This window comes from Candidatus Poriferisocius sp. (assembly GCF_965204015.1).
Taxonomy (GTDB): Bacteria; Actinomycetota; Acidimicrobiia; order Acidimicrobiales; family Bin134; genus Poriferisocius.
The window spans coordinates 1203000-1318342 of sequence record NZ_OZ241965.1; the positions used below are offsets into that span (position 1 = coordinate 1203000).

Sequence of the window (115343 nt, forward strand, 5' to 3'; positions counted from 1 at the left end):
CCAGGCCATCGGCCGCCGGGCGTTTGACTTGGTGGAGTCGGTGGACGAGCTCGACACCATCCGGGCTGCTGCGGTGGACGCCGGCTTCGACGCCAGCCTGGTGGACGATGCCTTGGCCGACGACAGCACCTGGGAGACGCTGAAGTCGGAGCACACCATCTTGTGCGACGAGACCCGCAGCTTCGGAGTGCCCACCATCCGCCTGGACGGTGGGCGGGGTCCGGCCCTGTTCGGCCCGGTGATCAGCAATCCAGCCGAGTCGACCGAAGAGGCGGTGGAGCTGTGGCGCCACGTGCGGTGGCTCACCGCCTACGACAACTTCGCCGAACTCAAGCGCGACCGCCTGCCGCCCGATCTGGAGGCCTACAAGCAGAGGTATGGCAACGGCGGCTGACACGGCTGCGGGCGCGGCTACTGCTGAGCCGCCCCACCCCGGGCCGAATCGGCCCCTGTGGCGACGGCGGGGCGCCCGGTGGTTCGCCGCCGCAGTGGTGGTCGCTCAACTCGCGCTGGTGGCCAACGGCTACCGAGGCCCGCACAACTACTTCGCCTTCCAGCCGTTCAATGAGTCGAGCACCTACGCGGTGGAGCTGGTGCGGGTGCTGGACGACGGCCAGCGAGTGCCGGTGCCCAACGGCCGCTGGGAGGGCTACGACTGGAACGAGCTGATCGATTGGGGGCCGCTGCGGTCCCCGTGGCGCCAGCGCCACGCCTTTTCCGGGGTGGACGCGGTGGTGGACTTCTTGGACCACGCCCTGGACTGGATGGCCGACAACACCCCCGGTGACACCGAAACCCGCTATTGGGAGGCCACCGTCACCTACTACCGCAACGCCCGCGGCCCCCATGTCACGGTGATCCGCAGCCACGACCGGGAAGTGGGCGACCCATGACGGCCACGGTTTCTTCGGCTTCGGACACCCAATGGCGGGACCAGTTCCGCCGCTGGCTGGGCGAGGTGTTCGACGAACCGGCCAGCGTGCGGGGGGCAGCCGTGCTGCGTATCGTGCTGGGTCCGTGCGTGATCTGGCACCTGCGGCCGTTTCTGGCCGATGCGCTGGATGGCATCACCTACCACGACCGCTTCCAGCAGCCGTGGTGGGCGTGGTATCCCAATGCGCCCGAAGGGCTGTACGTAGCGCTGCTGTGGATCGGAGTGGCCGCCGCCGTGCTGATGACCGTGGGCTGGTGGTCGCGCATCGCCACTGGGTCCGCCTTCGCGGTGGTGGCCTACAACCTCTTCTTGTCGCAGACCCACTTCCACCACAACCGGGCGTTCCTGGTGATCCTTTTGGCCGGGGTGGCCCTGTGCGACAACGGCCGGGCGCTGTCGCTGGACGCCCTTCGCCGACCTCCGCCCGATGACCGGGCCTTGGTGTGGCCGATATGGCTGCTTCGGTTCGAGGCCGCCGCCGTCTACTTCGCCTCAGGGTTCTCCAAGCTGATCGACCCCGACTGGGTGGGCGGCCGGGTGCTCCACGACCGCTCTGTCCGATACCAGAACGAGGTGCGCGACGCCATAGGCGACACGCTGGCCGACCCAGTGCTGGAGGTGGTGACCACTCGGGCGTTCCACTGGGTGCTGTCGCCCGCCGCGGTGGCCACCGAGCTGTTCATCGCCTTCGGTCTGTGGTTCCGCCGCACCCGGCTGGTGGCAGTGTGGGTGGCGGTGGCCTTCCACGTGGGCATCGAGGTGACCTCCCACGTGCAGGTGTTCAGCGTGATCGGCATCGGCGCTCTGGCCCTGTGGGCGGTTCCGTCCACCCGCGACCGCACCCTGGTCACTCCCAGCCGCTGGGTGGGGTGGCTGGACTGGATGGCCCGGTTCGACATCACCGTGGCACCGGGGGCATCGTGGTGCATGGTGGATCGCGACGGCACGGTGCTGGAAGGGCAACAGGCTCGCCAGTTCGTGCGGACCCGCCTGCCGGCCACCTTCCTGATCTCCCGGTTCTGGCGGTACCCGTGAGCGCTCTGTCGTCTGTTCGACGGATTTGGTCTGGACGAGCCTCGCGTCGTCTCGTCGCTTGGGCAGTGGCATGGGTGGTGATCGCCGGTCTGCTGCGGATCACGTTGGCCGCGCCCGAGGTGTGCCCGGAATACTCCCCCGGCGACGGACAAACCGCCATCGACGCCGGGGCCGACTGGATCGTTCGCACCCAGGAGCCCAGCGGGCGGTACCTGTACGAGTACGACCGGCGCACCGATTCGACGGTGCCGGGCTACAACCTGGTCCGCCACGCCGGGGGCACCATGTCGCTCTACCAGCTGGCCATCGCGCAACAGGGCCAAAACCACCAGGTAGTGGAGGCCGCCGACCGGGGCATGAACTACCTGTTGGAGCGGGCGGTGGACACCGGAAATGGGGGCATGGGGCCGGCGCTGTCGCCCCGAGGGCCGGTGAAGACGGGGACGGCATCGCTGACGCTGGTGTCGCTGGCCCATCGGCGCATCCTCACCGGCGACCCGCGCTACGACGGCGAGATGCGGGCGCTGGGCCGGTTCCTGATGGGCCAGCAGCTGCCCGACGGCGGGATGCTCAACTTCTGGGATCCCAAAACGGGCGCACCGGTGCCCGGAGAGCGGTCCCGGTTCGCCACCGGGGAGGCCGCCTGGGGTCTGGCCCTGATGCACGAGGCCTTCCCCGGCGAGGGCTGGGATGCCCCGGTATGGGCCATCATGGACTACCTGTCCACCGAGCGCGACGAGCTGGAAGAGCTGTGGCCCCCGCCGTGGCCCGACCAGTGGGCCGCCTACACCCTGGGCGAGATGGCCGAGTGGGGCCTAGAAGACCACCATCTCGATTATGCCCGGCGCCTGGCCGGCCGGTTCGGCCAGATGATCCGCTGGGACGCCCAACGGGAGGGGGTGGCCGAGCTTTCCCACCTGCCCATGCCCCGCGGCGGCGGCTACGGCACCATCCTGGAAGGGTTGGGCGGCCTGGAATGGCTGGCAATTCAAGAGCCCCGGTTCCTGCCCTCCAAACCAGTATTTGCGTACGGCGACACCGGCTGGTCGTCATTCCCTATCAACTCGCCGATTCGGGATCGGCTGGAGTGCGGAGCGGCCCGCTTGGCCGATGCCCAAGACGCCGACGGCGCTTGGTACTACGACGACCAGACCAGGGTGGACGACCAGCAGCACGCCATCTCAGGCCTGCTGATGGCCGACTACAGATTCGATTTGGGAGGAATGAAGCCATGAAAGCGAGACGACCATGAGCGGACTCGGACCGGTGATGTTGATGGTGCTGGCCGCAGCCAACCCAGCCGCGGGCGCGCTGACCGTGGCCTGGCGGCCATCGAATAGGGATCAGTGGCGTCCTCGGGTGGTGTTAGCCGTCGCCGCGGCGGTGGGTGCGCTATGGGTGATCGCCGCGCTGGCCGACCCCATCCTCGACGGCCTGTCGGTGACCACCGGCACGTGGCGACTGGCCACCGCGGTGCCCTTCGCAGTGGCCGGACTCCGCTGGATGTTATGGCCCGCCCGCCCCATCCACGACGAGCCCCGCGCCGGAACCCAAGTAGCCCTCATCGCCCTCACCGTCATGTTCACCCCCCAGCTAGTAGCCGTCGTCCTAGCCACCGCCGCCCACGACGGCACATGGCGCACGATGGCCGGCGTAGTCCTAGCCGCCGCCCTCACCGCCGCCCTCCTCTGGTTCCGCGCCACCCCCACCCCCCTGCTATCAGTGATCGCCCGCCTCCTAGGCGGCATCGCCGTAGTTTTGGCAATCGCCCTAGGAGTAGACGGCACCCAAACCCTCTGAGCGCCGTCAGCTATGTCAGACCTCAGCTTCGGCGAATCTCCTGGAGGCCGTCGGTGGGGGTCCAGGTGTCGATCACCAATTCTTGGCCTTCGACGCGGGTGAGGGTGGCCCGGGTGATGTGGGCGGTGAACAGAACCATGATGTCGGGGTTGTCGATTGGGAAGCGGTGGCCGGCAATGAACTTGTCCACCTCAGCGGGGGTGGTTGACACGGCTTGCCCGTCGATGCGGGCATCGCCGAGCAGCAGCTCCTCGGTGTCCGGCGAACTATGCAGCGAGAATCTCGGGTCGCGGCGCAGGTCCGCCGCTTTGAGCGAGTCCGGGCTCATGCCTAGCCATAAGTGCCCGTCGCGAATCGGCGCCTCCATCCCCGACAGCCGGGGCGACCCATCCAGCCGCAGCGTCGCCATCACCACATGCAAACGGCTCTCAAACCGCAACCGAATCCGCTCGGCCAATTCAGGAGCCTGCTCTTCAAACCACCCCCAGGAGACCGGAGGGGCTGCTTGTCGAGTCACGGTTTGAGGGCAGTGAGGGGCACTACGGCAATGCCGTCGTCGGTTTGGTAGCCGTGGCCGAATGCGGTGAGCACGATGAGACGAGCTGGTTCTCCGCGACGGGTGGTGTCGATCTGTGAGCGGACGGCTCGCAACGAATCCATGGCGTCGGCGATGGCCTCTCCTCCGCCGAGCTTGATCTCCACGGCGGCCCACTGGCCGTCCAAACCCTCGATCACGGCATCGGCCTCAAGATCATTCGAATCGCCGTAATAGTAGAGGTGGGCATCCAGCGACTGGGCATACACCCGGAGGTCGCGGATGGCCATTGATTCGAATAGCAGCCCCATCGCCTCTGTGTCTTTGGCGACGGACGCTGCCGACGTGGTTAGGGCGGCGACGGCCAGTGCGGGGTCGCTGAAGAAGCGCTTTGGGGATTTTCTCAAGCGGGCCGAAGATCTCAGATGGGTGGTCCACGCTGGCAGCGGCTCTAGCACGAACAGGCGGGCCAACTCGTCCAAGTAGGCCCTAATCGTCGAGCGTGCCGGCGGGCTGCCCTCCTCCTCGGTCATATCCTTGATCAGGGTGGCGCCGGAAGCGGCTGTGGCTTCGTTTCGGGCCAGGGATGCCAATAGGGCCCTCACCAGTTGGGGATCGCGCTTGACGCCAGACACACGGGAGATGTCGGTGCGGGTGATGTTGTCCAAGTAGTCGCGTAGGCGGGCTTGGGCGGTGTTCGGCGCCATCTCGATCATGCGTGGCCACCCCCCTCGACAAATCAGAGAGGCAACGCTGCTGTAGGTCTGCTCGGCGTCTTTTGCCAAGCACCGCCCGCCTTCCAGCAGTGAGGCCAGGGATACTTCCCCGCTCGAATCCCCCGACTCCCACAGCGCCATCGGCCGCATCCGCACCCGGGCGACTCGTCCTGCACCAGAGTGCTCGGTGATGTCGTCGGGCGGATTCTGCGATCCGGTGAGAAGGAAGTGCCCGAACCCGCCTCGCCGGTCACAGGCATGTCGCATCGGATTCCATATGCCTCGAACGAGCTGCCACTCGTCCAGCAATCGGGGCTCTTCTCCCTCAAGGATCGAGTCCGGGTCCACTTCGGCGGCGACGCGCAGAGCTTCAGAACCGTCTAGGAACACCTCGCTGTTGGCGAATTTCTGACCGGTCCACGTCTTGCCGCAGCCTCGCGGCCCTTCGATGAGCACAGCAGGCGATGAGGCCAGAGCCTCAGCAACCTCGTGGTCTACCACGCGGTCCAAATAGTTTGGGTTGCGGGTGTCAGACATGTTTCCTCCAACAGAAAGCATATCTTCAAACTCCACTTTACAGCGATTTTACACTCCATTTTGCAGCAGTCTCAGACTCCACTTTGCAGAATCCCAGATCAAGCAGCCTGACCACCTAGAGCGCAACGTGTACAGCCTCCGGTCGAATGTGTCACACCCTTCAATAAGGTGGTCCTGTGTAGTTGCAGCGACCTCCGCACGAGTGCTCCATGAGGGTTGGGTGTGTGCTGGTGACCCATCTGCGGGCGAAGGTGGAGATGAGCCGGCATGGCCATCTGAAGGACAGTCCTGTGTTGATTGTCGATGGCAATGCATCGAAGTCGAGGGCTCTCATCGTGGATCGTTTCCCCGCCGCTCGCGAGGTGAGGGAGGGCATGAGCTTGGCGGAGGCGATGTCGCACCATGAGGACGCCGTGGTGCTGGATGCCGACGAGCCTTACTATCGCCAGGTTTTTGCCCGCGTGCTGGCCGCCTTGCAAGAAGTCAGCGACCGCGTGGAGGGGGCTGATCTCGGCATGGCCTACGTCCGATTGGACGGACTGGAGGGGCTCTACGGCGGTGAAGAGGGCGCTGTCTCCGCGCTGTTGGACGCGGTTCCCGCTTTTCTGAGCCCCCGTGTCGGGGTGGCAGACGCCAAGTTTCCCGCTTTCGTCGCTGCCCGGGCGCGTTCGGGTCCGGGTGCCTCCCAGGTTGACGACGATGTGGGGGCTTTCCTCGCCCCGCACAGCATCGACCTGCTTCCGGTCTCGGCCAACGCGAGGGGCGAAATGCACCGCTTCGGCCTGCACACTATGGGTGCCGTCGCCTCGATGAGCAGGCATGTGCTGGCCGACAGGTTCGGTCCCGAGGGCCAGCGGGCGTGGTCGCTGTGCCACGGCATCGACGACACCCCCGTGGTGCCCCTGGCCTCTGAGGAACCGGTGGTGGAGCGCATCTCGCTGTCGCTGCACTCCTCCTCCATCGAGGCCCTGCTGGTGGCGGTGGACGCCCTTCTGCGACGGGCATTCACACGGCCCGAGGTGAAGGGCCGGCACGCCGGGGTGGCACATCTGCTGGGAGCGGCGCCGGGCTGGCCGACGTGGGAGCGAAGTGTCCGGTTCAAGCAGCCCGTCGACGCGTGGGAGAGGGCCGCCGAAATCGTCCGAAGCCGGTTGGGGGCCGACCCGCCGTCCCATCCCATCGAGGACGTGACGCTCACCCTGGCGGACTTCACCGGCCAGTCGATTGCTCAGCTGGCGCTGCTGAAGGACGCTCGGCGCGACCGGCTTCAGCGGCTCGTCGAGGCCGACCGCAGGCTGCGGCCGCTGATGGGAGGCAGGCATGCCCTGTACCGAATCGCCGGCGTCGCACCCTGGCACCCCGTCCCGGAGATGCGGTTCCTCCAAACGCCCATCGACCCATCGGGACAGGACACCATCAGGCCATTGCTGGCCCCGAACCCCGTGGACGTGCGCGAGGACGCGGCGGGCGAGCCGCGGTCAGTTTGTGCGGGCAGGCGCTGGACGGAGGTGGCCCGCATCGACGACCGGTGGACAATCGACCTGTGGTGGCTCCCCAAGCCCATCACCCGCTCCTACTACCGGATCGATCCCGGCGACGGCAGGCTGATCACCCTGTTCCGAGACTGCGTTGACCACCGCTGGTATCGACAAAGCGCCTGATAGCGGACTCTGATGGGAACTACTAGTGGCGAACTGCTGACGACAGGCTTCTGATGGCTGCCTGGGTGGAGCTTCGGGCCAAGAGCTTCTACTCCTTCGGGGAGGGAGCGTCGCATGTCCACGAGCTGCTGGCGCAGGCCAAGCAGTACGGCTATCCGGCGCTGGCCCTGACCGACACCAATCTGTGCGGCGCGCTGGAGTTCGCCCGGCTGGCCAAGAGCCTGGGCACCCAGCCCATCACCGGCGCAGAGCTGACGCTGACCGACGGCTCGAGGATTGCCCTGCTGGCGAAGACCCGAGCGGGGTACTCCAACATCTCGCGTCTGTTCACCCTGGCCAATGCCTGCGACCGCCGGGATCCCAAGCTCGACCCTTCCCACCTGCCCGATCACTGCGAAGGCGTGGTTCTGCTGACCGGCGGGCGCGACGGGCCGCTCTCGCGGTTGGCGACCGACGACCGCACCAGCGAGGCCCACGGCCTGCTGAAGCAATACTTCGACTGGTACGGGCCCGGCTCGGTGTATATCGAGCTTCAGCAGAACTTCTTGCCCGGCGACACCGACCGCAACCGCAAGCTGGCCGGGATCGCCGCCGAAGCCGGCGCCCAGGTGGTCGCCACCAACGACGTCCACTACCACACCCCCAACCGTGCCCGGCTCCAACACGCGCTGGTGGCCGCCAAGCTCAACACCACCATCGATCAGGCCCTGCCGCACCTGCGGCCCAACCATCATCTGCACCTGAAGCCCCCCGTGGAGATGGAGCGCCTCTTCAACCATTGCCCACAAGCCGTGTCCAACACCCTTCGCGTCGCCGAGCAGTGCTCCTTCGACCTCAGCACCGACCTGGGCTATGCCCTGCCCGATGCCGCGGTGCCCCCCGGCTGCACGCCTCAGAGCTACCTGGAACAGCTCTGCCGCGAGGCGGCCGTCCGGCGCTACGGCGGCATCACCTCAGAGGTGGAGCAGCGCCTCGACGAGGAGTTCTGCTTGATCGAGCGCCTCAACCTGGCCGGCTTTTTGCTGCTGTACCGGCAGATCGCGCTGTTGGCCCAGCGGATCCTCGTGGAGCGGGGTGCCGTCAGCCCCGAGACGCCGGTGGAGGAGAGGCCGCCGGGGCGGGGGCGCGGCTCGTCGGTGTCCCTGCTCGTCGGATACCTCATCGGCATCAGCCACGTCGATCCCCTGAAGTGGAACCTCACCCTGGAGCGCTTCATCTCCGAGGACATGACCACGCTTCCCGACATCGACCTCGACTTCCCCCGGGAGCTGAGAGACGAGCTGATCGAGCGGGTCCACCGCCACTTCGGACCCGAGCACGCCGTTTTGGCCGGAGCCGTCACCACCTACAAGGTCAAGGGCGTCATCCAAGCCCTGGGCAAGGCGCTGGGACTGCCCCAAGAGCGCCTCGGGCTGCTGTCGAAGCGGCTGCACTCCCGCCACGCCGCCGACCTCCGCAGTGAGATGACCCAGATGGCGGACTTCAAAGACAAGGTGGACGCTCCCCGATGGCGCGACCTGCTCGATCTCGCCCCGCAGCTCATGGGCGCTCCCCGGGGGCTGAGCCAGCACGTGGGCGGCATGGTGCTGAGCAGCTCGCCCATCTCGGAGATGGTCCCCATACGGGCCGGGGCCACCGAGGGCCGCTACATCATGGACTGGGACAAAGACAGCGTGGCCGACGCCAACTTCGCCAAGATCGACCTCTTGTCGCTGCCGGTGCTCGACCAGATCGAGGAGGCTCTCGACCTCGTGGAGGAGCGGGAGGGGCACCGGCCCGACCTGGGCCGGACCGACCTGGAAGATCCCGGCGTCTACGACATGATCAACGCGGGCCTGTGCAAGGGGGTGTTCTTGCTCCAGTCCCCCGCGCAGTTGAAGATGGCCCAGCGGCTGAAGTCGCGCGACCTGCTCGACCTCGCCTATCAAGTGGCCCTCATCCGTCCCGGCGTGGGCACCCAGGGCAGCGCCGTCTCCCAGTTCGTGGAGCGCTACCGCCACGGCGCGGAGTGGGAGTACGACCACCCGCTGGAGAAGCGCGCCCTGGAGCGGGGGTACGGCATCATCGTCTGGCAAGAGCAGGTGGTGCAGCTCATCGAGGATGTGGCGGGCATGACGGCGGCCGAGGCCGACGAGGTGCGCCGCGCCTTTGCCCGGCCCAACAGCGAGCACCTGATCGATCTGTGGTGGAAGAAATTCGCCGAGGGCGCCCGGCTGAACGGCGTCCCGGAAGAGGCCGCCGAGAAGATCTTCTCCAAGATCAACGGCCACTACATGTTCCCCGAGTCGCACTCCCACGCCTTCGCCGTGACCGCGTACCAGGCCGCCTGGCTCAAGCGCTACCACCCGGTGGAGTTCTTCACAGCGCTGATGAACAACCAGCCGATGGGCTTCTACCCCATGGAGACGCTGAAGCAGGATGCCCGGCGCTTCGGCGCGCCGTTTCTGAACCCGTGCGTCAACCGGAGCCGAGCCGTGTGCTCGCCAGAAGGCGGTTCGGTGCGGCTGGGGCTTCAGCTCATCACCGACGTGGGGGCGGAGTCGGCCAAGCTCATCACAGAGGAAAGACAGCGCCAAGGCCCCTACACCACCGCCGGCGATCTGGTGCGCCGCACGGGATTGAAACCCCAGGCGGTGCTCTCGCTGGTGCTGGCCGGGGCGTTCGACGCCATCACCGCCAACCGCAGGGAGGCGCTGTGGGAGTCGGGGCTGCAAACCCGACCCTCGGGCCGCAACCAAACCGCCCTGTCGCTGCCCACAGACGAGCGCGTGCCCCCGCTTCCCGACTTCACCGAGCGGGAGAAGATGATGGGCGAGTACCGGGCCATGGGCATCTACCCCGCTGGCCACCTCATGGAGTTCATCAGACCCGATCTCGGCCCCAGGGTGCTGCCCACCGCCGAGGTTGAGAAGCTCGGCGACGACGAAACGGTCAAAGTGGCCGGCTGGCCGGTGGCCCGACAGCACCCGCAGGGGCGCAACGGCACCGTGTTCGTGACCATCGAGGACGAAACGGGCGACACCCAGGTGATCGTCGGGGCCGACGTGTTCGCCCGGCGGCACCGGGAGCTGCGCAGTCAGGTGATCACGGTCACCGGGCGCATTTCCACCTGGGACGGGACCGTGAACGTGATCGCCACCGACCTGCGCGCCGTCGACTCGGGGGTCGCCATGCCGCCGTCGCACGACTGGCACTGAGACAGCACTCGGGGGGGTTGGTGGGATGCCCTGTTCAGGCTCATAATGGGGTCGAGATGTGTAGCCGGTACAGCCTGACCGCCAGCCTGGATGAGCTGGCCCGGCGGTTCGACTTCGACAGCAACCGGGACGACTTCGAGCCGAGGTACAACATCGCCCCCACCCAGCAAGTGCTGGCCGTGGTCGGCGGCAACGCCCGTCGAGCCGGCTTCATACGCTGGGGGCTGATCCCCCAGTGGTCCAAGAGCGACTCAGCGGGCCCACCCATCATCAACGCCCGGGCGGAGACGGTGGCTGAGAAGCCCACTTTCCGTGACTCGCTGCGACGCAGGCGATGCCTGATCCTGGCCGACGGCTTCTACGAGTGGCAGAAGATGGGCGACGCCAAGCGCCCCATGCGGGTCGCCTTGCGATCCGGCGAGCCATTCGCCTTCGCCGGGCTCTGGTCGATGAGCAGCGACCCAGAGGGCAACCGGATCTCGTCATGCGCGATCATCACCACCGCGGCCAACGACCTGCTCAGACCGATTCACCACCGGATGCCGGTAATCTTGTCGGAGGAAGTGGAGGACCTCTGGTTGGACACCGCCCTTGACGACTCCCAGACGTTGACCCAGCTCCTCGAGCCCTATCCTGACGATGCCCTGGAGGCCTACGAAGTGTCTGCCCTGGTCAACTCCGCTTCCAACGACCGCCCCGAGGTCGCCACCCCCCTATAGGCAGCTAGCGAGCATGAGCTGAACCACATGAGAATCACCCGAATCGGAACGGCCTGCTTGTTCGGCTCGGCCGTGTTGACCGCCCTCGTCATTGCCGCCTGCGGCAACGACGACGTCTCAGCGCCGACCCCGCCAACCGAGGCGGCCACGGCCCAGTCCACCGTCGAGGCGACCCCGGAAGCCGCTGCGACCAGTACCGCTTCACCCACCGTCGAGGCGACCAGTGCACCCCTGTCTCCACCCGCCGAAGAACCAACCCCCGACTCGACGCCCGACCCCACCCCTGTGCCGACCGCCGCGCCAATAGCCACCCCCGCGCCCACTCCTGAACCGACGCCTGAGCCCACCCCGACACCTGATGCCAGCACTACCATCGAGGTGGAGGTGGCGGGGGGCAAGCCGGTGGACGGAGTGCAGCGCCACCGGATTGATGCCCGAGATACCGTCACGATCATCGTGAACGGCGATACCACCGATGAGCTGCACATCCACGGCTACGACCTAGTGGTGCGCTTCGCCCCCGGCCAGCCCGGAACTATCACCTTCGAGGCTGATATTCCCGGCATCTTCGAAGCCGAGACCCACCACCACGGCGATCTGGTGATGGAACTCGAGGTGCGGTGACCGCCGATCTGGGCTCGGTATTGGCTCACGGGGTGGGGGCGCGGGGAGACCTGCCCTTGCCGTTCTATCTGTTCGGCATCGGAGCCGCCGTCGCCTTGATGGCCACCTTCATCAGCCTGAGCTTCTTCTGGCACCGGGCCTGGCTGCCCGGGGCCGCCACGGGTCGGAGCTTCGGGACAACGGCTGGCCGGGCGCTGGACGTGATGGCGATTCCTGCCCGATTGGCGTCGCTGGCGGTGTTCGTGCTGGCCCTGGCCAGCAGCGTGAGCGGCGCCGCGGTGGGAAGCCAGCGGTTCGGACCGCTCACGGTGTACGTGGCGCTGTGGGTGGGGATGGCGATGGTATCCGCGGTGTTCGGCGATGTGTGGCGGGTGCTCAACCCGTTCGAGACCATCGCCGCAGCTATCGAGTGGACCGCGGGAAAGCTGGGCCTGCCCCAACTCGACGACACCGACGAGATTCCCGGCGGCTACTGGCCGGCGGCGGTGGCGTTGTTCTGGTTCCTGCTGTTTGAACTCTGCTACCACGAAGGCACCACCAACGAGGCGGTTGGCGGGGCCATGATCGCCTACACGGTGGGCATGGTGGGCGGATCGGCGGTATACGGGCGGCGCTGGCTGCGCCAGGCCGACGGTTTCGGCGTGCTCTTCTCGCTGTTGGCCAAGATGGCGCCCATCTACCGCGACAGCATTGGCGCAATTCGGTTGCGGCCCCCGCTGTCGGGGCTGACCACCGTCGCCCCCCGCATAGATCTACTGGCCGTGCTGTTGGTGGTGCTGGGCGGAACCACGTTCGACTCGCTGGCCGGCAGCACCCTGTGGCCCGACCTGGTAGGCACCCACCGGGGCTGGACCGCCACCGGGATCAACACCGCAGGGATGATCATCGTCATGGCCATCATGGCCTTCCTCTACTACTTGGGGTCGCTGGCCGTGGGCTGGTTCACCGAGCAGAGCGCTACCGAAGTGGCCCGGCGCTTCGCCCACTCCCTGGTGCCCATCGTGCTGGGCTACACCGTGGCCCACTACTTCTCGCTGCTGGTGCTCGACGGCGGCCAGAACTTCCTGCGCCTGCTGTCGAACCCGTTCGACCGAGGGTCCAACTGGTTCGGAACCGCCGACTGGGCGGTGAACTTCTTCTTGGTGTCCACCGACGCCATCGCCTGGGTGCAGTTCCTGGCCATCGTGCTCGGCCACATTGCCGCGGTGCTGGTGGCCCACGACCGGGCCGTGGAAACCAGCGACGCCAGCGAGGCCACCTGGACCCAGCGCCCCATGCTGCTCGTCATGGTCTTCTACAGCGTCGTCGGCCTCTGGCTGCTCCAAAAGGCCTAGCTGAACAACTCGGAATACAGTTGGACATGGCATCGCAAGCCGAGTTGGTCCACCTGAAGAACGACGAGCCGCTCGAGCACGTGTTGGAAGTGCTCGACACCGACGGGGCGGTGATCGTGGAGGAGTGCTTCAGCGCCGAAGTGATCGACCAGATCCTCGTCGAGCTGATGCCCTATGCAGAGAAGCCCGACTCCAACCGGACCTATATCAGCCCCACGATCGCCGCATTCTTCGGCGAGCACACCCGCCACGTGACCGGTCTGGCCTCCAAGTCGCCCACCTTCGTGACCGAGGTTCTGCTCCACCCGCTGATGCTGGGCATTGCCGACGCGGTGCTGGGCCCCAACTGCTCCGACATCCAGGTGAACGTGGCCCACATGCTGGTGGTGGGACCGGGGGCCCAAGCCCAGTTCCCCCACCGCGACGAGGATGTGTGGCCTCACATGCCCCAGCCCAGCCCCGAGATGGAGCTTTCGTCGGTAACCGCGCTGTGCGACTTCACCAAGGAACTCGGCGCCACCCGGGTGGTGCCCGGCAGCCACCGCTGGGAGCCCGACCGCTGGCCCGAGCCCCACGAGTTCGCCGACGCCGAGATGCCCGCCGGCTCCCGGTTGATCTACCTGGGGTCGACCATCCACGGCGCGGGCACCAACAGCACCGAAGACCAGCACCGGCCCGCCTTCCACCTGAGCTACATGTTGGGCTGGCTGCGCTCCGAGGAGAACAACTGCCTGGCCACCCCGCCCGATATCGCCCGCACCCTCCCCCGCCGGGCCCAAGAACTGCTCGGCTACGACATCCACTACGCCGTCGACGACGGCGGCGGCTACCTCGGCGCCCTCGACATGAAGATCCCCGCCGACATGCTCGCCTCCGGAGAGCTCTGAGCCGCTGGCAGCCGTCCTAGCCCGAGGTCAGCCAAGCAGGGTGAGCGTGTCGCCGACGCTGATGGTGCCTGCGGCGGCGACCTCGGCGTTTGTGCCAAAGCAGGCGAAGGCCCCGTAGTCGAATTCCTTGCGGGCGGTGGCGGCGAGCACTTGCAGCACGCTCTTGGCCTGCTCGTAGCCCGGCTGGGCCAAGGTGGTCATCACGCAGCGGGGGGTGGCGTCTCCGATCCGGAGCTCCGCGTCGCCGATCTTGACATCGAGGTCTTTCCAGGCCAGATCGGCAAACTCCCCCGAACCGGTGTCGTCGTGGGCGTCGAGCACGATGTTGGGGCGAAATCGCTCAGCACCGAGCTTGACGCCGTCCAGCAGCGAGGCGAGGTGCGTCATCGACTGGCGCACGATGATGTGGACGGCAGAGGCGTCCACAAACGATGTCTTCTCGGTAAGCGCAGCGACGGGCAGATCAACCTCCACATCGGAGAGGACGGTGCCGGGGATCTCCGGCCACTCGCTGCCGTACATCTCCTCGCGGCCCTCCTCCACTTCGACCAACCGGACGGGTTCACCGAGCGTTTCGGTCAACGCGGCATCAAGCTCACTGTTGCCCACGGGATACTCCCTGCCGTCAGGGGCGCCAACGATCACTCGGCCATCAGCCTGTGCCTTGGCGCTCCACGAAAGGAGCTGCCCATAGGGTCGCGGCCGCTTGGCACTAGCGATCTTGCCGGTCTCGGCACTGCGCACCGCCCACCGCCGATCCCCAACAACGGCGCTGGTGCGAAGCTCAAGGCTCTCGACCCGCTCCCCGCCCATCGACTTGACGGGATACCGCCACAGCTCAGCAATGGAATACGTCGTCATTTCGCGCCCACGGCAGAATTCGAATTCTCGTTGTTTCCCCAGGTTAGCCGCTCAATTCGTTCGAGTAGGCTGTTGTGTCCCACAATCTGTCCCACACGAGCAAGAATATGCCGACCCGGTCCGCTCTTCTTAGCCACATCGAGGTGCGCGTCGGCGAGCGCTCCTTCGAACTCGGCACGGACGCGGTAGACGCGTAGTCAGAGTTGCTCAGAGCGGCTGAGCCTCCGCTACCTGAGGCTCAGCCGGACGGGGCGGGCTTTAGCACGGCGCACTGTCTTGGGGTGGGGGCTGGCGTGTGGGGGGTACACGGCATGCCATATGAGTCAGGTGGCTTTCTATATGTGTGCGATATAGATTGATGGTTGCCAGTTTGCTTGATAATTTGCTTCCCCTTTTCGGGTGGGGCACGGGAACTCGGGAGGCTGACCGGTGGCTACAGAGGGCGTGGGAACCAACTTCGAGGCCGGGAGCGACAGCAGCGGGGTACGCCGTTTCTTGAGGGCTGCCATCACCCCCCCCCCCCCCAAGAACAGGCGTTCTGTGCTAGCTCGCAGCTTCTGGGCGTTGGTGGCGGTCGCGCTGGCCGCGGCGGGGTTCGTTCTCGTTCACAACGCGCCGCCCGCTGCTGCTGACCACGGCGAGACGACCATCTGGTCGGCCACGCTGACGGCGGGCCCCTTGGTTGTTGGCAACGGTTGCGAGAATGGCTTCACCGGTGTGGAGTGCAGTTCGACAAGTGTGCTGACTGACGATGACTTCAGGTTTGCTGGCGCTGACTATGCCGTTACCGGTTTGGGGACAATAAGTGGCGTAACACTTGACTTAAGTTTCGACAAGGAAATCCCCGCGGCCATAAGGTCCGGTGGGACGCTGTATGCCGACGGCAGTGCGTTGAGGCTGGCGGACGCTAGTCTCAGCGAGAACAAAAGGTCTGCAACCTGGTCCAGCACCGGCCTGAGCTGGTCGGCGGGCGACAAGGTGAGGTTGAGCCTGACGAGGGGGGTTCGGGCCGGGGATTTGGATCATACGTTTGGGATTGGCGGCAAGGTGACCACGGCGTTCAATTCCGTGCACAGTGAGATCTTCGACATTGTGGAGCAGCCGGACGGCAAGATCGTCGCGGTGGGGTGGGCGACCAAGGTCAACCGGCACGGCAGCGAAGAGGTCACCAGCAAGGACTTCGCGGTGGTCCGCTACAACCCCGACGGGTCGCTGGACACCGGCTTCGGGGACGAGGGGCGGGTGCTGACCAATTTCACCGTTCCCGGCAGCCACAACGGCGGTGACGATGAGGCGCGTGCGGTGGCGTTGCAGTCCGACGGCAAGATCGTGGTGGCCGGCTATGCCGCGAACCCGAATCTCGGCCAAGAGTTCGTCGTGGCCCGCTACAACGTCGACGGGTCGCTGGACACCGGTTTCGGGCCGGAGTACGCGGGGAGCAAGCGGGGCTTCGCGGTCCACAACTTTGTGGCGACGGCACAGAACGATGTCGCCAACGCGGTGGCGGTCCAGACGGTCGGCGGCGCCGAGCGGATCCTGGTGGGCGGGCAGGCCGGCAGCAGCTTCGGGCTGGTGCGCTACAGCTCCAGCGGGGTCCTCGACGCCGGTTTCGGCAGTATTCTCAGCCAGACCACCCGCTCCGGCTTCACAACCGTCAACTTCAGCAGCACCTTGGAGGACGGCGCGCAGGCGATGGCGGTGGACGCAAGCAACAAGATCGTGCTGGCCGGGTTCGCCACCAACGACAACAACACGGCCTCCAACACCAACGACGACCACCAAGACTTCGCGCTTTTGCGGCTGACCACCGCCGGCGACCCCGACGGCACCTTCGGCACCAACGGCACAGTCAGAACCAACATCTCGGGCACCAGCGGCGATGAGATCAACGACATCGCCATCGACTCGAACGGCAAGATCGTCGCCGCGGGGCTCAGCATCGGGAATATAGGCCAGGGGGTGTCGGGCCCGCGCTTGACCTTGGCGCGCTACAACACCAATGGCGCGTTGGACACCGGCTTCAGCTCCGACGGTCATGTGACCACTCTTGTTTCCGGCACTGCCCGGGCCAATGCGGCCCATGCGGTTGCGGTTCAGTCCGACGGCAAGATCGTCGCGGCCGGGTATGGGGGGTCTGGTTTCGCCGTCTACCGCTACACCAGCGCCGGCGCCTTGGACACCGCCTTCAGCTCCGACGGCAGGGCGTCCGTCAGCATCGGCGACGATGGGAACGAAACTGCCCGCGCCATCGCGCTGACCGACGGCGGCGGCATCCTGGTGGGCGGCGAGGCCGCCAGAGGCCATACCGTCTCCGATTTCGCCCTGGCCCGGTTCACCAGCGCGGGCGCGCTCGACGAGGACGGCGGCTTCGGCGCCGGCGGCGTCGTGATCACCTCGTTCAGCTCCGCAGAGGCCGAGACGACTGCGATGGCGGTGCAGTCCGACGGCAAGATCGTGGTGGTCGGCACCGTCGAGCGCTCCGCGAAGTTCGGGCTGGCCCGCTACAGGCCTTCTGGCCTTTTGGACAACGACTTCGGGACCGCCGGGAGGGTGACCACCGACTTCGGCGCCAACAAAGACGTGGTCAGGGCGGTGGCGATCGACTCGAGCGGCAACATCGTGGCGGCGGGATTCACCAATAACGGCACGAACGACGACATCGCCGTGGCGCGCTACACCAGCGCGGGGGCGCTCGACACCGGCTTCAGCACCGACGGCAAGGCAACCGTGTTCTTCGGCAGCTCGAACGATTTCGACGAGCAGGCGTTCGCGGTGGCGGTGCAGAGCGACGACAAGATTGTGGTGGCCGGCTACATGACCAACGACAACAACACGCCCGGAGATCCGGCTGATAACCACCATGACTTCGCGTTGGTGCGGCTCAACACCGACGGGACGCTCGACACCGGCTTCGGCACCGGCGGGCGGGTCAGCACCGCCATCAGCTCCGCCAACGACCAGATCAACGCGATGGTGATCGACCCCGACGGCAAGATCGTGGTGACCGCGAACGGCTTCGCGCTGGCCCGCTACAACGCCAACGGGACGCTCGACACCGGCTTCGGCACCGGCGGCACCGTGACCGCCGGCATCGGCTCCAACGCCGACGCCTACGCGCTGGCCATTGACTCGGCCGGCAAGATCGTGGCGGCCGGCGCCGCCAACGAAGACTTCGCGCTGGCCCGCTACAACGCCAACGGGGCGCTCGACACCGGCTTCGGCACCAGCGGCACCGTGACCACCGACGTCTCCACCGCCGACGACGAGGCTGACACGGCCTTTGCGGTGGCGATCCAGTCGGACGGGAAGATACTGGCCGCCGGGAACGCCAGGGACTTCATCGACTTTTCCGGTCCTCTCGCGCTGGTCCGCTACAACGCCGACGGCACGCTGGACACCGGCTTCGGCACCGCCGGCACCGGCAAGGTCACCACAGACTTGGTTGCCTCTCAGGCCGATTCGGCGGTCGCGATTGCGCTGCGTCCCGCGGGCAAGATCCTGGTGGCCGCCGCAACCTTAGACCTCTACTTCAATGAAAGCGTTTTCGGCCTGGTCCGCTACGTGGAGCAGACCCCGGTGTCCACTGAGGCGACGCTGAGCGCGTTGTCGGTGAGCACGAGCACCGACGGCTCGACCTTCGGCGGCACCGCAACGCTGTCGCCGGCGTTCGCGTCGGGCACGCTCGTTTACTCGACGACGCAGCGCTCGACGGTGTCCCATGTGAAGGTGACGCCGACGGTGGCCGACTCGAACGCCGCGGTGACGGTGAACGGCGCGGCCACGGCCAGCGGCACGGCCAGCGCCTCCATCGCGTTGACCGCGGGCACCGCGACCACGGTCAGCGTGGTGGTCACCGCCGAGGACGGCACCACGACGAGCACCTACACCATCACCGTGGAGGTGGACTCGGGCGACGCCACGCTGAGCGCGTTGTCGGTGAGCAGCAGCACCGACGGTTCTACCTTCGGCGGCACCGTGCCGCTGGTGCCCGCGTTCAAGCCGGCCACCACGTCGTACTCGGCGTCGGCTGAGCCCGACGTCACCCATGTGAAGGTGACGCCGACGGTGAGCGACTCGAACGCCTCGGTCACGGTGCAGGGCACGACCACGGCCAGCGGGTCGGCCAGCGCGGCGATCGCGGTGTCCATGGGCACCACGACCACGGTCAGCGTAGTGGTCACCGCGCAGGACAACCAGGTGTCCAAGACCTACACCGTGGGGGTGAACGTCGGCCAGGTCGCCACGATTGCGGTGGCGCCCAACCCGGTGGGGGAGGGCTCATCGGCGCAGATCACGGTCACGATCACCGAGGCGAAGGCCACTGCTATCAGCATTCCGCTGGTGGTGACGGCCGGCTCCGCGGAGTCGGGGGACTACAGCGCGCCGAGTTCGGTGCCGATCGCAGCGGGCGCCACGTCGGGCACCGCCGCGCTGCGGGCGCTCCAGGACTCCGACGCCGACGACGAGACGCTGACGGTGGCTTTGGGCGCCAGTCTGCCGGCCGATCTCAACCCGGGGTCGCCGAACTCGGTGACGGTCACCATCGACGACGACGAAGTGCGGTCAACGGTGTCGATCACCGGGATGCGGTCGATTCCGCTCCTCGAGGAGGGGGTTGTCAGGGAGGGGGAGATTCTCTACGTGTTCGTGGGGGTCTCGCCGGCGCAGCCGAACCGGATCACCATTCCGCTGGAGTACGCGAACGTGGACTCGGAGTCGAGCGACTACTCGGGCCCGTCGTCGGTCACGGTGGGAGCGGGCCAGTCGTACGGGTTCGCACAGATCCGGATCCTGCACGACAGCGACGCGCAAGACGAGCACTTCACGGTCTCGCTGGGCGCCAACCTGCCGCCCTTGACCACCGCGGGCACGCCCAGCGCGTGGACCGTCACCATCGACGACGACGAGTTCTCCTCGAGGGTGTCGATTGCCCGGGTTCAGCCCGACCCGGTGCTGGAGGGCGAAACGGTGTATGTGGTGCTGAGAATGAGTCCGCCCCAGCCGGTGAGCGTGACCATCCCGGTCACGCTCACACCGGGCTCGGCGGAGTCGGGCGACTACGCCCCGCTGACGTCGGTCACCTTCGACGCGGGCCAGCCCGAGGGGGTCGCCACGCTGCGCGCCAACCACGACAGCGACACCGACGATGAGACGCTGACGGTGTCGGTGGGCGACACCCTGCCCGATCTGGTCACCGCGGGCGCGCCCAGCTCGATGACGTTCACCATCGAAGACGACGACGCCACCGTGACGCCGCGTCAGAGGCCCAACGTGTTCGATCCCGAGCCGGGCAACAGCAGCTTGTTGGTGGCCTGGTACATCCGCGACGACCACTCGCCGTATGCGAGCTTCGACGTGCAGTACCGGGCCAAGGGCACGACCTCCTGGTCGACCGCCAGCGCCAGCGCCGCGCTGAACGAGGGCAGGGGCAGCCACACGATCAGCGGTCTGGCCAACAACACGACCTATGAGGTGCGCGTGCGGGCCCGCAACGCCGCCGGCACCGGGCCCTGGTCGTATCGGATCGAGGAGGGCACGCCAGTTGCGCCGCCGGCCGCGCCCACCATCAGCAGCGTCGAACCACCGACCAGATACGGCAGCGGAACCAAGCTGGCCGTCACCTGGAACGCGCCCTCAACCGCAGTGACGGCCTACCACCTGCGCTGGCGCGAGCAGGGCACCTCGGCATGGCAGCGACGGGGATCGCTGGACGGCGACAACTGGCTCGCAAACTACCGAACGGGCGGGCAGATCTCCGGCCTCACCCCCGGCACCACCTACCAAGTGCAAGTGCGCGCCCTCATCGGCAACAGCACCAGCCCATGGTCCGCCACCGCCACCGGCACCACCGCCACCGGCACCGACTGACAACCCACCCCGCCGCGTCGCCCAAGGAGCCGCCCATGAGATTCGCCCGCCAATGCCCTGTCTGCGGCTGGCACCCCACCGGCCCCATCACCCACCTAGAAGCAGCCCGAGCGCACGCCACCGAAGTCGGCGGGTTCAAAGCCCGCCGCCACCACCGCAAAATAGCTAAACAGGCCGCGGCCCGCGACACGTGGAACCGCATCCTGCGCCGGAGCGGGCAGCGACGATCCTCTCCAAACGGGGCTACGCTGCGCGCCCGGCTGAATGAGGGGAAGGGTTCCAATGGGTCATAGAGCAGCGCTCTACAAGGTAAGGGTCGGTGAACTCCACCGGTGGTCGCGACAGCTTCGATGAACTACCTCAACTCATCGACAATTTCAGCGGTGGATCTCTCCAAAGCTGTAATTCCGGTACCGATGTCTACTTTCAACGATTCAATACTACTGCTTACAGAGGCCTATACCAGTGCGATGATCGAAATGGCGACGAATGTGACAATGCCGATATTCGCATATCAAGCAACACCGGCACGCTTCCCACTAATGAAAGGCGCAAGACCATATGCCACGAGGTTGGCCACTCAGCTGGAGCAACCCACCATTCGAGCGGCTGGGGGTGCATGGTGTCGGGCACCTCCACCTCTCAGACTTATGTACAACACACGATCGACCACATGGACGAACTGGAGGTTGAGGACTCATGAAACCTGTATACGACTCATCAAACCCAACAACACTGAAGCCGGCCAATCGCCGGATTCACCTCCGTCTGCTTCGCGGTCTTGCACTCATCATCGCATCTCTGATCGCGGTTGCCTGTGGTTCCAGTGCCGAGTCCGAGGAGGCATCTCCCTATACCTATGACTCATACTTCCAGTCGTTCCATTTTGACTATAACCCGGCTGCCACCGTCCAGGATCTGGCCGAGCGCTCAACAATCGTCGTTGAAGCCACGCTGATCGATGTAGAAAATGGGCGTTTCTTCGGCGCTTCTGAGGATAAACCCGAAGGTGTAACCCTCAATCTCGTGTTTGAAGACGACGACAGGACAAGATATTACGTTCAGATACCCAGACCAATGGACTCGGATGTCATGCAATTGCGCTCTGTGCTGCCCATCGGCGCCCAAAGCGTCATCTATCTACAGCCAAACAACGATCCCCTCGAAGGCGTCTGGTACAATACTCGCAGCGACGGCAACGAATGGTATTTCACTACGCCACAAGGATGGATTCTCGACCATCCACAACGAGGAATCATATTCGCACTCTTGGGCAACGAATTCGAACTGCCATTTCCTGGTGCTCCAACCGCAGTCAACGAAGACCTTGACGACTGGCTGGTTGCCGAGAAGAAGACCTGAACTGGCCCTCGAACTGAGCAGTTCATTCGGCGAAGCTCTGGCGAACGACTAGAGGGAGTATTCGACGACGGGGCTGACTTCCATGAGGGTGCCTCAGCGCCTCTTAGTTGTGTAGAAGTAGAAGCCGATGGCGACGGCGACGGCTATCAGGAAGAGGTCGAGTATGCCCATCAGACTGGGGCCTCTTCGATTTCGCCGTCCCAATGGAACGCTTTCGTGATCGCCCAGTCCGCCATCTTGGCCAGGGGACTGCTCCACCCCGTCGATTCCCGATCCTGCTTTGAGCCGCACGCCGGGCCTCAATCCAGAGTCAGATGGGCGGTAACTACCTGGCCCTTGCCCTCTCCGCTCTTGGCGAGCACGCTCACTTGGTAGGTCGCGCCGCTTCGAAGGTTGCGGAACACGACGTGTTGCTTCTTGGAGCCGGGCCTTCTGACATCGACCGTGGTGCCCTCGCTGTCTTGGAGCGTCACCTCGTAGCGGGTGACCGTGCCGCCGCTGGTCGGGGCGTCCCATTTGACTCGTAGCCTCGTGCCCTCGCCCTTCGGCACCAACTGCAAGTTCTGCACCGGCCCTGGCACCGGGTCGTTGTCGTGGATGGTGATACGGCGCGAGTCCTTTAGGCCCGTGGCCGTGTTGACGGCGTTCACCTCGATCGTTTCGGGGCCCTCGTGAATGCCGTCGTCGACTATCGGCAAATATGTCGTCGCCCAATACCCGCCCTCAGGAACGGTCACTGTTGCCGGCATCGTGAAATCTTTGCCTTCAGTTGCCGTGCTCCCAGCGCCCACACTCAACTCGACCGTGGCGCCGCCCTCCGGGGCCGGATACTTCAATACAGCAGTCACACGCACACTTTTGCCCCCCTCGCCGACGCTGTCGGGGCCGAGGAGGTAGATCTGTGGTTCTCTCGAGAAATCCCAGATCTTGAGAATCACACCGATCGGCTCGGGCATCTTGTAGGGCGCATTGCTCACCGGGGTCAGCTTCAGGACGATCCACTCGGCGCCTTCGTTTTTGCGATCAGCGTGCGCACGCACCTGGAAAGACGCGAACTTTTCGTAGGCAACGACGGTGAGCTTTTTGGTCGACAGCGTGAAGTCCTCGCCTTCGGTCGCGGTGTGGTGCCGATGGTTCGTGTCCACCTCGACATGCACCGTGGTGTCGACCGGCAGGTACGAGTAATAGACGGTGTGTACCTTGTCGGTCGGGTACTCCTCGTCGTTGTCGTTTTCGAGGTGGACGCCGGGGGTCGGACGGAAAGTGACCGTCACATTGACAGCACGGCCCTCGTCGAGGTCGGCCGAGTTGGGCCCTTCCAGCCGCAGCACCGGCGGAACGACCACCAGCTCCCGCCCGCACCTGGGGATCGGCTGGCAGAACCTATTGGGATCGGGGGGCGCTGTCGGCGCGCCGCCGGTGATAGCCCACGGGCCGCTGCCGGACGCGTCGATCGCCCGCACGCGGAGGAAATGGCGGAGGCTGTTGCGCAGACCCGAGATCGTGTGCGAGGGGTCGGTGCCGCTGTGGCCGGCGTCGACCCATCCCGTGGACGGATCGCCGGGCGTGCTCGCCTGCTGGTTCGCTGCGTCGCGGGTCTTGTACTGCACATCGTACCCGATGACCGCCGCGGACGGCGCGAGCCAGGTGAGGCGCAGCTCGCCGTCGCCGGCGTGCGCCTGGAGGTCGGCAGGGCTCCCGACGCCGACGGAGTCGTTGGCCTGAGCCGCGGCCGGGCCGTTGAGAATGAGAACCGAGGATCCGACGAAGGCCAAGACCAACAACAGGACCGCTGGCCGAACGCCAGTCCTAGCTGAACTTCCCCGATGATCCGAGCGATCGTTGCGCATTCGGGTCTCTCCTTCCTATCGGCGGGAGCGGCACCTTGGGCATTAGAGCAAGGGAACACGACCGACCTCGCCGCGGATGAAGCTAGCACAACGATAGATGATGCTGAGCTAATTCAATGATAGGAACAGCATTGACGAAATGACAGTGTGGATCTGTGTATGTCCCTATGGCTGGTCGGATGTTTCGCCGGGGGGCATGCTGTAGCCGACGCGTGGTTCGGTGAAGATGTATTTGGGGTTGTTGGCGGAGTCGCCGAGTTTGCGGCGGAGTCGTTTGACGACGTCGCGCAACAGCCAGGCCTCGCCGACTCTCTCGGGCCCCCACACCCGGTGCAATAGCGCACTGTGGGTGAGCACCCGGGGGGCGTGGGCGGCCAGCTCGTGGAGCACGGCGTACTCGGTGGCGGTCAGCTCCACCTGCTCCCCGTCGACTGCGGCGCGGCGCAAGGCGTAGTCGATGCTCAGCCCGGCGGCTTCATAGGGCGCCGATGGCTCGCCCTCCAAGAGCTCCGCCCGCCTGCGCAGCGCGGCTCTGATCCTGGCGGTCAGCTCGGTGGGCGAGAAGGGTTTGACCACGTAGTCGGCCGCGCCCATGTCGAAGGCCCTGGCCACGGTCTCATCGTGGCCGTATGCCGACAGGAAGATGACGGGCACGTCGGCCGTCCCGCGGATGTCGCTCATCACCTCGATGCCGTCGCGGTCGGGCAGCACCAAATCGAGCAGCACGAGGTGGGGCTTGTCCTCGGCCATGATGCGACCGATGTCAGCGGGGTCGCTGGTCGCTATGGGCGCGTATCCCGCTCGGGCGAGGACGTCGGTGATGTAGCGAAGCGCCTGGAGGTCGTCGTCCACGGCCAGCACGCGGACCTGGCGGTGGGCTGTGGGCCGCGATCCTGGGGAGGCCGCAGCCGAAGCGGTGGTCGGGGCCTGTGCTGCGGGCAGGGTGAAGGTGAACCGCGCTCCCAGCCCGGGCCCTTCGCTCTCAGCCCAGATGCGGCCCCCGTGGGCCTCCACGATGCCCTTGCAGATGGCCAGCCCGAGGCCCGACCCGGCGGTGCTCGATCCATGGTCCGGGCTGTGCGCCCGCGAGAATTTGCGGAACAGATCCGGCATCTGCTCCGACGGTATGCCCCGGCCCTGGTCAGCTACCGAGACCGCCACTTGGAGGCCGTCGCGTACCGCGGCCACCACGATGGGCGACCCATCGGGCGAGCTCCCGGCGGCGTTGAACAAAAGGTTGCTCAGCACTTGCACGATGCGGCGCCGGTCGGCCATCACCAGCGGCAGGTCCGGGGCCAGTTCCACTTTCAAGGAGTTGGCGGCGCCTGCGGTGAGGAACCTGGCTTTGGCGTCGTCCACCAACAGGTGCACCTCGGCGGGCTCGGGGGCCACGGGCAGGGTGCCGGTGTTGATGCGGGCGACGTCCAACAGATCGCCGATCAGGTGGCGCATCTGGTCGGATTGGTCGCGGATGATGCGGAGGAACTGCGTGGTCTCGGCGGGGTCCAGCCCTCCGGCGGTGTCCAAAAGCGTGCCCACCGACCCCAAGACCGCGGCGAGGGGCGTGCGGAGCTCATGGCTCACCATGGCCAAGAACTCGGCCCGCAGCCGCTCCTGCTCCTCCAGCGGCGCCATGTCTTGGAGGGTCACCACGAACGACACCACCTCACCGTCGGCGGAGCGGATCGGGGAGGCGTTGAGCAAAGCGCCGACGCTTCGCCCGTCGGGAACCCGCAGCGCGATCTCCTCGGCCCTGATCATCTCACCAGACATGAGCAGCGCCGAAAGCGGACGCCCCTGAAGCGACACCTCCCGACCGTCGGAGCGCACGCAGGTCACCACCTCCAACAGCTCCTCCAGCGACTGTTCGTCCTCTCGGAGGCCCTCCACGATGCGCACGGCCTCCCGGTTGGACAACGCCAGCGCGCCGGACACCGCGTCGAAGACGACCACGCCCACCGGCGAGGTGTTCACCAGCGTCTCCAGATCGGCCCGGGCCCGCTGCTCATCCTGATGCCGGCGGGCATTGGCGATGACCATCGCGGCCTGGGAGGCGAACATCACCAGGGTCTCCTCGTCGGCGCGGGTGAACCCGGCGCCGCCGTCCTTGTCGCCCACGAACACGTGGCCCACCCGCTCGCCCCGATAGAACATCGGCACCGCCAAAAAGCTGAACACCTCCACCGGCACGGGGACCTCAAACTCAGGGAAGCCCAGCGACCTGACGTGTTCGGCCAGATCGGCCACCCTCAGGGGCTCGGCGATCTCGGTCAGCGACTCGAAGATCTGATAGGGGTCTGGGGTAAGCCACAGCCTTTCGGCTTCCTCAGCGGTTGTCCCCGACGACAAGAAGTCCCGCACCTGCCCGCCTTCGTCGAGCAAAGTCATCACCCCGTAGCGGGCGGCCGTCACAGACCGGGCCGAATCCAGCACCCCCTGGAGCACCTCATCGAACTCCAAACTCTCATTGATGCGCACGCTCGCCTCGCTCAACCGCGTGAGCCGCTCCCCAAGCGCCTCCAACTCCCCATCCCGCTGATCAACGTCGGCCACTGCATCCCTCCCCGCTCAGGCGCCGCCGCTCGCCAGAATTGCGGCGCAGTCTTGAATCATACAAAACCATACATACACTCATACAGATAATTCGGCAATCGAAAGAATCTCCGGAACCGACAATCCCATCCCGGTGATCACTCAGCGTGTTTTGGGGACATCCGAAGCGGTATCACCGCGGGAGTGTGGGGATCGTTCCATGTGATTAGGATGGTTGCGAGGGTGTTGGCTTCGGGGCCTGTGGCGGCGCAGGGGGGCCAGGGCGGTGGGCAGCAGGCGGCGTCCGATGGCAAGGAGCTGTTGTTGCCGGCGTGTGCGGCTGGTGGGGGTCAGGCGCCGGAGGCGGGGACGATCAAGTTCGCCATGTGCCCGGATCATTTGACTATCCAGAGCGCGACGACGGCGTCGGACATCACGTTCTATCCGGCGTTCAGCCCTGATCGCCACGACTATGTGGTGCATGTGGCCGACGGTGTGTCGGAGGTGCGGTTGAAGATGGGGCAGTTCTCTTGGCCCTTGTTCACCCGGGGCAGCGAGGGACCGAAACTGTGGCCAGGCTGGACGTATGTATCGGTGGAAGCTGACGCCGATCGGCACGGTGGACTACGACGCCGATGACGACGGCTTGGTGGAGGTGTCGAGTTTGGCGCAGCTCGACGCGGTGCGCTGGGACGCCAACGGCGACGGCTACAGCGACCACGGCGGCCCGCTTCATGCGGGATTCCCGAACGCGCTTTTGGGGATGGGCTGTCCGACGTCGGGGTGTGTGGGCTATGAGCTTGCTGCGGATCTGGATTTCGACACCAACGCCAGCGGCGGGGCCGATGATGGCGACGACTATTGGAACAGCGGCCACGGGTGGGTGCCGATCGGGGCGAACACCCTGCACTACAGCGGCGTGTTCGAGGGCAACGGGCACGTGATCTCGAACCTGTTCATCGACTCCAACCGCGACACGCAGTCGCTCGCCACCGAATACGCCAAGGTTGAAAGCTGGACCACCGACAAAAGCCTCAGGTCCATCCATCTGGGGCTGTTCGAGGAGCTCGCCGGGGGCGGCGCGATCCGCAACGTCGGCCTCGCCGACATCAGCGTCGCCCGCAACTTCACCTGCCTCTCAAGCCAGCGGTACCGCTGCGCCGACGGGTTCGTGGGAGGTCTGGTGGGGGTGAGCGCCGGCGCCATCAGCGGAAGCTGGGTGAGCGGCGCGGTGTCGAACACCATCACCAACGGCGCCGACTCCCGCATGTCACAGGCGGCGGTGGCCGGTGGTCTGGTGGGCTATGCGCACGGTTCCAGCGTGATCGCGGCCAGCTACTCGGCGGCCAGCGTGGTGGCCAACCACACGCCCAAGAGCTCGGTCGGCAGCCAGGTAGGCGGGCTGGCGGGCGCCAACGACGGCACCATCGTCGCCGCCTATGCCACCGGCGCGGTCCAGTCCAACCTCGACACCTCCTTGTCGCTGGCGGGCCACTTGCTGGGCGGGCTGGTCGGGCGCAACGGCGGGACGATCACCGCGAGCTACGCCACCGGGGCTGTGCCGGAGGGCTTCGAGCGCAGCGGCCTAGTCGGCCACAACGCCGGCCGGGTTACCGACAGCTACTGGGACACCGGCGGCGCGCCCACGCGCTACATCGTCCACCTCAAGCCCGAGGACGGCAAAAAGGGCAGCGGCAAGACCAAAGACCCCAAGGCGAAGAAGACCAAGGTCACCTTCAAGAACCTGAAACCGGGCACCACCTACAACGTGTGGGTGCGCGCCCAGAACCAAGCAGGCAAAGGCGACCGCCTCAGCGACACCATCACCCTGCCCGAGGAGTAGACCCCGGGAGGGACACCGTGAGTGAGGTTTGTGAGGGCGGCGCGGTGGGGGTGGGATGTGCTGCTGGCGCTTTTATTTCCCCTCGTAGAGGCGGGGGAGGTCGATGAGCTCTAGGTCGGGGCGGGTTTGGGCGGCGGCGACCAGGTCGGGGGTGAAGCCTCGGGCGGAGAACAGGAGGCGCTTGGCGGTGGGCGAGAGCGTGACTCCGGAGCGGCCGGCCAAAAGGTCGGCGAGGTCGTCGAGGCGGGCCAGGGAGTCGGTGCCGAGCTGGTGGGACTTGGCCTCCCCGATGAGCTGGATGGCCTTGGTTCTGCTGTTCTGGGGGCCGTGGCGGAGCGCGACCACGTCCAGCTCGAAGGACTGCCGTTGCCGCCGGTCGTGAACTTGCACGGAGGCTGACCTGTCGGCAGGGGCGCCCAGGGTCTCCTCTGAGGCGTAGCGGTCTGCCCACAGGCGGCACATCGACTCGAAATGGGGGCCGACGATCTGTGAGCGGTAGGTGGCCTCGGCGTCGGCCCACACCTCGGGTGCTTGGCGGTCTTCCAGCCGGGCGCGGTGGCGCCGGTTGATCAGGTGGTGGAAGCGCACGATCGGGTCGGCCACCCGGTAGACCGGCCGCCGGTCGGCCAGCAGGTCGTCGTGGCGGACGACGAATCCGGCGGTGGTCATCACCTTGAGGTGATGGCTGATGTCGTTGGACGTCCTGGCGAGCGCCTCGGCGATCTTCGACGGCGACGTCCGCCCGTCGGCCACCGCTTGGAGCAGGGAGTAGTAGGCGGCCTCGTCGGTGACCCGGGGGTCTTCTCTGAGCAGATAGTCGTCTTCGCGGAACAAGACGTGGGACGGGTTCAACACCGTGGCGGCCAGCCACTCGGGCAAGTCCTCGGGGCGGTGCGGGACTCCGACGTCCGCGGTCAGGTCCTTGTAGCCCGCGGCCCCTCCCACCACGGTGTCCACCGCGAACGCCGCGCCCAGGTCTTGGATCTCCCAATAGCCGCGGGCCTGCCGGTAGTCGAATGGCGCCAGCGCCAAGTCGAGCGTCGCCCGGCCCCGCAGCGGCGACGTCCCGCTCAAGATCTGGGTCATCGCCGACATGGCCGACCCGCACAACACAATGCTCACCGGCGCTGTCCACCTCTCGGCCAAGGCCCCCGCCGCGGCCTCGTCCATCACCGCCTGCACCGCCGAGTCCAACTCGGGGCTGTTCTGTCGGAGGTAGGGGTACTCGTCGATCACCAACAGCTGCGGTTGCCCCCCCCTGCTGCCCAGCACGCTCACCGCCTGCTCCACGGCGTCGCTCCAGTCTCGGAACGGCTGGGGCGGCGCCCACTGAAGCTGTCGGCTGAGGCTGGTGGCGAACCGGTCCAGCGCAGGCCTGCGCTCCTCCCGCAGCGCCAAGTGGTACACCCCGCCCGTCGCCTCCACCAGACGGCGCAGCAGATAGCTCTTGCCATAGCGGCGCCGGCCGTACACGATGCCCAACCGAAGCCCGGGCCGCGGCGACATCACAAAACGCGACAGGTCCTCCCACTCCAACTCTCGGTTGTAGAGACTCCCTGGCCTAACCGGCGCAGCCACTAGCCCTCCAAATTGGTAAATTCACTTAATACAACTGCACTTATTGTAAATGCAATTTACCTAGATGGCAACAGAGGGTCGGCTCAGGGGAAGATTGACCCACTCTACCGCCGGCGGTCGCGTCCGCCAAGCAGCGTCTTTTTGGGGTGTGTAATGTGTGGTGGGGGTGGTCATATGCGGTTTTTGCGGATGATTCGCTGTATGCGGACGGCTGTCTGGTTGGTGGCGGTGTTGGCGGTTTTGGGGGCGGTGCTGGCTTCCGGGTCGGCGTCGGCGGAGGATCGTTTTTCTGCGACTTGGACCTATGTTGAAGGCGAGGAGCCGCAGGGGGTGTTCGTGGGCAATGAGCTGTATTTGCCGCCGTGTGTGCCCGATGCGGGCCGGGCGGCGACGGCGGAGGCCGGGGTGGTCAAGTTTGTGATGTGCCCGGATCATCTGCAGATCGAGAGCGTGGCGACGTCGTCGGACATCACGTTCTATCCGGAGTTCAGCCCGGATCGGCACAGCTATGTGGTGCATGTGGCCGACAGCGTGTCGGAGGTGAGGTTCGACCCGATCTTCAGGACCTCATACCCGGGTACGTTTGCCCATACCTGGCCCGGCTTCGCCTACGCGATGGTGGGCAGCAGCTCGTCAGGAAACAACATCGGAAAGAAGTTTTCGGCGAGCGTGAAGATGAGTCCGGGGGTGACGACGTTGGAGATCGGGGTGAATCAGTGGTTCATGCGGTATGGCAAGTCGCAGGCCGAGTACGACCGCCGCAACGGCGGACCCACCAAGTATGGAAGCTGGACGCGCGACAGCGGCAAGATCGCGCGCACCAGGTACAAGCTTGAGCTGGTGTGGAAGTCGCCCGACACGCCGCTGGTCGCCCCGGCCGAGGTGACGCCGATCGGGACGGTGGACTACGACACCGACGACGACGGCCTGATCGAGGTGTCCACTTTGGCGCAGCTCGAGGCGGTGCGGTGGGACGCCGACGGCGACGGCTACAGCGATCACGGCGGGCCGCTGCATGTCGGGTTCCCGAACGCGCTGGCCCAGATGGGCTGTCCGTCGTCGGGCTGTGTGGGCTATGAGCTGGCCGGCGACCTGGACTTCGACACCAACGCCAGCGGCGATGCCGACGAGGGCGACGACTTTTGGAACAGCGGCCACGGGTGGGTGCCGATCGGGGCGGACACCGATCATTTCAGCGGCGTGTTCGAGGGCAACGGGCACACCATCAGCAACCTGTTCATCAACTCCGACGACGTCACCGTGTCGCCGGCCACCGGCTATTACCGGGTGGACGGGTCGGGCCGCTATATCGAGCAGCGGTCGATCCATCTGGGCCTGTTCGAGGAGTTGGCCCGCGGCGGGGTGATCCGCAACGTCGGGCTCGCCGACGTCAGCGTGACCCGCACCTTCCCGTGCATGTATACCCCACATCCTCTGGCGGGCGACCTCTGTGTCGAGGGCCGCGTCGGCGGACTGGTGGGGGTGAGCGCGGGCACGATCCGGGGAAGCTGGGTGACCGGGACGGTGTCGAACACCATCACCCAAAGCACCGGATTGAACAAGGACCTTCCCGCGGTGGTCGGCGGGCTGGTCGGCCAGGCGCACTCCTCGAGCGTGATAGCGGCCAGCTTCGCCTCAGCCGACGTGTCGGCCGATATGGACCCCTGGAACGGTGGCCCCGGCAACCGGGTCGGAGGGCTGGTCGGGATCAACGCGGGCGCGATCACCGCCTCCTACGCCACCGGCACCGCCCACTCCGGTATCAACGACCGCGTGCAGCTGGGTGTGTATTCAAAGTCCTTTGCCGGCGGGCTGGTAGGCCACAACAGCGGGTCGATCACCGCGAGCTACGTGTCGAACACCGTGTCGGGAGGCGTCAACCATCCGATGGTGGGGCGCACGGCGGGCGCGTCGCGAGTGCATGAGAGCTACTGGGACGCGGGCGATTCGTCCGGTTGGCACAGCTACTCGAAGGGCAGCGGCTTCAGCTCGGCCGAGTTGCAGGCGCCGACGGACTACACCGGCATCTACGCCAACTGGAACGTGGACCTCGATAGCGACGGCTCAGCGGACGACCCGTGGGACTTCGGCACCTCCAGCGACTACCCGAAGCTCAACGGGGTGGGCCCGGGATCCAACCAGCAGGTGGGCTCGGGTGCCGACCAGCAGAAACAGCAGAAGCAAAAGAGGCAGCCGCAGGCGTCGGGCGAGGTTCCCGGCCCGGTGACGGCGTTGGCGCTCACCGCCACCTCCAACACCGTGACGGTGAGCTGGCAGCCCCCCGAGGTCGGCGGCGCGCCCAAGCGCTACATCGTCCACCTCAAGCCCGAGGGCGGAAAGAAGGGCAGCGGCAAGACCAAAGACCCCAAAGCCAAAAAGACCAGGGTCACCTTCAAGAACCTGAAACCCGGCACCACCTACAACGTGTGGGTGCGCGCCCAGAACCAACACGGCAAAAGCGACCGCCTCAGCGACACCATCACCCTGGGTTAGAGCTACGGGTGTGCGCTGTGTGTGGTGGTGATGGGTCTGGGAATCCTCGTCCGCGTCGGGATCGTCGCTGCTGCCGCCATAGAACTGCGACTCCTCATTGTTCTCGACTTATTCGGGAGTAAGGGTCACAGAGGCCTCGGGCGACCAGGGACCTGTTCCGTGGGCGTTCGCGGCGGCGACGCGCACCTTGTAGGACCCGTCGCTGAGCCCGAACACCACCGCTCGCATCGTGGATCCGTCTTCGTTCTGCACGCGGGAGGGGTATACGAGCAGCGATGCCTGGTCGGGAACCGAGTCGGCGGCAAAGGAGGGGTAGACGGCGTCCTCGGCCCGCAACTGCACCACATAGCCGGTGGCGTCGTCCACATCGTCCCAGTCCAGCAGGGCTATGCCGGATGCCGGGAACGCCCGGGCGGAGATCTGCGGCGCCGCGGGAGCCAGGTCGCCCGCTTCCACTTCCACGGTGAACGTTGCGCTGTCGGAGACGCCGTTGCGGTCGGTCACGGTGTAGGTGACCTGCGTTTGGCCGGCGAGCGTCGGGGTGCCCGACAGGGTCCGGGTGCGGGAGTTGAACCCCAGGCCGGGTATCTCCGGTTCCATCCGGTAGCGCAGCCACACAATTCGCTTCGACCCTCCGGTGGCCTCGGGCAGTTCGATCGACACCGGCTGGCCCACCGTGACGGTCTTGTCGGCGATGTCGGGCAGCGTCGGCGGCGCTGACACCGTGATACTGCCGTATGCCACCGCTCGGGCGCCGTTGCGGTCCTCGGCCCAATAGACCAGCGCATAGGACTGCCCGGCCTCGGGCGCCTCGTTGCCGGTGCCGCTGGTGAGCGCCCGCTCAGCCGGGTCATACGACAGGCCCGTGGCGAAATTGCTGATCGGCACCCTCGGCTCCCAGTTGTCCAGCCAATACTCCAGCGGCCCCTCGCCGCCCGAAGCCCTCGGGAACACCACGTTCAACGGGGCCGCCTGCCCCACCGTGTACTCCAAGATGTCGTTGGTGAAAAAGCTCAGACTCGCAGGGTCGAACACCACCGGCGGCAAGACGGTCACCCCGAACTCGAGCGACGCGGTCGCCGCCTCGCCGATCTGGTTCCCGTTGACATCCTCCGCCCTGCCCGTCGCCGTGAACGTTACGGTCACCTCCCCGTCGGTGGCCGCAACAGGAGTGCCCCGGATCACCCGGTCGTTGCCCATGCTCAGCCCCTCAGGCAAGCCCGCAGCAGAGTAGGTGAGCTCGAACCTCGACGTACCCGAAGGCACAACCGGCTCAGCCTCAGGGAGCCGGTCCAAGCCCCCATCGGGTGTGCCCCGGTCAACCCTGGCCCCCACCGTCCAGACACGATCTACCGTCTCCAGCAACGACACCGCATCATCCCCGAAACTCAAGCTCAACGGCGGACCGCTGTCGATTTCATGGCGCAGCAGGATCGGCGCGGTGTTCTCGGTGAGCTGTGACAGCCCGCCGTAGTCGCTGGGCGCCAGGGCCACGTAGAACACCTCCGTCTCGCCGTCGTCGTCGGCGGTGGCGCTGTTGTCGTGCAGCTCGATGATGACGGTGCGCTTGTCACCCGCGCCGGCAGAACCTTCCCAGTCGAACTTCTCGTAGCCCCAGATGCGGTACACGCGGCGCGAGCCGCCCGAGAACAGCTCGCCGTAGCCGTGGTTGAAGCCGTCGCGTTCCGGCGTCTGCATGCCGAGCGTGAGGTCCTTGCTGTATGCGGGGTCGACATCGGCGATGACCGGGTCCTCGCTCACGAGTGCCCGCATCTCGTCGATGGCGCTGTGGAGCACCGCCACCACCGGCCACAGCTGAGACGTGCTGGAGGTGTTGGTGAGTGTGCACTCCATGTCGGTGCCCTCCTCGGCTTCGGCCGGACAGGAGAGCACGAAGTCGTAGAGCGTGACGTTGACCGTCGTGGCGTCGCCGATGTCGCTGCGCACGATGTTGATCGGATGCGCGGCGACGGTGCCGTTTTCCGCGGTCACCGTCAGCGTCACCGAGGTGGTGCCGACGCCGAGCGGCACCGAAGCGCTCTGCTCGCCGCTCGTCATCGCGAGGCTGGTGACGCCGCCCGCGGCGAGCACCACGCTGCTGCTGTCGTACGTGGCGGCGATGGTCATGGCGGCGCGCTGGTGGGCCGTCTCGGCGGTCAGCGTCGCCTCGGTCACCTGGTAGCCGACGTTGACAGTCTGCGCGGCTGTACTGGTCGGCGACAGGGTGTGCTGGCTGCCGCCCGCAGTGACCGAGAGGCTGGTCAACGACGCGTTCGAGCTTCTGGCGTCGTACTCGGTGATCGTCACCGCCGCCTTGTTGGTGGACAGCAGGCCGACGCCGCGGCTGCCGTCAGGCCCCAGCGCCACGTAGAAGCGCTCGGCGCCCTCTTGCAGGGCGTCGTCGGGGATCGCGATGTTCACCGTGCGGGCATTGGCGGACGGCGAGGACGTCGACTCTTGGGTGGTGTCCGGGGCGGCGTCGGCGCTGCCGCTCCAGTCGAAACGCGAGTAGCCGACCAATGTGTCGCCGATCCACTCGACGCCGCTGTCGAGCGCGGCTGCCGGCTGGCGTGCAGCGAAGGCTGCGTCGATGGGGCTGCCCACCACGAGCGCCCGGTCGGTGTCGTCGGACAGGTGCAAGATCGCGACCACCGGCCACGCCTCGGCGGTGGCGGAGGTGTTCGTGAGGGTGCAGGCCAGCGTCCCGCCCTCAGCAACCGTGGCATCGCAGGTGAGGGTGAAGTCGCCTTGGGTGACCGTGACCGTCGAGTCGCCGCTGGCCGGCCAGCCCAGAACAATCAGCGTCAGGGCGGCGAGGAGAACCAGCGCGCCGAGGCTGGTCAGCCAGGCTGTCGACCGTTGATGTGAGTGCGTCGGCATGGGTTACCGACACCATATACCATGTGAGCCAGCATGTGGGATAGTGTGAAACAGCATGAGTGCCGCATGAAATTGCGGCGCAAAGGGGTGGTGGTGCTGTGTATAGCGGGCCTGCTGGCGACGGCCTCGGCGGGCGGTTCGGCTGGCGCGACGGGTGGCGGGTACCAGCCTGCGGCGGGTATTGCCGACGCTGTGTACTCGGTGCCGTTCTACGGCCGCCTGTGGAGCGATCAAGTCAATGACCGGGTCTTGTCGCCCCAGGCGGCGGCCACCCAAAGCGCCAACTACTTCGCGCAGGTCGCCGTGACCGAGCGCGACGGCAGCGCCCTGGACCTGTCGTTCGCCGTGGAGGGCCAGACGGACGCGTCGGAGTACCAAACCTGCCATCCCGACGAGGGATGCACCGACGTGACCGTGCGGGCCACCCCCGACGGGCTGCTGTACCTGCACACCGAGCGCGACAGCCCGGCCGGCCGGGTGTACTACACCCATCTGGGCGGATTCGCGAGCCGAGCGGTGGAGCTGTCGGCGGCCGACGCCGACTCGGGCCTGAAGGTGTACCGGGAGGTGGCGGTGGATCGGTCGCCAGCCGTTGCAGGCTGCGCCGACTACGGCGACGATACGCCCGAGGCGTTCACCTGCCTGTTCCTGCGCCAACTGCTGCCGGCGGGCCAGGCCGCCTCCGCCGACGAGGCGGCGCTGCGCGCCAAGCTGCCCAAACTGGTGCAGGACAGCTCCAACTACCGGCTGGTGTTCGCCGAGGAGTTCAACGGCACCCCGCCCCCAGCCGACGCCAACGGCTGCCGCGACGGCCTGTCCACCCTCGACCCGGGCGTATGGAACTACTTCAACGCCTGCTCCAACGTCGACTCGCGGGGCGAGCCGTGCGGCAACGTCGGCAGCGGCGGCTACACCATGGCTGAGGCGGGGACATGCACGCCGGGAGTAGCGGGACCGTTCGCCTCCTCAGATCTCAACACGTCAGGCCTTCTTCACATGAAGTACGGCTATATCGAGATCGAATACACGTTCAACATCGACCAATGGCGGTGGATCTACTACAACTACACGACCCTGCTGAACCTGCGAGGTCACAGACTGCATGAGCTGCGCGACCAGTACGGGGTGGAGATAGAGAGCTGGGAAGACCATCTCAAGCACTCCGGGGTCGAGCTGGACATCTTCGAGTTCTCCGGCGGTTACGACCTTGGCTATCAAAATTTCGACGTTGCCCATCAATACGCCAATTGGGCCGTCAGAGACCTTCCCGAGACACTGCTGCCGCTCCAGGCCCAAAAGTGGGTCGACTTCTGCGCAATCGACGGCGGGCAGGGCATCGTGGCGAATCCTGGCGCTATCGGCAATCGCTGCGAGAGCACCGACAGCTTCACCGTGACCAGGGGGATTGAATGGACCCCGCGCGGCTACCGCACCTACATCTGGGTACACGGTCTCCAGGATGGGCTGACGCTGATCCCCAAGGACAAGATCGGCATCCAGCAGCTCCGGGACGGCAAAGTCAGAAAGGCAAAGAAGACTAGGAATCAGTTCTTCGAGAACTTGGTTCCCGGCGACGCCAGCACGCTGCTCGAAAAGGCCGGCGTTGCTCACGTGCCGCTACCGCTGCACCTCAGCACTTGGGGTTTCATGCTCCCAGATCGGCACCCATACATTCGCCAGCGCATGACGGTCGACTATGTGCGGGTGTGGCAGCCCGAGAACCACTACACCGACATGGAGCCGGTGTACCAGTGAGCAGCCGCACCGCTCTCCGACCTCGCTCCAGCGGGCCGCCTCGTCGGATGCGTCGGCGCCGTGGGGGTCTGGCGGTGCTGTGCGCGGCAGCCGTGGCGGCGACGACCATGGCGGGCAGCACAGCCGGCGCAACGGGGCCCACCTACCAGCCGGCGGCAGGCTTCGCCGACGCCGGGTACTCCGTGCCGCACTACGCCCATGTCTGGAGCGACCTTGTGGGCCGCAAGGCGGAGTCGTCCCAATCGGTGAGCTACGGGATGGACTACCTGGCGCAGGTCGCCATGGTCGAGCGCGACGGGAGCGGCCTGGATCTGTCGTTCGCCGTGGAAGGCCAGGCCGGGCCGTCGTTTCAGAACTGCCATCCTGATCACGGGTGTACCGACGCCATGATCGGGGTCACGTCGGAGGGCCTGCTGTATCTGAGGGATCGATGGCTCGATGCCAGCAAGAACCGGGCGTATCTCGGAGAGTTCGCGAGCCGCGCGGTAGAGCTGTCGGCAACCGACGCTGACTCGGGCCTGAAGGTGTACCGGGAAGTGGCGGTGGACCCGCCCGCGGAGGCGGCGGGTTGCGAGGACTACGGCGACGATACGCCCGAGGCGTTCACCTGCCTGTTCCTGCGCCAACTGCTGCCGGCGGGCCAGGCCGCCTCCGCCGACGAGGCAGCGCTGCGCGCCAAGCTGCCCAAACTGGTGCAGGACAGCTCCAACTACCGGCTGGTGTTCGCCGAGGAGTTCAACGGCACCCCGCCCCCAGCCGACGCCAATGGCTGCCGCGACGGCCTGTCCACCCTCGACGCGGCGGTGTGGAACTACCCCAATACCTGCAACAACGTCGACTCCCGGGGCGAGCCGTGCGGCAACGTCGCTGACGGCGGTTTCACCATGGGTGTCGCGGGCACCTGCCCGTCTGCGGGATTCATCATCCACACCGGCGGACACCTCCACATGAAATACGGCTACATCGAGTTCAAATACACCGTCAACATGGACCACTGGCAAGCGGTGTACGACAACTTCAATCTGATCCTGCACGCCGGAGGCTCACGACTTCCGTACCAGCGCGAACGGTACGGCATCGAAGCGAACGACTGGGAGGACCATCTCAAGACCACCGAGGTCGAAATCGACATATTCGAACACTCCAACGGCAACGAGTCGACGGGCACACATGCCAACTGGCAACGCTTCGACTCTGAACTGACGCCTCTCAGCACCACAAAACGGGTCCGCTTCTGCCGCAGAGATCATGATTTGTCCGAGTTTGCGGTGGCTGAGGGTCATCGCTTCTGCCACGACCGAGATTCCTTCACCGTGACTCGCGGGTTCGAATGGACCCCCCGCGGCTACCGCACCTTCATCAAGATCGACGGCACCCACAATGACCTCGTGCTTGCCCCCCAGAACAGGATCTACATCGAGCGCCACCATACCGACGGCTCAGTTCGCGTCAGGGGCGACGACCCAGCCGCAGATCAGTACTTCGAGTACCTCGTGCCCGGCGACAACGGCTCGCTGCTCGAGCTGGCCGGCGTCGGCCATGTTCCGCTGCCGCTGAACGTGAACGTGTGGTCGTTCCTGGATGCCGACAAGCACCCCTACATACGCCGTCGGATGACGTTCGACTACGTCAGGGTGTGGCAGCCCGAGAACCACTACGCCGACATGGAGCCGGTGTACCAGTGAGCGCCGCGTCGCTCCAGGCGGCTTCGCGCCGACCGCCGGGTCGCCGGACGAGCCGGCGCCGTGCGAGTGTGGCGGTGCTGTGCGCGGCAGCCGTGGCGGCGACGACCCTGGCGGGCAGCACGGCCGGCGCGACGGGCGGCGGTTCGGCCGGCGGGTTCCAGCCTGCGGCGGGCTTCACCGACGCTGAGTATTCGGTGCCGTTCTACGGCCGCCTGTGGAGCGATCACATCTATGACCGGGTCTTGTCGCCCCAGGCGGCGGCCACCCACAGCGCGAACTACTTCGCGCAGGTTGCCGTGACCGAGCGCGACGGCAGCGCCCTGGACCTGTCGTTCGCCGTGGAAGGGCAGTCGGACGCGTCGGAGTACCAAACCTGCCATCCCGACGAGGGATGCACCGACGTGACCGTGCGAGCCACCCCCGACGGACTGCTGTACCTGCACACCGAGCGCGACAGCCCAGCCGGCCGGGTGTACTACACCCATCTGGGCGGATTCGCGAGCCGAGCCGTGGAGCTGTCGGCGGCCGACGCCGATTCGGGCTTGAAGGTGTACCGGGAGGTGGCGGTGGAACCGTCGCCGGAGGCGGCGGGTTGCGAGGACTACGGCGACGACACGCCCGAGGCGTTCACCTGCCTGTTCCTGCGCCAACTGCTGCCGGCGGGCCAGGCCGCCTCCGCCGACGAGGCGGCGCTGCGCGCCAAGCTGCCCAAACTGGTGCAGGACAGCTCCAACTACCGGCTGGTGTTCGCCGAGGAGTTCAACGGCACCCCGCCCCCAGCCGACGCCAACGGCTGCCGCGACGGCCTGTCCACCCTCGACGCGGACGTGTGGAACTACTTCAACGCCTGCGACAACGTCGACTCCCGGGGCGAGCCGTGCGGCAACATCGGCAGCGGCGGCTACACCATGGCCGCCACGGGGACATGCAAGCCGGGGGTGGCGGGCCCGTTCGTCTCCGCGAACATCGACACGGCGGGCTTGCTGCATATGAAGTACGGCTACCTAGAGGCCAAATACACCTTCAATATGGATCAGTGGCATAGCGTGTACCACAACTACACGATGCTCCTGAACCTCCGGGGCCACAAGCTGTATAATCTGCGCGACAAATACGAGGTCGAGATAGAGAACTGGGAAGACCACCTCAAGCACTCCGGAGTCGAGGTCGACATATTCGAGCTTCCCGGCCACTTCGATGTGGCGCACCAATACGCCAACTGGGCCATCAGAGAGAAACCTGACATCCTCAAGCCAATTCAAAGCCAGAAGTGGACCGACTTCTGCAGATACGACGGCGGGTCGGGGGTCGTGCGGAATAGGTTCGCTCCGAACAACCGCTGCAAAAGCACCGACAGCTTCACCGTGACCAGAGGGATCGAGTGGACCCCGCGCGGCTACCGCACTTACATATGGGTACACGGCCTCACGAACGGGATGACCCTGATGCCCAAGAAGAAAATGTACATCCGGCAGATCCGAAACGGCCTCACCAAAGGAGTGGGGTGGCCGGACAAGGATCAGTTCTTTGAATTCCTGATTCCCGGCGACGCCAGCTCGCTGCTTGAAATGGTCGCCGTGGCCCACGCGCCGCTGCCGTTGCACCTCAACACGTGGAGCTACATGCTCCCAGATCGGCACCCCTACATACGCCGTCGGATGACGTTTGACTACGTCAGGGTGTGGCAGCCCGAGAACCACTACGCCGACATGGAGCCGGTGTACCAGTGAGCCCTGCGTCGCTTCAGGCGGCTTCGCGCCGACCGCCGGGTCGCCGGATGAGCCGGCGCCGTGCGAGTGTGGCGGTGCTGTGCGCGGCAGCCGTGCTGGCGGCTGCCCTGGCGGGCAGCACGGCTGGCGCGACGGGCGGCGGTTCGGCTGGCGCGTACCAGCCTGCGGCGGGCTTCACCGACACGGAGTACTCGGTGCCGTTCTACGGCACGTTGTGGGACGACAACGACCCGATCCTCACGCCTGCGGCGGTGGCCACCAACGGGGCGAGCTATTTCGCGCAGGTGGCCATGGCCGGGCGCGACGCGAGTTCCTTGGATTTGTCGTTCGCGGTGGAAGGCCAGTCGGCAGGCCCGCTGCATCAGGCCTGCGAACCCGATGAAGGCTGCAACGAGGTCACGGTGCAGGTCACGCCGGAGGGGGTGCTGTATCTCTACTGGCCCGAGGGCAGTCAGGAAGTCACGGTAAAGAATGCATACTTGGGGGGGTTCGCGTCTCGCGCGGTGGAGTTGTCGGCGGCCGACGCGGACTCGGGCCTGAAGGTGTACCGGGAGGTGGCGGTGGACCCGCCCGCGGAGGCGGCAGATTGCGAGGACTACGACGGCGGCACGCCGGAGGCGTTCACGTGCCTGTTCCTGCGCGAGCTGTTGCCGCCGGGGCAGGCCGCCGCGGCCGACGAGGCGGCGCTGCGCGCCAAGCTGCCCAAACTGGTACAGGACAGCGCCAACTACCGGTTGGTGTTCGCCGAGGAGTTCAACGGCACCCCTCCGTCGGCTGACGCAAACGGCTGCCGCGACGGGATGTCCACCCTCGATCCTGCGGTGTGGAACTACCACAACGCCTGCGACAACGTCGACTCCAGGGGCGAGCCGTGCGGCAACGTGGGCGACGGCGGCTTCACCATGGGCATCTTCTCATCATGCGGGTTCGGCCCGGTTGCCGGATTTCTGCTGGGAACTCGCGGCCATCTGCATATGAAATACGGCTACATCGAGACCCAGTACACCTTCAATATCGACCAATGGCGGGACGTCTACCAGAACTACAACATGATCCTGAATGTGGCGAGCGGCGGGCTGCACTACCTGCGCGACCAGTACGGGGTGGAGGTAGAGAGCTGGGAGGACTACCTGAAGTCATCTCAAGTCGAGATCGACATCTTCGAGTCCCCTAGCAGTCCGAGCGCCTACAGGCAGTTCGATATCGCTCATCAGTACGCCAACTGGTCCGGTGCAGACAACCCGACCCACTTGAAGCCGATCCGTACGCTCAAGTACACCCAGTACTGCGCCAGACCGGCCTTTTTTTGGCAGCGAGGGATCGTCTACAACCCCAATGGCAGATGCAGCGACACGGACACGTTCACGGTGACCAAGGGTCTGGAATGGACTCCGCGCGGCTACCGCACCTACATATGGGTACACGGCCTCCAGAATGGGCTGACGCTGCTGCCCAAAAACCAGATCACCGTTCAGCAGAAGTCCCGAGGCACGGCCCTCGTTCTGGGCCGAAACATCAAGAATCGATTCTTCGAGAACCTCGTCCCCGGCGATAACAGCACGCTGCTCGAACAGGTGGCCGTCTCGCACATACCGATGCCGATCTTCCTGAACGTCTGGGGCTGGCTGGTGCGGCCCCAGGAGGGCGAGTTGGCCAAGCACCCCTACATTCGCAAGCGCATGACGTTCGACTACGTCAGGGTGTGGCAGCCCGAGAACCACTACGCCGACATGGAGCCGGTATACCAGTGAGCAGCCGCTCAATCACGTTGACTGAACATCCGAGCGTCGCGCGGCCCAAGAGATAGTAATGGACAAGCTGCAGAAGGGGGGGGGGATGAATGAGGAGGTGCGTGGGCTCGTGTCCCGGATGAGCGAGGCCAGCTTGCTCATCAATCAGAACCTGGACCGCGACGAGGTGCTCCAGGCCGTCTTGGACGCCATCCGGATGCTGACCGGAGCCCGCAGCGGAGCGATGGCCCTGTTCGACCCCGAGAGCGGCGAGCAGGAGCTTTTATTCACCGGGCTGACGTCGGAGCAGACCAAGCAGTCGGTGAGCATCCCGCGGAGCCGGGAGGTGTTCGAGGCTCTGACCGACCCCTCCGAGGCCATGAGGATCCCCGACATCAAAGAGCACCTCCACCGCCAGGGCTTCACCCTGTGGTCCCCCGTCAAACAGGCAGACAAGGTGGCCTCCATGTCGGCACCCCTGGCTCACCAGGATCGCTACATGGGCCATGTCTTCGTGGCCAACAAAAGCGGCGGCGGGCAGTTCACCGAGACCGACGAGGAGATCTTGGTGATGTTCACCGCCCAAGCGGCTCTGGTCATCGGCAACGCCAACTCGCGCCGCAGCGAGCAGGAGGCCAAGGCGAGTCTGGAGTTCATGGCCGAAACCTCGCCGGCGGGCGTCGCCATCCTGGACGCCCAGACGGGCGTCATGAAGTGGTCGAACCGGGAGGCATCGCTCATCTTGGACGGCATGTGGAGCAAGGGCCAGTCGTTTCAGGAGCAACTCGACCAGGCGATCTGTGTGCAACCCGACGGCCAGGAGATCTTCCTCAAAGATCTGCCCTGGGTGGAGACGCTCGGCGCCGGGAAACCGGTTCGGGGCGAAGAGATCGCGCTGCGGACCCCCGACGGGCAGATCATCAACGTCTTGCTCAATGCCAACCCGATCCGATCCGAACACGGCCGGATCGACTCTGTCATGGTGGTCTTCCAGGACTTGGCGCCGCTAGAGCAGCAGGAGCGGCTGCGGGCCGAGTTCCTGGCGATGGTAAGCCACGAGCTCAGAGCGCCGCTGGCGGCCGTCAAGGGCTCGGTAACCACACTGCTGGAGTCGGCCAACGTGCTGGGCCCCGTGGAGATGGCCCAGTTCTTCGGCATCATCCGCGACCAGTCAGACCAGATGCACTTTTTGATCAGCGACCTTTTGGACGTGGCCCACATCGAGACGGGCACCCTCCCGGTGGCCCCCGAGCCCGCCGACGTGTACCTGCTGGTGGACGAGGCCCGAACACGGTTCCTCAGCCAGAGCGCGCACAATGCCGTGGAGACAGAACTGGGCGAGGGCCTGCCCCTGGTGATGGCCGACCGGCGGCGCATCCTCCAGGTGCTGGGCAACCTGCTGTCCAACGCCTCCCAGGCTTCGCCCCACGGCCTGCCGATCCGGGTGGCCGCGGCGCTCGACGAGGGCCACGTCGCCATCACCGTCGCCGATCAGGGCAAAGGCGTCTCGCCGGAAGTGCTGCCCGATCTGTTCCGCAAGTACACCCGGAGATCCGACACCCACGGATCGGGCCTGGGGCTCGCCATCTGCAAGGGAATCGTGGAGGCCCACGGAGGCCGCATCCGCGCCCAGAGCAGCGGCCCGAACCTCGGCGCGCAGTTCACCTTCACGCTGCCGGCCGTAGCGGCGCCAACCGCTGGTTCCGCGCCGGATTCCCCGCAATCTCGGCCCGCAGGCCCGAAGGCGGTGCGCGTCTTGGCCGTGGACGACGATCCCCAAGCGCTGCGCTACGTCCGAGACATCCTCACCAAAGAGGGCTACGCGCCCATCTCGACCAGCGATCCCGCCGACGTGCCCCGCCTCGTCGCCTGGGAGAAACCGCATCTGGCGCTGTTAGACCTGGTGATGCCGGGCACCGACGGCATCGAGCTGATGAACGCCGTCCGCAAGACCGCGGACATCCCGGTCATAATCATGTCCGCCTACGGCCAAGACAACGCCGCCGCCACGGCCCTGAACATGGGGGCCGCCGACTACCTGGTCAAGCCCTTCTCGGCTACCGAGCTGGATGCCCGGATCAGAGCCGCCCTGCGCAAGGCGGTGGATCCCTTCTCCGACGAGCCGACAGAACCCTACGAAGCCGCGGGATTGCACATCGACTACGCCCGGCGCCGGGCCACCCTCGACGGCAAACCGGTGGAGCTGACCGCCACGGAGTACGCGGTGCTCTACGAACTCGCCGCCCATGCCCCCAGGGTGCTGACCCACAGTGTGCTGCTCCAGCGGGTTTGGGGGCCAGAGAGAGTGGGCGAGTCCCAGCCGCTGCGCGACATCGTCAAGAGGCTCCGCAGCAAACTAGGCGACGACGCCAACAACCCCAAGTACATCTTCACCGAGCCCCGTGTCGGCTATTGGATGGCTGAGCAGTAGGAAACGGCAGGCTTTTCTCCCATTAGGGTTGGGGGGCGGGCAGGGTGATGGTGGCGTGGGTGCGCTCGCCTTTGCCGAGGGCGTTTTGCGCTCGCACCCAAACTTGGTAGGTGGTTCCCGGCTCGAGGTTCTTGAAGGTCACCTGTGTCTTGTTGGCTTTGGGCCGTTTGGTTTTGCCACTGCCGTGGTCGCCGCCCTCGGGCTTGAGGTGCACGATGTAGCGGGTGGGGGCGGTGCCGTCGGTGGGCGCGGTCCAGCTCACTTGAACGCCGCTGTTGTTGGTGGCGGTGAGGGTGAGGTCGGAGACCGCGCCGGGAGTGAGCACGATCTGCTCTTCCACAACGTGCTCGTCGGTCGGCGGGGTGAACTCCTCGGGGAGGGGTTCCTCGTCGGCGGGGGGATCGTCACCTTGGTCGTCGCCCTCATCGTCGGCGCTGCCGCCCTGGTACTGCTGCGGTTGCTGTTGCTGGGCGGCGGGTGCTTCTTCGACGGTCACGGTGAAGGTGTCGGTCACGATCCCGCCGTTCTCGTCGTTGGCGGTGACGGTGAGCTCGGCGGTGCCCCGTCCCGTCGCCAGCACCCAGATCTCCGGCGACGGGGTGTGCTGGATCAACCCCACCGACACGTCGTCGTCGGACGACTCTGCGGTGATCGTGAGCCGGTCGCCGTCGGCGTCGGCGAACACCCCGGACAGATCGACCGTCGCGTCGCCCCCCACGAGCAGCGGCCCCACGTCCGCGATGGCCGATGCGACCGTAGGAGCGTTGTTGGGCCTGTTCGGCTCGGAATCGCCGGGACGCTCCAACGCGCCCTGTTCGCCCTCGGTGCCTGGCGAGCCCTGGCCCCCGACCCCGCTCTGGCTGCCGTCGTCGCTGCCGTCGTCGACGGTTATGTGTACGCCGCTATAGCTGCCTGGGAGGGTAGACGTGATGACGATGATCGCCTGTTCTGGTGTGTTGTCGCTGTCGTCTAGGGAGGTGATGGCCACGACTTGGGGCTTGTACCAATTTGCGCTGGTGAAGGTAAGGGTTTGCGGGAAAATGGACACGGCTTCTCTGTCCCAGGTGTAGCCGGGCGCGCCGAATTGGGGTCCCAGAGTCGCGGTCATAAAGGTGACGGTGACGGTCGTGCTGCCGGAGAGTGCCTCCAATAGGTTGTAGGTGAAGGTCTGGTTTTCGCCCTCGTCTGAGAAGTGCATTGTGAGGTATTGGCTGGTGCCGCCATTGATGGGGTCGTCCAGCGTTTCTTCTTTGACCGAGTCGCTGACGAGTTTCCCGCCGTAGGTCCCAGTGTCGGTAGACGGGTCTTCCTCGAGAGTGATGGTGACGGTGTCGACGGCTTGGGAACTGCCGTGCGATACCGCCAGCTGGAAGGAGAGGGTTTGGGGCGCGGCGGGCGGCACGAAGTTGGGCTGCTGCGCTGTGGCGCTGGACAGGGTGACGGGTGGTCCGGCTGTCTGGGTCCATTGGTAGGTGGGGGTCTCACCGGAGGACACCGCCGATCGCGAGCCGTCGAGGGTGATCTTGTCTATGCGGCCCGGCACCGTCAGGTCGCCTCCGGCGTCGGCGGTGACGGCGGTCATCTCGACGATTTGGACGCCGTGGTCGATGTTGGATGCGACGATCGCGTAGTGGCGGTTTCCTATTGTGAAGGTGTCGATGCCTGTTGCATCATCGAGCCTGGCGCTGTTGGTGTCGCCGATGTTGGCTTTGGGCACGGGGTTGTAGGGGTTGGTGATGTCGATGATCTGGACGCCGTCGTCGCCGCTAGAGGCCACCGCCGCGTAGTGGCGGCCTCCGATGGTGTGGACGGCCACATGGCCTGGGTTGTCCAGTCTGAGGCTGCCGCTGTCTGCGACGCGGGCGGTGGGGAAGATGTTGTGCGGATCGGTGATGTCGATGATCTGGACTCCGTCGTCGGAATTGCCGGTCACCACCGCAAAGTTGCGGCCCCCGACGCGGTAGATGTCCACGCTCTGCGGCCCTTTCAACTCGAGCTGGTCTGTGTCCGACAGATGGTCGGCGGCGGTGATGTCGTCGGGATCGGTGACGTCGATGATCTGGACTCCGTCGTCTATTTCGGAGACCACCACGGCATAGTGGCGGCCGCCCGTCGGGTAGTGAGCGACGGCACTTGCGCCCTCAAGCTCCAAGTCCCCGCCGTCGGTGATGCTGTCTTTGAGAGCAGCGTTGCCGAGGCCGCGAGGGTCGGTCACATCCACAATCCGAAGGGAACTCGACAAAACTCCGGAGACAGCCGCATACTGCTTGTCTCCCACCCTGTACACGAAGAGGTCTGAGGCGAAGTCCATCTTGCTGCTGTCAACAACATGGGAAAGCTCGTCCAGCCGCCCATTCTCGTGGATGTGGAACGTCTGAATCGCGTCGGAATTGCTCCAAGCCAACACGAAGTAGAGCTCGCCATCGTTGGCGACATAAGAGGTCACCGACTCGCCGCCAACGGCGTTGTTGAAGTTGTTGTTCCCAGATTGCTGCTGCCGGTTCGGGTGGCGCAGCTCGTTGATGCTGGACGGGTCCGAAACGTCCAACAGATGCACACTCTCATTGGCGGAGGCCACCACCGCCAACATCCTGCCCTCATGCGCAAAAGCCTCCACCTGGATTGCTCCGCTCAAATACGTGTAATCGCCGTCAGCCACACTGTCCCGCAACGCGAGGTCCACCGCCGTCTTGCCCACCGACACCTCAGCATTGGGGTCTGCGGATACCGACACGGCGACCGTGTCGGTGGAACTGGCGCTGCCGTGCGTTGCGGTAAGCGTAAAGACGAGCGTCGAGGGCGTGGCCGGCGCCGTGAAGGACGGCCGCTGCGCCGTGGCGCTGGACAGGGTGACGGTTGGCCCGGCTGTCTGGGTCCATTGGTAGGTGGGGGTCTCACCGGAGGAAACGGCCGATCCCGAACCGTCCAAAACGACGGCGCTGCCGGTCCTCGCCGACTGCCCATCTCCGGCGTCGGCGGTGACGGCGGTCATCTCGACGATTTGGACGCCGTTGTCGTCGGTGGATGCGACGATCGCGTAGTGGCGGTTTCCTATCGTGAAGGTGTCGATGCCGAATGCGCCATCGAGCTCTGCGCTGTTGGTGTCGCCGATGTTGGCTTTGGGCACGGGGTTGTAGGGGTTGGTGATGTCGATGATCTGGACGCCGTCGTCCGCTTGGGAGGCCACCGCCGCGTAGTGGCGGCCTCCGATGGTGTGGACGGCCACGCCGCGTGGGTTGTCCAGTCTGAGGCTGCCGCTGTCTGCGACGCGGGCGGTGGGGAAGATGTTGTGCGGATCGGTGATGTCGATGATCTGGACTCCGTCGTCGGAATTGCCGGTCACCGCCGCAAAGTTGCGGCCCCCGACGCGGTAGATGTCCACCTCGTCCGCCCCATCCAACTCGAGCTGGTCTGTGTCCGACAGATGGTCGGCGGCGGTGATGTCGTCGGGATCGGTGACGTCGATGATCTGGACTCCGTCGTCTTCGATGGAGACCACCACGGCGTAGTGGCGGCCGCCCGTCGGGTAGTGAGCGACGCCCGACGCACCATCGAGCTCCAAGTCCCCGCCGTCGGTGATGCTGTCTTTGAGAGCAGCGTTGCCGAGGCCGCGAGGGTCGGTCACATCCACAATCCGAAGGGAGTTCGACAATTTTCCGATGACAGCCGCATACTGCTTGTCTCCCACCTTGTACACGAAGAGGTCTGAGGCGAGGTTCATCTTGCTGCTGTCAACAACATGGGAAAGCTCGTCCAGCCGCCCATTTTCGTGGATGTGGAACGTCTGAATCGCGTCGGAATTGCTCCAAGCCAACACGAAGTAGAGCTCGCCATCGTTGGCGACATAAGAGGTCACCGACTCGCCGCCAATGGCGTTGTTGAAGTTGTTGTTCCCAGATTGCTGCTGCCGGTTCGGGTGGCGCAGCTCGTTGATGCTGGACGGGTCCGAAACGTCCAACAGATGCACACTCTCGTCGGCGGAAGCCACCACCGCCAACGTCCTGCCCTCATGCACAACAACCTCAACATCGGTTGCGCTGGCCAAATACGTGTAATCGCTGTCAGCCACACTGTCCCGCAAAACCAAGTCGATCCCCGGCTCCCCATGGGAACCATTTGCGGCGGCGACCCCTCCGCCGGAGGCAGCAACAACCGTGGCCGCCATGACCACCACTGCAAGCAATAAAGCCGGTACGCGCATGAACATCTCCCTGCACTATGGGTACCGGATAATTTTGCCCGCCACTTTCGTAGATCGAAAGCAATAACCGTATAACTACAGTGGAAATATGCCCTTTGTTCATACAAAATTTCGTGCCGACCACTCAAACGCTAGAGATTCAAGCGCGAACCCCTTCGCCCACCGACAATCGGGCTCGCCATTGGCCCCCCGCTGGAATGATTGGGCTGGAGGGCGATGCCGCGAATGTCGTCGTATTGGAATTTGAGAGCGTCGAAGGCGGCCATCGCTGCGGCTCCCTGTGGGCCGGGCAGGGCGAAGTCTAAGCAGGCCTGGTCCATGGAGAACTCGAAGTCGTCGTCTGTCATAGCGGCGAGCACGGTGTCGTTTTCGGTGACAGCGAGGTGGGTGCCTACGGCTGCGCCGCGGTTGAAGGCGCTGTACCACCACTGCGAGTCGATCTCGGCGACGTGGGCGGAGTAGGAGCTGTTCGCGCCGACGCCTGAGGCGTGGGCGGGCAGGCCGGCGGCGATGCTGGTGCGGGTGTAGCAGTCGAGCTGGTCTCCGGGCCGCAGCAGTCGCAAGAGGTCGCCGACGGCGATTTCGTCGGGGTGGGGGACGGTTCCGTGGTCTTTGGCCAGGCGCCGGAGGGTGCGGATGTGGAGCGGCACCCCCTTGGCGCGCCACAGCGCCGGTGGGGGTGAGGAACTGTTGGTGGCGGGTGCGGGTTGTTGCGGGCATGTTTTGTCCTTTCGAGGTTCGGCGGTCACAGGCCGATGTCGATTGCCGGGGCCGCTAGTGCGGCTTCGGCGGGTGTCGGTAGGGCGCTGTCGATGAGTTGTTGGAGGTCCAAGTCGGCGGCGACGGCGATGTGGTGGGCGGCGAGCACGGCTGCTGTGGGGTCTCCGGCGGTTTGCCGCACGGCGGCGCGGGCGGCGCGGGCTAGCTCGCCATAGGAGCGGGTGCGGTCGAGTTCGGCGATGCGGGCGATGGCCGACCAGGGGTGGGGCAGAGAGTGGCGGACGGTTCGGCGCAGGTCTTCGGGTTGGAGGTCGGCGGGGTCGCAGCCGTCGGGTAATTGCACGGTGCGGGTGTGGACTCCTTGCCCGTCGGCGAGCTCGGCGATGGTGTGGGCTGCTTTTGTCCCGGCCGTGTCGCTGTCGAAGGCGATGGTGAGCAGGCCGGGCTGGCTGCATTGGGCGCGGAGGGTGTGGAGGTGGCCGGGGCCGAGGGCGGTGCCGCAGGCGGCGACGGTGTTTTTGATGCCGGCTTGGTGGGCGGCGATCACGTCGGTATAGCCCTCGACGACAACGGCTTCTCCTGTCGCGGCGACAGAGGGGGCGGCTTGGTCGGTGCCGTAGAGCGCTTCGGACTTGTTGTAGAGGCGCGTGTTGGGGGTGTTGAGGTACTTGGGGCCGTCGTCTTTGAGCGTTCGTCCGGCAAGAGCGATGGGAGTGCCGACGGCGTCGCGGATGGGGAACACCACCCGGCCCCGCAAGAAGTCCCAGGTTCGGCCGCGGGTGCGGCCCAACACGCCTGCTGCGATCCCGGCTTCTGCGCCGATGCCAGAGCGCACCAGGTGGTCGACAAGGGCCTGCCATTGGTCCGGGGCCCAGCCGAGCTGCCATTGGGCCCAGAGGTCTTCGCCGATGCCCCGGCCGATGAGATAGGCACGGGCCTCAGCGGCGTCGGGGCTGGAGACGAGCTGTTGGTGATACCAGTCGGCGGCCTCTCTCACCGCGGCGGCATCGGGTCCGGCGCGGTCGCCCGCTGAGGCCGGAATGAGCGTCGGGGACGGGTCGGGGCGGGCGGCCATAGCCGCGACAGCCGGCACCGATGTCGGCGGGGGCGGATCGGCGCGGTCAGCGTCGGTGTCGACGCGCGGTTGGGTCGCCGCACCCGCCAGTTGCAGGTCGGCACTGGGGGCCGGGCCGGGTTCGTTGGCGGCGGCGAATAGGTCTTGGGCGATGTCGATGGCGGCTTGTTCCCAGGCGGTGGCGAGGTGGCGGGGGGTGCAGCCGCTGTCGGCCCAGTCGTCGACGGCTGCTTGCCATCGGTTTGTGTCGGCGTCGACGAGGTGGGCGAGGTCGGCGCCGCAGGCTTGGGCGATGCGTGCGGTGCGCTGGGCGGCGAGGTCGTCGAGGACGCTTCGGTGCTGGGCCTTGCGGCGGGCGGCGACCGCGGCGCGCACATCGGCTGCCCACACCGCGGCCTGCCCGGTCGGCGGCTCGCAGCCGGTGAGCGCCTCGATGCGCTGGCGGGCCGGAGGGTCGCAGACGGCGACGACCAGCGGGGTGAGCTGGGCGCGGCTGTGGGTGTCGGCCTGCTGGTACATGGCCCACAGTTCGATGAGCCACGGGTTGTCGAGGGCCCCGGCGGTCTGGTTGTGGCGCGCGATTTGGTCGAGGGCTTGGCGGTTGATGAACCGGAAGCCGTTGTCGAGCAGGCCGCGGGCTGAGCGGATCGCGCCCAGCGTGGGCCGGCGCTCGCCCAAAGCCGGGACCCCGGGCTGTGCCGCCGAGAGGACGGCGGCGTCGAGCCGGTCGATGTGGGCGAGGAGCCGGTCTTCCATCTCCATCATCTCCTGGTCTTGGCGGGCGGCGCTTTCGCCTTCGAACTCACAGAGTCCGGCGAGCCAGTCGTCGATCTCATCGGCGATGTGGTCGTCGATGTCGTCGGCCCGGGCGCGTTGGCCGGCCAGATCGCGCCGGTCGACCAGCGCTGCGGCGTCGATGCCGGTAGCGGCTGGCAGAGCCCGCCTGGAATCAGCCGCGATCTCAGCGAGGTGGGCTTTGGCGCCATCAGCGCTCATGGTCGGGTTGGTGGTGTCGGTGGCGGTGGCTCAGCCGTGGCGGCGGGCGAACACCGCGTCGATGATCTGTTCGGGCTCGGTGTGGGCCGGCGCGGTCTCGGGATCGGCTGCGGGCTGGTCGCAGATGATGTGGAGCCAATTCTCGGCGCGGCCCCTCGACAGGCCGACGTAGAGCTGGTCGCGCCCGGTGGATGCGCCGATAAGCGTCAGCGAGGCGTCAACGGTGGTGCTTTGCGCTCGGGTCTGGGTGATCGCATAGCCCAGATCGAGGTGTTTGGCGGCATAGGCGGCCGTGATCGTCGCTTCTGCGCCCCGTTCCAGGTGCTCCAGCACCACATCGCCGCTACGGGTGGCAGCGGTCACAACCCACCGGTCGCCGTTGCGGATTGGCAGGCCGTCGTTGGCTCGGCGGTGCCGGTCGTTGCGCCGGGTGGTCACGATGTCGCCGATGCGGATGGCCCCATCGCCTGTGCCGCTGACCGCCTCTCCGGTTTCTGCGGCATCGGCCCGGCGGCAGGCGATCTCGGCGTTGACGTGTGCGGCCAGCTCCAGGGTGGGGCAGCTGGTTCGTGCTCGTGGGGTTGGGATGGCTGCGGAGGTTCAGGGGTTGGGGGGTCTCGGGGTTTGGCTGCGGCGTGTCGCTGTCGGAGGAGTCTGGCACGTATGGCTAGTGAGAGGGTTTTGCGGGGGCGGGTTCGCCTGCTTTGGACCGTGTTCGGCCAGGTTTTGGGGCTGTGACCGGCCTGATTGGGTTGCGGTGCGGGTTGCGATCGGTGTTGTTGGGGGTTTGCGACCGGTCGCGACCGGTGGTGTGTTGCATGATGTCGGGCGTGATTGCAGCTGTTGGCCGTCGATGTGGGCTTTTGGCGGGTGGGTCGCCTGCTGGCGGCTTGGGCCACTCTGGGATGGTGTTGGTTCAGCTAGTGGGCACCGGTTCGAGGGGCCGGGTTCAGGCGTTGTGGTGTTGTGGTCGGGCTGTATCCTTTGGGTGTGGCTCTGGTTGCTTCTCGCGGTCTGCCGACTCTGGAGGACGCCCGGCGGGCCGCGGTCGCGCTCGAGGAGGCCTTGGACCCCGGAAAGGTTCTGTTGTTCGGCTCGGTGGCCCAGGGCGCGCAGGGGCCCGGCTCGGACTTGGATTTGGTGTTGGTGTTCGACGACTTGGGCGACTACTCCGACCGCCGCTCAATTGCCGACAGGGCCCGCCAGACGGTCCGGGGGGCGACGGGGTTCGGCTGCGATGTGCGGGTCACCGACCGGCCCGAGTGGGAGGTGCGCGCCAAGCGGTGCCGCTCCACCTTCGAGGCGCACATCGCGTCTCATGCGGTCACTTTGGTGTCGCGGCCCCCGCGTGGCAGCATCGACTGGGACAAGGAGATCGGCATGGCCCCCTCTGACGCCGAGCAGGCCGCCCGCAGCCTCAACAACGTCGCCAACGCGCTCGCAAAGCTGCTCATGGCCATGGGGACCTCGACAAACGAGCGCGACGCGCTCCGGGCCGGCGACCTCTACGAGGCCGAGAGCTTGAAGCGCAGCCGCCTGCTCAGTGTCTGCGAGCAATCACAGACCGCCATGGAGACGTCGCTCAAGGCCCTCATGCATGCCTTGGAGGGCGACCACCCCGGCAAGGTCCACGGCATCGGCCAGCTTCTTGATGCAGCCGGCGCTTACCTGTCCCGGCCTGGAGCGGACCGGCTGGCGGCGAGTCTGGGCTCCATCAGCCCCGAAGACGCATCGGTATGGCGCGAGGCTGGCACCTATCCCGATGACCTAGACATCGCCGGCGACCCCGACGCCGCCACCGAAGAGTTCTCAGCCCAGATGGCCAAAGCAGCCGCCGACATGGCCCACACCTGCATCGGCCTCATCGAGCAACAACTCGGTCTCTTGCCCCCCGCCGCCTCGCAAGCACTCAACCGCATCAGCCAGATCCATCAAGAACTCCCAACCCTCAACCCCGGCCGCGACGCCCCCGGCTCGGACTTCGACATCGGCCTCTAGCCCCCTCCCGCACCAACCAGCAAGACAGGGGCGGGAGCCGACGCTCCCGCCGAATAACCACAGGTGAGCTGCTCACCAGCCCAGGTTCAGTCCGCGATCCCCTTCAAGCGGGTTCGCTCGATGGGCGCATGCTCCACAATGTTGTAAAGCACCGGCCGTCCCATAGCCTCTGCCCACACCTCGTAAACACACTCTAGGAGTCGCGGTACTCTGAAGATGTCAGCGGATCGGCGACTGCGACGAGGGGTTTGGGCGGAAAGAAGAGCCCGTCATAGATCCAGCGCTGGCCCAGCGGCTCCGCCAACTCGATAGTCACCGCGGTCGACGGGTTGTCTTGGCAGGTGTTCATCCCGGCGACGGGCACCACCGCGAAGGCCACCACCACTGCGGTGTCGGTCTCGATCACCTGGGGACCCCGCAGTGCGTCGCCCATCTCGCGGCCGCCCGCGCACCCCTGCTCGGTGACCAGCACGTCAATCGCGGTATCGCCGACGCCGGGCATCGATTCGGGATCGAGGAGCACCTTCACCCGGGCGAGCCCAGGCGGCAGTGGGATGGCAGGCTCGCAGAGTTGCCCGGAGGCCTCTCCTGCGAAGATCCACCGGTCGCCGCGCCGCTCAATGCCCGCGACCCCGAAGCCGCCCGGAGACAATGCCGCGAAGACTGCCTGGTCGGAGTCGATGCTGATGACGACCCACCGTCCTCGGGGCAGCGGCTCGCCTCCAGGGTTACGGAGCTCGGCCCGCAGCACGTCCACCGCCGGATGGTCGATGACGTCGATCGAGGGCGGGTTGATCATCTGCGAGTAGCGCACCGGCGGCGTGCCAGGACACGACACCAGCGGATCCTCCACATCTAGATCCGGGATCACGTCCAGCGGCCCCTCGGGAGGCTGTGGCGTGCGGGCGATCTCCACGCACACCGCCGAAGGGTCGGGGATCTGTTGTGCGATCTCGGCCAGCGCGCCTTCCGGCGGATTCACCAGATACAGGGTCACCCGCTGGCGCTTGATGTCATAGCCCGTGCCGTTCAGACCGAACTCCGTCCAGTCCTCCCGGGAGATTGATTGCCGCATCTTGTCCCGTATGGCCTTCACCTCGACCTCGCTGAACCGGACCCGTACCACGTCGATGACGATGTCGTCGCGCTCGCCCAGGGGCCGGTCGTCGGTGATCGGCGGGCGCGGCGTGACTCCCACGTAGTCATCCGGCGATGGGGCGCGGGCGAAGATCGCGGCACGGTGCGGTTCTGGGTCATCGGTGAACGCGATCATGAGCACACCGCCGCTGTCACGGTCGGTCCAGAGACCCGCGAAAGTGTCGGGATGCTCCATCGCGTAGGTACCCAGCACGCCTTTGTCGATGGGATCGTGGTTCTGGCGACCGCTGAGCTTGCCCTCAAACTGCGACTTCAGCTCAGGAACATCCTCACAGTCCGCCAACCCATCCGCGTCGGCAGGAACAACCGACAGCTCCACCCCGGCCGGCGCTGGCTCCGAGCCGACAACCACGATGTCGCCGGAGTCCCCGCCGCATCCCATGGCCAGCAGCACCACCAACAGAACCGCGAAACCCCTCACAGTGATCGTGGCAGTGTCCTAGAGGTTTAGTCCGGCTGCGCTTGCGGCAGGGTGATCGTCGCCTGCACGCGCTCGCCCTTGCCGACGGCGTTCTGCGCCCGCACCCAGACCTGGTAGGTCGTGCCCGGCTTGAGTTTGCTGAACGTCACCTTCGTCTTGGTTGCTTTCGGACGCTTGGTCTTGCCGCTGCCGTGCTCGCCGTCCTCGGGCTTCAGATGCACGATGTAGCGGGTCGGGGCGGTGCCGACCTCCGGCGCCGTCCAGCTCACCTGGACGCCGCCGTTCTTCGGCGTCAGCGTCAGATCGATGACCGGGCCGGGAACCTCGACCACCTGCTGCTGCGCTTCGGGCTCGGCCACCTGTTGCGCTTCGGCCTCGGGCTCGACCACCTGCTGCGCTTCGGCGTCGGGCACCGTGACGTCGAACGTGTCGCTGACCTGGTTGCCGTCGGAGTCCTGGGCCGTGATCGTGATGGTGGCCGTGCCCGGGCCGACGGCTGTCACCGTGACGGCGGTCACCGCTGTCGGTGAACTGTCGAAGGCCGTAGTGAATCCGACGATCTGCGTGTCCGACGACGAGACGCTGAGCGCCAGCGTGTCGCCGTCGGCGTCCGAGAAGACGCCCGACATGGAGATCTCCTTGCTCGCTCGCCGCTGGAGTTCGCTGATGTCGGCGATCGCCGAGGCGACCGTCGGCGCGGCCTTGACCTTCACCGTGAACGTGTCCGAGACCTCGTCTTCGCCGTCGCTGGCCGTGACCGTGATCGTCGCCGTGCCGCGACTCTTGGCGGTAACCGTCAGCGACGAATAGTCCGCCGCTACCGAGACCGTGGCAACACTGCTCTTGGAGGTCTTCGCCGAGATCTTCAGGCTGTCGCCGTCGGCATCGGAGAAGACGCCGGAGAGCGAGACCTGCTTCGTGCCGCTCTCGTTCACGATCGTGGCGTCGGAGAGCGCGGACGCCACAGTCGGCGCATTGTTGGGCGGCTCGGTCACTGTCACCGTGAAGCTGTCGCTGACCTGGTTGCCGTCGGAGTCCTGCGCGGTCAGGGTGATCGTCGCCGTGCCCGGCTTGACGGTCAAGATCAGGAGATCACCGAAGAACATGTACGCCGCCGCGATGTTCTCGTCGGTGGACGAGGCGCTGTAGGTCAGCGTGTCGCCGTCGGCGTCGGAGAAGACGTTCGACGGCGAGATATCGTGTGTCTGCTCGGCGACCAGGCTGATGTCGGCGATCGGCGAGGCGACCGTCGGCGCGGCCTTGACCTTCACCGTGAACGTGTCCGAGACGCGACCGTTGCGGCCGTCGTGGGCCGTGACCGTGATAGTCGCCGTGCCCGACGACCCGCCGGTCACCGTCAGCGAGGAATCGTCGGACGCCATCGCGACCGAGGCCACGTTCTGCGCCGATGAGGCCGCCTCGATCATCGTGATCGTGTGGCCGTCGGGATCGGAAAAGCGGCCCGACGTCGAGATCTGCTGCGAATCGCCTCTACCGACGAGCGTGATGTCGTCGAAGGCCGTCTCGACTGTCGGCGGTTGGTTGGCCAACTTCCTGATTTGAGCTGGGTCCTTCCTGCCCTCGCGATACGCGTCTTTCACCTCATTGAACTGCTCGAGCGTGATCTTCTTGTTGCCCCAATCCTGGCCGGCCTGAGCGTACTCGATGAGGTCGATCACCTTGTTGCCATTGGCGTCGTACTGCTTGACGAATTCCGACAGTTCAGGCTCTGGTTCAGGCTCAAGCTCGGGCTCGGGCTCGGGCTCCGGCTCCTGTTCCTGCTCGGGCTCGGGCTCCGGCTCCTGTTCCTGTTCGGGCTCGGGCTCGGGTTCGGGTTCGGGCTCGGGCTCCTTGGTTTCCTCCGGCTCCGGCTCAGGCAGCTCGCGGACGTCGAAGCCGGTAAGGCAGGTGCGACAGGACGAGCGAATCGTCGACATCACCTCGACCAGTTCGACAGTGGTCACGTCGCCGATCTCCCAGAAAAAGCCGGGCAGGTTCCAGCGGTAGTTGCCGCCGCCGTGCGAGCCCGCGGAGAGCTTGAACTCCAGCCCGTCCGCACCGCCGATCCGGAGCCGCAGGTCGCGGTCGTTGGGCAGCGATTGGCTGAGATTCAGATCGAGCCGCTGAAGCTGTTCGCGGAACGGGTCGGCGTCCCAGGAGTGGTGCGAATCTATTCGGTACAGGCCGTTGACGGTGTAGGTCCGGCCGCCATACCAGAAGTTGATCGTGTTCGGGTCAAGCACGCCCTGTTTGGCTACCGGGTAGGTCTGGCTGCCGCACGGCACCTGGGTGGTTCCCGTATCGGCCCAATAGAGGCAGCCGATCCCGAAGGTGTGACGAGTCTGTCCGGCCGTCAGCGTGGCTTTCCAGCCGACCACATCACGCGACCGGTCCTCGAAGTAGCCGGTGCGCGGCGTCCTGATGGAGGTCGCGGTCACCCAGGGGCCTTTGGCGTCGCGGTTCAGCGCGCGCACGCGCACGTCGTAGCTCGTATCCGGTTTGAGGTTCCGGATGGTCCAAAGCCCCTTCGACGTTTCGCTCTGAACTTCGGCCGGGCTCTTGCTGCTTGTCCAGGAGCGGTCGTCGTCATAGGTGAAGTGCTTGGCGGTGCTCGTCCAGCCGGTCGTCGGATTGGCGGGTGTGCCGCGTTGATCGGAGGCCGACGACTCCTTGTACTGCACTTCGTAGCCGTTGAGCGTGATCGCTCTGTTCTCCGACCTTGAGTAATAGTGGTGCCAGTTCCAGGGCTGCCCGCCGATCTGGGGCATGGTGCTGCCGGTGGGCGGATCCCACCTGACCTGTAGTTGCCGGTCGCCCGGCGCCACCGTCAGATTGCGCGGCGCGTTGGGCGCATCCGTGTCGCGGATGATGACCGAAACTGTTGGCCAATAGAACGTCTCTCGGACCATTCTGAAGTCGCCGCCTTTGCGATCCAACGCGAGATCGACGACGAACGAGTTGGTTTGCCTATCGGTGTCCGGGGCGATGGTGATGTCGACGGTGGCGGTTGTCTCGCCCTTTGCGATGGATATCTTGCCAAAGGTGGCGTAGTGCCACCCTCCCCCCGGGATTTGTCGCTTTGTCGCTCCAGAGCCTAGGTGTCCATACACTCCGTAGCCTCGACGGAGCGAGTTCTGGTCATTGTGCAGCCACACGCGCGTCTCGACGTCGAAGGCGTACGGCGCCGGACCGGTCAGATTCGCCCGAATGGTGAGCGTCTTTTCCGCGTCGCCCTCTTCGACCAAGAGGCCACGACTCGTCACCGCGCCGATGCTGCCGAGGCTCTGGTGATACACCGACGGCGACGAGTTGTCCACGGAGTACGAGATGCCAACGCCCCGGGTGATTTTCAGCGTGTAGGTCTTCGTCGTGGTGCCGTCCTCAGCGGTGACGATGACATTTACCCAGGTATCAGGCTGATCGAACGCGATCGCGTTGGTGTACTTGATGCCGGCAACGTTCTGGTCGCCATTGGCGCGTGGACACCCGTTGACCGCACGTTGGCTGTTGCCGAAGCCGTGATCGGCGGTCTGAGCAGTGACCGCCGTAGGCGTGCCGGTGGTTGGGTTTCCCTTGCTGAACGCGATCGTCGCACCCGGATCGTTGGCCTTGGCCTTGACGGCGACGTAGGCATAGACAGATGTCACCGTCTGGAAATAGCTGGTGGTTGCCGCCGCGAACGCAGGGCTGGGATTCAGGTAGTTGCCACGGTTTTGGGGCCAGCAATAGTCGATGTCGATGGCCCCACTGCCGACGCGCCATTCCCACTGGCTCAGGGTGGCGTCGGTTGAAGGAGGACTCTGCGCCCCGGCCTGAGGCGAGTTGAGCACGAGCAGCGCGCCCAGCAGAGCGGCGAGGCCGGCGACGAGCATCGCACCGCGGCGCAGGCCAAGAACCCCGAAAGCCGCGCCACGTCCTCGCAATCGGGAAACTCCGAACGTGATGTTGCGATCGCGGTCAAGGAACATGGTCCTCTACCTTTCTTTGGTGGTCTTTCTTTGGTGGTCAGGTCATCCTTCGACTCTTGTGGTGTGGGGTGTGGCTGGGTTTATCGTTGGAAGCCGCCGGCGACCCAGGCTGCTCTGATTTTGACGAGGTCGAGGTAGTCGATCCCGTGGCCGATGTCGTCGGTTGCTGCGTCGTATTCGGATTTGTGGATGATTCCGTCTTTGTTGAAGTCGTAGCGGGCCACGACGTCTTCTTCTTCTGGAGCGTCTTGCGGCTCGGAGGCGCCGACGGTGACGGTGAATCTGTCGGTGACCCTGCCGCGGTTGCCGTCTTTGGCGGTCACTGTGATCGCGGCGGTGCCCTCGCCCACGGCGGTGACTGTCAGGCTCTGGGAGTCGGGCGCGATCGACACCGTGGCCACTGTGGTGTTCCAGGACCGCACGGTGATGGTGAGGGTGTCGCCGTCGGCGTCGTCGAACACGCCCGCTAGCGATACCTGCCGGGTGTCCTCGGGGTCGAGGCCGCCGATGTTGGCGATGGCCGACACCACGGCGGGCGCGCGGTTGGCGGCGTCGATGGTGACGGTGAACGTGTCGGTGGCGGTGCCTTCGTTGCCGTCGTCGGCGGTGACGGTGATGGTGGCGGTGCCCGCCTTGAGGGCGCGAACCGTCAGTCTGGCGCCTCCGGCGGCGACCGACACGGTGGCCACCGCGTCGTCGGAGGACTCGGCTTCGATGGTGGGGGTGTCGCCGTCGGCGTCGTTGAACACGCCGGCCAGGGTGACTCGGCGGGTGTTGCCGGGTTTGAGTCCGCTGATGTCGGCGATGGCCGACGCGATGGTGGGGGCGCGGTTGGCGGCGGCGGCGACGGTGACGTCGAAGGCGTCTGATGTGGTGCCGCCGTTGCCGTCGTCGGCGGTGACGGTGATGGTGGCGGTGCCCGCTTTGAGGGCGGTCACGGTCAGGCTGGCGCCTCCGGTGGCGACCGACGCGGTGGCCACCGCGTCGTCGGACGACTTGGCGGTGATGGTGAGGGTGTCGCCGTCGGGGTCGTCGAACACGCCCGACAGCGACACCTGCCGGGTGCCGCCGGGCTCGAGGCCGCTGACGTCGTCGAGCGCTGATGCCACGGTCGCTTGGGCGTTCTCGAGCTCGACGGTGACGTCGAAGGCATCCGACACGCTGCCGCCGTTGCCGTCGTCGGCGGTCACGGTCATCGTCGCGGTGCCCTCGCCCACGGCGCGCACCGTCAGCGCGGTGTAGGCGGCGTTCACCCTCGCGACGGCCACCGCGTTCTTCGACGAGCCGACGGTGACGGTGAGGCTGTCGCCGTCGGCGTCGGCGAACACGCCCGACAGCGACACTTCCCGGGTGTCGTTGGGCGCGAGGCCTTCGATGTCGGCTATGGCCGACGCGACGGTGGGCGCGTTGTTGGCCTCGTCGACGGTGACGTCGAAGGCGTCCGACACGGCGCCGTCGTTGCCGTCGTCGGCCGTCACGGTGATCGTCGCGGTGCCCGCCTTGACGGCGGTCACCGTCACGCTCGCGCCGTCGGAAGCCACCGACACGGTCGCCACCGCGGCAGCGGACGATTTGGCGGTGACGGTGAGCGGGTCGCCGTCGGCGTCGTTGAACACGCCCGACAGCGACACCTGGCGGGTGTCGTCGGGCTCGAGGCCGCTCACGTCGGCGATGGCCGACGCGACGGTGGGCGTGTTGTTGCCGCCCTCGACGGTGACCGCGACGGTGTAGGTCGCGGAGTCGGAGCCCTGGGTGACGACGATCTCGATGTTGTTGGTCTTGCCGCGCTGCAAGCTGACGTAGGTGTTGGCGTTCACGTTGCTGGGCTGGCCGTTGATCGTCGCGGTCTTGGGCGCGGTGACCGTCGGCACCACCCGCAGGCCGAGCACCCCGCGGGCCACCTCGGCGGTGTAGGAGGTGCGCCACCCGGCGAAGCCCTGCGCGAGCCGGGCATTGCCGCCGCTGCCGCCGCGGGTGACGGTCTGGAGCTCCAACCCCTCGAGCTGCACCACCGGCGGGCGCCTGAGCGTCACCGTGTAGGTGGTCGACGTCTCGCCCTCCGCCGACACCACCACCGTGACCAGGTTCTCCCCGTAGCTCAAATCGACCGACTGGCTCGCGCCGCTCACGCCGTTGATCGTGACCGCGGCCTGCGGATTGTACGCGTCCGCCCTCACCTGCACCTGGGCGATGCCGGCGTGCATCATCGACTGCCGCGCCAGGTACGACGTGGTGCCGCGCCGGAACTGGAACAGCGGGCCGCCGGTGCTCGCCGACACGTCCAGGTCGCGCAGCTCGGTGGGCGTGGGCATCGTCTTGGTGAGCTCCGACCAGGCGCTGGTGCCGCCCAGGTTGCCGGCCCGCAGCCCGAACGTGTACTGCGCGCCGGCGGTGAGACCGGTGAAGGTGGCGCTCTTGTCGGGGACATCGACGGTGCTCGTCGCCACGACGCGGCCCTGGCTGTCGCGGACCCGGAACTCGTGGTATCCGACCCCCGTCGGCGCCGAGGACCACTTCAGCGTCGCGCTGCCCATGTCGAGATCAACCCCCCACGTCCCGGTCCCGGTAGGCGCGTCGGGCAGCGCGCGGGTGACGGTGAGGGTGTAGGTCTTGGTCGTGGTGCCGTCGACCGCGGTCACCACCACGCTGACCGCGTTGTCGCCGTAGTCCAAAGCCACCGGCGTGTCCGCCGAGCCGCCGTCCACGGTCGCAGTCGCGGAGGGATGCAGCGTCCTCGGCGTCACCGTCAAGCTCGACACCGAGTTGGCGACCTTCAGCGCGTACTCCGTCACGCCGTCCTTCAGCGCCACCGGGCCCGCAGAGGTGCCCAGCCTGTCCAAGCGCGCGTCGTCGTCGTCGGGCAGCCCCCGCGTCACCGTCAGCGTGTACGTCTTGGTGATCGAATTCTCCAGGAGCGGCCGGATTCGTGCTCGCCCTCCTTCCCGATACCACTTGAACCGATCCCATTTGTGCAGGACCAGCGCGATGTCGGTCGCCTCGCCCGGCGTCAAGTGGAAGAAGGCGCCATCGCGATAGTCCCAATGCAACGAGTCGAGGAATCCGCGAATCCTTTGAGACTGCCCGGGGAAGGTCTTCCGTTCGGGCCAAGTATCGCCCCAGTTCTCGCCTACCTCTTCCAGGCTGCTGGCGGCGAAGATGTACGCCGTCCTCTCATAGTGGCCTCTGCCGTTGCCGTTGTAGGGAGTGGTGTAGTCGCCGATGACCTCGACCCGGTCCCATTCGACGGGGGCGATCACCTGGTAGTCGAGCTGGTCGGGTGAGAACGCCGGGGTGATGGTGAACCCTTGGGGCAGGGCGAGTCCGGTGATCCACATGTCGTCGGTGCTGTCGGCGGTGACGTCGACGACGGCGGTGAAGCGGATCTTGGTCTCGCGGGCGCGGCTGACCGTGACCCGGTAGGTGCCGGTGGTCTCCCCGTCTTCGGCGGTGACGACGACGTCGATGTGGTTGGCGCCGGGTTTCAGGGCGACGGGCGTGTCGGGGTCTTCGCCGGCGACGGTGACGGTGGCGTGGGGGCTGCTGGTGCGCGGCGTCACGGTGATGCTGCTGATGGTGGAGGCCACGTCGAGGCGGTAGCTGAGCGTGTCGGGGTCGAAGGGGATCGATCCCGGGCTGACCGAGAGGTGGCTGAGGCCGGTGTCGTCGGTGGGGTACTGGGCGCGGGTGATGGTGAGGGTGTAGGCCCGCTTGAGGGTGTGGTCGGCGAAGGGGGCCTGGTTGGCCTCGTCGGGCTTCCACTTGTAGACGCCGACCTGCACGGTGTGGGACTCGCCGCCTTCGAGGGTTGTCTCGTAGGCGCCGACGACGCCGCCGGAGAGCTGGGCGAGGAGGTGCTCGTTGGCGGTGTTCACGCCGATCGCCTCGAAGTCGGCCAAATCGGCGGCGGCGGCCAGGTAGGCGTAGCCGGCCGTCGAGGGGTCGGAGAAGCTGCCGAACAGGCTGACCTGGGCCATGTAGGGGGGCAGGGTGATGGTGTAGGCGCTCTGGTCGGAGGCGAGCGCCGGCGAGATCGTGAACGAGGCGGGCAGCGAGACCGACACGAGCTCCAGGTCGGAGGCGTCGTCACCGGCGGGGTCGGCGGCGGCGGTCAAAAGGATGCTCCCGGTGGTCGCCGAGCTGGTCGAAGCGGGTAGCTGGCGCAGCAGCGGGTACCTGCCGCCTGCGGGGAACCGCCAGGGGCTGTCGGCGCGGCCGTCGCCGTCGACGTCGACGTTCCAGTCCTCGTAGATGCCGGTGTAGCCCGATGGCGCCGTCAGCGCGGCGGTGGTCAGGCCCGTGCCGGTGGCGCTGGTCGTGGTGCCGCTGGCGACGGTGTCCCAGTAGCTGTCGGTGACCGTTCCGCTGCCCGAGCCGACGAGGCCTCCGCCGTCGGTGCGGGCAACCGAGTAGCTGGCCTTGAGGTAGGCGTTGTTCTGGCCGATCAGCCCGCCGATGTGGCTGCCGGTGGAGTCCACCGAGCCCGTGGCGTAGGTGGCGAGCACGTTGCCGGTGTTGCGGCCGACCAGTCCGCCGACTGCGCTGGCGGATCCGGTGACGGTGGCGCGGGCCATGCTGGCGCGGATCTTTCCGTCGTTGTCGCCAACCAGGCCCCCGATCCAGCGCCCGCCGCCGCTCGCGCTGGTGGTTCCGGTGACGGTCGCCACCGCTGAGCTGCTGATGACCGTGGATCGGTGCCCGAGTTGCTTGCCCACCAGTCCGCCCACCGAGTACCGGCCGGTGGCCGCGCCCGATGCGTTGCTGCGCACCACGTCTGTGTAGTTCTCACCGACCAGCAGGCCGACGTCGTTGTCGCCGGCGACCGTGCCCTTGGCGCTGCTGTCGAGAACTCTGCCGCGGTTCTCCCCGACGAGCAGGCCGATGTCTTGGTAGCCGCCGGTCACCGAGCCGCTGACGTGGACGTTGCTGATGGTGCCCCAGTTGTGGCCGACCAGCCCGGCGACCATGTGCCCGGTGCCGCCGCGGACTTCGACGCCGTCGAGGATGAGGTTGCGGACGTTCGCGCCTCCGCCGGTCGTGCCGAACAGCCCGACTCTGTGCATGTTCCCGGGCTTGTTCATGTAGAGGCCCGAGATGGTGTGCCCGTTGCCCTCGAAGACGGCGTTGTATCTCAGGTTGTAGATGGGCATGGGGGCCCAGCCGAGGCCGTCGTTCCAGTATCGGTCGCCGGAGTCGGGTTGGCCGTTGTTGTTGGTGTCGAGGTCGAGGTCGGTGACGAGTTCGTAGCCGTTGCATCTGATGGGGCATCCGGGGCCGTTTGAGATGATGCCGGGGAACGCTGTGGTGTACTCGCCGGCGGTGCCGCGGTCGGGGTTGGCGTCGCCGTTGTTGTCGAAGCGGATGGCGTTGAGCTGGGCGAGGTCGCAGACCTCGATGAGGCCGTCGTCGTCGCGGTCGTAGTCGCCGTTCACCGCGGGCGTGCATGCGGGCTGGGTTTCCACGGCGGTGATTTGGCCGGTGAGGGTGGCGGTGGCGGTCAAAAGCGTGTAGTTGGCGGCTTTGAAGGCGCCTTGGTCGCGCAGCGAGTAGGTGACCGCCACGCTGTGGGTTCCTGCTGCGGCAGTTGGGAACTGCCCGGTGACCACCAGTCCGCCGGCTCTGAAGTCGTCGAGCTCGGCGGCGGGCACGTCGGTGCCGACGGCGGCGGTGGTGTCGAAGGTGGCTGTGGTGGTGCCGTCGGCGTCGCGGGTGGCGACGGTGACGCCGGTGACCGAGGGGATGGTCAGCGGGGTGATCTCGTAGGCGGTGACGGTGGGGGCGGCGGGCAGCTCGTATTTGGCCGCGTGGGCCGAGGCGATGGCCAGGGTGCCCATGTTGATGGCGTAGGTGCCGGCGTCGTCGCCCGCTGTGCGGGCGAGCGCGCCGGTGACCACATCAGTCGCGGTGTCGCCCTCGTCGAGGCCGGTGACGGTGAAGCTCAAGTCGTCGGCGCCGCCGTAGGGGCGCGTCGGGCGGGTCGGGGTGATCGCCAGCGCGGTGCGGGGCGCGGCGGGGGTGGCGGTGAGGCTGTGCCAGTCGCTGGCCAGCCAGTCGATGACGGCCTCGTTTTTGAAATTGATGCCGTTTTCCGTCGAGAACCGCACGGCGCGCACCTGCACCTCGTAGGCGGTGCCGTTGTCCAAGCCGCTCACCGTTCTGCTGCCCAGCGACGCCGGGGTGAGCGGGTCGCCGTCCGCGGCGGTGGCCAGCGCCGCCGACGACGAGGGCGACGCCTTGTAATGAGCGAACTCGGTCGGGTTCAGCCACGTTGTCTCGCCCGACTTGCGCCAGCGCGCCTGGTAGAAGTTCGGCGCCGTCGCCGACTCCGACGCGTCCCAGTGGACGGTCAGCTGCCCGTCGCCGGGCGCCGCCCGCAGCCCCTTGGGATCGTCCACGGTGCCGCGCTTTACGATCAGCCGGTACGTCTCGGTGCTGGTGCCGTCCAGCGACGTCACCTCGACGTCGATCGGGGTGTAGCCGACCTTGACGTACCACGGGCCGCCCGCCTCGCCCGCCGACACCTTGGCCTTGGGAAAGCGCTGCTCGCCCGCCGGCAGCGGCCCCTTCACCGCGATCTGTTTCGCGCCGCCCGCCGCCGGCACCACCGACACCGCCACATACGACCCGGCCGACTCGCCAAGCTCCGCCCGGTACTCGCGCACCGACCCCGACAACGCCGGTGACAGCGCCAAAGCGCTGCCCGCAAACGAAACGTCGCCGTTGACGTCGGGCTGGTCCGACGTCGCCCGATACACCGACAAAACGGCCAGCGACGCGTCGCTCTGCTGCGCCTCGGTCGCCCGCACCACCGTGATCGAATAGCTCACCGACGCCTCACCGTCAGACGACGTCGCCACCACCGTGATCGAATTAGACCCCACCGCCAACGCCACCGGCCCGCTCGCCTGCCCGCTCGCCACCGCCACGCCGTTCACCGTCAACGACTCCGTCCCATACCGCGCCGTCGCGGTCACCCGCACCGACGACACAGTGTGCGGCGCCCACGCCCGATAATCCCTGTCCGACGCCACGAACACCGCCGGATGCAACCCCACCGGCGACAACGACAAACCCGACAACCCCACCTGCGAGTTGCCCTGCTGCGCCGAAACAGCCGGCGTTGTCAACAGCACCCCCAACACCGCAACCGCCGCAACCAGCGACACAACCGCCCTCAACCGCTGCCGAACCACTGCCGGGGAACCCATACCGAGCCTCCTCCCAATCCGTGACCCACGCCATCGACGCGTATCCCAATTCAGCTAATCACGCGAAAAACCAACGTGCAACCATCTTGTTCACACAAAACACCCCCACAACCACAAAACACCCCAAGACCACCGCACCAAACAAACACCCAAAACGCCGACCTCAGCCCCAGCCCGGCGTGGCGAGTCGGCATCGTCGTAGCATGGCGGCGAAGGAGGGCGAGATGACCAAGCGCATCGTCATCACCGGGAGCACGAGGGGGATCGGCAACGGGTTGGCCCGGGAGTTCCTCAAGCGCCGATGCCAAGTTGCGGTGAGCGGTCGGTCGGCAGACCAGGTGGAGGAAGTAGTGGCCGAGTTGGGCCAGTACTACGGCGAATCCAAGGTGTGCGGCGCGGCCTGCGATGTCACCGATCCCGAACAGCTCCAAGGGCTGTGGGATCGCACCGCCGAGGCCTTCGGCGGGGTTGACGTGTGGATCAACAACGCGGGGATCGGCATCGGGCGCCAGCCGCTGTGGGAGCAGCACGACGGCGACTTGGCGGCGCTGGTGAACACCAACCTCACCGGTGCGCTACTGGCCAGCAAGACGGCCATTTCCAACATGGTGCGCCAGGGCCACGGCCAGGTGTGGAACACCGAGGGATTCGGATCCGACGGCGCCACCCAGCCCGGCATGGCGGCCTACGGGGCCACCAAGCGGGCGGTGCGCTACCTGCAAGAGGCCCTGCGAAAGGACACCGCGGATACCCCGGTGCAGGTGTGTACCGTGTCGCCGGGCATCGTGGTGACCGACCTGCTCACCGGCGACTACGACCTCACCTCCGAGCAGTGGGAGAAGTCGAAGAAGATCTTCAACATCCTGGGCGACCACGTCCACACCGTCACCCCCTGGCTGGCCGACCACATCCTGGCCGCCGACAAGTCGGGCACCCGAGTGGTGTGGCTCACCCGCCGCAAAGCCCTCGCCCGGTTCATGACCGCTTCGTTCCGCAAGCGCGACCTCTTCACCCCGAAATCCTGAGCTTTAGGTGACATCGTCCAAACAGGGGTTGATGCTCTCCGCGGGAGGGTGTAGATTTTGGCGTTCCCCTCAGAGGAACAGCGTTCCGCATTAGAGCGAGTCACGGGGGTGCCTGCGCCTATGTTGTCGGCTGGCGGGCCAAGATCAGGATCATTGTGGCGTCGACCGACTCGGTGGTCGAGCACGGCTTCACCGGCGCGTTTGAGGCGTTTCGGTTTCCGGGTGGCGGTGTTGTTGGCGCTGGCGCTGGGGGCGGGGCCGCTGGCGGTGGTGGCCGCAGCGGAGCCCGAGCAGCAGCAGACATCGGTGGTGGTGCCCGGCCCAGTGACGGGTCTGGAGCTGTCAGCCGAGGCAAACAGCGTGACCGTGAGCTGGCAGGCCCCCATCAGCGGCGGCGCGCCCCAGCGCTACATCGTTCACCTCAAACCCGACAACGGCAAGAAGGGCAGCGGCAAGACCAAAAGGCCCAAAGCCAAGAAGACCGAGGTGGTCTTCAACAACCTGGAGTCTGGGACCACCTACACGCTATGGGTGCGGGCGCGGAACCAGGCGGGCAAGGGCGAGCGGGTCCACGCCTCCATCACCTTGCCCGAGAAAATCACCCTGCCCGAGACCGAACCCCCACCGGAGACCGAACCCACACCAAAGGACGTCACCCCGCCCGATCAGCCAGGCGATGGCGACGGGCAGCAGGGCAATGTCACCCCGCTGGAGGTGGAGAAGCCGTGCAGGGCTCCGGGCGGGCAATCCGCCGACTCCGTGTTGGTGGGAAATTTCGACCAGGAGCGGAGATTGAGCGATATGTCCACCAACGACTTCGCGCTCACCCAGGGGTTCACCACCGGGGACGCGGCTGCGACGCTGGAGGGCATCGAAGTGTGCATCGGCACGCCGCTGCACGTGGCGCACATCGCGACCATAAGGGCGGAGCTGTGGTCGTCTGCGGCCGGAGGCGAGCCCGAGGCGAAGCTGGTGGACCTGGTTGCCCCCGACCAGATGGGCAACGGCGACGCGGTCTTCGCCGCGCCGCCACGCACCGTGCTTGAGGCGAGCACGGCCTATCACTTCGTGCTGTACACCACCGGGCGCGTCGACTTGCGGGTGGCGGCCACCTTCTCGACAGACGAAGACCCCGGCGGCCAAAACGGCTGGAGCATCGCCGACACCAGCTATGAGATCTCGGCGCAAACACCGCAGGGCGGCAACTGGGTCGAGGAGCCGGTCAACGGTGTCATGTCGATGCGCATCAAGGGCCAATAGCAGCAGCCCAACAACCAGCCGGTGCAATAGGGGGATGCTCAAGGAAGGCAGCCGCATCCGCCAAACGTCATCTTTTCGCGACGTGTATCATGTGATGGGGGTGGTCATATGCGATATATGCAGATGATTCGCTGTATGCGTCCGGTCGTCTCTTTGGTGGCGGTGTTGGCGGTTTTGGGGGCGGTGTTGGTCTCTGAGTCTGTGGCGGCGCAGGGGGGCCAGGGCGGTGGGCAGCAGTCGACGTCTGACGGCAAGGAGCTGTATCTGGCGTCGTGTGTGCCTGATACGGCTCGGGCGGCGACGGCGGAGGCCGGGGTGGTCAAGTTTGTGATGTGCCCGGATCATTTGCAGATCGAGAGCGTGGCGACGTCGTCGGACATCACGTTTTATCCGGAGTTCAGCCCGGATCGGCACAGCTATGTGGTGCATGTGGCCGACAGCGTGTCGGAGGTGAGGTTCGAGGCGATCTTCAGGACCCTGTTCCCGTTGCAAGAGGCCCGTGTGCGCCCCGGCTTCGCGTACGGGATTGTGGACAGTGACGGCGCGTATCTGCGGCACTGCCGGGAGTGCATCTACACCTCCGCGAACAACAACACAGCCAGCGCGATCAAGCCGGTGCATGTGCGGCTGACTCCGGGGGTGACGACGGTGGAGATTGGGGCGAATCAGTGGTTCAAGCGGTACGGCCAATCGCAGGCCGAGTCTGACGCGGGCGATTGGGCCTGGTTGCGCAAGAGCGGCAAGCTGGCGCGCACCAGGTACACGCTGAAGCTGGTGTGGCAATCGCCCGACACGCCGCTGGTCGCCCCCGCTGAGCTGATGCCGATCGGCACGGTGGACTACGACACCGACGACGACGGTTTGGTGGAGGTGTCGACGTTGGCGCAGCTCGACGCCATCCGCTGGGATGCGAACGGCGACGGTTACAGCGATCACGGCGGGCCGCTGCACAATGGGTTCCCGAACGCGATTTCGGGGATGGGCTGTCCGTCGTCGGGCTGTGTGGGCTATGAGCTGGCCGGCGATCTGGACTTCGATACCAACGCCAGTGGCGACGCCGACGAGGGCGACGACTATTGGAACAGCGGCCACGGGTGGGTGCCGATCGGGGCGGACACCGATCACTTCAGCGGCGTGTTCGAGGGCAACGGGCACACCATCAGCAACCTGTTCATCAACTCCAACGACGTCACGCAGTCGGCCGCCACTGGCTATCGGCGGGTGGACTTTCGGGGGTATTACGACGAGAGTCGGTCGATCCATGTGGGCCTGTTCGAGGAGTTGGCCCGCGGCGGGGTTATCCGCAATGTCGGTCTCGCCGACGCCAGCGTGGCCCGCACCTTCCCGTGCCTCAAATCCAGACATCCTCTGGCGGGCGACCTCTGTGCTGACGGCCGCGTCGGCGCGCTGGTGGGGGTGAGCGCGGGCACGATCCGGGGAAGCTGGGCGACCGGGACGGTGTCGAACACCATCACCCAGGGCAACGGATTGAAGGCTACGAATCCCGCGGTGGTCGGGGGGCTGGTGGGCCAGGCGCACTCGTCGAGCGTGATCGCGGCCAGCTTCGCCTCGGTTGATGTGTCGGCCGGCGTGGTCCCCCACAACAGCGGCCCGGGCACCCGGGTCGGGGGGCTGGTGGGGATCAACGATGGCGCCATCACCGCCGCCTACGCCACCGGCACGGCCCGCTCCAGCGGCGACGCCCCCTGGCCGGCGAGACTCGGCCCGAACCATGTCGTCGGCGGGCTGGTGGGGCACAACAGCGGTTCCATCAACGCGAGCTACGTGTCGAACAGCGTGTCGGGGGGCTCCAACCACCCGCTGGTGAGGACCGCGGCTAGCAGTTCTCGGGTGGATAACAGCTACTGGGACTCAGACATCGAATACGGATGGCGAAACGATGCGGGCGGCACCGGCAGGACCACCGCGGAGTTGCAGGCGCCCACCGACTACACCGGCATCTACGCCAACTGGAACGTGGACCTCGACGGCGACGGCTCAGCGGACGACCCGTGGGATTTCGGCACCGCCAGCGACTACCCGACGCTCAACAACGTCGGCCCCGGATCCAACCAGCAGGTGGGCGCGGACGCCGACCAGCAGAAACAGCAGAAGCAAAAGAGGCAGCCGCAGGCGGCGGGCGAGGTGCCCGGCCCGGTGACGGCGTTGGCGCTCACCGCCACCTCCAACACCGTCACGGTGAGCTGGCAGCCGCCCGACACCGGCGGCGCTCCGAAGCGCTACATCGTCCACCTCAGGCCCGAGGGCGGCAAGACCGGCAGCGGCAAGACCAAAGACCCCAAAGCAAAAAAGACCAAGGTCACCTTCAAGAACCTGAAACCGGGCACCACCTACAACGTGTGGGTGCGCGCCCAGAACCAACACGGCAAAGGCGACCGCCTCAGCGACACCATCACCCTGCCCGAGGAGTAGCCCCCGGCAAGTACGCCGTTGCCGGCGAGGCGCTCGGGAGGTCGCCTCGCTGATGGGTTACAGGGTTTCGGCGGCTTCGTCGGTTTTGTCCCGGCGGCCTTCGAGCCGTCCGACGCGGTGGGCCAGCTCCAGCACTGCTTGGGCCAGCTCGGCGACCCGCTGGAACCCGGTTCGGGTCTCGGTGCGGAGCGCCTCGAGCGAGGCCCGCGTCTCCGCGCCCTGGATTTTGAGGGCTTCGAGGGCCTCGCGGTGCGCTTCGAATCCGGCTCGGGTCTCTTGTCGGTGAGATTCGAGGGCGGTGCGGTGGGAGCGGTCGAGGTAGAGGATGAGGGTGACGAGTACGGCGAAGGTGCTTCCCAAGGTGGCGAGGATGGCTTGTTCCATTGCCAGTTCTCCTGTGTGAACTGTGTGCTCAGGGGAAGATTGACCCACTCTACCGCCGGCGGCCGCGTCCGCCAAGCAGCGTCTTTTTGGGGTGTGTAATGTGTGGTGGGGGTGGTCATATGCGGTTTCTGCGAATGAGTCACTGTATGCGGACGGCTGTCTGGTTGGTGGCGGTTTTGGGGGTTTTGGGGGCGGTGTTGGCCTCTGGGGTGTCGGCGGAGGATCGTTTTTCTGCGACTTGGACCTATGTTGAAGGCGAGGAGCCGCAGGGGGTGTTCGTGGGCAATGAGCTGTATTTGCCGCCGTGTGTGCCCAAAGCGGGCCGGGCGGCGACTGCGGAGGCCGGGGTGGTCAAGTTTGTGATGTGCCCGGATCATCTCCAGATCGAGAGCGTGGCGACGTCGTCGGACATCACGTTTTATCCGGAGTTCAGCCCGGATCGGCACAGCTATGTGGTGCATGTGGCCGACAGCGTGTCGGAGGTGAGGTTCGACCCGATCTTCAGGACCTCACACCCGGGTACGTTTGCCCATACCTGGCCCGGCTTCGCCTACGCGATGGTGGGCAGCAGCTCGTCAGGAAACAACATCGGAAAGAAGTTTTCGGCGAGCGTGAAGATGAGTCCGGGGGTGACGACGTTGGAGATCGGGGTGAATCAGTGGTTCATGCGGTATGGCAAGTCGCAGGCCGAGTACGACCGCCGCAACGGCGGACCCACCAAGTATGGAAGCTGGACGCGCGACAGCGGCAAGATAGCGCGCACCAGGTACAAGCTTGAGCTGGTGTGGAAGTCGCCCGACACGCCGCTGGTCGCCCCGGCCGAGGTGACGCCGATCGGGACGGTGGACTACGACACCGACGACGACGGCCTGATCGAGGTGTCGACGTTGGCGCAGCTCGAGGCGGTGCGGTGGGACGCCGATGGCGACGGCTACAGCGATCACGGCGGGCCGCTGCATGTCGGGTTCCCGAACGCGCTGGCCCAGATGGGCTGTCCGTCGTCGGGTTGTGTGGGCTATGAGCTGGCCGGCGATCTGGATTTCGACACCAACGCCAGCGGCGATGCCGACGAGGGCGACGACTTTTGGAACAGCGGCCACGGGTGGGTGCCGATCGGGGCGGACACCGATCATTTCAGCGGCGTGTTCGAGGGCAACGGGCACACCATCAGCAACCTGTTCATCAACTCCGACGACGTCACCGTGTCGCCAGCCACCGGCTATTACCGGGTGGACGGGTCGGGCCGCTATATCGAGCAGCGGTCGATCCATCTGGGCCTGTTCGAGGAGTTGGCCCGCGGCGGGGTGATCCGCAACGTCGGGCTCGCCGACGTCAGCGTGACCCGCGCCTTCCCGTGCATGTATACCCCACATCCTCTGGCGGGCGACCTCTGTGTCGAGGGCCGCGTCGGCGGACTGGTGGGGGTGAGCGCGGGCACGATCCGGGGAAGCTGGGTGACCGGGACGGTGTCGAACACCATCACCCAAAGCACCGGATTGAACAAGGACCTTCCCGCGGTGGTCGGCGGGCTGGTCGGCCAGGCGCACTCCTCGAGCGTGATCGCGGCCAGCTTCGCCTCAGCCGACGTGTCGGCCAACGTCATCCCCCGCGTCGGCGCCCCCGGCAACCGGGTCGGAGGGCTGGTCGGGATCAACGCGGGCGCGATCACCGCCTCCTACGCCACCGGCACCGCCCACTCCGGCGTCGACTACGGCTGGCTGGTGCCCCGGTATCCGAATCTCATTGTCGGCGGGCTGGTAGGCCACAACAGCGGTTCGATCACCGCCAGCTACGTGTCGAACACCGTGTCGGGAGGCGTCAACCATCCGATGGTGGGGCGCACGGCGGGCGCGTCGCGAGTGAGCGAGAGCTACTGGGACGCAGGCACCGAGGATGGGTGGCACAGCTACTCGAAGGGGACCGGCAAGTCCACCGCCGAGTTGCAGGCGCCCACCGAATACACCGGCATCTACGCCAACTGGAACGCAGACCTAGACGGCGACGGCAGCGCGGACGATCCGTGGGACTTCGGCACCGCCAGCGACTACCCGACGCTCAACGGCGTGGGCCCCGGATCCAACCAGCAGGTGGGCGCGGACGCCGACCAGCAGAAACAGCAGAAGCAAAAGAGGCAGCCGCAGGCGTCGGGCGAGGTTCCCGGCCCGGTGACGGTGTTGGCCCTCACCGCCACGTCCAACACCGTGACGGTGAGCTGGCAGCCCCCCGAGGTCGGCGGCGCGCCCAAGCGCTACATCGTCCACCTCAAGCCCGAGGGCGGCAAGAAGGGCAGCGGCAAGACCAAAGACCCCAAAGCCAAAAAGACCAAGGTCACCTTCAAGAACCTGAAACCGGGCACCACCTACAACGTGTGGGTGCGCGCCCAGAACCAACACGGCAAAGGCGACCGCCTCAGCGACACCATCACCCTGCCCGAGGAGTAGCCCCCGGGCAGGGCGCCGCTGCCGGCGAGGCGCCCAGGAGGTCGCCTCGCTGACGGGTTACAGGGTTTCGGCGGCTTCAGTGCGAAGCGCCTCGAGCGAGGCCCGCGTCTCCGCGCCATCGACCCGCCTCTCAGAAGGCGCTCAACCGGCCACTGTCTAGGAGTCGCTCTGCGGCGTCGACCACGGCTCGGGCGGTTTCAAGAGCCTGGCGGGCATCGTCCTCATTGACTCCTGGGGACTCCTCGTCGGGATACTCGGTGCGGTTCCGACGGCGACGTAACGCATGCAGGCGGCCGAAGACCTCCAACCCGCCACGATCATTGAATTGGGCTCGCACGGCATCGATCACGGCGATGTGCCCGCCTCGTGTGGTTGAGCGCAGACCCTGAACCGCGAGCAGGGCGGCCGCCGTCTTGCGGGCGGCATCGTAGGAGAGCTGGAGTGCCCCCGCAGGGTCATCCTCAATGCCTTTTGAGGCAAGGCTGACATGAGCGACAGCGTCGGCCATCAACCGCCTCGCCACATCAGGGGAAGGGGGAACTCGTTCAACCTCCCCAGCCGCGACCAACTGCTCCACTTCGGCCCGACCGCGTTCCCAGGTCATCTGACCATTCCCCTCTCTGGCCCAACCCCAGCAAATTCATCCGCAGAGTCCTGCTCATCGCCCACAAGGACGACCAGCTGCGGCCGCGACTTGACCTCCCGCATGAAACTCTCGCGCTCGGAATCCCACTGCTCGCGCGTGCGAACGGTCGCCTGGACGGGCATCCCAATGCGTCGCTCAACTCGTTCCACGGCATCGTCTACAAGATCTCGGTCTGCGTCTCCGATAACGAGTACGTCGATGTCGTTCGGCGCGCGTCCCGGCTCGCCCAAGTATCGAGCTGCCCAGGACCCGAACAGGATCACTGCATCGGCCGCCTGGAGGTCGGCCAACTCCTCGGCGATCACCATTGGCGGACCGTAGGTAGCCAGAATGATCTGGCGTACTGCGTCGTGGAGAGGATGGCCGACGTTGGCTCGCACCTGCCGAGACGAGCCGACCTTCTCGGTGACCAAAAGACCGGCCTGCTCTGCCCGACCGACTTCCCGCCACACCGTGGGCATGCTCGCTTGGGTGTGTGCCACCAAGTCGGACAGGGAATGGCTCTTGTCAGGGTCAGCAAGCAAGCAGGCCAGAATCCGACCTTGCGCATCCGAGCGAAGGATAGGTGCCAGCGATGGAGCAGGAACTTTCATAAACCGAATACAAGTATACGTTTAAGGGAAACCTCACCGGCACTTGAGGGGCTGATGGGACGGCGCCCTATCAGCGTCTCGGCTGGCTCTCGGCTTCTTCGTTTTTGTCCATGCGGCCTTCGAGCCGTCCCACGCGGGTTTCTTGGCGGTGGGTTGTGAGGGCGGTGCGGTGGGAGCGGTCGAGGTAGAGGATGAGCCGGCAGCCGCGTCCGCCAAACATCATCTTTTGGGGTGTGTAATGTGTGGTGGGGGTGGTCATATGCGGTTTTTACGCATGAGGCGCTGTATGCGGCCGGTCGTCTCTTTGGTGGCGGCGGTGGCAATGGTGGCGGTGGTGCTGGCCTCCGGGTCGGTGGCGGCGCAGGGGAGTCAGGGCTCGGGGCAGCAAGCGGCGTCTGACGGCAGGGAGCTGTTGATGCCGGCGTGTGCGGCTGGTGGGGGTCAGGCGCCGGAGGCGGGGACGATCAAGTTCGCCATGTGCCCGGATCACTTGACTATCCAGAGCGCGACGACGGCGTCGGACATCACGTTCTATCCGGCGTTCAGCCCTGATCGGCACGACTATGTGGTGCATGTGGCCGACGGTGTGTCGGAGGTGCGGTTGAAGATGAGGCAGTTCTCTTGGCCCTTGTTCACCCGGGGCAGCGAGGGACCGAAACTGTGGCCAGGCTGGACGTATGTATCGGTAGAAGCTGACGACGCGCGTACACCCAGCTCCCCAGGGAACCTCCCGGTGCTGGGCAGCAACAATGGGCACACCCGGGATGTGCTGGTGAGGCTGAGCCCGGGGGTGAACACCGTGCAGATCGTGCCGAGCCAGTGGTTCAAGCGGTTCGGCCCGACGCAGTCGGAGTCCAGCGGCTGGAGCTGGGTGAAGTACAGCGACAAGCAGGCCCGCAAGGTGTACACGCTGGAGTTGGTGTGGCAGTCGCCCGACACGCCGCTGGTGGCCCCGGCCGAGCTGACGCCGATCGGCACGGTGGACTACGACGCCGATGACGACGGTTTGGTGGAGGTGTCGAGTTTGGCGCAGCTCGACGCGGTGCGCTGGGACGCGAACGGCGACGGCTACAGCGATCACGGCGGGCCGTTGCATGTCGGGTTCCCGAACGCGCTGGCCCAGATGGGCTGTCCGACGTCGGGGTGTGTGGGCTATGAGCTGGCTGCGGATCTGGATTTCGACACCAACGCCAGCGGCGGGGCCGATGATGGCGACGACTATTGGAACGGCGGCCACGGGTGGGTGCCGATCGGGGCGAGCACCCTGCACTACAGCGGCGTGTTCGAGGGCAACGGGCATGTGATCTCGAACCTGTTCATCGACTCCAACCGCGACACGCAGTCGCTCGCCACCGAATACGCCAAGGTTGAAAGCTGGACCACCGACAAAAGCCTCAGGTCCATCCATCTGGGGCTGTTCGAGGAGCTCGCCGGGGGCGGCGCGATCCGCAACGTCGGCCTCGCCGACGCCAGCGTCGCCCGCAACTTCACCTGCCTCTCAAGCCAGCGGTACCGCTGCGCCGATGGGTTTGTGGGTGGTTTGGCGGGGGTGAGCGCCGGCGCCATCAGCGGAAGCTGGGTGAGCGGCGCGGTGTCGAACACCATCACCAACGGCGCCGACTCCCGCATGTCACAGGCGGCGGTGGCCGGTGGGTTGGTGGGCTATGCGCACGGTTCCAGCGTGATCGCGGCCAGCTACTCGGCGGCCAGCGTGGTGGCCAACCACACGCCCAAGAGCTCGGTCGGCAGCCAGGTCGGAGGGCTGGTGGGCGCCAACGACGGCACCATCTTCGCCGCCTATGCCACCGGCGCGGTCCAGTCCAACCTCGACACCTCCTTGTCGCTGGCGGGCCACTTGCTGGGCGGGCTGGTTGGGCGCAACGGCGGGACGATCACCGCGAGCTATTCCACCGGGGCTGTGCCGGAGGGCTTCGAGCGCAGCGGCCTGGTCGGCCACAACGCCGGTCGGGTTATCGACAGCTACTGGGACACCACCGCGTCGGGAACGCTGCTCAGCGCAGCAGGCACCGCCAAAACCACCGCCGAGCTGCAAGCCCCCACCGACTACACCGGCATCTACGCCAACTGGAATGTGGATCTCGACGGCGACGGCAGCGCCAACGACCCATGGGACTTCGGCACTTCCAGCGACTACCCGACGCTCACCGGGGTGGGCCCGGGATCCCATCAGCAGGTGGGCTCGGGCGCCGACCAGCAGAAGCAAAAGAGGCAGCCGCAGGCGTCAGGTGATGTGCCCGGCCCGGTGACGGCGCTGGCGCTCACCGCCACCTCCAACACCGTGATGGTGAGCTGGCAGCCGCCCGACACGGGCGGCGCGCCCACGCGCTACATCGTCCACCTCAGGCCCGAGGGCGGCAAGAAGGGCAGCGGCAAGACCAAGAACCCCAAGGCGAAGAAGACCGAGGTCACCTTCAAGAACCTGAAACCGGGCACCACCTACAACGTGTGGGTGCGCGCCCAGAACCAACACGGCAAAGGCGACCGCCTCAGCGACACCATCACCCTGCCTCTGTAGGCGGCGGTACTATGCCGTTCGGCGCGGTATCGTCTAGTCGTGAGTTCCGCCACATCGCCGGAGCGGTAGAGATGGCCACGCAGTACAAACTGCCCTACACCTTGAAGGCGCCCTCTGAGGAGACAGAGGACATGTATCTTGCCGAGGTGCCGGTGCTTCCGGGTTGTCGGGCGTGGGGTGCCACTGCCGAAGAGGCCTTGTTCAATCTCGAAGGCGTGACGGCGGACTACATCGCCTCCTGCGAGGCCCACGGCGACGCCCTACCCGCTGCCATTGCCGCGGCTGGGGAGCTTGTTGTAGCGGTTTGACCTATCGGGAGCTCTCCCGCAAGTTGCGCTCGCCAAACATCGTCTTTTTGGGGTGTGTAATGTGTGGTGGGGGTGGTCATATGCGGTTTCTGCGAATGAGGCGCTGTATGCGGACGGCTGTCTGGTTGGTGGCGGTTTTGGCGGTTTTTGGGGCGGTGTTGGCTTCTGGGGTGTCGGCGGAGGATCGTTTTTCTGCGACTTGGACCTATGTTGAGGGCGAGGAGCCGCAGGGGGTGTTCGTGGGCAATGAGCTGTATTTGCCGCCGTGTGTGCCCGATGCGGCTCGGGCGGCGACGCCGGAGGCCGGGGTGGTCAAGTTTGTGATGTGCCCGGATCATTTGCAGATCGAGAGCGTGGCGACGTCGTCGGACATCACGTTTTATCCGGAGTTCAGCCCGGATCGGCACAGCTATGTGGTGCATGTGGCCGACAGCGTGTCGGAGGTGAGGTTCGAAGCGATCTTCAGGACCATATACCCGGCTCTGGATGCCCGCGACCGCCCTGGTTTCGCGTACTCGTTGGTGGGCAGCAGCTTTGCAGGAAACAACAATGGGGAGCAGGAGTCGGTGAGCGTGAAGCTGAGTCCGGGGGTGACGACGTTGGAGATCGGGGCGAATCAGTGGTTCATGCGGTATGGCCCGTCGCAGGCCGAGTACAACAGGCTCAACGGCGGAAGCTGGCTGCGCGACAGCGCCAAGCTGGCCCGCACGAGGTACAAGCTTGAGTTGGTGTGGAAGTCGCCGGATACGCCGCTGGTCGCTCCGGCCGAGCTGATTCCGATCGGGACGGTGGATTACGACACCGACGACGATGGGCTGATCGAGGTGTCGACGTTGGCGCAGCTCGAGGCGGTGCGCTGGGACGCGAACGGCGACGGCTACAGCGATCACGGCGGGCCGCTGCATGTCGGGTTCCCAAACGCGCTGGCCCAGATGGGCTGTCCGTCGTCGGGCTGTGTGGGCTATGAGCTGGCCGGCGATTTGGATTTCGACACCAACGCCAGCGGCGGCGCCGACGAGGGCGACGATTTTTGGAACAGCGGCCATGGGTGGGTGCCGATCGGGGCCGACACCGATCATTTCAGCGGCGTGTTCGAGGGCAACGGGCACACGATCAGCAACCTGTTCATCAACTCCAACGACGTCACCGTGTCGCCCGCCACCGGCTATCGGCGGGTGGACCGGTGGGGGTACTACGTCGAGAACCGGTCGATCCATGTGGGCCTGTTCGAGGAGCTCGCCCGCGGCGGGGTGATCCGCAACGTGGGCCTCGCCAACGCCAGCGTGGCCCGCACCTTCCCCTGCCTCAAGACCAAACATCCGGGTGTGGGCGACCTCTGCTACAAGGGCCGCGTCGGCGCGCTGGTGGGGGTGAGCGCGGGCACGATCCGGGGAAGCTGGGTGACCGGGACGGTGTCGAACACCATCACCGCGTCCCTCGGATCGAGCAACACAGCTCCCGCGGTGGTCGGGGGGCTGGTGGGCCAGACGCACTCGTCGAGCGTGATCGCGGCCAGCTTCGCCTCAGCCGACGTGTCGGCCAACGTCATCCCCAGCGTCGGCGCCCCCGGCACCCGGGTCGGAGGGCTGGTCGGGATCAACGCGGGCGCCATCATCGCCGCCTACGCCACCGGCACGGCCCGCTCCAACGGCAATGCCCCCTGGCCGGCAAGCATCGGCCCGAGCAATGTGGTCGGCGGTCTGGTGGGCCACAACAGCGGTTCGATCACCGCCAGCTACGTCGCCAACACCGTGTCGGGGGGTTCCAACCATCCGCTGGTGAGGACCGCGGTGCGCAGTTCGCGGGTGGATCACAGCTACTGGGATTCAGACATCGAATACGGGTGGCGAGCCGATGCGGGCGGTATCGGCAAGACCACCGCGGAGTTGCAGGCGCCGACGGACTACACCGGCATCTACGCCAACTGGAACGTGGACCTCGACGGCGACGGCTCAGCGGACGACCCGTGGGACTTCGGCACCTCCAGCGACTACCCGAAGCTCAACAACGTCGGCCCCGGATCCAACCAGCAGGTGGGCTCGGGCGCCGACCAGCAGCTACAGCAGCAAGCGGCCAGCCCGGTGCCCGGCCCGGTGACGGCGTTGGCGCTCACCGCCACATCCAACACCGTCACGGTGAGCTGGCAGGCTCCCGACACGGGCGGTGCGCCCAAGCGCTACATCGTCCACCTCAAGCCCGAGGCCGGAAAGAAGGGCAGCGGCAAGACCAAAGACCCCAAAGCCAAAAAGACCAAGGTCACCTTCAAGAACCTGAAACCCGGCACCACCTACAACGTGTGGGTACGCGCCCAGAACCAACACGGCAAAAGCGACCGCCTCAGCGACACCATCACCCTGCCCCAGGAGTAGCCCCCGGTAAGTACGCCGTTGTCGGCGAGGCGCTGAGCCGATTGCATCCGCCAACCCTCATCTGCTTTGCGAGGTGCAGCATGTGTTTGCGGGATGCTACATGTGATTAGGGTGTACAAGTGCGATTTTTATACATGAGTTGCCGTATGCAGCCGGTTGTCTGGTTGTTGACGGCGGTTGCGCTGCTGGCCGCGTTGTTAACACCGCTGTCCACGGCGGGAGCGCAGTCGGCACCTGCTGCTCCCACGATCACATCGGCAACGCCCGGCGATGCCAGCATCACGCTGGCGTGGACCGCAGGCGACGACGGCGGTGCCACCGTTACCCGGTGGGAGTACACGCAGTCTGATCCGACCACCGGTGTATGGATGCCGATACCGGGCAGCAACCGCCAAACCACCAGCTACACCGTCACCGGTCTAGACAACGGCACCGCCTACCGGTTCCAATTGCGGGCCGTCAACGATGCCGGCAACGGTGCAGTGTCGACGGCATCGAATGCGGCCACGCCGTCGACCACGCCATCTGCGCCCCTTAACCTGAGAGGCGAGGCGAGGAATTCGCAGGTTGTGCTGACCTGGACGCCAGCCGCTCCCGATGCCACCACCATCAACCGCCAGAACGGGTTCTCGCCCATCATCCGGTACCAGTACCAGCTAAAGACGGGCGACGGTGATTACACCCCGTGGAGCAACATCATCAATCCGGCTCCCGCCACCACCCCCAATGCCGCTCTGGCCACCCATGCGGTTACCGGCTTGACCAACGGCATCACCTATCAGTTCAAGGTTCGGGCCCTCAACGCCAACGGCAATGGTGCGGCCGCCGAATCCGATCCGGTCACCGCCGCCTCCACGCCTGGGCGGCCGCGCTCGTTGTCCGCGGTAGCCGGCGACGGCCAGGTCACGCTGTCGTGGACGGCGAGCAACAGCGGCGGCTCTCCCATCACGGGCTGGCACCTCCGCTTGATAGAAGGAGAAAATCAAACCGATCCCGGCGATTTCACCCAAGCCAACGCCTGGGTCGCCATTCCCGACAGCGATGCCGACACCTCGACCTACACGGTGGTGAGCCTGAACAACGCCAGCCGATACAAGTTCCAGGTGCGGGCGGTCAACGCCTTGGGCCCGGGCACCCCGGCCGAGACCGCGGTGGCCGATCCCGGAACGGTGCCGGGCACCCCGTCGGGGCTGTCGGACGCCGCATCGCATACCTCGGTCACCTTGACATGGTCTCCTGCGGTCAACAACGACGGCGACGCGGCCGCCGTCGACAACGGCGGTGCCCCTCTCCTGCGCTACGAGTACTCGGTGAAAGCCGGCGACGGCGATTACGGCGAGTGGACGGCCATCCCGGCCGACGCCCTGTTCGAGGCCCCGCTACCCGCACCCCCAACACCCCCCACGGTGGTGACCGATGTCAACGCCCGCACCGCCGAGGTGGCCCACACGATTGAAGACCTGGCCCGAGGCACGGCCTATCGGTTCAGGGTTCGCGCCGTCAACGCCATCGCCCCCAGCGATCCCATCGGGTTCCAAGACGACCATCCCGTCTATCTGGGCACCCGGCCTCCGGCGCCCACAGAGTTCATCGCCCGCCCCATATACAACGTGGCCACCGGCACCTCCCGAGTGGCGTTGTCGTGGATCTCCGGCGGCGATGGCGATTCCCCGATCACCCAGTGGCAGTACCGAACCCACACCACCCGGGCTGGCCTGAACGACAGCTCGCTCAGCTCCTGGGTGGACATCTGCAACAGCCTGCCTGCCTACACCGGACCGGCCCCGTCGTGTCGCTCGTCCACCTCCGGGGTCACGCTGCCCCGGGCCCCGCTGACCCGGGGCGGGACCGACGGCCCCGACGGCACCTTGACCTTTACCGCCGAAAGCGACCACTTCTTTGTGATCCGGGCCGTAAATGCCCATGGTGACGGCTTGCAGTCCATCGCCAGCGCCCGGTTCCCGGTACATGTGCCCTCTGCGCCCCCCGCGGTTTACATCGGCGGAACCAACGGGACCGTCTCAACCAGTGTCATCACCGTGAACTGGCGGGCGTCGGCCACCGGTGGCGCCCCTATCCAGCGCTACGAATACTCCGTGAGAACCGGCACCGCTCCGTGGAGCGAATGGATCAGCGCCGGCACCGGCACCTCGTTGCGCTACCAAGTGCCAACCACCGCGCCCGCTGGGGCGGTACACACCTTCAGCATTCGGGCGGTCAACGCCGAGGGCCCAGGCCCCTTCGCCCTGTCGCCGGCCATCGCGCCCGGAGCGCCGGGAACGCCGGGCGCCGCCGACCTGTCGGTAGACGGCGCCCCCAATCTCAACCCCAGCCCCGGCCGAACCCGGATCACGCTGTCGATGACCGGCACCACCGGCAATACCAATGCCAGAACCCAGTGGCAGTACTCCTACCGGGTGGGATTCGGCCGCTACAGCCCATGGACCTACGCCAACGCCGGCGCCGAGTTCAACCCCAGCGCCATCAACCCCATCGACGGTCTGCGCAACGGCGTGAGCTACACCTTCAGGATCCGCGCCGTCAACCCCGGCGGGCTCGCCGGCCCCGCGCTGGAGTCGCTCTCCGCCAGGCCGGGGGTTGCACCGCCGGCGCCGCTGGGGCTTCGGGCAACCCCCGGCGACCAGCAGATCACCTTGTCGTGGACGTCGCAGGGCAGCGGCGGCCTGCCGATCGCCCGCTGGCAAATCTGCGGCGGCGTGACCCCGCCGGTGGGAACACAGCTCGAATGCATCGCCGACGATGACTGGGTCGACATCCGCAACAGCAATTTCCTCACCACCTCCCACACTGTCAAATATGTCTTGGGCACCCTCACCCCCTTGACCAACGGCACCAGCTACACCTACCAAATACGGGCCCGTAACTTCTTGGTCGGCGGGGCACCCGCCCAAACCTATCCGGCCACGCCCGGCAAGCCTCCCGGCACACCTACTCGGGCGCTGGTCGACCCCGGCAAGAACCGGGTGACCATCACCGTGTATGCCCCGTCGATCACCAACGGCAGCCCGGTGGTGGGCTACCAAGTTCGAAAGCGCATCGGCGACGGCCCCTACGACGCCTGGGAGGCCCTGGGCACCACCGCAACCCCCCAACAGCCGCCGTCGGCCCACACCGGCGCGGTCGTGTCCGGCCTCTTGAGCGACACCGTCTACACCTTCCAAGTGCGGGCCGTGAACGCCTTCGGCCCCGGCCCCGAGATCGAGACCGCCTCGTCCACTCCGACCGGTGCTCCCACTGCTGACCAACTAGGCGCTGATCCCGGTGACGGCCAGGTGCAGTGAGGCGCTCTGTTGGCCGCGTCCGCCAAGCAGCATCTTTTTGGGGGTGTAGCATGTGATGGGGGTGGTCATATGCGGCTTTTGCGGATGAGTCACTGTATGCGGGCGGTGGTGTCGTTGGGGGCGGTGTTGGCGGTCTTGGGGGCGGTGTTGGCTTCCGGGGTGTCGGCGGAGGATCGTTTTTCTGCGACTTGGACCTATGTTGAGGGCGAGGAGCCGCAGGGGGTGTTCGTGGGCAATGAGTTGTTGTTGCCGCCGTGTGTGCCCGATGCGGGCCGGGCGGCGACGGCGGAGGCCGGGGTGGTCAAGTTTGTGATGTGCCCGGATCATTTGCAGATCGAGAGCGTGGCGACGTCGTCGGACATCACGTTTTATCCGGAGTTCAGCCCGGATCGGCACAGCTATGTGGTGCATGTGGCCGACAGCGTGTCGGAGGTGAGGTTCGACCCGATCTTCAGGACCTCATACCCGGGTACGTTTGCCCATACCTGGCCCGGCTTCGCCTACGCGATGGTGGGCAGCAGCTCGTCAGGAAACAACATCGGAAAGAAGTTTTCGGCGAGCGTGAAGATGAGTCCGGGGGTGACGACGTTGGAGATCGGGGTGAATCAGTGGTTCATGCGGTATGGCAAGTCGCAGGCCGAGTACGATCGCCGCAACGGCGGACCCACCAAGTATGGAAGCTGGACGCGCGACAGCGGCAAGATCGCGCGCACCAGGTACAAGCTTGAGTTGGTGTGGAAGTCGCCCGACACGCCGCTGGTCGCCCCGGCCGAGGTGACGCCGATCGGGACGGTGGACTACGACACCGACGACGACGGCCTGGTCGAGGTGTCGACTTTGGCGCAGCTCGAGGCGGTGCGGTGGGACGCCGACGGCGACGGCTACAGCGATCACGGCGGGCCGCTGCATGTCGGGTTCCCGAACGCGCTGGCCCAGATGGGCTGTCCGTCGTCGGGCTGTGTGGGCTATGAGCTGGCCGGCGACCTGGACTTCGACACCAACGCCAGCGGCGATGCCGACGAGGGCGACGACTTTTGGAACAGCGGCCACGGGTGGGTGCCGATCGGGGCGGACACCGATCATTTCAGCGGCGTGTTCGAGGGCAACGGGCACACCATCAGCAACCTGTTCATCAACTCCGACGACGTCACCGTGTCGCCGGCCACCGGCTATTACCGGGTGGACGGGTCGGGCCGCTATATCGAGCAGCGGTCGATCCATCTGGGCCTGTTCGAGGAGTTGGCCCGCGGCGGGGTGATCCGCAACGTCGGGCTCGCCGACGTCAGCGTGACCCGCACCTTCCCGTGCATGTATACCCCACATCCTCTGGCGGGCGACCTCTGTGTCGAGGGCCGCGTCGGCGGACTGGTGGGGGTGAGCGCGGGCACGATCCGGGGAAGCTGGGTGACCGGGACGGTGTCGAACACCATCACCCAAAGCACCGGATTGAACAAGGACCTTCCCGCGGTGGTCGGCGGGCTGGTCGGCCAGGCGCACTCCTCGAGCGTGATAGCGGCCAGCTTCGCCTCAGCCGACGTGTCGGCCGATATGGACCCCTGGAACGGTGGCCCCGGCAACCGGGTCGGAGGGCTGGTCGGGATCAACGCGGGCGCGATCACCGCCTCCTACGCCACCGGCACCGCCCACTCCGGTATCAACGACCGCGTGCAGCTGGGTGTGTATTCAAAGTCCTTTGCCGGCGGGCTGGTAGGCCACAACAGCGGGTCGATCACCGCGAGCTACGTGTCGAACACCGTGTCGGGAGGCGTCAACCATCCGATGGTGGGGCGCACGGCGGGCGCGTCGCGAGTGCATGAGAGCTACTGGGACGCGGGCGATTCGTCCGGTTGGCACAGCTACTCGAAGGGCAGCGGCTTCAGCTCGGCCGAGTTGCAGGCGCCGACGGACTACACCGGCATCTACGCCAACTGGAACGTGGACCTCGATAGCGACGGCTCAGCGGACGACCCGTGGGACTTCGGCACCTCCAGCGACTACCCGACGCTCAACAACGTCGGCCCCGGATCCAACCAGCAGGTGGGCGCGGACGCCGACCAGCAGAAACAGCAGAAGCAAAAGAGGCAGCCGCAGGCGTCGGGCGAGGTTCCCGGCCCGGTGACGGCGTTGGCGCTCACCGCCACCTCCAACACCGTGACGGTGAGCTGGCAGCCCCCCGAGGTCGGCGGCGCGCCCAAGCGCTACATCGTCCACCTCAAGCCCGAGGGCGGAAAGAAGGGCAGCGGCAAAACCAAAGACCCCAAAGCCAAAAAGACCAAGGTCACCTTCAAGAACCTGAAACCCGGCACCACCTACAACGTGTGGGTGCGCGCCCAGAACCAACACGGCAAAAGCGACCGCCTCAGCAACACCATCACCCTGCCCCAGGAGTAAACGCAAACCTGCTCGCCGGTTGCCATTGGGATCAGGAGCGCCATTTGGAAGACTACGACGACGCCGCAGAATCCCCCGACGCCAGCCCCGGTGCTGCTCAGACCGCCCCGGATTCGGGAGGGTTTTTTGATGCCGCTGACACCGAGCCCCGCGTCGGCTACCGCATGCCCCCCGGCCACACACAGAGACATATTCCTATTCATATGGAAAACCTGTGAACAATGTCCGTCTCATTGGAAAATCCAGGCATCATCCAATAGATTCCCCGCTGGCGGGGGCGGCGGGGGCCGCCCTGGTAGAAGGACTGCTCCAGCCTCCGCTGGCGGGGGTGGCTGGCCCGCGTTGGACCCCCCGGTCTGGCCCCGGCCGCCCCCGCCGCCTCACCCTCCAGCGCGGCGTCGGGCCGCGTCCCCTCGGCGGGACTGGTGAGGTTCGCCCAGCGGCCCAGGGCTCGCGGGAGCGGAGTGCAGGTCGCCAGCAAGGAGGATGTGTCCGCTGACCGGCACGATTGCGAGAGCCGTAATCGGGAGACCAACAGCGGCTGGCCTTGCTTGGCCGACAATGGATCGGGGCCATTCGTGGTCAAGTCCCATTCACATTGGCGGCCCTAATCGGAAACGGGCGGGATGGGCGGGTGACAGCCGAAAGGGTTACAGCTCCTTCCACAGCTCCCGCCATGACGGTCTGCGCCACCATCCGCCGGCGTTGCGGGGGTTCATGGCGGCGGTCTCGTCACGGACGTTGAGCGGCGTGGTCGCTAGGCGTCGACGGGCGTTCGCTCTGGCTTGGGTGACTGCGCGGGCGTAACGGCGGGCCAACTCGATCACCGCGGCCGCGGCAAGCATTGAAGCGGCGGCTATAGCCATACCGGTCATTACGCAGCCAGGGCAACTAGGAGCTTGGCTGCTGCGGCGACGGCGATGGCCGAGACGACCACGACACAGCCGGTGCGCGCTTTGTGCTCATTGCAAGCAAGGCGGCAGCCGTGCCACAGCGGGAAGATCATATGCATGGAGAAGATACCGACTCAGAGGCCTGTGAGGTCGATAAGCAGATGGCCGGATGACATCGAATGGGCGAACCAGACTGAAGTAACCAAAATGGAGGCAGTCTGGGGAATCGTCAGCGACCATCTGTGGACGACTGTCGAGCGGTAGGCGACCATGGCAAGGGGACGGTAGCACCTGTCGTCTAGCTCTTGTCGGTTGAACGCTCGGCCCAACAGAGCGATCGGCACGCCATTGGCTGCCAAATGAACGCCGAGGGCCTCGGGGGGTCTGGGAGCGTCTAGGCGGTGTTGACAAGCATGGTTGAGGTATCGCGGCGACAGGGCCGGCAACCGCATCGAGATCGAGCGCGCCTTTAGGAGCGCAACCCTCCCTTCTCGTCCATTCGCTGCTTGTAAGCGCCGAGGGGCTGAACTGGGATCAGGCTCCGACCCGGCGGCACCGTGCAGCCGAGATGTGACACCACGGCGGATCGGGGATCCCAAGGGTTGAAGGGCCGTCGTCCCTGCGACTTTTAGGTCGAGGAACTGCAGCTTCTCGTGCATCATCGATGGCGGCTGGGTGCCGGTCCTCGGATCGGTTGCGACCGGTTGCGACCGGTCAGGTAGTCGATAGTGCGGTCGTGATTCCGCCGAAACAGGCCACCGTCCCCCATGGGGGGACCCGGGGGTGGTTGTCGTGAGCGCTGAGCTTGGTCTTGGTATCGAGCGGTGGCCGCCGACGGTGTGGGTGGAACCGTGGAATGATCCGGACACCGAGGCGGCGGGAGTGCCGTTGCGGACGCCTTATGTGGAGAAGTACTGGACAAGTGTCTTGGGTCCGACGCAGGTGCTGTTGCTGCGCCTGGTGGCCGACCAGTTCGACAAGCACCCCGACGGGTTCGAGATGCGCCTGGCCGACGCGTGCGTTCAGCTCGGGGTGAGCACGCATCGCGGCAAGGGCGCTTTGCGGGCCTTGTATCGGCTGGAGAAGTTCCGGCTGGCCAGCGCTGGCCATGGCCTGTGGGCGGTGCGCCGGGCGGTGCCGGTGCTGTCTCGCCAGCAGCTGATCCGCCTGCCCCACGAGCTGCGGAAGTCCCACAGCCGAGACGCCCAGGCCGCGGTGGCGGTGTGGGACGAGCAGGCCGCCGACCGGGCCGGGCGGGTAGCGCTCGCTATGGCCGCCAAGGGCGAGGCGCGCGAGGCGATAGCCCGTCGCCTGGAGCTGATGCGGGTACCGCCGACAGCATGTGCAGAAGCGTCGAGGATGGCCGTGGAGGCGATGGCGGGCGCACAGCCCGAGAGGGACCAGCCCGCCGTCCGGCGCACAGTCGAAGCCTCGGCGACGGCCGAAATGGCCGGGATCTGATGGCCCGCCCGTCGTGATATTTCCCCGGCCCGGCTGCTTTAACTTTCGTGGCGGTGAGTTGCCCCATCCTGATCTCCAATCGGTCCCACAATCTGTCCCACACTTTTGGAGGGATCGTGCGGCAAATTACAGGAACAGTGTACTATTCCGAAATGACAAAACCCTTGCTGCGCTGGGACTTCAGGAACGAACAGGGGCAGCCGGGAACCCCCGAGAACATCAGGAAGCGCCCACGGCAGGATTCGAACCTGCGACCTTGGACTTAGGAGGTCCCTGCTCTGTCCCGACTGAGCTACGTGGGCGGGTGTAGAGGCATTACTGCCCACAATCCGCTGAGTGACGAATTCTAGGTTGACTAGGAGGATAAGGGGCGTTCGCTTCAGCAGTCTGCAGGATTCACGCAATGTCGGTTAGCAAATCCTTACATAGAGTTGACAGTCAATGAACCAGGCACGTTCTCCTGCTTTGCGGGGCGGTAGCGATGTCTTTGACGCGGTGGTTATCGGGGCTGGGGCTATTGGGGCGGCTACGACCCTGGAGTTGTCGCGGCGGGGGTGGCGGGTGGTGTGCGTGGACAAGAATGCGGCGGCGGGATCGGGGTCGACGCTCAACTCGAGCGCGATTGTTCGGTTCAGCTACTCGACGAAGCCGGGGGTTGTCTTGGCGTGGGAGGGCCTGCACTACTGGCTCAATTGGCCCGAGTACATCGGCGTCGACGACGAGAGCGGACTGATTGAATTCCGCCAATGCGGAAAGCTGATGCTTTTGACCGACGACTCCGATCACCCGCAGCGGGTGCGTGCCCTGTGGCAGGAGCTCGACATTCCCTTCGAGGACTGGTCCCTCCAAGACCTCGCCCAGCGTCTTCCGATCTTCGATCACGGCAGCTTCGGCCCCCCGAAGCGCCCTTCAGACGAAGCATTCTGGGATGAACCGGCCGGAAAGCTCATTGGGGCGATCTACTCGCCGTCAGCTGGATATGTGAACGACCCGCAGCTCTGCGCCCACAACCTCCAGAGGGCAGCGGAGGTCGAAGGTGCCCACTTCCGGTTCAACTCACAGGTCACCGACATCCTGCGCTCAGGTGGCCGGGCCGCCGGTGTGGAACTGGACGACGGCACCGAGGTCCATGCACCGGTGGTCGTCAACGTCGCCGGACCCCATTCCAATGTGATCAACCAGATGGCCGGGGTTTACGACTCTATGAAGATCAAGACCCGGGCCATGCGCCATGAAGTACATATCGTGCCCTCACCAGAAGGGTTCGACTACGAGTCGGAGGGCCATGTGACCGCCGATCACGACACCGGGATCTACTTTCGGCCCGAAGTGGGCAACAACATCCTGATCGGAAGCGCGGATCCAGCTTGCGACGAGCCCGACTGGGCCGATCCCGATCACTTTGACGAGACGGTCAGCGAAGGCCAATGGGAGGCCCAGGTGCTGCGCGCCAGCCGGCGCATGCCTGAACTGGGAGTCCCCCACCAGAAGAAGGGCGTGGCCGACCTCTACGACGTGAGCGACGACTGGATTCCCGTCTACGACCGCACCGAGCTCGACGGGTTCTACGTGGCCATCGGCACCAGCGGCAACCAGTTCAAGAACACCGGCATCGCCGGGTGTGTGATGGCCGAATTGATCACCGCGGTGGAAGGCGGCCTCGACCACGACCGAGATCCGCTGGTCATCGAGGGCCGCTACACCGGCCTCCCCATTGAGGTCGGCTTCTTCAGCCGAAACCGCGATCCGGCCAACACCTCGATGAGCGTGTTTGCCTGAAAAGATCTAAAAGTAACTGAAACTAGGTCAAGCACAATAGCCTGACCGGAAGGGTGGCTCGGCCCACCCGGTCCGGTCCTTCAACCTCGTACTCGGCACCGGACCGGGATCGGGCCGAGTCCACCCTACCCCATCGATGCTGGGCCTTCTACCCTGCCTTTAGACGTAGTCCTCGTACTTGTCCAGGTGGCGGGTGGGGCGCTTGAGGGCGTCTTTGCGGAAGGGGTCACCCAGCTCCATGGTGCACATGGCCTCGATGACGGTGGTGCGGCCTCCGTTCATCTGGGCGTCGATGGCCTTGGTCAGCGCAGGGCCCACCTCTTCGAGCTCGTTCACCCGCACGCCGTCGGCGCCCATGGCCCGGGCCACCTCCGACCAGTCCTCACCGCCGTCGAGCTCGCCGGCCACGAACCGGCGGCCGTAGAAGTCCACCTGATTCTTCTTCTCCGCGCCCCACTGGCGGTTGTGGAACACCACCGCGGTCACCGGGATGTTGTGGCGCACCGCGGTCATGGTCTCCACCATGCTCATGGCCCACGCCCCATCGCCGGCGTAAGCCACCGCGGGCCGGTCCGGTGCGGCCTTCTTGGCCCCGATGATGGTGGGCAGCGCATAGCCGCAGTTGCCCCAGCTCATGGCGGCGAAGAACGACCGGGGCTCCTCGAAGCGCAGGTAGCTGTTGGCCACCGAGTTGATGTTGCCGATGTCGGTGGACACCATCACCCGCTCGGGCATGGCCGCCTCCAGCTCGCGCAGCACTTGGCGGGGATGCATCCAGTTGTAGTGCTCCTCGGTGGCCTGCTTGATCATGTCGACGCTGAAGTCGTCGGTCTCGTGGATCCAGTCGTCCAGCTCGGCCTCCCAATCGGCCTTGTCGTCGGCAATCTCCGCCGCCCGCTGGACCCGGGTGGCATCGCACGCCAGCTCCCGGCCCTCCAGGCGCTGAAGAAGCGCCGTGGCCGCCGCCCCGGCGTCGCCGCAGATGCCCACGTCGATGCGCTTGACCAGCCCGAGCATCTTGTTGTCGGCGTCCACCTGGATGACCTTGGCCTCATTGGGCCAGTAGTCCATGTCGTGCTGGGGCAGAGTGCCGAACGGACCGAGCCGGGTGCCCAGGGCCAGCACCACGTCGGCCCGCGAGATCAGGCGCATGGCCGCCTTGGAGCCCTGATAGCCCAGAGGCCCGCACCACAGGGGATGCGATGCCGGGAAAGAGTCGTTGTGGAGGTAGCTGTTGACCACCGGGCAGCCCAGTCGCTCGGCCAGCGCCACGGTCTCGGCCACAGCGTCGCCCATCACCACCCCGCCGCCGGCCACCATCACCGGGAACGAGGCTCCGGCCAGCAGCTCGGCGGCCTCGTTGAGGGTGCGCTCACCGCCCGGACCCCGATCCAGGCGCTGCGGCGCCGGGATCTCCACGTCAATGTCGCCGTAGAAGCGGTCGCGGGGGATGTTGAGCTGCGTCGGCCCCATCTCTGAGAGGGCCCGATCGAAGCAGCGGCCGGTCAGCTCGGCCATGCGGTGCTCGTTGTTGACGTGGCCCTGGTACTTGGTGAACTCCTCGAACATCGGGAGCTGATTGGCCTCTTGAAAACCGCCCAGCCCGATGCCCATGGTTCCCGTCTCGGGGGTCACGACCACCACTGGGCTGTGGGCCCAGTAGGCGGCGGCTATGGCGGTCACGCAGTTGGAGATGCCCGGCCCGTTTTGGCCGATCACCACCCCGTGGCGGCCGCTGACCCGGCTGAAGCCGTCGGCCATGTGGGCCGCGCCCTGCTCGTGCACCACTGGCACCAGCTCGATGCCGGCCGGTTCGAAGATGTCCATGGCATCCATGAACGCACTGCCCATGATGCCGAAGATGGTGTCGACGCCGTGGGCGACCATGGTCTCCACGAACGCTTCGCTGGGGGTCATACGGGTCATGCCATTGTCCTTTCGTGTAGGAGAATCTTCCATTGAATTGGAATCCGCGTAAAGAGGTAATCAGAGCGCATAGGCCGAAGGGTTGGGCTTGAGGGGACGGGAGTACCACAGGGGCCGGCGCAGACCGTTTGGACCGGGGGCGGGACGGGTCATGGCCAGCCACTCTCGGTAGGCCTTTTTGGATTCGGCGGTGTCCACCACCACGTCGCCATGGGAGTCGCCAGGCTGAGCGGGCGCCACCCTCACCCTCTGATGCCAGCACTGCATGCCCGACACCGGATCGGGTTGCACGCAAAAGGTCAAGTTCTGGTGAACGCCGGTATCGCTCCACCAGATTCGCTCGGTGTCGTCGTCGGCGCTGGCATGGCGTTCAGGGCGGCCCTTGCGGCTGAGCTGCCACTGGGTGCCGTCGTTGATGATCTCGACGTCGCCGCCGGCCCACGACCCGCCGCTTTCAGCATCGAGACGCCAGCGGCCCATGTGATGCGATGCGGCCACCACACCGGGGCGGATGCCCTCGGTTCGCCACGCGCCGATCACGAAGTGGCCGATGCGGGTGGTGATCCGAACCAGGCCGTTCACCTCGATGCCGAGAGCCTCGGCGTCGGAGGGGTGGATCCACAGCGGGTGGCGGTGGCTGAGCTCCGACAGCCATTTGCTGTTGGCCGAGCGGGTGTGGATCAGCGTGGGAATCCGGAACGTCGGCAGAAGGATGCGCTCGTCGCTAGCCAGGTCGAGGTTCTCCCAGTGCACATGCGACGGAATCCAAGTCGGTGTGGCGAATTCAGGCCAGCCCCAGTCGGCCAGCGTCTCCGAGTACAGCTCCAACTTGCGCGAGGGAGTCGGGAACCCCTCCCTGGGCGTGCCGTCCACCTGCACAGCTGGCGACCCGTCCCCCAGGCCGGCCAGCTGCAATTCGGCCAGCTCTTCCGCAGCGCCCGACCACGTGCCCGGGGTGCCGGTGCGGCGATAGACGCCGCTGTCGTCGAGGAGGCAGTCCCCCAGCTCGGCTGGGTCGACCTGGCGTTCATAAGGCAGGTACATGTCGCCGTCAAGGGCGTAGGCGCCCCGGTCGCGCATGAACTCCAGCGCGGTCTGACCGGCGGCTTCGGCATCGTCAGCCAAGCCGGGAACGCCGGAAAACATGCACTCGTAGTACTCGTCCACGCTCATGGGCGTGCCCGGTTGCTGTGGGCTTTCGAACCACCGGCGGATGCCCATAGCACCGTCGGGGTCGATGCGCCACGACAGGTCGATCCAGAACTCGTTCTCCTCCCACACCTCGCCGGGGTTGAACTCGTGGGTGCGCGACTCGCCGGTCACCGCCTCCCCCCGAATCTCGGCGTAGCGGCGCAGCACCGGCTGGCGAAAGCCGATCCAGCGCCCGGCGTGGGTCTCGAAGCTGGCGACATCGTGGCGCTCGGCCCCCACTCCCATGGGCAGCACGTAGTCGGCAAACGCGGCGGTTTCCGACCAGGTGGGAGTGAGGGCCACATGGCAGGCAACCCTTTCGGGGTCCTTGAGGGCCTCTAGCCAGCTGAAGCCGTCAGGGTTGGTCCACACCGGGTTGTACACCCGGCTGAAGTACACCTCGAGGCGGCCCCGGCCCTCGGCCAGGAAGTGCGGCAGCAAAATCGACATCTCGTGGTGGGCCAGCGGGTACTCCTGGGGCCAGCTCAGCTCGTTCCACTGCTCGAAGGGCGGCGCTCCCGGCGGGTGGGGTGCCTTGTACTTGTTCCACCCATTGCCGGTAGTGCCCCCGACGGTGCCCACCGAACCGGTCAACACGTTGAGGAAGAACAGGCAGCGGGCCGTCTGCCAGCCGCCCAGGTTGCCGGCCCCGGCGGCCCGCCAGTTGTGGGACGCGAACTTGGTGGGGTGGGCGCCGATGATCTGAGCGATCTCGATGATCTGGGCCGCGGGCACTCCGCACACCCGCTCGGCCTCCTCGGGGGTGTAGGTCGCGTAGTCGTCGAGCAAGGCGGGGCCCACCGAGTCGAACTCCCTCGGCCGGTGCGGGTGGCGCTCGCGCAGGTAGACCTCCCAGTTGGTCCAGCGCCGCACAAAGTCGCGTTCCCAGGCGCCGTTGAGCACCAGCAGCCGGGCGATGGCCAACAACAAGACGGGTTCGGTGCCAGGCCAGGCCGGCAACCAGTAGTCGGCCTTTGAGCCGGTATTGGAAAGCCGGGGATCAACGCAGATCACGGTGGCCCCCTGAGACTGGGCTTCGACGATTCGCTGGGCGTGGGGATTGAAGTAGTGGCCTGATTCCAGGTGCGACGAGATGAGGAAGATCACCTCGGCGTTGGCGAAGTCTGCCGACGGGCGGTCATGTCCCATCCAACTCTGGTAGCCGATTCGGGCGTTGGAGCTGCACACGTTGGTGTGGCTGTTGTGGCCGTCTATCCCCCAGCACTGAAGCACCCGCTCGGCGAAGCCGTCCTCACCAGGGCGGCCCACGTGGTACATGACCTCGTCGTGGCGACCCTCGGCGATGGCCGCGCGGATACGGCTGCCGATGTCGTCGAGCGCCTCGTCCCAGCTCACCCGCTCCCACTGGCCCGATCCCCGCTCCCCTGCCCGTCGCAGCGGATGCAAGATGCGCTCGTGGTCGTCGATCTGATTGAGCGTGGCCGGGCCCTTGGCGCAGTTGCGGCCCCGGCTGGCCGGGTGCAACGGATTGCCCTCGATGCGGTCGATGCGTCCGGTGGCGTGGTTCACATGGCACACCAGACCGCAGGCGGCCTCGCAGTTAAAGCAAGTGGTGGGCACCAAGGTGTGACGGCGCTCCACCCGGCGGGGCCAGGCTTTGGCGTCCAGCGACACCGCGTCGTGCCAGGTGTCGTGCGGGGGGTAGCTGTGCAGCTCGCTCACCGGGCCGTCCCCTATGACAGCGGGACGGATTGTCCCGCCCGCACGAAGCTGTCTTCGTAGAACCACATGCCCGCTACCGCGCAGATCCCAGCTACCGCGGCCAGCACAGGCCCAGAATCAGCGGCCAGGGCCACCGCGACCAACACTGCCGGAACGGCCAATCCCAACCCCACTCCCCCAGCCCAGAACTGGCGGGCATATCGACCCCGGGTCATAGCGGCCACCGCCGCCTCCACGTGGGCTGTTCCTCGCGACAAGATCTCAGCCCCAATGAGCGCCGCCGTGGCCAACACCCCCGCCAGCAACACCCACTGGGCCACTTCGCGGTCGGGGCCCTCGACGGCAAGCTCCATCACCGCGTAGCCAGCCCCACCCGCCGTGACCGCTTGGGCCAAAAGCGTGGGCAGAACCAAGGGCGTTTGCCACAAGTCGCGGCCCTCGCACTGGGCGAACAAGAAGGCGGTATAGCCCGCGGTGGCCGCCCCCAGCAACGCGGCGGGCGCGGCCAGCACCTGCAACGATCCGATGGAGCCAACCACACCGGCGACGAACCACGCCGCGCACACCGCGGCAAACGCCCCGAGAACCGCGGCGCCTTTCACCAGCCACGAGCGGGGATTGGCCCGAGTAATCAGGTAATAGAAGCGGGTGGGTTGGCGAAGGTCCCACACCAGCAGCACCCCGGTGGCCGCCAAGAACACGCCGGCCACCACCGGCGGCACCACTCCCACCGTGACCTGCTCGCCGCCGTGGCCGAGCAGCACCAGCAGCGCCGCCATTGCCATCATCCCCGCAGCCACCGCCTTGGTGACCAAGTAGCTCGAAACCTTCGCCTTCCAGGTCATCTGGTGGGCCGTGGTGTAGGTGGTGCGGGCCATTACCCCATCGCTGGCGGGTTCCGCGGTCGGATGCGAGGCGGTGGTGTCGGCCCAGATCATCCCGTCATCGGCAATGGCGGTGCTCAGCGGATCGAGCGCCGCCTGGTGGGCACCCCGATAGTGCACCTTGGGCAGCGTGTTCTGCTCGGGAGAGCGCACCGCGGTCTCGCTCCGAGCGATGATCTGGGTGGTCTCATCGGCAGGGTCGTCGAGGTCGACCACCTTGATGGCGTGGGTGGGACACACCACCACGCAACTCGGCTCAAGGCCCTGGTCGATGCGGTGGTTGCAGAAGTTGCACTTGTTGGCCGTATTGGTGACCGGATTGATGTAGATGGCGTCGTAGGGGCAGGCGTTCATACATCCCTTACAGCCGATGCAGTTGCCGTCGTCGAAGTCGACCACCCCGTTGTCGGCCCGGAACAAGGCGTTGGTAGGGCAGATAGAGATGCACGGAGCGTCGTCGCAGTGGTTGCAGCGCATCACCGAGAAGTGCCGGTCGACGTCGGGGAACGTGCCGGTCTCGATGTACTTCACCCAGGTTCGGTTCACCCCGAGGGGCACATCGTGCTCGGCCTTGCACGCCACCGTGCAGGCGTGGCACCCGATACAGCTCTGGCTGTCGAGAAGAAACCCGAGTCGGGTCACACGGCTCCCTCAGCGCTCATCTCGGACTTGCGGGAGAGTCGGTGGATTCCCGCACACAGCAGTTCCACCAAGTGCTCAAAGGTGTCCTCGGGATCATGGGGCAGGGGATGGCCGTCGCCCGACTCAAGATGGCTGAAGCCGTGAAATGCGCTGCGCAAGGCCCGGGCCGCGTGCACCCGGTCCTCATCACTGAGGTCGTAGCCCCGCAACGTCTGGCCCAATACGGCGAGTACCCATTCCACGGCGGCTTCAAGCTCTTGGTCTCCGGCGCACGGGTAGCGGTCGGTTGCGGCATAGATCCCGGGATGGTCTCGAACCATCTGCCGCCAGGCGTGTCCTACGGCGGCTACCGAATCGTCGCCCGACAGACCGACCGCGGCGTCGGCCAGCCTCTGGGCCAGGATTTCCCGGCCCCGCAAGCTGAGGCTGCGCAGGAGGTCGTCATAGCCGCCGATGTGGCGATACAGGGCTGGCTGGCGCACGCCGAGCTCATCGGCAACCCGAGTAAGGGTCAGCCGATCTAGCCCCTCTGCGTCGGCGATCCTGGCCGCCGTAGCGATCACCTTGGCGCTGTCCAGCGGGCTGCGCGCCGATGCTTGGTCGTCGTTTCGACGAGTCATTCGTCCCTGCCTTTTGTCTTCGTTTCAGCTGCAAAAATGCCGATAACGGGCAAGTTAGCAGCTATAGCAAAAATGTTAGAGCTAACTGACATCGTGGCCTCGGCGAGCTGCCTGGTACGCGGCAATCACGGCCACGGTGACGATGTCATCGGCCTGGCACCCTCGGGACAGGTCGTGGATCACCCGAGCGGTGCCCTGGAGCAGCGGACCGTACGCCCGTGCTCCTGCCAGCCGCTCGGTGATCTTGTAGGCGATGTTGCCCGAGTCGAGATCGGGGAATACGAATACGTTGGCTCGACCGGCGACATCGGAAACAGGAGCCTTAGTGGCCGCCACCTCCCGATCCCAGGCCGCGTCGAACTGCAACTCCCCGTCGACGGCCAGCGACGGCATCATCTCGCGCACCTTCTCGGTGGCCGAGCGGACTCGCTCTACCCGGGAACCGCCGGCACTGCCCTTGGTGGAGTACGACAGCATGGCCACCCGCGCCGTCTCCCCCACCAGCTGTTCATGGGTGGCCGCCGTGGAAATCGCGATAGAGGCAAGCTGGTCTCGGTCGGGCTCGGGAACCACGCCGCAATCCCCATAGGTGATGGGGGTCCCGTCGGACAGCACCAGCAGAAAGCAGCTGCTGATGGTTTCGACACCCAGTGCCGGACCGATGCAGTAGAGGGCGGCTCGCACCACATCGGCGGTCGGCCGGTTTGCGCCGCCCACGCAGGCGTCGGCCTCTCCAGCCGCCACCATAAGGGCGGCCACGTGGAGCGGGTCGGCTAGATCGATGCGCTTGCTCCAGGGCGAGGCCTCGGCTTTGGTCTTCACCGCCAGCGAGCAGGAGCCCGAAGGATCGTCGAGCAGCACAGGCTCAGCCAGGCCCTCTTGATCGAGACACTGGGCCGCGTCCCTGGCTCGCTGGTCATCGCCGTCGGCCAACACCACCCGCATGGGCGCGGCCCGCGCCTGGGCCCGCCACAACTCGGTGATCGGGATGCGGCCCGCGGCTGGCTCCGAGTTTGTCAACCCTTGCCCCGCCAGGGGATGAGGCGCTTCTCGGCCATGCGCATGGCGACGTCCATGGTGACTCCGAGGATGCTGATGAGTATCACGGCCGACAACATCAGATCGAGCAGGAAGAACTGGCGCGCCTTGAAGATGGTGAAGCCGAGGCCGGAGCTCGCTCCCAACAGCTCGGCGGCTACCAGTGTGCCCCAGCACACCCCGATGGCCACTCGCAGCCCGGTGAAGATCTCCGGCAGCGCGTTGGGCAAGATCACATGGCGCAGTACTTGGGCTTTGGACGCCCCCAGCGAGTAGGCGGCATGCACCTTGGTGGTGTTGACCGCCAGAACTCCAGAGCGGGCCGCGATGATCATGATCCAGACCGCTGCGAACAGCAGCAGGTTCACCTTGCCCTCCTCGCCGATGCCGAACCACACGATGAACAGGGGGATCAGCGCCAGCGGCGGGATGGGCCGCAGCAGCTCGACGATGGGATCGAAGATGCCCCGCCAGCGGCTGGACAAACCCATGGCCAGGCCGATGGGCACCCCGATGGCCACCCCCCAGAACAAGCCCTTGGCCAAGCGGCTGAAGCTCAGCCACAGGTGCTGCCACAGCGTGAAACCGCTGTAGCCGTTGCGGGCGAAGTCCCAGGTGGCGTCCCACACCTGGCCGGGGCTGGGAAGCACCGACTCGCTGAGCCACTGGGTGTACGAGCACGCCGGCAGCCCGGGGAAGTCCTCGGGGTTGTCGGCCGCTCGGTCGCAGTCGCGCAGCAGGTCACGCTGGCCGTAGCTCTCGTTCTCCGCCAGCCCGGCCTTGACCTCGTCGGAGTAGTCGTACCAGGCCTGGGGCAGTCCCCAGACCCGGGTGGATATGAACCACAGCGCCAAGATCACGATCAGGCTGAAGATGGTCCACCGCAGCGCACCACTCACCTCGGCCGCGTCGCCGAAGGTCACCGTCTTGCGGGTGCTCTGGCCGGTCTTGCCTCGGAACAGCCAGTTGAAGGGCCAGTTGGCCGTGCGATTCTGCTGCTCGATGTTCTCTTTCACGGCGTGCCCGCCTGGTCCTTCTACCATCAGGCACCTCCTCCCGTTCCCATGATCTGTTCTTCCATCTCCCAGATCATCGTGAGGATCTCCTCCCGGGTGTCGATGAACTGCTGGGATGTCTTGAGCTCGCGAGCGTCGGCGGTCAGCGCTTCCTGGGCGAAGGGGAGGCTGTAGGTCCGTTCGATGCGGCCGGGCCGCGGCGCCATCACAAAGAGCTGGTCACCCAGGTACAGCGCCTCCTCCACGCTGTGGGTGACCAGCACGATGGTCTTGCCCGTCTCGTTCCATAGGTTGAGCACCAGGCTCTGCATCTTCTCCCGGGTCAGGGCGTCGAGCGCGCCCAGGGGCTCGTCCATCAAGATGATCTTGGGATCGTTGGCCAGGCACCGGGCCAGCGCCACCCGCTGCTGCATTCCGCCGGAGAGCTCGTACACGGCCTTGTCGCCGAAGTCCTGAAGCCCCACGATCTGAAGCAGGTCTTGCACCGCCTCGCGGGAGGCAGGTCGGGAGCGCCCGTTCATGCGGGCGCCGAAGCCCACGTTGTCGTTCACGCTCAGCCACTCGAACAGCGCCCCCCGCTGGAACACCATGCCCCGATCCTGGCCGGGGCCGGTGATCGGGTCGCTGCCCAGCTTGACGTCGCCGGAGGTCGGGGCCAAGAAGCCAGCGACGATGTTGAGGAGTGTGGTCTTGCCGCACCCCGACGGGCCGAGCAGGGTGAGCAGCCGACCCGGCTCAAGGGTGAAGGTGACGTCCTTGAGCGCCTCTACGCTGCCCCCGTCGGGCAACTCGTACACCATGCCGAGCTCCTCTACAACGAGGGGGCTCTCCGTTTTGGACTCCCGGGCGACCTCCACCTTGGACGGATCGAAGTGCACTTCGGGGCGGGCCAGCGTGAACCACGCCCGGGCGATCACCAGCGCCGCCACCAACAGCATCATGTAGGGAATGGACGAGTCCTCGCGCTGCATGTAGGCCAGCAGCACCGCGATGGTGGCGCTGATGGCCAAGGCGAGCCACACGAACCACGCCGTTGCGGCCTGCCTTTCCTCGTCGGCGCGCCGGTACAGCAGCAGCATGGCCAACAACGCCGCCCCGCCCACCAGAGCGACCACCGGCTGCCATGGCGACGCGGTATCGCGGAACGACAGCACCACGCCCCCGATGATGGCCACACCGGCCATGATCTGGCCGATCAGGATGATGCCGTCACGGGGCTGAGCGGCCCGGTCGGCCCCCTTGAATCGACGGGCCGGCGTAATGGCCAGGTCAACCAGCATCACAACCACCGCCAAGGCGGCTGCGGCCAGCAGTGCCACCGAGAGCCAGTAGGCACCCCGGGCGACCACGTAGGTGAAGCCGTCGTATACATCGGCTAGGCCCTGAACAAACGAATCCATAACGTCCGCCTTTGGCGTAGAGAATCAACCCAGAAGGAACATAGCTGTTCCAGAGTGAGCGCCCAGCGGGGGCGGGCACAGAGGGGGGAGTGCCCGCCCCCGCTGCCGGTGCTCAGTTGACGGCTTCGAGGAAGCTGGTGTCGACGAAGGCGTCGTAGCTGGGCAGTGCTGAGGCGATCTCGCCTTGTTCGACGAAGAAGTCCATCTGGTCCTTCATCACCTGCTGCACAGTCCCGCCGAGCCAGGCGTCCGACAACTGCACATCCTTCTCGGGGAACGAGAAGGCGTCCAACAGCGCAATCGTCGGGGCCCGCTCCATGCCCGCAGCCCCCGCGATGGTGTCGATGAACGGCTCCCGGTCGTCGTTGTACGCCCGGTTGGCGTCCTCAGTCACCTGCAAGAAGCCCGTCAACAAGCTGGGATAGGTGTCGGCGAAGTCTCCGGTGGTGGAGATGATGTCGAAAACGCGGATGCCAATGGCCTCCTGCTCCGACCCGGTCATCACCAGATTTCCGCCGTTGGCGATCATCTGATTGACCGCCCCGCCGAACGCGCACGCCATGGCCACCTCGCCCGAGTCCAGCGCAGCCACCGCGGCCGGGCCGCCCTCAGACTGGATCAGCTCCACCGAGCCGGTGTCCACCCCCAGGTGCTCGAGCATCTTCAACAGCTTGAAATGGGTCACGTTGCCCAGCGGCGTGTAGATGCTCTGGCCCGCCAAGGTCTCCGCCGCGTTATCCGCGGTGATGCCGTAGTCGGGGTTGGCCACGCAGTTGTCGGCATCGGCATAGCTCACCGCCACACCGATCAAGAGCAGGTCAGAACCGCCGGTCACGAAGTTGGCAAACGGCGTCAGACCCTGCGAATAGGAGATGTCGATATCGCCGGCCTCCATGGCCTGGGCCATATCGCCGCCCGACGCGAACGGAATCCAATTCACCGTCAAACCCAGCGCATCGTCATAGGTCTGCTCGGCCTGGGCTACCTGGTTGGCCGTCGGCCACTCCAGGAAATAGGCCACGTTCAACTCATCGGGCTTCGCTCGACCCTCAACGGCCTCGAGGAAGCTGGTGTCGACGAAGGCGTCGTAGCTGGGCAGCGCCGATTCGATCTCGCCTTGGGCGACGAAGAAGTCCATCTGCTCCTTCATCACCTCCTGCACGGTCCCGCCGAGCCATGCCGCAGAAAGCTGCACGTCCCTTTCGGGGAACGAGAATGCATCCAGCAAGGCGATGGTCGGAGCGGTGTCCATGCCCGCAGCCCCAGCGATGATGTCGATGAACGGCTCTCGGTCGTCGTTGTAGGCCACGTTGGCGTCCTCGGTCACCTGCAAGAAGCCGGTGATGATGTCGGGATGCTCAGCCGCGAACGTGCCGGTAGTGGAGATGATGTCGAACACGCGGATGCCGATGGCCTCCTGCTCCGACCCGGTCATCACCAGATTGCCGCCGTTGGCGATCATCTGGTTCACCGCGCCGCCGAAGGCGCACGCCATGGCCACCTCGCCGGAGTCCAAAGCAGCCACCGCCGCGGGGCCGCCCTCAGACTGGATCAGCTCCACCGAGGAGGTGTCCACGCCCAGGTGCTCGAGCATCTTCAACAGCTTGAAATGGGTCACGTTGCCCAACGGCGTGTAGATGCTCTGGCCCGCCAGCGTCTCCGCCGCGTTGGCTGCGTTGATCCCGAAGTCGGGATGGGCCACACAGTTGTCGGCATCGGCATAGCTCACCGCCACACCTACCAACAGCAGGTCAGAACCGCCGGTCACGAAGTTGGCAAACGGCGTCAGACCCTGCGAATACGAGATGTCGATATCGCCGGCCTCCATCGCCTGGGCCATATCGCCGCCCGACGCGAACGGAATCCAATTCACCGTCAAACCCAGCGCATCGTCATAGGTCTGGCGGGCCTGGGCCACCTGGTTGGCCGTCGGCCACTCCAGGAAATAGGCCACGTTCAATTCGTCGAGCACCATCTCGTCGGGCGCAGCCGGGGCCTCGGGGGCCGCGGTGGCCTCGGGGGCCGCGGCGTCGTCGGGAGCGGCATCGTCGGCGTCGTCGTTGCCGCAGGCCGCGACAATCAACCCCATCACCATTAGTAATGCCAGTAGTCGCTTCATATTGGTTCCTCCATCTCGATGGATTTTTCTTGCCTCATTTCAAGGCCTTGAGCCAACCGCCCACGCGGTTGAACACCTGGTCGACCCGGCTCAGCAGGTCATCGATCACTTCAGCGTCGGCCACCAGCGGCGGCGAGATCATCAGCATGGCCGCGCCCCGAGAATCTGGTCGCACCAGCACCCGCGCCTCTTTCACAAATCGGTCCAGTGCCCCGCCGGGCAGCAACGAGGCGAACTCGTCCTCGGTCAGGTCGATGCCCCGCTCCCGGTCCCGCATCAACTCCACGGCGTAAAAGAACCCCGTTCCCCGCACCTCTTTGACGCAGGCATGGGCCGCCATCAGGGCGCGCAGACCGTTGAAAAGGCGGTCTTCGTGGCGCAGCACCCCGGACAAGACGTTCTCGTCGCGCAGCGCCGTCATGTTGGCGGCCGCCACCGCAGTGGACACCGGATGGCCGCCGAATGTGGATCCGTGGACATACATGGCCAACGAGGACTCCCACACACGTTCAATGAGCGGGCTCTTAACGACGAGGCCGCCCAAGGGCACATAAGCGCTGGTGACGCCTTTGGCGAAGGTGATCAGGTCGGGCTCAGCACCGAAGCGCTCACTGCCGAACCAGTGCCCGAGCCGCCCAAACGAGTTGATTACCTCATCGGCACACAGGAGCACCCCGTAGGTGTCGCAGATACGGCGCAGCTCCTGCCAGTAACCCTCCGGTGGCACCAGCGCGCCCCGGCCGTTTTGCACCGGCTCGGCGATCACCATGGCTATGGTCTCGGGGCCCTCAGCCAGGATCGCCTCCTCAACGGCGGTCACGCACGGCAGCTCGTGGGCCGCTTGGCCCGGCTCGAGGTGGTACCCCAAGGTGTTGGGCACGTGGCGCACCGGCCCGGCCAGCATCGGCAAGAACGGATCCCGCAGGTTGGGGATGCCGGTCAGGGCGAGAGCCCCGAGCGACGTGCCGTGGTAGGCCCAGTCGCGGGCAATCACCTTGTGGCGCTGCTCATCACCATTGGCCAGGTGGTAGCAGCGAGCGAATTTGAGGGCCGACTCCACCGCTTCAGAGCCGGAGTTGACGAAGAACACCCGGTCAAGGTCCCCAGGAGCGACCGCGGCGATCATCGATGCGGCCTCGATGGAAGAAGGGTGAGCGAAACCCCAGTTGGAGTAGAAGGCCAGCTTGTCCATCTGCTTGGCCGCCGCCGCAGTCAGGTCGCTGCGTCCGTGGCCGAGGTTGGTGCAGAACAAGCCGGCGAGGCCATCGAGGTACTGGTTGCCGTCGGTGTCCCACACGTAGCAACCCTCGCCGCGGTCGATTACCACCAGGTTGTCCGACATCCAGGCATCGCCCCGCGTGAAGTGAGGAACGAGGTGGTGACGAGCCCGCTGGCGGTCATCCGGCATCTGTCCCTCCCATTTCCCCCCGGACGATGTTTGATGGTTGGGGTTAGACGCTATACCAATGAGTTAGAGGGCGCAACAGATCCGCAAGCTTCTTTATTATTGCGGTTATGATCTATGAGAGGGGCTACTCCATCAGCGCGCGGGCCTCGGCAACCACTTTGTCGGCGGTAGGCAGCAGCTGCTTCTCCAGGTCGGCGTTGAAGGGCATGTGGCAGTGGGGAGTGGTCACCCGGGCGATGGGGGCCTGAAGGCTCCAGAACCCGTGTTGGGCCACCACCGCCGAGACCTCCGATGCCACCGATCCCATCTCATGGGCGGGGTCGGCGATGAGCAGGCGGCCGGTCTTGTCCACCGATTCGAGAATGGTGTCGGTGTCCATTGGGACAATCGAGCGTAGATCGATCACCTCGACCGACACCCCCTCGGAGGCGAGCTGCTCGGCAGCGGCAAGCCCTTGGGTGATCGCCCCGGCCACGGTCACCACGGTTACGTCGGTGCCCTCTCGCCGCACGGCAGCCTGGCCCAAAGGCACGATCAGATCGTCGTCGGGCACCTCGCTGCTTTGGCCCCACAGGCTCCGGTCCTCGAAAGTGATGACAGGGTTGTCGTCGCGGATGGCAGCCTTAAGCATTCCCTTGGCGTCATGGGGGGTCGCGGGGGCGATCAGCTTGAGCCCTGGAATGGTCATCAGCGTGGCGTATGGGCGGTCGGAGTGCTGGGCCGCATTGGACACCCCGTACATCATCGGGGCCCGCAGCGTGATGGGCAGCCGGGCCTGGCCGCCGTAGGTGTAAGTCGACTTGGCGATGATCGAGACGATTTGGTCGAAGGCCACGTACATGAACGGGGCAATCAGCATGTGGACGATCGGGCGCATTCCCACCATGGCTGCGCCGGCACCGGCGCCGACAAAGCCCGCCTCGGAGATGGGGGTGTTGCGAACCCGCTCGGTGCCGAACTTCTCGACCATTCCGGTGCAGTCGCCCATCATGTTCCAGGCCACGTCCTCTCCCATGATGAAGACGCTCTCGTCGCGTTCCATCTCCTCGGTCATCGCTTCGGTAACCGCTTGGATGTAGGTCACGGTGCGCATGGGGCTTCCTCCTGCGATCAGCCCGCACTTGGGGCGGGGTTGGCGAACAAATGGGTGAAGGCGGCCTCGGGCGGGGGTGCCGGGCTCTGGCGGGCAAACTCGATGGCGGCCACGATCTCCTCGCTGACGGCGGCGTCGAGGTCGTCGATCTGCTGCTCATCGAATCCCCGTTCCATGAGCACTTGGCGAAACAGCACCAGCGGGTCGCGCTGGGTGCGCCAGTACTCCACCTCCTCAGCCGATCGGTAGTGCTCGGGCAGCCGGCCTATGGCGTGGTTCTCGAACCGGTAGGTCTTGGTCTCAACCAGGCTCGGCCCGCCCCCGCCCCGGGCCCGCTCCACTGCTTCGCTGACCGCCTCGAACACGGCCAGCGCGTCTTGGCCGTCGACGGTCACGCCGGGCATGTCGTAGCCCACAGCCCGCACTGAGATGTCCTCCACCGATATCGCATCCTTGGCCGAGGTGAGCTCGCCGTAGCCGTTGTTCTCGCACACGTACACCACCGGGAGCTTCCAAATGGCGGCCAGGTTCAGCGATTCGTGAAACGTGCCCTGGCTCGATGCCCCGTCGCCGAAGAAGCACAGGCTGACCTTGTCCTCGCCCCGCATCTTGTAGGCCAGAGCGGCACCGGTGGACACTGGGAGCCCCGAGCCCACGATGGAGGTCTCGCCGAGGCTCCCGACGCTGAAGTCCGACAGGTGCATCGACCCGCCCTTGCCCTGGTTGACGCCGGTCTCCTTGCCCATCAGCTCGGCCAAGAGCCGGTCGAGCTGCGCACCCTTGCCGATCGGATGACCGTGAGAGCGATGGGTCCCGACCATCGAGTCGTCGATGCGCAGCGCCATGCAGGACCCGACGATTGATGCCTCCTGCCCAGTGGACGTGTGGAAGGCACCGTAGAGCTCTCCGGCCAACAGGAGCTCCTTGGTGGTGTCCTCGAACTTGCGGATGCGGGACATCCGTCGGTACATCTCCCGCAGGAGATCGTCATCAACTGTGATCATCGGCTCGCCTCTTCTTTCTGGCAACTGCCTTCCGATGGTATTCGGACCAGTGGATGATGGTCGCTAGTCTCGACATTCACATGGCGACCGAGGTGCGGCTCCCCCAGTGGAGCATGGGGATGGAAGAGGGCCAAGTGGTCATGTGGCACAAGCAAGTGGGCGATGTGGTAGCCGTCGACGAGCCCCTGGTCGAGATCGAGGCGGAGAAGACCACCGACGACGTGCTCGCTCCCGTGGCCGGGACCATTCTGGAGATCCTCGTGGCCGAAGGAGAGACGGTGCCTGCTCTGACGGTGCTGGCCCTCATCGGCGAACCCGGCGAAGCACCAGCCAGACCGGTACCAGCCAGCCCGACATCGGACAAGCCCCGCGTGCAGATCACCCCGGTGGCCCGCCGTACGGCCAAGGAGCTCGGCGTCGACCTTGCCTCAGTAACCGGCACCGGGCCGGGTGGGCGCATCACCGAATACGACGTCGTGAGCCATGCCACCGACACTCCACAAGAAGCAGTGGGAGAGCAAACCCCCAGTCCAATCACAGTGCCGCTGACCGGCATGCGGGGGGCCATTGCTTCGCGAATGCACGACAGCATCCAATCGATGGCCCAGCTCACGCTGACCCGCCAGATCGACACCACCGAGCTGATCGCCTATCAGCAGGCCCTGAAAGCTGAGGGAACCGGCGTGTCGGTGACTGATCTGGTGCTCAAGGCGGTCACGGTCGCACTGGGTCGCCATCCCTCCCTGAACGCCACTCTTGAGAACGAGGTGATCACCCAGCACACCGAAGTCCAACTGGGCGTGGCTGTGGCCCTTGACGATGGTCTCATCGTGCCGGTGGTGCGCGACGCTGGCGCTAGGTCGCTGGCCGATCTCTCCACCGAGGTCCGCGAGCTCGCCGAGAAAGTGCGCAGCAAATCGGCCACGCCGTCGGAGGTGTCCGGCAGCACGTTCACGGTCACCAATCTGGGTGCCTACGGCATCGACGGCTTCACCCCGATCATCAACCCGCCCGAAGTGGCCATCCTCGGCGTGGGGCGGGCTGTCGAGGTGCCCATCCGTGATGGCGACGACGTGGCCTGGCGCCAGATGATCACCTTCAGCCTCACCATTGACCACCGGGCCGTGGACGGCGCACCGGGGGCATTGTTCCTTCAGACCCTGGCAGAGACAATCGCCGACCCGGCCGCGCTGAACGACTGAATTCCACCACGTTTTCCAGTTGGAATTTGGAGGCGCGTCGGTAGGCTGATCGGCAGTGGCCGAGAACGCCGTCGGGTGGCTTGAGAAGGACGACGGCGGAGTCGTCGGCGGTCCCTTAATCGAGGCTGGGCCCAGGGGTCGCGGCCTAGGAGCGGCTCGGGCACTGCTGGCCGGAATGGCGCTCATCATGGCAGGCAATGGCCTCCAGGGAGCGGTGCTGGGCGTGCGAGCTGAGAATGAGGGGTTCGGGCTGGCTGTCAGCGGCGCGGTCATGGCTGGCTATTTCGTGGGTTTTCTGCTGGGGGCGAAGCTGGCCGAGCACTTTCTGGGGGCAGTGGGCCATATCCGAGTGTTCGCCGCTTTAGCTTCGGTGGCCTCCGCAGTGTCCATCCTCCACCCGCTATGGGTGAATCCGCCAGCGTGGGTGGTGCTGCGAGTGATCTTCGGACTGGCCATGGCCGGCATCTACGTGACGGTGGAGTCTTGGCTCAATGACATGGGCACCAACACCAATCGTGGTCGCCTGCTGAGCATGTATTTGGTGGTGACCATGGGCGGGTTGTCGGTTGGACAGCTTCTGCTCAACGGCGGTGACCCAGCGGATTTCGACCTCTACATCTTCTCTTCAGCGCTCATTTCAGTGGCGCTCGTACCCATCGCCCTGTCAGCTACAAGTGCACCTCCTCTGATTGCGCCCGAGCCGCTGCCGCTGCGCCAGCTCATCGCCTTGGTGCCATCAGGGGTGCTGACCAGTTTCTGCGCTGGCATCAGCCACGGCGCCCTACTCGGGGTGGGTGCGGTGTATGCGGCCAGCGAAGGCCTGTCTGCGTCCCGAATTGCCCTGTTCCTGTCGGTGGCCACCATCGGAGCCCTCGTGTTCACCTGGCCTATCGGGGCGATCTCCGACCGAATGTCCCGGCGAGTGGTCATCTTTGTGGTGGCTGCGGCCGCTGCGGGCATCGCCGCGATCATGGCCATGATCGAGCCCGGGTCGGGCCTTTCTCTGGCCCTCATGTTCCTCTTCGGGGGCACCACCTTCCCCCTCTATTCCCTGGCCATCAGCCATACTGGCGACTGGGTTCCGTCTAGCCAGCTGAACGGGGCCAGCGCAGGCCTGGTTCGAGTTACCGGGGTAGGGGCGGTCATAGGACCAGTGGTGGCCGGAGCGGCCATGGCAGCCACCGTCCCGTGGGCCTTCTTCATCGTTCTGGTGGCGCCCCACGCGGTGATTTCGATATTCATCGGGGTGAGAATCGCCGCCCGCAAAGGCATCCTCGTCAACGAGCAGACCAAGTTCGCGCCGTGGCCGGTGCGAGCCTCGGCCATGGCCGTCAATCTGCTGCGCCGCCCGCCTCGGACCATGAGGAAAAACGGCCGGTCTGGAACCAGGCAGTCGGTATAGCAATTCCATATAGCCTATTTAATTTATTTTCGATATCTTTCCTGTATGCCCACCGTGGGAATGGATGCCGAGATGGCCTTTGAACTGGCCATCGACTACCAGGTTGCCGCCGACGAGATCGACCGACGGCGTCAGCGGTGGGCCGCGGTGGTGGCCGACGTGGAGTATTGGCTAGGGGGTGAGCAGCATCCGGTAGAGCAGTCGCTGGGCAGGATCAGCCAGCAGCTTCGGATCGACTCCGGGGACATCGCGCAGAGAGCGCAGATGATCCTGCTGGGCCCTGAAGGGCTGGACCTGGCCCTGTGGGCCATCGAGATTCTGCGAGATACCCCCGAGGCATGGGGCGGCGACCACATCGTGTCGCGGGGCGACTTGGAGGGCTTCGTCACCCGCACCGACGAATTGGGCGAGGCGGCCCGGATCCTGCTCACCAATCGCAGCCTGTTCACCATGGTGGACACGGCCAAGAACAATCGCGACTACCTGTCCGATCCCACCGAGGGGTTCTCGGCCAGTGGTGGGGACGGGCGCATCAGCCTCGACGACCTCGACGCCTTCGAGGCCAAGATGTTGGCCTACACCACCCTTTTGCCCTACCTGGCCGCCATCGACACCGCGGCCCAAGGCGATCCCACCAAGGCCGACCGGTTCCTGTCGAAGGCCGACTTCGAGGCCATCGCCGCAGATGCCAGCGTGCCGCCGGAGGTGCGGGAAGCGGCCGCCGCGGTGATCGCCCATGGGGCCTACCACCGCAAGGACGGCTTCGGCTGGGACGACGTGGGGTTCTGGGCCATGGAGGCTGCTGGGGTGCTACCGGTGGTGGGCGAGATTGTGGACACCACCCGGGCGCTGTATGCGCTGAGCCAGGGCGACTGGAAGTCGGCGCTGATGTTCGCCGGACGGGTGGCCATGCCCCTGGGGACGGGCAAGACGCTGAGCGCGGCCCGGGCGCTGGTGGAGATGGGCCGCCGGCGGGCGTTCAAGGAGATGCAGTACTACACCATCACCCAGTCGGCGGAAAAGGCCAAGAAGAAGGTGTCCAAGACCGTTCGCAAGAAGGCCACCGACAAGGCCAAGGACACCTATCAAGACTGGCGAGACGACGCGCCGGCGGGATTCGAGTACCTGTCATCTGTGCCCCGCCCGTAGTCTTTGGGCATGGTCTCGGAGCTGTTCGACGCCGAGCGGTGGAAGCCGGTGGAGGGATTCGACCTGTCCGACGTGACCTATCACCGCGCCGTGAACCAGGCCACGGTGCGGATCGCCTTCGACCGCCCCGAGGTGCGCAACGCCTTCCGCCCCCACACGGTGGACGAGTTGTACCGCACGTTGGACCACGCCCGCATCACCCCCGATGTGGGCACCGTGCTGCTCACCGGCAACGGGCCGTCGCCGGTCGATGGCGGCTGGGCCTTCAGTTCCGGGGGCGACCAGCGCATCCGGGGAGCCGACGGCTACCAGTACGCCAGCGGGGAGACGGCCGACACGGTGGACGATGCCCGCACCGGGCGCCTGCATATCCTGGAGGTGCAGCGGCTCATCCGGTTCATGCCCAAGGTGGTGATCGCGGTGGTGCCGGGGTGGGCGGCCGGCGGGGGCCACAGCTTGCACGTGGTGAGCGACATGACCTTGGCGTCGGCCGAGCACGCCATGTTCAAGCAGACCGACGCCGACGTGGCCAGCTTCGACGGCGGCTTCGGGTCGGCTTATCTGGCCCGCCAAGTGGGCCAGAAGCGGGCCCGCGAGGTGTTCTTCGTGGGCAAGGCCTACACCGCGGCCGAGGCCTACGAGATGGGCATGGTCAACGCCCTGGTGCCCCACGCCGAGTTGGAGCAGGTGGCGCTGGAATGGGCTGAGGCGGTGAACGCCAAGAGCCCCACCGCCCAGCGCATGCTGAAGTTCGCCTTCAACCTCATCGACGACGGTTTGGTGGGCCAGCAGGTATTCGCCGGGGAGGCCACCCGCCTGGCCTACGGCACCGACGAGGCCGCCGAGGGCCGGGACTCGTTCCTGGAGAAGCGCCCAGCTGATTTCTCCCAGTTCCCCTATCACTTCTAGGTCGATTCGGTTCTCGCTCTAGGGTGCGGCCATGGCCGACTCCCCCGCCGCTGATCCCACCACCGACCCGAAGTTCGCTCCCCGTCCCGACTCGAAGTCGCTGGATGCCGCCCAGATGTTCGAACTGTCGGGGCGGGTGGCGATCGTCACTGGGGGCAGCCGGGGAATCGGGCTGTCCATCGCCCACGGCTTCGCCGCCCAGGGGGCCAAGGTGGTGGTGGCCAGCCGCAAAGCCGACGCCTGCGACCGGGCCGTGGCCGAGATCGCCGAGGCCGGCGGAGAGGCGCTGGCCGTGCCCACCCACATGGGCGACCTCGACAGCGTGAACCAGCTGGCTGACGCCACCCTGGAGCACTACGGCCAGATCGACATCCTGGTGAACAACGCGGCCAACCCACTGGGCTTGCCCATGACCGACATCACCCCCGAGGCGTGGGAGAGCTCGTTCACCGTGAACCTGCGGGGACCGTTCTTCTTGTTTCAGCGCTGTTTGCCGTCGCTGCTGGAATCCGACCACGCCTCGGTCATCAACGTGATCTCGGTAGGGGCCTACATACCGGCGGGCAACACCTCAATGTACTCGGCGGCCAAAGCCGGCCTGCTGTCGTTCACCCGCTCGATGGCCGGTGAGTACTCCCCCCACGGCGTGCGGGTGAACGCCATCGCCCCCGGCACCGTCGACACCACCATGACCCGCAACACCGGCCCCGAAGCCATGGCCCGCATGTCCGACCTCAGCCACATCGGCCGCATCGGCCACCCCGACGAACTAGTGGGCGCCGCCCTCCTCCTAGCCTCCGACGCCGGCAGCTACATCACCGGCCAATGCATAATCATCGACGGAGGCTTCATCCCCCCGCGATAGCTCTCAGGCGACTTTGAAGAGGGTGGTGGCGTTTTCTCGCATGATTTGGCGCTGTTCTTCTTCGGGGCGGTTGGCGATGAGGGTGATGAAGGTGTTGGGGTCGGCTATGCCTTCGGGGTGGGGGTGGTCGGAGCCGAATAGGACCTGGGAGGGGCCGATGCGGTCGGCCAGGGCCTCTACGTCGTCTTCGGGGTAGGGGGACACGAAGCAGCACTGCTTGAAGATCTCGCTCATGCGCCCGGCCGGGCGGCCGGCGGGCCAGGGGCCGAAGCGGGCCATGCCCTTCTTCTTGTCCATGAGGGTGAGCAAGTAGTGGACCCAGTCGGAGCCGTTCTCGATGCTCAAGAAGTTGAGGTTGGGGAAGCGCTCGTGCATGTTGCCGTAGAGCAGGGCCCCGAAGGTCTCCATGATGGGGCGGTCACCGTGGAGGAAGGCCCACTGGAAAGCCGACATCTCCCGCACGTTGGCCACCGGGTCGTCGCCCATCCGCACGGCCAAATCTCCGTAGCGCAGGTCGGAGATGTGGAACGCCACCGGGATCTGGGCCTCATTGAGGCGGGCCCAGAACGGGTCGTAGTAGGGGTCGGCGATCGAACGGCCCTCGCCGCCCCAGGGGCAGGGCCGCAAATGCACGATGCGGGCTCCGGCGTCGAGCACTCGGTCGAGCTCTTCGATTGCGTGCTCCCGCTCCAGCAGCGACAGCAGCGGCGGGGTGAACAGCCGATCTTGGTAGGCGTAGGCCCAGTCGTCCTCTAGCCAGCGGTTGAAGGCCCGCAGGTTGGCGTAGGTTTGCTCGATGTCGTCGACCATGTACTCCTCTACCGACACCCCGAAGGTGGGAAGCAGGATGGCCCACTCCACGCCTTGGGAATCGAGCAGGTCGAGGCGGGCGTCGGGCTGCTTGTAGGCGGGCAGCATGTTCTCTGCCGTGTAGGAGTCGCCCCAGCTCAGGTCGGGGTTGTCCCGCTTGGCCTTGAACATTTCGTACATGGAGCCGGGAGCGTTGGTCTTGTCGAACTTCACGTGCATGAAGTTGTAGGGCTGTTCCCCCACCTTCACTTCCCACTCCCCGTCGGCTCTCTGGGACGCGGTGATGGCCATTTCCTGATAGCGGGCTTCGATGTGGCGGCTGAAGCAGTCGGGGGCCTCGTAATAGTGATTGTCGGAGTCGAACGTGCGGTAGCCGAGAGCGGCCATGGGGTTCAGCTTAGGTTCTGGGCGCGAATGGCAGCCCAGCAGCTACTGGATGCCCAAGACCAACAGGTCAATCGTCAATGCGACGGCGAAGTGGAGGGCGGCACCCAAGTAGACGGAGCCGGTTCTCAGGCTGAGGAAGCCGAGGACGGTGCCGGCGACTATGGAGCCGAGGGCTTCGGCCAGGGGCTTGGTGAGGTGGATCATCACGTAGGGGATGAGGGCGATGAACACAGCCATGGCGCCGAAACGGCGAGCCAGGCCGTGGACGAGGACGCCGCGAAAGAAGAACTCCAGGGCCAGGAACTGCCCGGCGTACACCGCTTCCCAGATGTAGAAGCGGGGCCAGTAGCCGATGCCGGGGGGCGGCTCGTAGAAGGGGTAGGTGTCTTGGAATTCGCCGTTGAAGCTGGCCGCCACCACGAACGGCAACAGCACCAGGTAGAGGCCCAGGTAGAGCGGGGCGTGGCGGCGGAGTTCGGGACCGGCCTTTAGGCCGAGGTCCCGCAGCCGGGTGCGCAACACGAAGCGGGCCACCAACACAGCCGGGACTACGTACACCACCCATCGGAACAGGCCCCAGTACATGCGGCGGTTGAACCCGGCGTGCTCTGAAGCACTCAACGCTTCCTCGAAGCGGTTGGACAATCCGTCGAGGGCCACACCGTCGAGGGTGGCGGTGAGCCAGTCGGTGGTGGACGACAGCCCGCCGTAGCGGATGGCGATGACGGTGCCGATGGCCAGCAGGATGAGAACAACCGCGTTGCGGTCCACCTCCCCCGGCGCTGGTGCCGCGGCTCGAATCCGGTCGCCGACCCCGCTCATCGGCCCAGACTCAGGGTCACGGGGTGAGGTACCACCCGCCGGAGATGTTGATCACCTGGCCGGTGATGTGGGCCGACTCGTCGCTGCACAAAAAGGCAATGGTGTTGGACACGTCCTCCGGGTCGCCGTGGCGACGCAGCGGGGTCTCCTCCCGGAACGACTCGTAGTGCTCAGCCTGAGCATCCACCCACTTGGAGCGGATCAGGCCGGGGGCCACTGCGTTGACCCGGATGTTGTACGGCCCGCCCTCGATGGCCGCTCCCCGGGTGACCTCATTGAGGGCGGCTTTGGCCGCGGCGTACGGTCCCTCCCGGCCATTGCCCCCCAGATACGCGGCGACCGACGACACGTTCACGATGCGTCCCCACTGGCGATCCCGCATTGCCCCGATAGTGCGCCAGATCAACCACCAGCAGGCGGTGAGGTCCACGCCGATAACCCAGTCCCAGTCTTCGGGCTTGTAGTCGAAAATACTGCCCTGGACGTTGACAGCCGCACTGTTCACCAGGATGTCCACCGACCCCATCTCGGCGTAGACCCGGTCCATGGTCTTGGCCATGTGCTCCCGGTCGCCGATGTCGGCCACCGCGGCCATCACCGGCACGTCATAGGCCTCCCGCAGGGCCTCGCCGGTCTCATGGGTACGACGCTCGTGGTTGTCCAGCACCACGATCCCCGCCCCATAAGAGGCCAGCGTCCGACAAGTGGTCGACCCAATAGCCGCTCCCGCCGCCCCCGTGACCAGCGCCACCCGCCCCCCAAATTCATTCTCCGCAGGCATGGGGCGATGGTACCCCCACGCCACACCGCGCCATCCCTCCAATCCCAGGTATCCGAGAAACTGTCACTTGTCCCGGCTACCCTGCCCAATATGACAGTGAGTGTCAGATCGGGAACACGCCCGGCTGAAGGAGGCGACAAAATGGCCGAAGTCACCGAACTGGATCTTGAAGATGCCATTCGCCACGCAATAGCTCATCCCAAAAATGAGCCTTGGCACGCTACCAACGTCCTACTGGATGTCGAACAGAACACCAACGTTGACGTGTCCAGCCTTCAGACCGTCTTCTTCCGCATGTTGGGTGATGGAGTCATCACACTCGGCCCTGGCTTCGTCCCCGAACTCATTGACTAGCTCAAGCCTCCAGCAGAAGCGCGACAAACGCCGTCATTTTTCTGGCGAATCCAATGATCCCAGATCAACAGGAGCGCGCGACCGGGATCGCATCCTTTATTCGGAGCCATTCCGTAGACTGATTGGTGTCACACAGGTAGTTGGGGCACATGAAGGCACCGTCTTCCATAATCGGCTGACTCACTCAATCAAAGTTGGGCAGATTGCTCGACGTCTTGCTGAGAAAATTCTTAATGAGAGCACAAGCAATGGATCTACTGACGCGATCGAGGCACTTGGTGGTCTAGATCCCGAAGTGGCCGAAGCCGCAGCACTAGCACATGACATTGGGCACCCTCCCTTTGGACACGCCGGTGAATCTATCCTCGACGAGCTAACACGCCAGAGGGGTTGCCAGGAAGGCTTTGAGGGTAATGCTCAAAGCTTTAGAATCATAACCAAATTGGCCTTCCGGAAACCTGACCCAGATGAGCCATCAGGTCTCGATTTATGTCGAGC

74 protein-coding genes, 1 tRNA gene and 1 pseudogene (2 of these 76 cut by a window edge) are annotated in these 115343 nt (G+C 66.0%); 41 read left to right on the forward strand and 35 right to left on the reverse strand.

Annotated features, from left to right (window positions below; translation table 11 throughout):
• The 5 genes and pseudogenes from ACOGJC_RS05500 to ACOGJC_RS05520 form a co-directional block, all read left to right on the forward strand.
• A pseudogene (locus ACOGJC_RS05500) lies at positions 1–394 on the forward strand (hypothetical protein) (its annotated part extends 197 nt beyond the left edge of the window); the annotation flags it as partial.
• Positions 378–893 carry a hypothetical protein gene (locus ACOGJC_RS05505; RefSeq protein WP_419847509.1) on the forward strand — a complete coding sequence of 172 codons (516 nt, stop codon included), beginning with the start codon at positions 378–380 and terminating at the stop codon, positions 891–893. The pseudogene ACOGJC_RS05500 and the gene ACOGJC_RS05505, both read left to right, overlap by 17 nt.
• Positions 890–1969 (forward strand): HTTM domain-containing protein, encoded by a 1080-nt coding sequence (locus tag ACOGJC_RS05510; RefSeq protein WP_419847510.1) that lies wholly within the window; start codon positions 890–892, stop codon positions 1967–1969. Before ACOGJC_RS05505 ends, ACOGJC_RS05510 begins: the two co-directional genes overlap by 4 nt.
• Positions 1970–2034: 65 nt before the next feature.
• Positions 2035–3204 carry a hypothetical protein gene (locus ACOGJC_RS05515; protein ID WP_419847511.1) on the forward strand — a complete coding sequence of 390 codons (1170 nt, stop codon included), beginning with the start codon at positions 2035–2037 and terminating at the stop codon, positions 3202–3204.
• A gap of 13 nt (positions 3205–3217) precedes the next feature.
• On the forward strand, positions 3218–3769 hold the full coding sequence (locus tag ACOGJC_RS05520) for a hypothetical protein (protein ID WP_419847512.1): 552 nt from the start codon (positions 3218–3220) through the stop codon (positions 3767–3769).
• Positions 3770–3791: 22 nt separating this feature from the next.
• Here the strand turns inward: ACOGJC_RS05520 and ACOGJC_RS05525 are convergent, their stop codons facing one another.
• Both ACOGJC_RS05525 and ACOGJC_RS05530 read right to left on the reverse strand, forming a co-directional pair.
• Complete coding sequence (locus ACOGJC_RS05525; RefSeq protein WP_419847513.1) at positions 3792–4286, reverse strand: pyridoxamine 5'-phosphate oxidase family protein; 495 nt, start codon at positions 4284–4286, stop codon at positions 3792–3794.
• Positions 4283–5557, reverse strand: coding sequence for an ATP-binding protein (locus tag ACOGJC_RS05530; RefSeq protein ID WP_419847514.1), 1275 nt, complete (start codon positions 5555–5557; stop codon positions 4283–4285). The genes ACOGJC_RS05525 and ACOGJC_RS05530 overlap by 4 nt, the downstream gene beginning before the upstream one ends.
• Positions 5558–5766: 209 nt before the next feature.
• Here ACOGJC_RS05530 and ACOGJC_RS05535 point away from each other — a divergent pair, with 209 nt between their 5' ends.
• Genes ACOGJC_RS05535 through ACOGJC_RS05560 form a run of 6 tightly spaced genes read left to right on the forward strand, consistent with a single transcriptional unit; the run spans position 5767 to position 13979 of the window.
• Complete coding sequence (locus ACOGJC_RS05535) at positions 5767–7218, forward strand: DNA polymerase Y family protein (RefSeq protein WP_419847515.1); 1452 nt, start codon at positions 5767–5769, stop codon at positions 7216–7218.
• A gap of 53 nt (positions 7219–7271) precedes the next feature.
• The gene (locus tag ACOGJC_RS05540) at positions 7272–10415 is read left to right on the forward strand and encodes a DNA polymerase III subunit alpha (RefSeq protein ID WP_419847516.1); all 3144 of its coding nucleotides are present in this window, start codon (positions 7272–7274) and stop codon (positions 10413–10415) included.
• Between the two features lie 56 nt (positions 10416–10471).
• On the forward strand, positions 10472–11134 hold the full coding sequence (locus ACOGJC_RS05545; protein ID WP_419847517.1) for an SOS response-associated peptidase: 663 nt from the start codon (positions 10472–10474) through the stop codon (positions 11132–11134).
• A gap of 27 nt (positions 11135–11161) precedes the next feature.
• Complete coding sequence (locus ACOGJC_RS05550) at positions 11162–11758, forward strand: hypothetical protein (RefSeq protein ID WP_419847518.1); 597 nt, start codon at positions 11162–11164, stop codon at positions 11756–11758.
• Positions 11755–13092, forward strand: coding sequence for a hypothetical protein (locus ACOGJC_RS05555; RefSeq protein ID WP_419847519.1), 1338 nt, complete (start codon positions 11755–11757; stop codon positions 13090–13092). Before ACOGJC_RS05550 ends, ACOGJC_RS05555 begins: the two co-directional genes overlap by 4 nt.
• Positions 13093–13118: 26 nt before the next feature.
• A complete protein-coding gene (locus ACOGJC_RS05560; RefSeq protein ID WP_419847520.1) occupies positions 13119–13979 on the forward strand; it encodes a phytanoyl-CoA dioxygenase family protein in 861 nt (286 codons plus the stop codon).
• A gap of 27 nt (positions 13980–14006) precedes the next feature.
• On the opposite strand, the gene ACOGJC_RS05565 is transcribed toward ACOGJC_RS05560, so the two are convergent.
• Complete coding sequence (locus ACOGJC_RS05565) at positions 14007–14840, reverse strand: MOSC domain-containing protein (RefSeq protein WP_419847521.1); 834 nt, start codon at positions 14838–14840, stop codon at positions 14007–14009.
• Between the two features lie 1068 nt (positions 14841–15908).
• Here ACOGJC_RS05565 and ACOGJC_RS05570 point away from each other — a divergent pair.
• The 3 genes from ACOGJC_RS05570 (at position 15909) to ACOGJC_RS05580 (ending at position 22070) form a co-directional block, all read left to right on the forward strand.
• Positions 15909–20708, forward strand: coding sequence for a cadherin-like beta sandwich domain-containing protein (locus tag ACOGJC_RS05570; RefSeq protein ID WP_419847522.1), 4800 nt, complete (start codon positions 15909–15911; stop codon positions 20706–20708).
• Between the two features lie 35 nt (positions 20709–20743).
• A complete protein-coding gene (locus ACOGJC_RS05575) occupies positions 20744–21001 on the forward strand; it encodes a hypothetical protein (RefSeq protein ID WP_419847523.1) in 258 nt (85 codons plus the stop codon).
• A gap of 406 nt (positions 21002–21407) precedes the next feature.
• Entirely contained in the window at positions 21408–22070 is a 663-nt protein-coding gene (locus ACOGJC_RS05580; protein WP_419847524.1) for a hypothetical protein, read from the forward strand.
• Between the two features lie 93 nt (positions 22071–22163).
• Here the strand turns inward: ACOGJC_RS05580 and ACOGJC_RS05585 are convergent, their stop codons facing one another.
• From ACOGJC_RS05585 to ACOGJC_RS05595, 3 genes are all read right to left on the reverse strand, one after another.
• Positions 22164–22361, reverse strand: coding sequence for a hypothetical protein (locus tag ACOGJC_RS05585; RefSeq protein ID WP_419847525.1), 198 nt, complete (start codon positions 22359–22361; stop codon positions 22164–22166).
• 8 nt (positions 22362–22369) lie between these two features.
• The gene (locus ACOGJC_RS05590) at positions 22370–23845 is read right to left on the reverse strand and encodes a fibronectin type III domain-containing protein (RefSeq protein WP_419847526.1); all 1476 of its coding nucleotides are present in this window, start codon (positions 23843–23845) and stop codon (positions 22370–22372) included.
• A gap of 240 nt (positions 23846–24085) precedes the next feature.
• Positions 24086–26473, reverse strand: coding sequence for an ATP-binding protein (locus ACOGJC_RS05595; protein WP_419847527.1), 2388 nt, complete (start codon positions 26471–26473; stop codon positions 24086–24088).
• A gap of 240 nt (positions 26474–26713) precedes the next feature.
• Between ACOGJC_RS05595 and ACOGJC_RS05600 the strand changes: the two genes are divergently transcribed.
• Complete coding sequence (locus tag ACOGJC_RS05600) at positions 26714–27091, forward strand: hypothetical protein (RefSeq protein WP_419847528.1); 378 nt, start codon at positions 26714–26716, stop codon at positions 27089–27091.
• The gene (locus ACOGJC_RS05605) at positions 27039–28295 is read left to right on the forward strand and encodes a fibronectin type III domain-containing protein (protein ID WP_419847529.1); all 1257 of its coding nucleotides are present in this window, start codon (positions 27039–27041) and stop codon (positions 28293–28295) included. Before ACOGJC_RS05600 ends, ACOGJC_RS05605 begins: the two co-directional genes overlap by 53 nt.
• Before the next feature lie 72 nt (positions 28296–28367).
• On the opposite strand, the gene ACOGJC_RS05610 is transcribed toward ACOGJC_RS05605, so the two are convergent.
• Entirely contained in the window at positions 28368–29873 is a 1506-nt protein-coding gene (locus tag ACOGJC_RS05610; protein ID WP_419847530.1) for an AAA family ATPase, read from the reverse strand.
• 201 nt (positions 29874–30074) lie between these two features.
• Here ACOGJC_RS05610 and ACOGJC_RS05615 point away from each other — a divergent pair, with 201 nt between their 5' ends.
• Positions 30075–32366, forward strand: coding sequence for a fibronectin type III domain-containing protein (locus tag ACOGJC_RS05615; protein WP_419847531.1), 2292 nt, complete (start codon positions 30075–30077; stop codon positions 32364–32366).
• A 108-nt stretch (positions 32367–32474) separates the two neighbouring features.
• On the opposite strand, the gene ACOGJC_RS05620 is transcribed toward ACOGJC_RS05615, so the two are convergent.
• A complete protein-coding gene (locus tag ACOGJC_RS05620; RefSeq protein WP_419847532.1) occupies positions 32475–35246 on the reverse strand; it encodes a putative Ig domain-containing protein in 2772 nt (923 codons plus the stop codon).
• Positions 35247–35312: 66 nt separating this feature from the next.
• Here ACOGJC_RS05620 and ACOGJC_RS05625 point away from each other — a divergent pair, with 66 nt between their 5' ends.
• From ACOGJC_RS05625 to ACOGJC_RS05645, 5 genes are all read left to right on the forward strand, one after another.
• Entirely contained in the window at positions 35313–37001 is a 1689-nt protein-coding gene (locus tag ACOGJC_RS05625) for a hypothetical protein (protein WP_419847533.1), read from the forward strand.
• Complete coding sequence (locus ACOGJC_RS05630) at positions 36998–38686, forward strand: hypothetical protein (RefSeq protein WP_419847534.1); 1689 nt, start codon at positions 36998–37000, stop codon at positions 38684–38686. Before ACOGJC_RS05625 ends, ACOGJC_RS05630 begins: the two co-directional genes overlap by 4 nt.
• Positions 38683–40416: a hypothetical protein gene (locus ACOGJC_RS05635; RefSeq protein ID WP_419847535.1), complete on the forward strand. Its 1734-nt coding sequence runs from the start codon at positions 38683–38685 to the stop codon at positions 40414–40416. Before ACOGJC_RS05630 ends, ACOGJC_RS05635 begins: the two co-directional genes overlap by 4 nt.
• Before the next feature lie 47 nt (positions 40417–40463).
• Positions 40464–42167, forward strand: a complete 1704-nt coding sequence (locus ACOGJC_RS05640; RefSeq protein WP_419847536.1) for a hypothetical protein — start codon at positions 40464–40466, stop codon at positions 42165–42167.
• Positions 42168–42252: 85 nt separating this feature from the next.
• Positions 42253–44577, forward strand: a complete 2325-nt coding sequence (locus ACOGJC_RS05645) for a response regulator (RefSeq protein WP_419847537.1) — start codon at positions 42253–42255, stop codon at positions 44575–44577.
• A gap of 22 nt (positions 44578–44599) precedes the next feature.
• On the opposite strand, the gene ACOGJC_RS05650 is transcribed toward ACOGJC_RS05645, so the two are convergent.
• The 4 genes from ACOGJC_RS05650 to ACOGJC_RS05665 all read right to left on the reverse strand — a co-directional run bounded on the left by ACOGJC_RS05650 (position 44600) and on the right by ACOGJC_RS05665 (position 52007).
• A complete protein-coding gene (locus ACOGJC_RS05650) occupies positions 44600–48784 on the reverse strand; it encodes a PKD domain-containing protein (protein WP_419847538.1) in 4185 nt (1394 codons plus the stop codon).
• Positions 48785–48909: 125 nt separating this feature from the next.
• A complete protein-coding gene (locus tag ACOGJC_RS05655; RefSeq protein ID WP_419847539.1) occupies positions 48910–49527 on the reverse strand; it encodes a hypothetical protein in 618 nt (205 codons plus the stop codon).
• A complete protein-coding gene (locus tag ACOGJC_RS05660; RefSeq protein WP_419847540.1) occupies positions 49524–51569 on the reverse strand; it encodes a toprim domain-containing protein in 2046 nt (681 codons plus the stop codon). Before ACOGJC_RS05660 ends, ACOGJC_RS05655 begins: the two co-directional genes overlap by 4 nt.
• A gap of 30 nt (positions 51570–51599) precedes the next feature.
• Positions 51600–52007 carry a hypothetical protein gene (locus tag ACOGJC_RS05665; RefSeq protein ID WP_419847541.1) on the reverse strand — a complete coding sequence of 136 codons (408 nt, stop codon included), beginning with the start codon at positions 52005–52007 and terminating at the stop codon, positions 51600–51602.
• Between the two features lie 552 nt (positions 52008–52559).
• Here ACOGJC_RS05665 and ACOGJC_RS05670 point away from each other — a divergent pair.
• Positions 52560–53567 (forward strand): nucleotidyltransferase domain-containing protein, encoded by a 1008-nt coding sequence (locus ACOGJC_RS05670; RefSeq protein WP_419847542.1) that lies wholly within the window; start codon positions 52560–52562, stop codon positions 53565–53567.
• A 193-nt stretch (positions 53568–53760) separates the two neighbouring features.
• Here ACOGJC_RS05670 and ACOGJC_RS05675 read toward each other — a convergent pair whose 3' ends face one another.
• From ACOGJC_RS05675 to ACOGJC_RS05685, 3 genes are all read right to left on the reverse strand, one after another.
• A complete protein-coding gene (locus ACOGJC_RS05675; protein ID WP_419847543.1) occupies positions 53761–55146 on the reverse strand; it encodes a hypothetical protein in 1386 nt (461 codons plus the stop codon).
• A 26-nt stretch (positions 55147–55172) separates the two neighbouring features.
• Entirely contained in the window at positions 55173–59114 is a 3942-nt protein-coding gene (locus tag ACOGJC_RS05680; RefSeq protein WP_419847544.1) for a fibronectin type III domain-containing protein, read from the reverse strand.
• 80 nt (positions 59115–59194) lie between these two features.
• Positions 59195–66319 carry a cadherin-like beta sandwich domain-containing protein gene (locus ACOGJC_RS05685; protein ID WP_419847545.1) on the reverse strand — a complete coding sequence of 2375 codons (7125 nt, stop codon included), beginning with the start codon at positions 66317–66319 and terminating at the stop codon, positions 59195–59197.
• 203 nt (positions 66320–66522) lie between these two features.
• On the opposite strand from ACOGJC_RS05685, the gene ACOGJC_RS05690 reads away from it, so the two are divergent.
• The 3 genes from ACOGJC_RS05690 to ACOGJC_RS05700 all read left to right on the forward strand — a co-directional run bounded on the left by ACOGJC_RS05690 (position 66523) and on the right by ACOGJC_RS05700 (position 71037).
• Positions 66523–67344: an SDR family NAD(P)-dependent oxidoreductase gene (locus ACOGJC_RS05690; RefSeq protein ID WP_419847546.1), complete on the forward strand. Its 822-nt coding sequence runs from the start codon at positions 66523–66525 to the stop codon at positions 67342–67344.
• A 222-nt stretch (positions 67345–67566) separates the two neighbouring features.
• Positions 67567–68604 (forward strand): choice-of-anchor R domain-containing protein, encoded by a 1038-nt coding sequence (locus tag ACOGJC_RS05695; RefSeq protein WP_419847547.1) that lies wholly within the window; start codon positions 67567–67569, stop codon positions 68602–68604.
• Between the two features lie 135 nt (positions 68605–68739).
• The gene (locus ACOGJC_RS05700) at positions 68740–71037 is read left to right on the forward strand and encodes a fibronectin type III domain-containing protein (protein WP_419847548.1); all 2298 of its coding nucleotides are present in this window, start codon (positions 68740–68742) and stop codon (positions 71035–71037) included.
• A 57-nt stretch (positions 71038–71094) separates the two neighbouring features.
• Here the strand turns inward: ACOGJC_RS05700 and ACOGJC_RS05705 are convergent, their stop codons facing one another.
• Positions 71095–71421, reverse strand: coding sequence for a hypothetical protein (locus ACOGJC_RS05705; protein WP_419847549.1), 327 nt, complete (start codon positions 71419–71421; stop codon positions 71095–71097).
• A gap of 146 nt (positions 71422–71567) precedes the next feature.
• Here ACOGJC_RS05705 and ACOGJC_RS05710 point away from each other — a divergent pair, with 146 nt between their 5' ends.
• On the forward strand, positions 71568–73862 hold the full coding sequence (locus tag ACOGJC_RS05710) for a fibronectin type III domain-containing protein (RefSeq protein ID WP_419847550.1): 2295 nt from the start codon (positions 71568–71570) through the stop codon (positions 73860–73862).
• A 130-nt stretch (positions 73863–73992) separates the two neighbouring features.
• On the opposite strand, the gene ACOGJC_RS05715 is transcribed toward ACOGJC_RS05710, so the two are convergent.
• The 3 genes from ACOGJC_RS05715 to ACOGJC_RS05725 form a co-directional block, all read right to left on the reverse strand.
• Positions 73993–74466, reverse strand: coding sequence for a HEPN domain-containing protein (locus ACOGJC_RS05715; RefSeq protein WP_419847551.1), 474 nt, complete (start codon positions 74464–74466; stop codon positions 73993–73995).
• Entirely contained in the window at positions 74463–74969 is a 507-nt protein-coding gene (locus ACOGJC_RS05720; protein WP_419847552.1) for an ArsR family transcriptional regulator, read from the reverse strand. Before ACOGJC_RS05720 ends, ACOGJC_RS05715 begins: the two co-directional genes overlap by 4 nt.
• Positions 74970–75171: 202 nt before the next feature.
• Entirely contained in the window at positions 75172–75360 is a 189-nt protein-coding gene (locus tag ACOGJC_RS05725; protein WP_419847553.1) for a hypothetical protein, read from the reverse strand.
• A gap of 27 nt (positions 75361–75387) precedes the next feature.
• On the opposite strand from ACOGJC_RS05725, the gene ACOGJC_RS05730 reads away from it, so the two are divergent.
• From ACOGJC_RS05730 to ACOGJC_RS05750, 5 genes are all read left to right on the forward strand, one after another.
• A complete protein-coding gene (locus tag ACOGJC_RS05730) occupies positions 75388–77637 on the forward strand; it encodes a fibronectin type III domain-containing protein (RefSeq protein WP_419847554.1) in 2250 nt (749 codons plus the stop codon).
• 11 nt (positions 77638–77648) lie between these two features.
• Positions 77649–77945, forward strand: coding sequence for a type II toxin-antitoxin system HicB family antitoxin (locus ACOGJC_RS05735; protein WP_419847555.1), 297 nt, complete (start codon positions 77649–77651; stop codon positions 77943–77945).
• Between the two features lie 107 nt (positions 77946–78052).
• A complete protein-coding gene (locus ACOGJC_RS05740; protein WP_419847556.1) occupies positions 78053–80314 on the forward strand; it encodes a fibronectin type III domain-containing protein in 2262 nt (753 codons plus the stop codon).
• Between the two features lie 119 nt (positions 80315–80433).
• Positions 80434–83616, forward strand: coding sequence for a fibronectin type III domain-containing protein (locus tag ACOGJC_RS05745; protein ID WP_419847557.1), 3183 nt, complete (start codon positions 80434–80436; stop codon positions 83614–83616).
• Between the two features lie 96 nt (positions 83617–83712).
• On the forward strand, positions 83713–86007 hold the full coding sequence (locus ACOGJC_RS05750; RefSeq protein WP_419847558.1) for a fibronectin type III domain-containing protein: 2295 nt from the start codon (positions 83713–83715) through the stop codon (positions 86005–86007).
• Between the two features lie 650 nt (positions 86008–86657).
• Here ACOGJC_RS05750 and ACOGJC_RS05755 read toward each other — a convergent pair.
• Positions 86658–86882 carry a hypothetical protein gene (locus tag ACOGJC_RS05755; RefSeq protein WP_419847559.1) on the reverse strand — a complete coding sequence of 75 codons (225 nt, stop codon included), beginning with the start codon at positions 86880–86882 and terminating at the stop codon, positions 86658–86660.
• 810 nt (positions 86883–87692) lie between these two features.
• On the opposite strand from ACOGJC_RS05755, the gene ACOGJC_RS05760 reads away from it, so the two are divergent.
• Entirely contained in the window at positions 87693–88361 is a 669-nt protein-coding gene (locus tag ACOGJC_RS05760; RefSeq protein ID WP_419847560.1) for a hypothetical protein, read from the forward strand.
• A 227-nt stretch (positions 88362–88588) separates the two neighbouring features.
• On the opposite strand, the gene ACOGJC_RS05765 is transcribed toward ACOGJC_RS05760, so the two are convergent.
• Positions 88589–88663 (reverse strand) — tRNA-Arg (locus ACOGJC_RS05765).
• 139 nt (positions 88664–88802) lie between these two features.
• Here ACOGJC_RS05765 and ACOGJC_RS05770 point away from each other — a divergent pair.
• Positions 88803–90140 carry an NAD(P)/FAD-dependent oxidoreductase gene (locus tag ACOGJC_RS05770; RefSeq protein ID WP_419847561.1) on the forward strand — a complete coding sequence of 446 codons (1338 nt, stop codon included), beginning with the start codon at positions 88803–88805 and terminating at the stop codon, positions 90138–90140.
• A gap of 159 nt (positions 90141–90299) precedes the next feature.
• Here the strand turns inward: ACOGJC_RS05770 and xsc are convergent, their stop codons facing one another.
• From xsc to ACOGJC_RS05825, 11 genes are all read right to left on the reverse strand, one after another.
• Positions 90300–92099, reverse strand: coding sequence for a sulfoacetaldehyde acetyltransferase (xsc, locus tag ACOGJC_RS05775; RefSeq protein ID WP_419847562.1), 1800 nt, complete (start codon positions 92097–92099; stop codon positions 90300–90302).
• Between the two features lie 27 nt (positions 92100–92126).
• Positions 92127–94940 (reverse strand): molybdopterin-dependent oxidoreductase, encoded by a 2814-nt coding sequence (locus ACOGJC_RS05780; RefSeq protein ID WP_419847563.1) that lies wholly within the window; start codon positions 94938–94940, stop codon positions 92127–92129.
• Positions 94941–94951: 11 nt separating this feature from the next.
• Positions 94952–96466, reverse strand: coding sequence for a 4Fe-4S dicluster domain-containing protein (locus tag ACOGJC_RS05785; protein WP_419847564.1), 1515 nt, complete (start codon positions 96464–96466; stop codon positions 94952–94954).
• A complete protein-coding gene (locus tag ACOGJC_RS05790) occupies positions 96463–97086 on the reverse strand; it encodes a TetR/AcrR family transcriptional regulator (protein WP_419847565.1) in 624 nt (207 codons plus the stop codon). The genes ACOGJC_RS05785 and ACOGJC_RS05790 overlap by 4 nt, the downstream gene beginning before the upstream one ends.
• Before the next feature lie 81 nt (positions 97087–97167).
• Positions 97168–98106 (reverse strand): phosphate acyltransferase, encoded by a 939-nt coding sequence (locus ACOGJC_RS05795; protein ID WP_419847566.1) that lies wholly within the window; start codon positions 98104–98106, stop codon positions 97168–97170.
• Positions 98103–99167 (reverse strand): ABC transporter permease, encoded by a 1065-nt coding sequence (locus ACOGJC_RS05800; RefSeq protein ID WP_419847567.1) that lies wholly within the window; start codon positions 99165–99167, stop codon positions 98103–98105. The genes ACOGJC_RS05795 and ACOGJC_RS05800 overlap by 4 nt, the downstream gene beginning before the upstream one ends.
• Complete coding sequence (locus ACOGJC_RS05805) at positions 99167–99940, reverse strand: ATP-binding cassette domain-containing protein (protein WP_419848199.1); 774 nt, start codon at positions 99938–99940, stop codon at positions 99167–99169. The genes ACOGJC_RS05800 and ACOGJC_RS05805 overlap by 1 nt, the downstream gene beginning before the upstream one ends.
• Before the next feature lie 712 nt (positions 99941–100652).
• Positions 100653–102659 carry an ABC transporter substrate-binding protein gene (locus tag ACOGJC_RS05810; protein ID WP_419847568.1) on the reverse strand — a complete coding sequence of 669 codons (2007 nt, stop codon included), beginning with the start codon at positions 102657–102659 and terminating at the stop codon, positions 100653–100655.
• A 34-nt stretch (positions 102660–102693) separates the two neighbouring features.
• Positions 102694–104067, reverse strand: coding sequence for an aminotransferase class III-fold pyridoxal phosphate-dependent enzyme (locus ACOGJC_RS05815; RefSeq protein WP_419847569.1), 1374 nt, complete (start codon positions 104065–104067; stop codon positions 102694–102696).
• Between the two features lie 124 nt (positions 104068–104191).
• Complete coding sequence (locus tag ACOGJC_RS05820) at positions 104192–105160, reverse strand: alpha-ketoacid dehydrogenase subunit beta (RefSeq protein WP_419847570.1); 969 nt, start codon at positions 105158–105160, stop codon at positions 104192–104194.
• Positions 105161–105177: 17 nt separating this feature from the next.
• Positions 105178–106164, reverse strand: a complete 987-nt coding sequence (locus ACOGJC_RS05825; RefSeq protein ID WP_419847571.1) for a thiamine pyrophosphate-dependent dehydrogenase E1 component subunit alpha — start codon at positions 106162–106164, stop codon at positions 105178–105180.
• Positions 106165–106220: 56 nt separating this feature from the next.
• Between ACOGJC_RS05825 and ACOGJC_RS05830 the strand changes: the two genes are divergently transcribed.
• The 5 genes from ACOGJC_RS05830 (at position 106221) to ACOGJC_RS05850 (ending at position 111691) form a co-directional block, all read left to right on the forward strand.
• Positions 106221–107366, forward strand: coding sequence for a dihydrolipoamide acetyltransferase family protein (locus tag ACOGJC_RS05830; RefSeq protein ID WP_419847572.1), 1146 nt, complete (start codon positions 106221–106223; stop codon positions 107364–107366).
• A gap of 55 nt (positions 107367–107421) precedes the next feature.
• Positions 107422–108768, forward strand: coding sequence for an MFS transporter (locus ACOGJC_RS05835; RefSeq protein ID WP_419847573.1), 1347 nt, complete (start codon positions 107422–107424; stop codon positions 108766–108768).
• Positions 108769–108813: 45 nt separating this feature from the next.
• Entirely contained in the window at positions 108814–109917 is a 1104-nt protein-coding gene (locus ACOGJC_RS05840; RefSeq protein ID WP_419847574.1) for a hypothetical protein, read from the forward strand.
• 9 nt (positions 109918–109926) lie between these two features.
• Entirely contained in the window at positions 109927–110826 is a 900-nt protein-coding gene (locus ACOGJC_RS05845) for a 1,4-dihydroxy-2-naphthoyl-CoA synthase (RefSeq protein ID WP_419847575.1), read from the forward strand.
• A 115-nt stretch (positions 110827–110941) separates the two neighbouring features.
• Positions 110942–111691 (forward strand): SDR family NAD(P)-dependent oxidoreductase, encoded by a 750-nt coding sequence (locus ACOGJC_RS05850; protein WP_419848200.1) that lies wholly within the window; start codon positions 110942–110944, stop codon positions 111689–111691.
• Between the two features lie 3 nt (positions 111692–111694).
• Here the strand turns inward: ACOGJC_RS05850 and ACOGJC_RS05855 are convergent, their stop codons facing one another.
• The 3 genes from ACOGJC_RS05855 to ACOGJC_RS05865 are packed head-to-tail and all read right to left on the reverse strand — an operon-like array spanning position 111695 to position 114491.
• Positions 111695–112888 (reverse strand): amidohydrolase family protein, encoded by a 1194-nt coding sequence (locus tag ACOGJC_RS05855; RefSeq protein ID WP_419847576.1) that lies wholly within the window; start codon positions 112886–112888, stop codon positions 111695–111697.
• Between the two features lie 42 nt (positions 112889–112930).
• Complete coding sequence (locus ACOGJC_RS05860; RefSeq protein WP_419847577.1) at positions 112931–113710, reverse strand: CPBP family intramembrane glutamic endopeptidase; 780 nt, start codon at positions 113708–113710, stop codon at positions 112931–112933.
• A gap of 16 nt (positions 113711–113726) precedes the next feature.
• Positions 113727–114491, reverse strand: coding sequence for an SDR family NAD(P)-dependent oxidoreductase (locus tag ACOGJC_RS05865; RefSeq protein WP_419847578.1), 765 nt, complete (start codon positions 114489–114491; stop codon positions 113727–113729).
• A 141-nt stretch (positions 114492–114632) separates the two neighbouring features.
• On the opposite strand from ACOGJC_RS05865, the gene ACOGJC_RS05870 reads away from it, so the two are divergent.
• Positions 114633–114845 carry a hypothetical protein gene (locus tag ACOGJC_RS05870; RefSeq protein WP_419847579.1) on the forward strand — a complete coding sequence of 71 codons (213 nt, stop codon included), beginning with the start codon at positions 114633–114635 and terminating at the stop codon, positions 114843–114845.
• Positions 114838–115343, forward strand: the 5' portion of a protein-coding gene (locus ACOGJC_RS05875) for a deoxyguanosinetriphosphate triphosphohydrolase family protein (protein WP_419847580.1). 844 nt of this gene lie beyond the right edge of the window; the window shows 506 of its 1350 coding nt (coding positions 1–506); its start codon is at positions 114838–114840; its stop codon lies beyond the right edge, outside the window. The genes ACOGJC_RS05870 and ACOGJC_RS05875 overlap by 8 nt, the downstream gene beginning before the upstream one ends.

Bases quoted from the DNA above. Each gene is read 5' to 3' on its own strand.
- ACOGJC_RS05865 (WP_419847578.1), bottom strand. From the start codon at position 114,491: ATGCCTGCGGAGAATGAATTTGGGGGGCGGGTGGCGCTGGTCACGGGG.
- ACOGJC_RS05845 (WP_419847575.1), top strand. From the start codon at position 109,927: ATGGTCTCGGAGCTGTTCGACGCCGAGCGGTGGAAGCCGGTGGAGGGA.
- ACOGJC_RS05855 (WP_419847576.1), bottom strand. From the start codon at position 112,888: ATGGCCGCTCTCGGCTACCGCACGTTCGACTCCGACAATCACTATTAC.
- ACOGJC_RS05770 (WP_419847561.1), top strand. From the start codon at position 88,803: ATGAACCAGGCACGTTCTCCTGCTTTGCGGGGCGGTAGCGATGTCTTT.
- ACOGJC_RS05825 (WP_419847571.1), bottom strand. From the start codon at position 106,164: ATGATCACAGTTGATGACGATCTCCTGCGGGAGATGTACCGACGGATG.
- ACOGJC_RS05650 (WP_419847538.1), bottom strand. From the start codon at position 48,784: ATGTTCATGCGCGTACCGGCTTTATTGCTTGCAGTGGTGGTCATGGCG.
- ACOGJC_RS05705 (WP_419847549.1), bottom strand. From the start codon at position 71,421: ATGGAACAAGCCATCCTCGCCACCTTGGGAAGCACCTTCGCCGTACTC.
- ACOGJC_RS05840 (WP_419847574.1), top strand. From the start codon at position 108,814: ATGCCCACCGTGGGAATGGATGCCGAGATGGCCTTTGAACTGGCCATC.
- ACOGJC_RS05505 (WP_419847509.1), top strand. From the start codon at position 378: ATGGCAACGGCGGCTGACACGGCTGCGGGCGCGGCTACTGCTGAGCCG.
- ACOGJC_RS05800 (WP_419847567.1), bottom strand. From the start codon at position 99,167: ATGGTAGAAGGACCAGGCGGGCACGCCGTGAAAGAGAACATCGAGCAG.
- ACOGJC_RS05740 (WP_419847556.1), top strand. From the start codon at position 78,053: ATGCGGACGGCTGTCTGGTTGGTGGCGGTTTTGGCGGTTTTTGGGGCG.
- ACOGJC_RS05735 (WP_419847555.1), top strand. From the start codon at position 77,649: ATGCCGTTCGGCGCGGTATCGTCTAGTCGTGAGTTCCGCCACATCGCC.
- ACOGJC_RS05700 (WP_419847548.1), top strand. From the start codon at position 68,740: ATGCGTCCGGTCGTCTCTTTGGTGGCGGTGTTGGCGGTTTTGGGGGCG.
- ACOGJC_RS05540 (WP_419847516.1), top strand. From the start codon at position 7,272: ATGGCTGCCTGGGTGGAGCTTCGGGCCAAGAGCTTCTACTCCTTCGGG.
- ACOGJC_RS05510 (WP_419847510.1), top strand. From the start codon at position 890: ATGACGGCCACGGTTTCTTCGGCTTCGGACACCCAATGGCGGGACCAG.
- ACOGJC_RS05660 (WP_419847540.1), bottom strand. From the start codon at position 51,569: ATGAGCGCTGATGGCGCCAAAGCCCACCTCGCTGAGATCGCGGCTGAT.
- ACOGJC_RS05730 (WP_419847554.1), top strand. From the start codon at position 75,388: ATGCGGCCGGTCGTCTCTTTGGTGGCGGCGGTGGCAATGGTGGCGGTG.
- ACOGJC_RS05550 (WP_419847518.1), top strand. From the start codon at position 11,162: ATGAGAATCACCCGAATCGGAACGGCCTGCTTGTTCGGCTCGGCCGTG.
- ACOGJC_RS05830 (WP_419847572.1), top strand. From the start codon at position 106,221: ATGGTCGCTAGTCTCGACATTCACATGGCGACCGAGGTGCGGCTCCCC.
- ACOGJC_RS05535 (WP_419847515.1), top strand. From the start codon at position 5,767: ATGAGGGTTGGGTGTGTGCTGGTGACCCATCTGCGGGCGAAGGTGGAG.
- ACOGJC_RS05605 (WP_419847529.1), top strand. From the start codon at position 27,039: ATGTATCGGTGGAAGCTGACGCCGATCGGCACGGTGGACTACGACGCC.
- ACOGJC_RS05755 (WP_419847559.1), bottom strand. From the start codon at position 86,882: ATGACCGGTATGGCTATAGCCGCCGCTTCAATGCTTGCCGCGGCCGCG.
- ACOGJC_RS05750 (WP_419847558.1), top strand. From the start codon at position 83,713: ATGCGGGCGGTGGTGTCGTTGGGGGCGGTGTTGGCGGTCTTGGGGGCG.
- ACOGJC_RS05850 (WP_419848200.1), top strand. From the start codon at position 110,942: ATGTTCGAACTGTCGGGGCGGGTGGCGATCGTCACTGGGGGCAGCCGG.
- ACOGJC_RS05615 (WP_419847531.1), top strand. From the start codon at position 30,075: ATGCGGACGGCTGTCTGGTTGGTGGCGGTGTTGGCGGTTTTGGGGGCG.
- ACOGJC_RS05685 (WP_419847545.1), bottom strand. From the start codon at position 66,319: ATGGGTTCCCCGGCAGTGGTTCGGCAGCGGTTGAGGGCGGTTGTGTCG.
- ACOGJC_RS05715 (WP_419847551.1), bottom strand. From the start codon at position 74,466: ATGACCTGGGAACGCGGTCGGGCCGAAGTGGAGCAGTTGGTCGCGGCT.
- ACOGJC_RS05520 (WP_419847512.1), top strand. From the start codon at position 3,218: ATGAGCGGACTCGGACCGGTGATGTTGATGGTGCTGGCCGCAGCCAAC.
- ACOGJC_RS05560 (WP_419847520.1), top strand. From the start codon at position 13,119: ATGGCATCGCAAGCCGAGTTGGTCCACCTGAAGAACGACGAGCCGCTC.
- ACOGJC_RS05860 (WP_419847577.1), bottom strand. From the start codon at position 113,710: ATGAGCGGGGTCGGCGACCGGATTCGAGCCGCGGCACCAGCGCCGGGG.
- ACOGJC_RS05575 (WP_419847523.1), top strand. From the start codon at position 20,744: ATGAGATTCGCCCGCCAATGCCCTGTCTGCGGCTGGCACCCCACCGGC.
- ACOGJC_RS05565 (WP_419847521.1), bottom strand. From the start codon at position 14,840: ATGACGACGTATTCCATTGCTGAGCTGTGGCGGTATCCCGTCAAGTCG.
- ACOGJC_RS05725 (WP_419847553.1), bottom strand. From the start codon at position 75,360: ATGACCACCCCCACCACACATTACACACCCCAAAAGATGATGTTTGGC.
- ACOGJC_RS05640 (WP_419847536.1), top strand. From the start codon at position 40,464: ATGAGCCGGCGCCGTGCGAGTGTGGCGGTGCTGTGCGCGGCAGCCGTG.
- ACOGJC_RS05545 (WP_419847517.1), top strand. From the start codon at position 10,472: ATGTGTAGCCGGTACAGCCTGACCGCCAGCCTGGATGAGCTGGCCCGG.
- ACOGJC_RS05720 (WP_419847552.1), bottom strand. From the start codon at position 74,969: ATGCCCACGGTGTGGCGGGAAGTCGGTCGGGCAGAGCAGGCCGGTCTT.
- ACOGJC_RS05625 (WP_419847533.1), top strand. From the start codon at position 35,313: ATGAAATTGCGGCGCAAAGGGGTGGTGGTGCTGTGTATAGCGGGCCTG.
- ACOGJC_RS05820 (WP_419847570.1), bottom strand. From the start codon at position 105,160: ATGCGCACCGTGACCTACATCCAAGCGGTTACCGAAGCGATGACCGAG.
- ACOGJC_RS05645 (WP_419847537.1), top strand. From the start codon at position 42,253: ATGAATGAGGAGGTGCGTGGGCTCGTGTCCCGGATGAGCGAGGCCAGC.
- ACOGJC_RS05580 (WP_419847524.1), top strand. From the start codon at position 21,408: ATGAAACCTGTATACGACTCATCAAACCCAACAACACTGAAGCCGGCC.
- ACOGJC_RS05810 (WP_419847568.1), bottom strand. From the start codon at position 102,659: ATGAAGCGACTACTGGCATTACTAATGGTGATGGGGTTGATTGTCGCG.
- ACOGJC_RS05680 (WP_419847544.1), bottom strand. From the start codon at position 59,114: ATGTTCCTTGACCGCGATCGCAACATCACGTTCGGAGTTTCCCGATTG.
- ACOGJC_RS05870 (WP_419847579.1), top strand. From the start codon at position 114,633: ATGGCCGAAGTCACCGAACTGGATCTTGAAGATGCCATTCGCCACGCA.
- ACOGJC_RS05620 (WP_419847532.1), bottom strand. From the start codon at position 35,246: ATGCCGACGCACTCACATCAACGGTCGACAGCCTGGCTGACCAGCCTC.
- ACOGJC_RS05690 (WP_419847546.1), top strand. From the start codon at position 66,523: ATGGCGGCGAAGGAGGGCGAGATGACCAAGCGCATCGTCATCACCGGG.
- ACOGJC_RS05805 (WP_419848199.1), bottom strand. From the start codon at position 99,940: ATGGTGTACGAGTTGCCCGACGGGGGCAGCGTAGAGGCGCTCAAGGAC.
- ACOGJC_RS05790 (WP_419847565.1), bottom strand. From the start codon at position 97,086: ATGACTCGTCGAAACGACGACCAAGCATCGGCGCGCAGCCCGCTGGAC.
- ACOGJC_RS05710 (WP_419847550.1), top strand. From the start codon at position 71,568: ATGCGGACGGCTGTCTGGTTGGTGGCGGTTTTGGGGGTTTTGGGGGCG.
- ACOGJC_RS05815 (WP_419847569.1), bottom strand. From the start codon at position 104,067: ATGCCGGATGACCGCCAGCGGGCTCGTCACCACCTCGTTCCTCACTTC.
- ACOGJC_RS05530 (WP_419847514.1), bottom strand. From the start codon at position 5,557: ATGTCTGACACCCGCAACCCAAACTATTTGGACCGCGTGGTAGACCAC.
- xsc (WP_419847562.1), bottom strand. From the start codon at position 92,099: ATGGAAGATTCTCCTACACGAAAGGACAATGGCATGACCCGTATGACC.